Raw genomic sequence first — 115,343 nt, 5'->3', positions numbered from 1 at the left:
CCCGCGTTCCAGGCCAACTACTCGAAGAACATGCTCTACCAGGCGGGCATTACCTACCCCGTGCTGGACAGGAACGATACCTACAGTTCGCAACGGAGTTCATTCTACGTAGAGCCGGGTTCATACTTCCGGGCGAAGAACCTGACCATAGGTTACACCCTGCCTGCAGCCACCACTAGTCGTTTTGGTGTGGACCGCCTCCGGCTGTACGTCCAAACGTCGAACCTGTTCACGATCACGAACTACAGCGGCCTCGACCCTGATGTGACCATTCAAAACATACAGGAAGGCTACAACTCGAAGCGTGACCTATCAATGGGCGTTGACTTTGGTCGGTACCCTATCTCGCGCTCAGTGTATTTTGGTGCTAACATTGAATTCTAACAACCACAACAACAAAAACCATCATGAATTACAAACTTGCACTAGGCACCGGAACGCTCCTTTTAGGGCTGGTATGGGCCTGTAATGATAAATTTCTGGAGCAGAAGCCGTTCGGGGCCGTTAACGAAAGCACCCTGTCGGCCAACCTCACGGGGGCCGATGCCCTGCTGATTGCGGCCTACTCGAACATGGACGGTTTTTCGAGCTGGGACAACGGGTCGCCCTGGGGTTCGGCAGCATCGAACTGGACGTATGGCAGTATTGCCGGTGGCGATGCCTACAAAGGGTCGGAAGCCAATGACCAGCCCGACGTGGTGCCTATTGAGCGCCACGAAACCAACGCCAACAACCCGTATCCACAGTCGAAGTGGAACACTTATTATGACGGCATTGCCCGTGCTAACAAGGCTATCCAGGCTCTGAAATCCATTTCGGGCGTGACCGAGGCTACCCGTACGGCCAAGATTGCCGAGGCTCGGTTCCTGCGTGGTTTCTACCACTATGAGCTAAAGCGTACCTTCAACAAGGTGCCTTATATTGACGAAACTGTGACCGAGTTCCGCCTGCCAAATGACAAGGATATCTGGCCAAACATCCAGGAAGACCTGAAGTTTGCGGTAGCTAACCTGCCTTTGAAGCAAACCGAGCCAGGCCGGGCCACTAAAGGAGCTGCACAAAGCCTGCTGGGTATCACCTACCTCTGGAAACAGGATTACACCAACGCAAAGCCTCTGTTCGATGCCGTTATCGCGTCGGGCGTGTACAAGTTGAACGCCAAATACCAGGACAACTTCGACGCCGCCATACAAAATTCGGGAGAAGGGGTACTGGAAGTGCAACAGGCCGTAAACATTGGTACCGATGACCAAGGCAACAACGGTGACGTGCTGAACTTTCCTTACGGTAGCGGTCCTGGTGGATGCTGCGGGTTTCACCAGCCCTCGCAAAACCTGGTTAATGCCTTTCGCACCGATGCCAACGGCCTGCCCTTGCTGAAGACGTATAACGACGTAAACGTGAAGAATGACGAAGGCACCAAAACAACCGATGCCTTCGTACCTGACGCCGCCAACCTTGATCCCCGTCTCGACTGGACGGTTGGTCGCCGAAGCATTCCGTACCTCGACTGGGGTCTGCATGGTGGTATTGGCTGGCAGCGTGATCCCGCCTATGCCGGGCCTTATTCACCCAAGAAAAACGTTTACTACAAGTCGCAGGAAGGCACGCTGACCTCGGCTTCGGGCTGGACCAAAGGCTATAACACCAACAACGTGAAGCTGATCCGCTACGCCGAGGTGCTGTTGCTGGCGGCTGAGTGCGAGGTGGAAGTAGGCAGTCTGGAAACGGCCCGTAAGTATGTGAACCTGGTACGGGCGCGGGCAGCCAACCCAGATGGTTTCGTGAAGGCGTATGTCGACAACACTAAGCCGGAGAAAGGCTTCTCGGAAAAACCGGCTGCCAACTACCTGGTGAAGCAGTATGCTACCGCCTGGACCGATAAGGCCGTGGCGCGTGATGCCGTTCGGTTCGAGCGCCGCATCGAGTTGGGCATGGAGGGCAACCGCCGCTTCGACCTGGTGCGCTGGGGTGTGGCCGACGTGGTCTTGAACGAGTATCTGGCCACTGAATCCAAGCGCCGGACGTACCTGACGGGCGCTAAATTCACAAAAGGAAAGTCAGAATACGAGCCAATCCCTAACCAGGCTATCACTCGGAGTTCAATAGACGGCAAACCAACGCTGGTGCAAAACGACGGATATTAATTAGCCATTCGCTTCGCTGTTATTGGTCATTCGTGGCTGGATACGACCAATGACCAATATGTAGTGGGCTGCTCACCAGTGGGCAGCCCACTTTTTTGTATCTTTCCCATTAACCCATTGCCGTAATTATGACTGTTCGCTTTTCATTGCTTTCCTTCTTTTTGGCCTTCTTCGTAGGTTTTGGAGCCATTTCGTGCCGCACTAAAAAGCAATTCCAATTACTCAGTCCCAGCGAGTCGGGCATTACATTTGGCAACGCGCTCACCATTCGCGACACGCTCAACATCATTGATAACGAACTGATCTACAACGGCGCGGGCGTTTCCGTAGCCGACTGGAACGGCGACGGCCTCACCGATATTTTCTTTACCGCCAACATGGAAGATAACGCCCTGTACCTGAACCGGGGCAGTCTCAACTTCGAGGATATTACCAAAGCGGCGGGCGTAAGCAAGCCCCACACCTGCTGGTCGGCGGGATCAACGGTGGTCGATATCAATGCCGATGGTAAACTGGACCTTTACGTGTCGAATATGCTTTACGGGCAGGCCGATTTGCGGCGCAACCTGCTGTATGTGAACCAGGGGAATGACAAAAATGGCTTCCCTACCTTCCGCGAAATGGGGCACGAATACGGCCTCGACAGCGACAGCTACTCGGCCCAAACTGCCTTTTTCGACTACGACAACGACGGCGACCTGGACGCGTATATCCTGGTTAATCAGATGGATATGCAGTTTGCCAACCAGTATTTTTCAAAGCCTATTCGCGACGCATCCCCCACCGCCGACCGGCTGCTGCGCAATGATTTCGATTCCAAACTAGGCCACGCCGTCTTCATCGACGTATCTGAAGATGCGGGCATACAAACGCAGGGCTACGGCCACGGTATTTCGGTGATAGACATCAATCAGGACGGCTGGCAGGACCTCTACGTGACCAATGATTACCTGACGAATGATAATTTGTTTATTAATGAGCGAAGGGCGGGGAGCGGAGAGCATAGAACAGAGGGTGAAGAGCGTTTTAAGCTCTCTACCATCTCCGCTCCAGGCTCTTCGCTCTTCACCGACTACGCCCACGAGTGCCTCAAGCACCAGTCATGGTCGGCGATGGGGAACGATGTAGCCGATATCAATAATGATGGGTTGCTGGATATGATTGCCATGGATATGCTGCCTGACATCAACGAGCGTAAAAAGGCCCTAATCCGCGAAAATAGCTATGCCCACTATCAGTTTACGCAACAGTATGGCTATGATCATCAGCATATTAGAAACACGTTGCAGCTAAATCGGGGTCTCGATCCACAAACGGGGTTGCCCTGTTTCAGCGACGTAAGTCAGATGGCGGGCGTGAATGAGACCGACTGGAGCTGGTGCCCGCTCTGGTTCGATGCCGATAACGACGGCTACCGCGATTTGCTCATCACCAACGGTTTCCCGAAGGATATTTCAGACCAGGATTTTCTGGCTTACCGCAACGACGCCACCAGTATTCTGACCGACAAAGCTGCACTGTACCGGATTATTCCCGAAGTGAAAATTGCCAATTACATGTACCGCAACCGCCTAGGCGATGCATCGGGCGATACGACCAACACAATGGCTTTCGCCAACAAAACTGCCGATTGGGGGTTCGACACGCCCACGTTCTCGAATGGGGCAGCTTATGCCGATTTCGACAACGACGGCGACGTAGACGTGGTCATCAATAACACTAACGATTACGCCCATCTGTACGAAAACCACCTCAACGATGCCGAAATGCACCCTAACTACCTGCGGATTAAGCTGGTAGGGCCGCCTCAGAACCTGCTGGGCCTGGGCGCGAAAGTGACCGCCTGGGCCAATGGGCAGCTTTTTTATGCCGAACAGAGCATTGTGCGGGGCTACCTGTCTACCTCCGAAGCCACGCTGCACTTGGGACTGGGATCGATCACAAAGCTGGATTCAGTACGGGTGGTATGGCCTATGGGTACAGGCAACGGGGCAGGGCAACCGGCATCAGCTACGCCCACGCAACGAGTGCAGCTACTGCGCGGCGTAGCAGCCAATCAGGTGCTCACCGTTAGTTGGAAACAAGCCACAGAAGGGCCATTCCGGGCTTCTGTAGCTCAGGTAACTACCTCACTAACAGCCATTGATCCAGCTACGATGGGTATTGATTTTCAGCATGTTGAATCCGATTTGATTGATTTTAACATGCAAAAAACGCTACCCCATAAGTTCTCATCATTTGGCCCCGCCCTAACCACCGGCGACGTAAACGGCGATGGCCGCGCCGACGTGTTTGTGGGTGGCTCGTCGCGGGTAGATGGTTCGCTGTTGCTGCAACAGGCCAACGGACATTTCAGTACTACGCAACCCGCGATGAAACAGTCGGGTGGAAAATTAGAACAGGACGCTGGTGTGCTGCTCTTCGATGCCGATGGCGACGGCGACAATGACCTCTATTGCGTACGGGGTGGCTACCTGATCCAGCCCAATGCACCGTTGCTTCAGGACGCGCTCTACGTAAACGACGGTCGGGGTAATTTCCGGCGCGACAGCCTGGCCCTGCCCCGCGAAACGGCCAACGGGCGCGTAGTGCGGGCGGCCGATCTGGACAAAGACGGCGATCTGGACCTGTTTGTGGGTGGCAGCGTAGTACCTAAAACGTACCCCAAAGCCGACCGGTCTTATCTGCTCCGTAACGACAGCCGGGCGGGCCAAATCCGTTTCACCGACGTAACCGCCCAACAGGCCCCCGAACTCCTGCACATTGGCATCATCAATGACGCGCAGTGGGCCGACCTGGACCGCGACACCTACCCCGATCTTCTCCTCGCCGGCGAATGGATGCCCATTACGTTGTTGCGAAATGCGAAGGGGAAATTCACTCATTCACCAACCGGAACGCCGGACCGTCACTCATTCACTCATTCGCCTGGGTGGTGGACGTCCCTCTGCGTGGCCGATTTCGATAAAGACGGCGATCTGGACATCGTGGCAGGCAATTACGGTCTCAACACGGCTTATCATGCCTCAGAGGCTGAACCGCTAACTGTACACTCGGCCGATTTTGACGGAAATGGCACCTACGACGCTATTTTGGCCCAATTCGACAACAACCGAGCGGGCGAACGTCACCTGTATCCCTACCACAGCCGCGACGACCTGATCAAGCAAACGATTACTTTCCGTCGTCGTTTTCTCAAATACGAAGACTATGGAAAAACCACCTTCGAACAACTATTACCCGACGAGTTTCGGCAGAAGGCCACCGTGCAACAGGCTACGCAACTGGCATCGTGCTACATCGAGAATAGGGGAGGGGGGCAATTCCATATGGTGCCGCTGCCTATTGACGCCCAATATGCCCCCATCATGACCATAACTGCTACCGACCTGAACCGCGACGGCCTACCCGACTTAATTTTGGCGGGTAACGACTTTGGTATGGAGGTGTTTCAGGGTCGAGCCGATGCGGGCTATGGATTGGTATTGCTTAACGCCGGGCGTGGTCGTTTCCGGGCAGTGGCACCACAACAGAGCGGCTTCATGGTGCCGGGCGATGCGCGAGGCATGGTCCTAGTGCCGGTAGCGGGTGGCAAATCGGTGCTGATGGTGAGTCAGAAACGAGATCGCCTCCGCCTGTTTTCGATGAAAAATTAAACTTCAGTGGGCCTTTTCAATCGAATGAGTGTTGTTTTATTAATGAAGAGACCAAATCAGTTCAACCAATTCAGTATGAAGAAGAGCGCCTTGTTGCTGCTACTGGCCCTGCCAGCCCTATTTTATGCCTGTGGAGTAAGTCGTCAGATCGGCGAAGCAAAAGCCCTCGGTGACTGTAAATACGTCATTGTTTCAGCCGACAGTATGCTGGTGGCGGGCTACGATGTGCGCGAATTCAAAAGCATTCGCAGGATTGAAGACATTAATCCGTTGAAATACCCCCGGCTGGCGGCAGGTTTGCTGGCCCGGAACATCCCGTTTGGTACCCGCATTAACCTGCAAATTACCAACCCAACGCTGAAGCTGGCCGCGCTGAACCAGTTGGAATACCGCGTGTTACTGGCTGGTAAAGAACTGGCCAACGGGTTTATCAATCAGCGCATCGAGGTGCCTGCTGCGGGGGGTAAAACCGTTATTCCGGTGCACCTGAAAACCAACGCCTACGAACTAGTGACCGACCCCGCCACCCGCGATGCGTTTACCAGCCTGATGCGCAACCTCAGTGGCGACAAATCGAGCACACCCACGAAAGTGACGATCAAGATCAAGCCCACCATCGATATGTTCAATAAGGCCGTGAATTACCCCGGCTATATCAACATCGAGCAGGAACTCACGAGCAATATGTTGGTGGGAGGTAATTAATTGTTAATCAACCTGTTGACTTAACTGTTTTCTTCCACTCACAAATTTCGGAGGTACTTCTGTCCGCCCAGTGCCCGCATCTGCCGGGCTATCTGCCGGGTGCGCCGCTGAATATAGGTTGAGGGGTGACGAATAGAAAACTGGATAGGGTTGGGCAATACGGCCGCAATGCGGGCGGCTTCATCGCGGCTGAGGGTATAGGCCGTATGGCCGTAGAATCGTTCCGAAGCCGCCTCTACGCCGAAAGTCATCGGCCCGGTTTCGGCCACGTTCAGGTACACTTCCAGGATGCGCTTTTTGCCCCAGATTAGCTCAATAAGCACGGTAAAGTAGACTTCCAGGCCCTTCCGAATATAGCTGCGGCCATTCCACAGGAACACATTTTTGGCTACCTGTTGCGAAATTGTGCTGGCACCGCGTGGCCGTTTGCGCGTTTGATTCTCTTTGATAGCATCCTGAATTTCGTCGAAATCGAAGCCCCAGTGATACGGAAACTGCTGATCTTCAGAGGCCACTACAGCCAGTGCGGCTTCTTTATTGATCTCCTCAAATGGCCGCCAGGTTTTATAGATCGTGCTCGACTGGTCGGTGCCGATGGTGTCCCATTTGCGGCTGATGGTGAGGGGGGTAAACCAAACCGGCAGGTATTTCAGGGCCACAACCCAGGCAATAGATCCCAAAAAAAGCACCAGCACCGTACGGGCAATAAGCAACGAAACCACTTTTAGCCAGGGGTGTTGCCGTACATAGTCACGTCCATGTTGCCATTGCTTCCGCAACGCTGCCCTAAACCTAAACGCCGACTGCGCCGCCGATGATCGCCCTGTCGACGTACGTTTTGGCGACGGCGGTGGCGACATAGGTCGGCCAGACAAAGGGCGATTAGTTGGCGGCATCGGAGAACTGGGCCGGGGTTCGGTTGGGGGCGGGGTGCGTAGCCGGTTAACGCGCTTTTCGGGCTGCATAGTGTACAAACTTACTCCACGAACAACTCACTCGCCACGCGGTCGGCGAAGAGTTTACCCGATTCGGAGAGTTTGAGCACGTTTTCTTCGCAAATGAGCCATCCTGCCCGCTGCAGCCGGTCAATGTGCGGCGCTTGCCAGGTAAGAAATGAACGGCCTAGGAGGCTATCTAATTCGGCCACGCCACAACCCCACATAGTGCGCAGGCCCGTTAGCAGGTATTCGTTAACCTGATCGGCCGATGAAAGAAGTTCACGTTGCAACGGGCTGCTGTTATTTGTTATACCGTTGATATACAGCGCATTGTTGGCTATGTTATGCTGTCGGCTAACGCCATCGTAGGAGTGGGCCGAGGGGCCGATGCCAAGGTAAGGGCGCCGTTGCCAGTAGGCGCTGTTGTGGCGGGCATACTGGTCAGGCTTCGCAAAATTCGAAATTTCGTAATGAACGTAACCGGCCGCTGTCAAAGCCAAATTCAGTTTGGCAAACTGCGTGGCCGAAAGATTTTCATCAACGGGGCTGAGCTTGCCCTTCGCCAGCCAGCGGCCAAAGGCCGTGTCTGGTTCGATAGTCAAGCTGTAGGCCGATATATGAGGTACGTTTAAAGCTAGGGCCTGGTCCAGATCGTGTGTCCAGATTGCGTTAGAGATACCGTAAATGAGGTCGATGCTGAGATTTGTGAAGCCAGCCTCGTGTACCCGTTGCACGGCCAAACCTGCTTCGGTGGCCGTATGCGCTCGGTTCATCCAGCGCAGCGTAGCTTCGTCGAAGGTTTGAATACCGATGCTTAGCCGGTTTATATAGCGCCGGAGCATGGTTAGCCTAATGGGGTCGGCGAGGTCGTCGGGATTGGCTTCAAGGGTTATTTCGGCATCTGGAGCTACCGTAAAATGCCGATGAATGGCGTCAAACAATAGTGCTAGTTCAGCTTCACTGAGCAATGAAGGCGTACCCCCACCCAAATAAATGGTCTGTAATTTGCTGGTGGGTAAGTAGGCATGCCGTTGTGCAATTTCCTGCACCATCGCTTCCACTAATGGCCGTTTCTGGCTTAGGTTAGTGCTAAAATGGAAATCGCAGTAATGGCAGGCCTGCTTACAGAACGGGATGTGCAGATAAAGATGCATACTTAGGTTATGACGTAGGCGCGTGCCGTGAAGTTCCTGCCAAGTGGCAGTCTGGATTACTACACAAAAGGCAAAGTATGCTGATGAATAGCTGCGAATTTCGTAGAGATTACGAATCTTTGCAGGAACCCGACGAACTACGCTTAGTCGCTTCAACTTCTACCTATGCACGAACCGCTTACCTGCTACCTGGTTGATGATGAACCTCACGCGCATCATGTTATGTCGAAATTCATTGGCCGGGTGCCCTATCTGCAACTTTTGGGGCAAAGCTTGGACCCATTCGAAGCCTTGGAGGAAGTCCAGGAAGTGAAACCCGACGTGTTGTTTCTTGATGTGGAGATGCCTGATCTGAGTGGCATCGCTTTTCTGAAAACACTGCCTTTGCCACACCCGGTGGTGGTTATGGTAACGGCATCGCCACAATTTGCTGCCGAAACCTACAACTTTGAGTCGGTGACCCACTATTTGCTCAAACCTGTTGGTTTCGACAAGTTTATGGACGCCATCAATCGTGTAACCAAACGGCTTGGTTACAGCACCGATGGCTCAGAAATGCCTTCTTCGACCTCGATTGCCGTTTCGCAGACTGGTGTCGATCCTCGTGAGAAAGTACCTTATTTCTTGGTCAAAGAAGATAAAAAACTAGTTCGGGTAGCCCCTGAAGACATCGTCTTTGCCGAAGGAATGAAAGACTATCTGAAACTACATTTGACCACCCGCACCCTGGTAACACATATGACCATGGGCAAACTGGAGGAGATGTTACCTCCCACGCAGTTCCTGCGCGTCAGCCGGTCGTATATTGTTAGGCGGCAGGCCATCAAAGAGATCGATGGCAACCAGATCACAACCCTCGACGGTAAGAAACTGAGTATTGGCGTTACCTACCGCGATGCCGTGATGAAGGAGTTGAGAAAGAACATGATGTAGGGATTATGCAGCGTCACTGGCTTTTTGAGCGACTTCGTCGCCTTTTTCCCCGCAGCAGCCCAGCCACTGTTTACTGGGGAGGGCGCATTGCCTTATGGACACTTTGTGGTTACGTGATCCGCTATGTGTATTACACCAATTTCGCTCAAGCTACTGAAAATGCTCTGTGGATACTATCAGTCATGCTTTTAGCGCAGACTATAGCACTGTATTACGCTTTTGGTTATCGAATTTTCCCGGAGACTATCTACAAGCGTCGTATTGGGGTTTTTTTACTTTGGCTTGTGTTTTGGCATGCCATAATTTATCAGTGCAATTACTGGCTTTTTTATTTGCTTCAATATCATGGCGAGACAGGCATGGTGAGCACGTATATGAAGCTGCTAAATTCGTGGGGAGGAGGATGGGCATTCATTACTAATGGAGCAGCTGTATTCTGGAATCTGTTCTGGAGTTTCGCCATTGCCAGTTTACTGCTCACCGTAAAAGCTATCACTGATCTTATCAATTTACGCACCCGGACTATCCAACTGGAGAAAGACAAGCTTGCCCTTGAACTTGACTTTTTGAAAGCGCAGGTAAATCCGCATTTTTTGTTCAATACGCTTAACAGCATCTATGCCCGCATATTCGATACTGACGAACAGGCTGCCGATCTATTGCTTCGTTTGTCCGAACTGATGCGCTACAACCTCTATGAGACTAATCAGCCATTGATAGAACTATCAAAAGAATTGGCCTACATCGCTAACTACCTTGATCTGGAACGTAACCGGTTGATGGGCCAGCATGTGGTCATCGACTACCAGCAATCAGGCGCTGCTGAGTCTTATCAGATTGCGCCGCTCCTACTCATTGCCTTCGTTGAAAATGCCTTTAAACATGGTGTAAAGGGGGCGTCGAAGAAGGCTTTTGTGCGGGTGCAGGCTGATGTTGCCCAGGAGCAACTGGTCTTTACGGTGGAAAACAGCGTTTTTCCGAAACGTCAGGTAAACGGCGATACTGTTAAACGCTCTGGTGGCATAGGGCTTGTGAACGTGCAGCGCAGGTTAGACTCTATCTACCTAAATCGCTATGAGTTGACTGTTGCCAGTACAGAGCTTAATTACAGCGTCAGGATCAAGATTCAGCTTTAATTCAGCACTCCTGCATCTCTATGACCTTCAGCCCTGCTACCACTTCGCGTAGCAGGGCCTTTTTATTCATCGAAGCATTTTAGGCATTGGTCGAAATTCTAGTAAGGGTTGGTCGAAACTAATTGAGCAGGTTCACAACAAGGGCTAAGTTTGAACTGTCTGTCATTAGGCGCATTCCTAACCCCCTAACCATTTCGTTTTTTCAACCAAAGTTTTCAACCAATCTCGATCATGAAAAGCCAAGCAACAACCGCCACTCCCCGTCTGTCAGTAAAAACATCTCGTATCGTTTGTCTAAACGTTGGTCAGAGCGCTTCAAAGGGCAATGGTCGTACCTATACTATTATTGGTGTAACCCGCTGGTAGTCCCTTGCAAACGTGCCATCTGCTCAATTATTCGGCAGCCTCCCAGAGACAACTCGCTGCCTATCTCCGTCGAACAGGCTGGCTTACTGAAAGCCAGGCTGTTGCGTACTCGGAGGGAAAGGATCCGTTGGTGTTTATGCACCTCAAAGATCCCAGCGAGTATATTCCAGAACCCTTCTGGGAGGTATTGGGGCAGTACCCGGCAGTGATAATTACATCGCCATACCCGGCTAATTCGTTCAAAAACATTCCACTTCCTCCTTTTGCTTTTTTAACGGAACCGTTCTCTTTTGAACAGTTCGCAGTTTGTTTAGAACAATACGTATCTATCTACGGGTAACGATACGTATAGTTTAATTTCTTTGATCGGTCTTTTTGCAGGACCATAGAAACACTTTGCTGATTTATTAGTGAATAGTATTTGTTATTTCTGAAATTTGATTTCTGAAATAAATACTATAAACTATGATTCAGTCGAGCAGTTTCTTCGTTCTGCGACGTCCTACGTACTCGCTCAGTAAATTGGCTCAGTTTTACAGCCAATTAGCCACTCGTTCACTAGACGACGTCCTTCGACAGTACTATCAGGACCCGCTGGCGCAGGAAGCGCTTTTTGCGGCGTCGCCCGCGCTTTACGAACGGTTTCGATGTTGGCTGGCAGGCGAGCAACTCCCTGAGCAGAAGAAACTGCTGACTACGCTGCACAAGTATTTCATACGGATGTGCAGTCGCTCAACCCCCTATGGCCTGTTTGCCGGTTGCGCCATGGGTACGTTCTCCGAACAGTCGCATTTGCGGGCCGGATCGCTCACTGCGCTTCAGCCTTATACTCGTGTCGATACCGACTGCCTACAGGCTATTTGTACTTGGCTTACCGAACAGCCTATTATTCGCCGGCAGCTCCAACTCTGGCCTAATTCTTCGCTGTATCCCGTTGGGTCGTCATTGCGGTATGTGGAACAGCAGCGCGACAGCGACAAGCGCCACTATTTCATCAGTGCTGTTGAAACCGACGACTACATCAACCTGGTACTAGACGCTGCCCAACAGGGGGCTACCATTGACCAACTGGCCGCACTGATTCCAGACGTAGCCACCGATGAGGCCACAGACTTCATAGAGCAGCTTATCGACAGCCAGATTCTGAGCTTCGATATTGAGCCAACGGTGACGGGTATTAATTACCTCGAGCGACTTACCAACCGAATAGCCGGTTTGTCTGGGACTACAGACGCTGTAGCAGCCCTGCACGAACTGGCTAGTTGTTTAAAACAGCCTGACCGCCTTGTTGCCTACGCTCAAACACGAGCATGGTTTGCCCAGCGTGAGCTAGAAATGGCAACGGCCGACGTGGTTCAGGTCGATTCGTTTTTTCAAATGCCCGACCTCTCTATCGGACAGTCGGCCATGCGGCTGTTACAGCACGATCTGGAAAAACTCCTGGTGCTGAACCAACCTGCCACCAATCCTGATCTTGACGTGTTCAAACGCCGATTCGACAATCGGTACGAGGAGGAAGAAATCTCCCTTTCGCTGGCGCTCGATAGCGAATTTGGGATTGGGTATGGCAGCGTATCCACACAGGGCGTTGGCTATGCGCCCCTTATCGACGACCTCACGTTCGGTACTTCATCGTCGCCAACTACTACGGCCTGGGACTGGTGGCAGGCGCTGGTGATGGAAAAATATACTGATGCCCTCCGCACCAGGCAGCAGGAAATTGTCCTGACAGACGAAGACCTCGCTTACATCCGCAGGCAGCAGCAGGAACACGATACGCGGCTTCCCGACAGCTTCTACGCCTTCGGATCTATGCTGGCACGATCAGAAAAAGCCCTCGACGATGGCGATTTCCAGTTTAACTTACTTGCCTGTAGTGGCCCTTCGGCAGTAAATCTGCTAAGTCGTTTTGGCGAAGGCGATCCTCACTTGGCCGAACGGATTCGGGCCTGCTCTGTGGCCGAAGAACAGCATCACCCTGACGTAATCATTGCCGAGATTGTCCACCTGCCTGAGAACCGGGTTGGTAATATCCTGACCCGGCCTATGATTCATCAGTATGAAATACCGTACCTAGGGCAGTCGTCGGTAGATCCTGCGTTTCAGATTCCTCTATCCGACCTTATGGTGTCAGTGAATGACAACCGGGTGGTACTCCGCTCGAAACGGCTTAACAAGCGTGTTATTCCCCGCCTCACTACTGCTCATAATTTTACGCAGGGATTGCCTATCTACCGGTTTCTGTGTGATTTGCAACGGCAGGATGCTCACTTGAATATTGTCTGGAACTGGGGAGTGCTGCACCAACAGGCCTACCTGCCTCGGGTACGTTACAATCGTGTGATACTAAATCGGGCTACCTGGCAACTTCAGAGTAGTACACTCTCGCCCGATAATCCGCTAAAATTGGTGGCACAGTTGACGGCCGCTGGCGTACCCGATCAGTTTGCAATTGCTCAGGCCGATAATGAATTGATGATTTCGATGCATGTGCCCGCCTCGCTGGATTTATTGATTCAGGAGATTCGGAAAAATGAGCGCATACGACTAGTCGAACTGCTTAATCAGCCCGAGCAATGCCCATTAATGCATCAGCGCGAGGCTTTTGCCCATGAAGTGGTTATCCCGTTCTACAATGACAAAGCACAGGCACTGCCCGGCCTTACCCAGCCCGACGTGCAGTTGCCCCAACGTCGGTTTTCGGTGGGTAGTGAGTGGTTTTATCTGAAAATTTACACCGGAGAAAAAGCCTCGGATGAACTGCTTATTCAGTCTATATATCCGACAGTACAGCAGTTGTTACAAACACAGATTATTCAGGCGTTTTTTTATATACGTTACCAAGACACCGACCCTCACCTGCGGCTACGATTCCGGGGCAATCCCCACGTCGAGTTTTATCAGTATGTGGTTCGGGCTATTGAGAAGGCTTTTCATAAAGCTGTTACGTCGGGCGTGGTAAACCGGGTGCAAGTGGACACGTATCAGCGTGAACTGGAACGCTATGGCATGGAGCAGATCGAGCGATGTGAACAGTTGTTTCATTATGATAGTCTCTCGACAATGACGTTTTTGGCCAACACCGATGGCACCTTTGATGAAGACTTGCGCTTTGCTGTGGCCATTGCCAAGATAGATCGCTTACTGGCTGGGCTGAGCTTACCTATTGGCGAATGTCGGCGGTTGTTAAGCCACATGAAAGAGCAGTTTTTCGAGGAGTTTGGAGGCGAGTCGTCACTGAGGCACCAACTCAACGACAAGTATCGATTCTATCGGTCGCTGATTAATCAGGCTGTTGATCCGAATTTTGATCCTGCCGATGGCGTTTGGCAATGGCAAAAGGAGCAAACAGACGTGCTTCAGCAGCTGGCAACGGCGGTGGCTGGCACCGACAAGCTGTTTAGTATTGCCGGTAGCCTGATTCACATGATCGTAAACCGGTTGTTCCCCTCGAAACAGCGGGTATACGAGTTGGTGCTATACCATTGCCTGTCTAAACATTATGACTCAGTAGCTGCCCAAAAAACCGGAGCAGCTAAGCAATTGGCAAAAGCAGAACGCAGTTTGCAGTAGAAGAAGTGGCAGTAGTCAGTGATGACGCCAGCAAAAAAAGGCGCGTCATCACTGACTACTGCCACTATTTATCCGGGCAGCTTTTGCAGCGTTTGCCCTTTTTGTATTTCTTACAGCATTTCTTGAACACGCAGTCAGCACCATTGGTGAATGTATTACCGTTATGCAGCGGGAGCACAATCAGGGTTTCTAAGCCTGATTGGTCGGAGTTGATGGAATAAAGCATCTAATTTGTCGATAAAGCAGATCGAAGATATATACTATTTAGATTATGTCAAAATAGCGGCTCTGCTTACCTGCCTTTGCGTACCTGGTCAACCCGTGCATACGCTAAACCGAGGCCCATCGTTTTGGTAGAAAGACGTACTTTTACTTCTATCACCACCGCCAGGCGACTTTAATGGATTTTCTTCCAGTCGATTTAGCCACCTACGCTGACGCCCTCACGACGCCCGAACCGGACTTGCTCCGTCGGCTTAACCGCGATACGTATGCCCATGTGTTGCGCCCCCGAATGTTATCAGGGCATGGGCAGGGGCGGCTGCTGGCCCTGATCTCGCACCTGATGCAGCCCCGTCGAATTCTGGAAATAGGCACTTACACGGGTTATTCAGCGCTCTGCCTGGCCGAGGGACTAGCCCCAGATGGTCGGCTCTTCACCATCGACAAAAATGAAGAACTGGAAACAATAGCCCGGACATACTGGTCTGAGTCGCCCTACGTAGATCAGATCGATTTCCGGCTTGGCGACGCCGCTATTGTGCTGGAGACTCTCGCCGACGAAGTGTTTGACCTTGTTTTCATCGACGCCGACAAAGAAAACTATGCGCTTTACTATGACCTTATTTTCGATCAGGTAAGGCCTGGTGGCCTCATCTTGGCCGATAATGTGCTCTGGAGTGGCAAAGTAGTCGACCCTGAGCAGGCCAATGACCCCGTGACCCGGGCGGTCAGGGCGTTTAACCAGAAAATTCACGACGACCCCCGCGTCGACAATGTGCTTCTGCCCGTTCGAGACGGGATTATGATGGCCCGCAAACGCTAACCCTACCCCTATGAAACGCCTCCTCACCCTACTTTTTAGCTTGGCAGGTCTGCTGGCAGCGGCTCAACCTGCGCCCACTATTGATCGCCCCACGGTGCCCGACCAGGTGACCTTTGCCGATCTGACCGTGCGGTTCGACGACGATGCCCGCCGCTTGATTCAGCAGGACGTCAACGCGCTGGTTGCCAACCGTTCCTACTGGTATGCCAAGCTTGACCGGGCGCTGCTGTACTTTCCCTTGATGGAAAACGCCCTGCTCACCGACGAGATGCCCACCGATTTTAAATACCTGGCCATGCAGGAAAGCTCGCTCACGCCCGACGCCGTGTCGTCATCGCAGGCGGTGGGGTTCTGGCAGTTTAAACGCGAAACCGCTACCGACTATGGCCTGACCGTGAATGATCAGGTCGATGAGCGGAAGCACATTCTGGCTTCGACCCATGCGGCTGCCCGCTACCTGCGCCGCAGCAACGGGATGTATAACAACTGGGTGTCGGCCCTGTTCTCGTTTTACCTGGGCACGGGCGGTATTAGCAAGATTGTATCGCCCGACTGGGCCAACTCGCACGACATTACCCTGAGCGGCAGTACCGACCGCTACGTACTGCGGTTTTTTGCCCACAAGCTAGCCATTGAACACGCCGTGAAAACCTACCAGCCCAGTCTGCCTTTTGCCTTGGTGGAATATCCCGGCGGTGGTGGTAAAAACGTGAGCGACATTGCCACCGAACTAGCCGTTCCCGTGGCCGACATTCGGAATTACAACCGCTGGCTGCTGACCGATCAGGTGCCATCTGACAAAGCGTATATCCTGACCGTGCCCATTCCGAATGGCCAGATCAACGACGTGCGGCAGCGGATGGTGGTGGCCACCGACACTAAACTCAAGAACATTCCCACCGACGATATTGGCTTTCCGGTGTTGAAGCTGGTCACGATGGTGACGCGGTCAGACAACGAGCCTATTCTCTATGAAATCAACGGCTTGCCGGGTGTACAGGCGCAGGCCAATGACAACTCGGCCTCGCTGGCGCGGAAATCGAAAATTAGCCTGTCTAGTTTTTTGCGGTTTAATGATTTAGGCGAGCGCGACTTACTGGTGCCCGGCGAGGTATACTACCTGGCGAAGAAGCGCAAAAAAGCCCTAGTGCCTTTCCACACCGCCCGCCCCGACGAGAGCATGCGCAGCATTTCGCAACGGTATGGCATTCGGCTGAAAAAGCTTATCCGCTACAACCGCATGGACCGGGTGCAGAAATTGCAGGTGGGCCGGGTACTGTGGCTGCGCGAAAAACGACCCAGCAAAACACCCGTAGAGGTGATCAATGCCCCGACGCCACCCGTGTATGACCCGTCGCCGGCCACGCCCAGCACCCGCCCCGTGGCCGACCAGAGCAGTACCGGCGATGCCCGCACGGCCATTAACAACATACCACGCAATGCCTCTGAGCGGAAACGCTACCAACCTAAACTGGTGGGTAGCGCTACGCCAGAGCCGGAGATGACCCCTGCCAAACGCAACCAGCCCTACACCGACCCTAACCCACTGCCGCCCATGACCCGCCCGGTGGGCACTACCCCGGCCACAGATGCCAACACGCCCCCCGTGAACGCCCCCGCCGCCCGCCCTACACCCTCAGTGACGGTGCCTGCTACTGACGCCGGTTCACCACAGCGCACCATCATCGTGCGGGCCGAAGGTGAACCCGAACGGGAGCGCACCACGCCCGCCCGGCCCGCAGCAGGTAGCCGTGAAGGAGGGATTCGAAATCAGACCTATACGGACCCCAACCCGATGCCACCCATGACCCGCCCTGCCACTCCAGCCAGCTATCCACAAACGCCCGACCCTACGGCTAGCTCGTCGGGCAGACGGACGTCGGGACGGCCCACGCGTACCGTTGATTTGGGTGAAGAGCAACCGCCGGTGCCGAAGAAAGGGCAAGAGGCCCCCATTCGAAATCAGCCTTATACCGACCCTAACCCGCTGCCGCCCATGACCCGCCCGGCTACTCCCGCCGACAACGCGCCCAGCAGCCGCACTGCAAATACATCCCGTACTGAGGCCCCGCGCACGGAGGTGTCGGCCACTCGCCCGACCACAAGCCCGGCTGGTAGTCGATCTGTAAGCCATACCATCGAGGCGGGGCAGACGTTCTACAGCTTGTCGCGGTATTATGGTATCCGGGTAGAAGACCTGCTGACTGCCAACGGCCTCACCCTCGACGATAAGCTGTCGGTGGGCCAGAAGCTGACCATGCCTAACGTGCCTGCTGGCTACCCTACGGGCCAGCCCACATCGCCGAAACCCGTTGTGTCAGCAACGCAACCGGTTGAATCAGAGACTATTGAACAGCCAGTAGTTACGCCGACAAAACCAGCCGGGCCAGTATACCATACGGTGGCCAAAGGGGAGACGCTCTATCGCGTGTCGAAGCAATATGATGTAACCATCGAACAATTGATGGAATGGAACAAACTGCCCGACCTGGGCGTAAAAGAAGGCCAGAAACTGCGCGTTAGCCAGTAAGCTGGCTGATAGAAGACTATGATCCTCATCGACAACACCGTCATCAGTGACGACATCGCCGAGCAATTTTTTGTCTGCAATCTTGATAAGTGCAAGGGTGCCTGCTGCGTAGAAGGCGACGCCGGTGCCCCATTAGAGCGCGACGAACTGGCCAAACTACAGGAGATATATCCGGCGGTGAAACCCTACCTGTCGGCGGCGGGTATTGCGGCTATCGAAGCGCAGGGGCTGTATGAACAGGACATCGACGCGGAAGGCGATGGCGACTACGTGACCACCACCGTGGGTGGCCGCGAGTGCGTTTACGCTATCTACGACGAAAAAAACATCCTAAAATGCGGCATTGAAGCGGCCTATAACGACGGCAAAATAGACTGGCCGAAGCCTATTTCGTGCCATCTATACCCTATCCGCGTAACCAAATACGAGCAATACCACGCCTTAAACTACGACCGCTGGCCCATTTGCAGTCCCGCCTGTGGTTTCGGCAAGCAACTTGGCGTACCCGTCTATAAATTCGTCAGCAACGCCCTCGTCCGCGCCTACGGCCAAGCGTGGTATGACCAGTTGAGGAGGGAGATTGAGGGAGAGAATTAATGTACAATCTATAATGAACAATCGGTCCGCCGATGCGGTACAATGAGCTTACGCGCCAACCAAACAGATGCGTAAGCTCATTGTACCGCATCGGCGGACCGATTGTTCATTATTCATTAATTCTTCTTCACCGCCTTCTTCGCCTTTTCCTTCTCATATTGGTCGCGCTGGCGTTTGTCGGCGGCGAGGTTGCGGTAGAGGCCGTTGAGAACGTAGAGGTCGTCAACTTCGTCGATGAGCAGGTGGAGTTGTTCGCGTACTTGTTCAATGTTCATGTGCTGGATCCGGTTGGCTGGTGCCCGAAAGGGGCTGGTTAAGTTAGATTGGCATAACGCAACGCCTGATAAAACGGTTACTGAATTATCCCGATTTTTTGATGGCTAGTAAACATTTTATGGTAAAAATGGGTAAACTTGTCGTATCGACCGGCACATCCGGTTTCGCTTATGAAACAGACGCTACTTTCTCTCTCATTTTGTTTGGTCGTTGTGGCGGCCAACGCGCAGGCTATTGACCAACAGGCCATTGTCAGCAAGTCGGTGCGGGCCAACGCTCGTTACGATTTGAAAGCCGTAGAGCGCATTTCGGCCACGAACGTAGTGGAACAACAGGCTACGGCTACCTACACCGCTGGTAAGGCCATTGTGTTGCAACCTGGTTTCGAGGCCCGCGCCGGTTCTGTATTTCAGGCCACTATTGCGCCGGTGTCGGCCCGTTCGGCAGAGCCGGGTACGGGGCTGATGGTGTCGGCATCGCCAAATCCGTTTCAGGACCTGACCACGGTTGAGTATACTCTGCCCACCGCTAGTGCCGTGAAACACACACTGACCGATGCGCGGGGCAGCGTGATCCGGCATACCGAATCGGACGGAGTGCAGGCGGCGGGTACCTATAAGCTGGGCGTTGAAGGCGGTAACCTGCCTACTGGCGTGTATCTATACCAGGTAAAAACCGACAATCAAACTAAAGTGATCCGGCTGCTGAAGCAATAGCATAGCCTAATCTGGTTATCTGGAAACCAATTCATACCAAAGCCCCCCGCCGCCTGCGGGGGGCTTTTTGCATGGGGTCCGTTCTGTAAATAATGCAAACCAAACGGGCCTAAGTGCGTTATAAGAGGACCTGCTTATGTGTTGACCCATAGCACTTTTGGTTTATAAAGCAGGTTACTCGACGCCATGAACACCTCAACCCAAACCCCGCCAAGCCTCTTTGTTCAACCTAAAAATGTGGCATTTATTGGCGACTACCTGCCCCGGCAGTGCGGCATTGCCACATTTACCGCCGATCTCTACAAGTCCTACGCCACGTTTATTCCCGGTGCCCGCCCGTGGGTAGTATCGGTCAATGACACCACCGAAGGCTACGATTACCCAGACGAAGTGCGCTACGAGTTTTTTCAGCACGACTTGGAATCGTACAAAAAAGCCGCCGAATTCTTAAACTCTCGAAACGTTGATGTGGTGTGTTTGCAGCACGAATATGGCATCTATGGGGGTACAGCAGGCAACTATATTCTGACGTTGCTGCGCAACCTGAAGATGCCCATCGTGAGCACGTTTCATACTATTTTGAAAAACCCCGATCAAGATCAACTGCTTACACTCAAGGCCATTGCCGACCTATCGGCGCGGGTAGTCTGCATGAGCGAAAAGGGACGGCAGTTTCTGACTTCGATCTACGAAATCCCCGACGAGAAAATAGACGTAATCGCCCACGGCATTCCCGACATGCCCTTTGTAGATCCTCATTTCTACAAAGATCGGTTCAATATGGAAGGCAAGCAGGTGCTGCTCACTTTCGGGCTGCTGTCGCCGAATAAAGGCATCGAAAACGTGATAAACGCCCTGCCGCGCATTGTCGAGCAGTTTCCAAACGTAGTGTATATGGTGCTGGGAGCTACCCATCCGCACCTGATCAGGCATGAAGGCGAGGCCTACCGCGACAGCCTGAAGCAGTTGGCGCAGGATAACGGTGTGGCCGACCACGTAACGTTCTACGATCAGTTTGTGGAGCTTGACGACCTGCTTGAGTTTCTAGGGGCCGCCGACATCTACATCACGCCCTACCTCAACCCCGCCCAGATCACGTCGGGTACGCTGGCGTATTCGGTAGGGGTGGGCAAGGCTGTTATCTCAACGCCCTACTGGCATGCCGAAGAACTCCTGGCCGACGGCCGAGGTATTTTGGTGCCCTTTAGCGATAGTGAAGCCATTGCCGACCAGGTTATCAATTTGCTCACCGACGAGCCAATGCGCCACGCCATGCGCAAACGGGGCTACCTCATGGGCCGCGAGATGATCTGGGAAAACGTGATCAAACAATATGCCGACTCGTTTGGACAAGCCCGGCTGGAACGGATGCGGGCCACGCAGAGCCTGTTTCCGGGCAGCAGCAACGGCGGGTTGCAATTGCCAACCCTGAAGCTAGACCATCTTTACCGCCTCAGCGACTCGACGGGTATTATTCAGCACGCCCGGTATCATTTGCCTTTCTACGAAGAAGGCTACTGTACTGACGACAATGCCCGCGCCCTGATTTTGACCATGTGGTTAAAAGAAACAGGGTTGCACGACCGTCGTATTGATGCCCTGGCCGATACGTACATGGCGTTTTTGAACTATGCTTTTTCGCCCGAAAAGCGGCAGTTTCGGAATTTTATGAGCTACGACCGCCGCTGGCTTGAAGAGGTAGGGTCGGAAGATAGCACCGGGCGGGCCATTTGGGCGCTGGGCACCTGCATTGGCCGGTCTGACGAGCAAAACGTGCTCACCTGGGCCATGACCCTGATGGAAAACGTGCTGCCCAGCGCCGTCAGGATGGAATCGCCGCGGTCGTGGGCGTTTGCCTTGTTGGGTATTCACGAGTACCTCAAACGATTCAGCGACGACCGGCTGGCCAAGTCTATTCAGCAAAAGCTGGTGGGCAAGCTCATCTTCCGGTATCACGAAACAGCCTCCGACGACTGGCGCTGGTTTGAAAATACCCTTGCTTACGACAACGCCGTGCTGGCCCACGCGCTACTGGTGTCTGATAACCAAGAAGGTATTGCTATTGGGTTTACGGCCCTTGTGTGGTTGGTAGACCAGCAAACAGCCTCGGCCACGCCCGACAACAGCCGGATCGGGAAAGGCCATTTCCAGCCTATCGGTTCAGACGGTTTCTACAGTAAAGGCCTCACCCGCGCCTATTTCGATCAGCAGCCGCTGGAAGCGCAGAGCACCATCAGCGCCTGCCTTACCGCCTGGCAGTTTACTGCCGACCCCGAATGGCACCGCCGAGCATTGCGCATATTCCGTTGGTTTACAGGCCATAATGACCTGGGCTTACCCCTCTACGACTCACTGACAGGCGGTTGCCGCGATGGTCTGCACATCGACCGGGCCAATCAGAACCAGGGTGCCGAATCGACGCTGTCTTACCTGCTGGCACTCACCGACTTACAGAGTGCCGTGAAGCCGTTGCTTGAAAAATCGTTTGTGCGGGCAACAGTAGGCAGCTTATCTTAGCAGGGTACATCTATAGAGTTCAATGTTTAACGTTAAACATTGAACTCCCCTTCTTCATGCCAATAAAAGCCACTCGTACGGGCATTGTGTTGCGCCCCGATCCTGCTCGTGTTCTCTACCGTCCGTTTGATCTGGGCAACAGCAGCCGCGTGCTGAAAATTATTGCCCGCGTCAGCTCCCTAACCGACGACGAGGTGGAGGTGAAGCTGGAAGAAGTAATCCGCGAATTTGGCGGGCGGCACTACCGGCTGGAGCGCTTCTTTCTGAACCGGTTTGAGCAAGTGAAAGAACACCTGCTCACCGACGAACCCCTGCTGATGGAGCGGAAGCTGTTGTTGGGTGCCTATTTCACTATGGAATATTCGCTGGAATCGGCGGCACTGTTCAATCCGTCGATGATCTGGCACCCCGATCAGAGCAACTTGCCTGCGGGCTATAAGCGGTTCATTCTTAGCCTGCGGGCTACTGGCGAAGGCCACATCTCATCAATCTCGTTCCGCACGGGCTACGTTGACAACGAGGGCGATATTGTGTTGCAGAAGCCATCGCGGCACGTGACTTCGCCGGAACTGATTGTGAGTCAGCAGTTTAAAAAAGATATCTTCGTCAAGAAATTGTACGAACTGCGGCTGATTAATAGCATTTCGGAAGGCATACTGGCGGGCCTCAGCGATGAGTTTACCCTGCCCGACCTAGAGGCGCAGGTGAAACGGGTGATGAGCCAATTCCGCCACAACGCCGAGTACGACACCATCACGAGCGGCCTGCTGGCCCTGGCCCGGTCGAACTACGAGATGCACTTCGACGATGATCAGAGCCTGGACGAGCGCTGCATTTTTCCGTATTCGCCCAACGAAACCAACGGTATTGAAGACGCCCGGTTTGTGGAGTTCCGCGACGACGACGGTAAGATCACCTACTATGCCACCTACACGGCCTACAACGGGCGGGTTACGTTTCCGCAACTGCTGGAGACCACCGATTTTACCCATTTTGCCGTCAGTACCCTCAACGGGGCCGAGGTGCAAAACAAAGGCATGGCTCTATTTCCGCGCAAGATTAACGGGCGCTATGCCACCCTATCGCGGCAGGACGGCGAGAACGTGTACCTAATGTATTCCGACGACCTATACTTCTGGCAAACCAAAGAACTCATTGCCAAACCTACTTATCCTTGGGAGTATGTTCAGCTGGGCAACTGTGGCTCACCCATTGAGACCGAGGCCGGTTGGCTGGTGCTGACCCACGGCGTGGGACCCATGCGGAAGTATGCCATCGGCGCGTTTCTGCTGGATCTGAACGACCCCTCGAAAGTGATTGGTCGTATGAGCGAACCCTTACTCAGCCCTGATGCCAACGAGCGCGAGGGCTATGTGCCCAACGTGGTCTACAGCTGCGGTGGGCAGGTGTATCAGAATAAGCTCATCATTCCTTATGCTATGTCTGACTACGCCAGCAGCTTTGCCACAGTAAACCTCGATGAGCTGTTGACCGAATTAAAAGGCGGTCAGGTAGTTTCCCAGCGTATGTTAAATGAAGTTAATTGATTGACCTAAGTATTGTTGCTTAGCTAAATGCCCAATGCTGAAAGCGTTGGGCATTTTTTATTTTGAGTACTTACCTGTTAGTTACAGTAAAACAAAATATTATGTAGGTAAAAAGCGCATTTGCCAAAATCTTATGCTGAAAATTGTGTGAATAATATTTGGTTAGCACACTAACGGACTGTTAAATTTGAGTTACTAAAAATGTGATTTGTTGGCTTTTTCACCAAACTACTCATCTCCAATGAGAAAACTTTTAATGTTGGCGCAGCTAGTGCTGTGCCTGCTAAGTCTGCCCGCATTGGCGCAAAACCGGACTATCACCGGGCGCGTCATCTCAGGCGAGGATAACTCCGTACTACCCGGCGTGAGCGTGACCCTGAAAGGCACTACCAGGGGTACCACCACCGATGGCAACGGGCAGTATTCAATTTCGGTGCCGGCTGGTACGGTCACCATCGTATACTCATTCATCGGGTTTACCTCGCAAGAGGTCGTAACGGGCAACCAGACCACGCTCAATGTCACCCTGAAACCCGATGCCACTAGTCTCAACGAAGTGGTGGTAACGGCTTTCGGTATTCAGCGGACCGAACGCGAATTAGGCACGTCCATTGCCAAGGTGAGTAGTGCGGCTATTAACCAGGCAGCACCGGTCAATATTGCCAACGGTTTGTCGGGTAAGGTGTCTGGTTTGCAGATCAGCACGACCAACAACGGCGTAGGTGCTGGTGTGCGAATTTCGTTGCGTGGTAACCGCTCATTTTTGGGCAATAATCAACCCCTGCTGGTGGTAGATGGGGTGGTGTCGGATATAAACTTCCTGAATACGATTAACCCCAACGACGTTGACCAGACCAACATTCTGAAAGGCCCGAGCGCGGCAGCTCTTTATGGTTCCGATGCCTCAAACGGGGTAATCGTGATTACCACCAAGAAAGGAACAAAGAATACCAAGCCGCAAATCTCGTATGGTAACAATACGCAATTTGAGAGTATCTCCTACATGCCGGGTTTGCAAACGCAGTTTGGCGGTAATGGTGGTGAAGGGTTGCCTTTCTATGATCGCAATTACCGCCGTACCTACGTTCCCTATGAAAATCAGAGCTTTGGTACACCCTACGACGGCTCGATCAAGCCCCTGGGCTATGGCGTTGAGGTTCGTGATGCCAACGGTAACGTGCGCATCGACACGCTAAAAATACCTTATTCATCACCTGCGAAAGATCCTCGCCGCGAGTTTTTCAAAACGGGCGTTACCTCGCAGCATGATGTGTCGTACCGCATTGGCGATGGGCTGAATTTCTTTGGGCTGAGCCTGCAACGCGTTGACCAGAAGGGTATTATCCCCAATGATAAATACCAGCGGACCACCATTGGCCTCAACGGTGGCCGGTCGGTAGACAAACTATCAGTGACGGGTGCATTGAAGTTTGCCTACCAGAACACCAACATAGAAAACGGTGATTTCAACCAGGGCCGTCCTGTATATTGGAACGTGCTGAACCAACAGGCTCACGCGCCCATCAATAGCTACCCGCTCAATGATATCAACTCGCCCTACGGGGACGTAAATGGTTACTATAACGCCTACTACCCCAATCCATACTGGCAGATCACGGGCGACAATTCACGGCAGGTAACTGACCTGTATACTATTCAGGGATCAACCGATGTAGCGTATCAGCTTACCCCTTGGTTTAAAGCTCTGTATCGTATTGGTGGTCAGGTTAGTAACTCGCAATTCAAGTCGCACGTTGCTGAGGTGACTTTCTCCGACTATGCCCTCAGTGACCCCTGGGAAGCTGGCAACATTGCCTCGTCAACCGGCCGTGCCAATGCACAGGTAACCGACCGGACATCACTGTTCACGCGTTTCACCGGCGACCTGCTGTTGACCATGAACCCTAAGTTTGGTGACTTTACCACAACCCTGATTTTGGGTCAGCAAACGCGCCAGGAGTTCCGCCGTAGTACCTATGACTATGCCGCCGCGTTGGTGGTACCAGGCGTATACAACGTGGCCAACCGCTTGGGTAACCCCGTACTGTCTGAATATAGCGGCAGCAATCGATTGGTAGGCTTCTTTGGTGATTTCACTGTGGGCTATAAAGACTTCGCGTTTATACACGCCACCGGTCGCCAGGACTACACGTCGGTGTTGGCTCCGTCGAACAGGACGTTCTTCTACCCCAGCGTTGATGCCTCACTGGTGCTGAGCGACATGGTGCCGTCGTTGAAAGACAACCGGGTTATTTCATATCTGAAATTGCGAGGCGGTATTTCTAAGGTAGGGCAGGTAAACGTAGCACCTTACCAGTTGCAGAACGTGTTTAACCCTGGTGTTAATATCGTTACGGGTGGTCAGGCGTTCCCATACGGTGGGCAGGCTGGTTTCGAACTGGGCAATACGCAGAATGACCCTAACCTGAAGCCAGAGTTTACTTTAAACAAAGAAGTGGGTTTGGAACTGGGCCTGTTTGATCGGTTCCTGCTGGAGGCTGTCTACTATAACACGGTAACAACCAATCAAACCGTACCTATCGACGTGTCGCGGGCAACGGGCTACACCCGGGCGCTGATTAATACGGGTTCAATGACTAATAGCGGTATTGAACTTGATCTGCGTACGCAGAAGCCGCTGGTGTCGGTGGGTAGCTTCAACTGGGATGCCAGTGTGAACTTTACCTTCTTGAAGAGTAACGTCGATGACATTTATAAGGATCTACCGCGTGGTAACCTGCCTTACGCCAACGGTGTAGGATCGGACGTTTATTTCGCTAAAGGCTATGCATACCCAGCACTATTTGTGACTGATATCCAACGGATACAGAATACTGATTCTAAAGCGCCAAACTATGACGCCAGCGGTCAGTATGTTGGTCGGCCAGTGGTGAGTGCCACAACGGGTTATCCCATTCTGGACCCAAACCTGAAGTACGCTGGTACTACTCAGCCAACCACGCGTTTTGGCTGGAGCAACACGTTCCGCTACAAAGGCCTGTCGCTGAATGCAGTAGTCGAATACCGCGGTGGTGCCGTGATCTACAACGCCCTGGGCAACGCCCTTGAGTTTACGGGTGCGGGCATCAGGTCGGTATATGCTGGTCGGCAGAACTTTGTGTTCCCCAACTCAGTAACGGTAGGTACCAACGCCGACGGGTCTACGGCCATTACGCCCAACACGAACATCACGACCAAAGACGGCAACCTGACGTTCTGGACCAACTCAGCCTACCACAATGCGGGCTATAGCTACGTCACGAGCGCCGACTTCTGGAAACTGCGCGAAGCCGCCATTGGCTACGACATTCCGGCCAACATTTTGGGCTACACTAAGTTCATCCGCACGGTCAACATCGCCTTCACGGGCCGTAACCTGCTGATGCTGCGTCCCAAAACCAACGTCTTCACCGATCCTGAGTTTTCGGGTGGTAACAATGCCAACGATACCAGCAACGCCGTGGGCGTAACAACCGAATATCAGGCACCGCCCACGCGGTTCTACGGATTCCGGGTAACGGTTGGTTTTTAATTTTTAACTCAACAAGCAACAATGAAGTCTATAAAAAATACCGTTGCCGGGTTACTAGCTGTTTTACTCATGGCGCAGGCTGGATGTAAGCAGGAGTTTCTCGACATCAACAACAACCCCAACCAGGTAACGGCCGCCACGCCCGAGCTGGTTCTGCCCAACGCCCTGGCCAACACCGGGGCCTACATGACCACGAGCTTCTATTTTCTGAACCTCTGGATGGGCTACTGGAACTGGAGCGGCAACTATTCGATCAACCTGTCGGATAAGAACTATCAGTTTACGAACAGTTTTAACCAGGGTATCTGGACCAACGGGTACGTCAACCTGAAAAACTACAACTACATCGATCAGCAGGGTGCCACGCTGAATCAGCCGTTGTTGCAGGGCATGGGCAAGATCATGAAAGCCTATCACTTTCAGATCCTAGTCGATACCTACGGCGACATTCCATACACGCAGGCGTTGCAGGGTACAACGGCCATCACGCCCACTTATGACAAAGCACAGGATATCTACGACGATCTGATCAAGCAGATAGACGCAGGTTTGGCCCTGTTGGCAAAAGGCGCAGGTACGCGCAACCCCGGCACCAACGATATCATGTTTGGGGGCGACATTGCCAAGTGGCAGCGGTTTGCCAACACGCTGAAATTGAGAATCTTGCTTCGCCAAACAGAGAAAACAGACCGGGCTGCTTACCTCCAGACGCAGTTCGCCACGATCAAATCGTCGGGCTATGGCTTCTTGGGAGCGGGCGAAAACGCGCAGGTGAACCCGGGCTATGTGAACTCGCAAAACCAGCAAAATCCGCTCTATGGTGCGTTCTATGCGGTTAACGGTTCGCCCACCACGACCAACAACCAATATAAAGCCAATGGCTATGCGCTGTCAGTGTTGAAGCAAACCAACGACCCGCGCATTGGCGCATACTACCGGCCGGTGGGTGGCACGGGCACCAATTTCAATGGCACCTACTTCGGTACTATCGACGTGCTGGTGAACAGCCTCGTGTCTGACATTGGTCCAGGTGTGCTCACGGGTGTAGATAAGCCTGCGGTAATTATGTCGTCGCACGAGAGCTTGTTCATGCAGGCCGAAGCAGCGCAGCGTGGCCTAATCACGGGTACGCCCAAGGCGCTCTACCAGGCTGCCGTAACGGAGTCATTCATAAATGCAGGCCGCACTGCCACTGAAGCCACCACTTACCTGGCCCAGAAAGGCGTTGCCAATGTGGACTTCGACGCATCGACCAACAAGATTGCCACGATCATTACCCAGAAATGGATTTCGGAGAATGGCTTGGCACCCTTCGAGGCCTGGGCTGACTACCGCCGTCTGGGCCTGCCCACCGACATCCCGATCTCGCAGGAGCCAAGCACGTCGGTGAAGCAGATTCCGGTTCGGTTGTTCTACCCGCAGACCGAGTTCAGTACCAATGCCACGGTGGTAAACGCCCAGGGCACGATCAACCAGTTTACGAGCAAGATTTTCTGGATTAAGTAATCCGCAAACACAAGCAAACACCATGAATAATTTTTTAAAAGTCGTTGTGGCCGCGAGTGTAGCCATTAGTTTATCTTCGTGCCTGAAAGACGACGAGCATTTTGTAGACTTTGCCGGATCTGGCTACGTCGCCGAAATTCCCTACGTTGCTAATCGGAGCATTCTGAAGCGTGACACGGTATCGCTCGGCGCTGCCTCAACGGTTCGTCCACTCGATATCAACATTGCCTCGCCAAACCCTCCCACCGAAGCCATTCAGGTTGGGGTGGTGGTTGACCCGGCGGCGCTCACGGCCTACAACAAGACTATTGCCAAGCCCTACACGCTGCTGCCTGCCACGGCCTATCAGCTACCGGCTTCGGTGACAATTAACCCCGGCAACCGCATCGGTACGATCAATATTTCGTATGTGGGTGGACAGGTACCCACTACCGGTGGCCCCTACGCGCTACCGGTTACGATTCAGAGTGTACCCAGCAACGTGATTATCAGTGCCAACTACCGCACGCAGATATTGGCCGTTGTGATGGTGAAGTAACGAGCTAACTGTAACGCAAAAGGCCCCTGCCAGTACTGGCAGGGGCCTTTTGCGTTGTTGAGAAATCAACCAGGATTACTTCTTGGTAATTGTCTCGGTGATTTCGCGGTTACCACCTGCGCCTGGATAGAAATAATTCAGGGTGAAGGTTTTGGTCGCGGGATCATACTTGTTCACACCTGTTTGCTTGGTGCTTGTGTTGGCTGCACCCGTCGGGATCAGCGTAACGGTATTGTCGGCGTTGATCTTCAGCTGCATTGTCCACCCGCTGCCACCTAAGTCGGCGAAATTAGTTTCGCTGGTGGTGCCGTCGATAGTGCTCAGCACTTTTTCCTGATTGATAGGTCGTGGGCCATTAACAGGGTGTGTAAACGTTCCCGTAGCCTGATACTTGCCTGCGTAGATGTTGTTCACCTTGATAGCATACACTACGCTCTTTAGGTTCGAGGCCACAACAGCACCGCTGGCAGCTGTGATAGTCAGCGGCAAGGCGTACGACTTTGCCAGGTTGATCTTCGACGAACTGAAGTTCACTACAAACGGTACATCGCGCTGTCCGGCCTTGATCACCACCTGCGTAGAGGGGATCGTGTAAGTATCGGCAGGCAGTAGTTCCAGGCCCGTGCCCGTGAGTAGGGTAGGGTCTACGGCTACCGTGGCTGTCACGTCGGAGGTTAGCACGGCTGGTGAGCCTAGGTTTACAGAGAATAACTCGGTCGCTACAGGTGTCGTTTTGAAATCGATCCCCAGCACCTTGCTACCACTGCCACTGCCAAAGATACTTACAATGGGCTGCGCACCCGTAGCATTAATAATGTCAGTATAGCCTTTGTCTTGCAGACAGCCGCTGGTAATTACCAGCAAGCTCAATGCCGAAAAGCCCGTTAGAATGTATTTTTTCATGATTGATGATTTAGTTTATGAATGAATTACTTCATCCAGAAAATTTTGGTGTCGAACTGACTAATGGTGCCTTGTGCTTTCACGTTGGCCTCGTTGGTGCCTAACTCCTGGTTAGGATACAGGAACCGGGCGGGCTGCTTAGTACCCACGGCGCGGGTCGAGAGGGGCACTTTGGGGAAGCCCGTGCGGCGGAATTCGGCCCAGGCTTCAAACCCACCAAACGCGCCCAGTGCCACCCATTTCTGGGTAATGATGGCCTCCAGCTTGTTTGGCGAGGCATCGAAGTTGCGGATAGCCACAGGGTCAGCTACGTAAGCAGCAGCGGCTTTAGCGGCATCGGGCACTTCCAGAAACTTGAACGACTCGGCCACGCCGGTTTCAAACAGCGTCTTGGCCGACGTGCCCAGGTAGCCACGTTGTGCCGCCTCGGCTTGCAGAAAGAAGCTCTCGGCCGACTGCATCAGCACCTGCTTTTGGTCAAACCCTTTCAGGATGGCTGGTCCAAACCCTGACGTCTTGGCGTAGAGATACGCGTCGTTACCATCGCCGAAGGGCACACCCACATACCTGTTGGCGTTGTTGAGCGTGGCGAAACGGGGCAGGCGTGGGTCAACGTTGCTCGACAGAAACGTGATGAAGAAATCAGCGTTGGTGTAGAAGTCATGGTTGCCCGACAACGTACCGGCGGGGGTAAAGCCGTAGTTTTCATAGAAAGGATTTTGCTTACCAGCCGACTTCAAATAACCTGGCGTCGACAATGCGTTTTCACCTGCCGCCAAGAAACCGCCGTTGCCCGCTGTTTTAGCGACTTCAGCCTTAATGGCGGCATCTTTTGCTGCAATATTGGTCTGGCGCAATAGAATACGCAATTTCAACGTGTTGGCAAACCGTACCCACTTAGCCATGTCGCCGGCAAACACAATGTCGCTCGCACCCGGCGACGGGTTTTCTGTGGCAATGGGCACTTTCAGGGCCGTCACGGCAGCGTCGAGTTGCTTCGACAGATCATCATAAATGGCCTGCGCGTCGTCGTACTTGGGACGAAGCACAGCCGTGCCTTTCAGCGCTTCCGTATATGGTACGTTGCCGTAGGTATCGACCAGGCGCTGAAACACAAACGCCTTCATCACCTTGGCAATACCCACAAAGGCAGGCTGCTTGCTGGTCGTGGCGGCCTGTTCGATCACGTCGTAGTCAGACAGGTTATCGTAGGCCCCGGTCCAGAGGCCCGTGCGGAAGTTGGAGGGCAGGTCATACGTCTTTTCAGGGTTGAAGCCTGACACGCTACCCGAAGGCGACCATTGGCCGGCCCAGAAATGGCCAATCTCGTTGGCCCCCACCATGCCTGCTGCCGTAGCGTTCAGCGCCGCCGGCAAGATCAGATCTGGCGTTGAACTGGTGGCACTGTTGGGGTTTTTGTTAATGTCGAGGTACCCCTCTTTGCAGCTACTCACCGACAGCAGGGCGACCAGCAGCGCAACAAGTTTAAATTTATGCATCATGATTGTGTTGTCTGTTGATTAAAAACCAAGTTGAAGCGTGAAGCCATACGAACGCAGCGGCGGCGTGATCGAGGTGGCGTTGACACCCACCGCGTTCGACGTGCTGTTGTTGAATTCGGGGTCGGTGTAGATGTTTTCTTTGGGCAGCAGGGTGATCAGGTTACGACCCACCAGGCCCACGTTGGCGCTTTTCAGGAAACGGGTTTTCTGCAACAAGGCAGGCGACACGGTGTAAGAAATGGCCAGTTCGCGCAGTTTCCAGAAGGCACCACTCGTGACGAAGTTCTCGCCGAAGTTGCGCAGGTTGCTGTCAAACGCACCCAGGCCACCATCTTTCACGGCAATGCTGGTGTTGGCGGCATAGGTACCGTCGGCGTTTTTGGTTACCGAGTTGGGGAATATAAACCGCTCACGGCCATAGGTTGTGGTGGCATAGGCTGCGCCCGTAAACCACATCGACTCGGCCAGACCGTGGGCAATCAGGTTTCCACCCCGGTATTCGGCCGTGCCCGACAAGGCGAAGCCCTTATACCGCAGGGTGCTGTTGATGCCCAGACGGTCAGGTGGGTTGGTTTGGCCCAGATTAATCAGTTCGGCGGCTTTGAGCGGATAACCCGAAGCAGGGTCAACCACTACGCGGCCACCCGGAATAATGTTGCCCGCGGCATCGCGCTCACGCTCGTAACCCACCACTTTCACCACCGGGAACTGCTGCCCTTCAACGGCGAAAATCTGGTATAGACCTGAGTTGACAGCGTTGTAATAATCGCTAAGGTTAATCTCCTTAAGGCCTTCTACAATAGAGACAACCTTGGTGCTAACCCGCGAGTAGTTGATGCCCAGATCCCAGCGGAAACCGTTGGCAAGCCGGACAGGCGTAGTTTTCAGGTCGATCTCGAAGCCGTCGTTATCCAACCGGCCCGTGTTGATGAGCGCTCCTGAATAACCCGTGGCCGGCGACACGTCGATACGCACGGTCTGGTTGGTGTTCCGCTGCGTGTAGTACGACATATCGAGCGTAACACGGTCGCCCAGGAATGCTAATTCGGTACCCACTTCATACGAGTCGAGGAATTCAGGCTGAATGTTGGGGTTATTAGCTACGTTGCCCAGTGTAAAACCAGGCAGACCACCATAGGGGAACCCACCACCGGGGTTGAAAACGGTCTCTAACTGATAGGCACCAAAGTCGCCGGGGAGGTTAATCTGACCTACCCGCGTGGCAGCAGCCCGAATCTTGGCAGAACTCAGGAAGTTGCCATTTTTCAGCGACGGAATAGCGTCGGTCATCACAAACGAAATATCGGCACCGGGGTAGAAGAATGACCGGTTTTGTGGGGCCAGAATTGAACTCCAGTCATTCCGACCTGACATATGCAAGAACAGGAAGTCTTTGTAGCCCAGCGTCAGGTCACCATACACGCCCACCAGGCGGGCCATAGCCGTACGTTCCGCAACGCCTGGTTCGCCAACGCGGTTGCTTACGTTATACAAATCAGGAATTACCAGCGCACTGGCATTATTTGATGTCTGCTTAAATCGGCGCTCTTGTAGGTTAGTACCGGCAATCAATGTTGCTTTAATAGGCCCGAGCGTGTGTTGCAACGTGGCGAAGAAATCCTGGTTGATGCGCTGGTTGTTGTTTGAAAAGTCAGAAACAGAACCCGGCAGGTCTTTAGCCCGGTAGATATGGGCTTTGGCGAAGGCGCTATAACCATATTTTGCCGACGTGTTTTTGCCGTCACTGCTTTGGTTAGTTACCCCGAACCGATACAGGAACTTCAGCCATGAGGTGGCTTCGTAGTTCAGTTGGAAGTTACCCGTCAATACCCGACTCGTTGAATTTTCCCGATTAATATCTTTAGCAAAGAATGGGCTGTCGAAGTAATCGTTAAAATAGTTATTGGGGTTGGCTGGGTTCAATTGGCCGTTGTCCAGCCGCAGGGGCCGCCAGTTGCGATATTCATTCAGGTCGATGTTGCTGGCCGTGTTCAGAATGTTGTTATAGAAATTTGAATTGGTCCTGTCAACTTCCTTGATACGGTAATCGATGTTGAACGAGCCACTGAACTTGCCATACTGCCGGGTGGCGTTGAAGCGGCCACCCGTCCGACGTGACTTGTCGCCCGGCGTAATGCCCGTTGTGTTCACGTCCTGTAACGAAATCAGGAAGCTGCCATTGGCATCACCGGATGTCAGCGAGATATCGTTCTGAATAACAGACCCATTGTCGAACGCGTTGCGACGGCCGTTGGGGATGTTTGAGTACGCTGCCTTGGCAATAGTGCCATCTTCCAGCGGTTGCCCCAACTCCTTAATAGATCCGTCAAACTCAGGACCATAGCTCTGGTTTTCAAATGGAATGTACTCTCGGCTGTAGCTTTCCGTACCCGCACCAAAGCGTTCGTTGAACTTGGGCATAAAGCCAATCTGGTCTATCGACGATGTGTTACCGAACGTGATCCGGGGGGCACCAGCCGCACCTTTCTTGGTCGTAATCAGGATCGCTCCGTTTGACGCCTCTGAACCGTACAGGGCAGCGGCGTTGGCTCCTTTCAGCACCGACACGTTCTCTACGTCGTTAGGGTTTACGTAGTTAATGGCTTCCTGTGGCACCTGCGTACCGTCGATAACCACTAGCGCCTGGTTGTTGCCCAGCAACGACCGGTTGCCGCGTAGTACAATCCGCGTTTGAGGATCAACGCCATTGTTGATGGTATTGATCTGTAGGCCGGCCACTTTACCCGACAGCGCCTGCGCCAGGTTGGCGGCTCGTGCCTGTGTGATTTTCTCGGCTTTTACCACTTCCGTGGCCGAACCCAGTTCTTTTTGCTGGCGTACCACACCCAGGGCCGTTACGACTACCTCGTTCAGTGAAGAAGCGTCGGCTTCCAGTTTCACGTCAATCGTGCTGCGGTTGCCCACCGTTATTGTCACGGTTTTGAAGCCCACGTACGAGAACGTCAACTGCGACTTGTCGGTGGCCGTAACCTGAAACGCACCGTTGGCGTCGGTGGTCGTACCGCGCGTAGTGCCTTTGATGACTACGCTGACGCCGGGGATGGCCGAGCCATCGTCTGATGAAGTGACCTTGCCTGTAACTGCCTGAGACTGAGCCAATGCAGGCACAGATAACAACAGCAACAGCCATAGTTTGAGTAAATTTCTCATCATGCTATTTGAGAAGAAGTTTGTGATTGGTTAGACGTACCGGTATTGTACCGGCTAGGCAAATTTCACAAATTTTTAATGTAATTCTCACTAGCAGACTGCTGAATGTTCACATTTTTACCTGAACATACATGTTATACTTAATAGTAGTTGTAGAATATATGGTGTTGCACTAAGTATAATTTGCGATGTTACTCAGGGTATTGACTTCATTATTGATATTAAGGAAAAGTATGAAAACAAAAAAGCGAACTGGCAGAGCCGGTTCGCTTTTCAATTACGCTTTATCCAACTATTAAGATTGTAGAATCACTTCGGGGGGTAACCTAAAACGAGCTGCCACACAGTAGAAACCATACACTATGCTGGGCTACGCAGGCGTTTCAGGCGGTTACACTGTCAAATATGTAGGTTTACTTTGGGAATAGGCAAAACGGGAAATCCTTATTTATTAAAAGGCCTGTTTGGGTCACTGCCTAAGATAGAACAACCTTTTTCCGGGTGGTCAGTTTCGGCTCTACTACCAACGCAACGTAATCACGTTATGGAACCCGACGAAAAAACCGTGCTGCGCGATGATGCGCAGATCAATGGACAGACAGAAGCCCCCCGGGGCAGCGATAATACGGAGCCGGATGCCCGCGCCAAAGACAACCTTAACACCGAACAGCAGGAGAACTCGGCCAACGGGCTGGATAGCCAGGATGTGCGGGGCGGACAGGATGGCCGCAACAACCGGGGTATGGGCAGCCAGGATATGGACAGCAAAAACGGCGTATTGCGCATGGGTGACATGGACAACAGCACCATGGAAGTAACCGAAGCCGCCGTGAGCAATGCCGCCGCCAGCGAGGGCAAAACCAACACCAGCACCGTGAGCGTAACCACCGCAGGTCCCGACGATTATGCCTCTGACGCCGAAGTGAAAACGCCCGATGCAGAGCAGGAAGCCAAAGAAAGTGTCGATTCGCCGACAGAAGCTGGCGAAGATGCGACGCAGGAAAAAGAAGACAAAGACATTGCCGAAACAGGCACTTCACTGGATAACCAGCCAGCGTACTAATGGGATGTTAGACACTGGATGCTGGACGTTTACAGTAACGTATCCAACGTCTAGTGTCCAACGTCCAGCATCCAATTAATAACCAAATCAATCAACGTCATGAGCGTATCAAGCAACATCCGCAAAGAGAGCACCGAGTCGAATGCGGCTCAGCAAATGCATAGCACCATGGGTACTCATCCCGACCTGGCGCAGCTTAACGACAAAGACTTAACCAACGAACTGCCTTCCAAGCTAAACAGCGAAGGTGTGAACGACAGCGTAGCCGACGACGTAGAAAGCGCCGACGAATTAGTAGCCGAGACCGACGACAATGGCCCGTCACAAGCCGACATCGACGAGAACACTCGTGCCTCCTGGGGCCAAGCCCCCGCCGAAGCCACCCACGTTGAAGATGCCGACTGGAATACGAGTACGGAGAAATAGTCGTTTATGAATAGAAAGTCGTAAGTCTGGAAAGTCGCAAGTGACTTCGTGCGCTAGGTTGCTGTCGCGAGGCCACTTACGACTTTTCAGACTTACGACTTATGACTATTGACTATTTTTGCATCTAAAACCAAATGCCACTGTATGATCCGCCTAGCTAGTCTTTGCCTCTTTGTTCTTTTCACGGCCACGTCTTTCGCTCCCGCCAATGACGATACGAAAACGGGTATCCAGTTTACCGAAGCCCGTTGGGCCGACATTCTGAAGCAGGCCAAGGCTCAGAAGAAAGTTATCTTCCTCGACGCCTATGCCAGCTGGTGTGGTCCCTGCAAGCTGTTGCAGAAAAACACCTTCACGCAGAAAGCCGTGGGCGACGTGTTCAATAAGCGGTTTATCAACGTGAAGATGGACATGGAAAAAGGCGAAGGCCCGGCCCTGTCGCAGGTATACCCGCTGGAAGGCTACCCAACCATGCTGTTCATCGACGGCAACGGTCGCGTGGTGAAAAAGGTAATGGGCTACATGCCCGCCGAAGACCTGCTCAGCGTAGCGAAGAGCGTTAAATAATGCTTTACCCCAATACCCTCGAACAAAAACTTGGTTTCGATAAAATCCGCGAACTGCTGCGACAGGCTTGTATCTCGCCGCTGGGGCAGGATTACGTGGACAAGATTCGCTTTTCCGATAATCACCAACTGATTGATAAACTGCTGCGGCAGACCTACGAGTTTACGCAGATTGTTCAGTACGAACCCGATTTTCCGCAAAGTAACTACCTCGACGTGCGCCCTCAGTTGCAGAAGGCCCGCGTGGAAGGTATCACGCTGATGGAAGACGAGTTTTTCGACCTGAAGCTGGCTCTGAAGACCATTCAGGACTGCCTGCGTTTCCTGGCCAATCAGGAAGAAGACCAATACCCGTTTCTGACCGAACTGGCCGCGCCCGTCACCGTCGATAAAGCCCTGCTGGCTGCCCTGGAACGCGTTATTGACGATCGCGGCCATGTGCGCGACAACGCATCGCCCGAACTGGCCAACATCCGGCGGCGCATTATTTCGGAGCAGGCCAATCTCCGCAAACGCCTCGACGGCATGCTGCGCACCGCCCGCCAACAGGGCTGGATTCCCGACGACCTGGGCCTGACCATTCGTGGGGGGCGGCTGGTAATTCCGTTGGCAGCCGAGCACAAACGCAAGATTCGCGGCTTCATCCACGACGAATCAGATACCGGCAAAACGGTGTACGTGGAACCCGCTGAGGTATTCGACGGTAACAACGAAGTGCGCGAACTGGAGTATGAAGAGCGCCGCGAAGTGTACCGCATCCTGCTGGCGCTGACTGATCATATCCGGCCTTTTTTACCCGACCTCAACAAGGCTATTAACTTTCTGGCGCAGATCGACTTCATCCGAGCCAAGGCCAAACTGGCGGGGCAATTGCAGGCTGGTATGCCGCAGGTGATGAACCGCCCCGTGCTGAACTGGACCGCCGCCCGACACCCGCTGCTATACCTGTCGCACCAGAAACAGGGCAAGCCCGTGGTGCCGCTGGCTATTCAGCTCGATGAACGTCAGCGGATTCTGATTATCTCCGGTCCCAACGCCGGTGGTAAATCTATTGCCTTGAAAACCATTGGGTTACTGCAATACATGGTGCAGTGTGGCCTGCTGGTGCCCATGGCCGAACACTCGGATATGGGCGTGTTTCAGAACCTGTTTATCGACATCGGCGATGAGCAATCGCTGGAAAACGACCTGAGTACCTACTCGTCGCACCTGACCAACATGCGGCAGTTTCTGGTGGGGGCCAACAAGCGTACCCTGTTTCTGATCGACGAATTTGGCACGGGTACCGAACCGGGGCAGGGTGGGGCCATTGCCGAGGCCATCCTGGAAGAACTGAACAAGTCGGGGGCGTTTGGCGTAATCAACACCCACTACACCAACCTGAAAGTATTTGCCGACAAAACGCCGGGTCTCATCAACGGGGCTATGCGGTTCGATGGCGAGAAGCTGGAACCCCTCTACGAATTGGAAATGGGCCGCCCCGGCTCGTCGTTTGCGTTTGAGATTGCGGGCAAGATCAACCTACCCAATGCCGTCATTGACCGGGCTAAAGAAAAGCTGGGTTCGCAACAAGTGAACTTTGAAAAGCTGCTGAAAGAACTGGACATCGAACGGCGCGTTTTTGCCGAAAAAAACCTCGATATCAGCATCAATCAGCGCAAGGTGGCCCAGCAACTCGCCGAATATACCGCCCTGAAAACCCGGCTGGATAACGAGCAGAAGCAGCTGATCAATACGGCCAAAGCCAAGGCAAAAACGCTGGTGCAGGAGGCCAACCAAAAGATTGAACAGACCATTCGGGAGATCAAGGAATCGAAAGCTGACAAAGATGCTACGCGCCTGGTACGAGCTGATCTTCAGCGCTTTGAACAGGCCGCACTGAAGCCCGAAGTCATCGTTGAGCCCGAAAAGCCGAAGACGCCCGAGGAAGAATACGAAACAGACGGCAGCCCTATTACGGTAGGCAGCTACGTGCGTATTGAAGGGCAAACAGCCATTGGCGAAGTACTGACTCTGCGCGGCAAAGACGCCGAAGTACGCATTGGCGATCTGAAGTCGAATATCAAGCTCAACCGCCTCGAAAAAGTAAGCCGTAAGACCTACCGCGAGGCCGTGGGTATTCGCGAGGCACCCCGTACGCAGGGTGTTGACATCAACGAGAAGATGCTCAATTTCTCGTTCAACCTCGACATTCGGGGCAGGCGCGGGGAAGAAGCACTGGGCGAAGTAGACCGGTTTATGGACAGTGCGCTCATGCTGGGCTACCCCGAACTGCGCATTGTACACGGCAAAGGCGACGGCATCTTGCGGCAACTGGTGCGCAACCACCTGCGGTCCTACAAACAGGTTGCCAGCATGGCCGACGAACACGCTGACCGTGGCGGTGCAGGTGTCACACTGGTGAAGATGAAATAGCTATCAGCTAAAAAGGTGCGGTGATGAGACTATAACAGGCCAGTCGATAAGTATTGCATCATTGGCAACCCATTAATAAATATGCTTTCAGCACTGACTGGGCAGTGTGTAGGTTTAATCCTACAATCGTCACACAGCCCAGCATGATTGCCTTTCTCTGTATCTGTGTTGCTGGTATCAATGTCCTGTTGATTATGGGGCATATGATTCGCCTTTACCGGCACAGGCATGATACCTCCATAGCCGAAGCAACAGATAGCATCGCTTCGATCTTATTCTCATCTATCAACGCCAGCGTGTTGGTGATGGCCTACAACGCGCTTGTCTAAGAAACGCAACTGGACGTAGCGGGCTGGTTAATGAGTTAGTAGCCAGTTCGCTATTCTGGAATTGAAGTCGTCTATGCATTCCCAGTGAAAGGCGTGTCCGGCATTGTCGTAGAGGTGCAGTTCGGCGTTGGGAATAGCCCCAGCCACCTCCTGGGCCATCCAGGCGGGGGTGAAAATGTCCTGCCGCCCACCAATCACCAGACACGGCTGCATTAGCTGGGGTAACTCGGCCAAGGTATTGTGGGTGATACACGCCTCGGCCTGCGCCTCCAGCCCGTGCAAAGGCTGAGGCAACGAATCGGTTTCGGCGGCGGCCCGGCCTGCCAAGAAATCGGCGTACAGGGCATCATCGTCCCAACTTGGTTTAGCGTAGATCAGCAACTGTATATAGTTGGCAAACTCGGCTGGTCGGAGGCGGGCTTTGATCGTGGCCATATGCCGAAAGATGGCCTCGGCAGTGCGGTCGCAACGTGCCCAGGGACACATCAGCACCAGTGAGCGCACCTTGTCGGGATGCCGCAGGGCCAGCTGCTGCGCAATGGTGCTTCCCATCGACACCCCAACAACGCGGACTTTTCCTAACCCCAGCTGATCGATCAGCCCGGCATAATCGTCGGCCATTTGGGCAGTGGTGTAAGGTCCGGCGGGTTTGTCTGACCGGCCTACGCCCCGGTTGTCGGGCATGATGCATCGAAACTGACTTTGCCAAAAGTCGGCATGTTTTTGCCAGACCGAGCCGGGGGCCGTGATGCCCATAATCAGCAGCAGCGGTTCGCCCGCGCCGCGCTCTTCGTAATAAAGGCTGATGCCGTTGGTGGTAAGGTGAGGCATAGAGTGAACGAGTGAATGGCAAAAGAGTGAAAGGTGAAAGAGTGCCGGACCACACTTTTTCACTCTTTTAGCATTCGCTCTTTCACCGAAGGCAACAGCGTATCATACACCCAGCGGCCGTCGTGGAGGGTAACGCCGTCGGGGTCGTCCATGGCTTCGGGACCTTCGTCTTCGCAGATGATCCAGCCGCTATACTGCTGCTCAATGAGCCAGTTGGTAATGCCCACGAAATCGACCTTGCCGGTGCCCAGGAGGGCAAATTCGGGGTTGCCGTTCCAGTCTTTGAAGTGTACCAGGTTGATGAGCGGGGCGTACTCTTTCATCTTGGTGAGTGGGTCCATGCCGCCGTTGATCAGGTGCCCCACGTCGGGTGTCCAGCCCGTCACCGATGCGTCGAGGCTTTCCAGAATAACCCGGTAGTCGTCTTCTGTGCGGGTAATCGACGAATGCGGCGAGTTGGGGTGGAATGTACACGGCACCCCCTGATCGACCGCCCGCCGCGACACCTGGTTCACGATCCTGACCAGATTCTGCCGCCGGGTTTCCAGGTCGTGCCGCCCCGTAGGTTTCTGTACCGTGCAGAGCAACGCCCCCGGAAAGGCTTTCAGCAACGCAATGGCCTGATCGGCAGCTATACGTTCTTCATCGGTTTCGTCGGGGCCGTTCCAGTCCAGCGCCAGGGCAATGGCGGCCAGTTCAACCTTTTTTTCGGCCAGTTTCGGGGCTAGTCGCTGGGCGTCGGGCAGGTCGCTCATCCAGTTGAAGATGGGTTCAATGCCCGCAAAACCAGCCTGCGCCGTTACGTCGATCATATGGCCCATGCGGTTGGCATGGGTCTGCCCATTGTTGTTCATAAACCAGGTATAGGCCTCGGCACCAAAGCGAAAGGGAATGTTCATAAGGGGGGCAAAGGTTCTATCAAGCACAAGTGCATGGAGGATTCACGAAGGGCATGGAGATTTTTTACGCTGACGTTGACAGTCAGTATGCTGCTCCATGTTATCCGTAAATCCTCTGTGCCTCTGTATTTGACATGCCTTTGTGTCTATATTTTATGCGCTTCCTGCATATCGCGAATGAATGTGAACCCCTTTTCGGCAATAGCCCAGGGGTCGTCATATTCGCGCCAGACGTTGATGGAGTTAGCAAAATCGACGTCGTTGCGGGTGAAGGCTTCGATGGTCATCCAGCCTGTGTAGTTCAGTTCAGCCAGGGTGCGAAAGGTGTCGTCCCAGCGCACGTTGCCGTCGCCGGGGGTACCGCGGTCGTTTTCGCTGATATGCACGTGGGTCAGCACCGGCGCAATAGTGCGGATAGCGTCAGGGAAGCGTTTTTCTTCGATGTTGGCGTGGTGCGTATCAAACATGGCCCTCACGTTGGGGTGGTCGGCCTGTTGAATCAAGCCAAGCAACTGAGGCATGGTGTTGCAGAGGTAGCACTCAAACCGGTTCAGGGCCTCCACTGCCAGCACAATACCGGCCTGCCTGGCATAGTCGCCCACGGTGTGGAGCACTTCGGCGCTGTGGGCGTACTCCTCAGGCTGGGGTTCACGCTTGCTGAACGTAGCAAATGCCGAATGTATCGGTCCGCAAATGACGGTAGCCCCCATGGCATGCGCGCGGTCGATGGTGCCCTTCAAAAAGTCTACCGCTGCGGCCCTTACCGCTGCCGATTCGCTCGCCGGATTAGCATCGGGGCCTACCACCGTCACGCCCGTGCTACGCAGGCCAAGTTGTTGTAGTTCAGTACCAAAGCGGCCATAAGCTGCCACATCCTGGTTGTCGATAAAGCATTCGATACCGTCGTAACCGATGGTTTTGAGCCGTTCGGCAATAGGCACCATTTGCTCAGAGATTGGCGCCGACCAGGCTAATAAATTGAATCCAATGGGGGAAGGCATAGTTTGTGGGGATTAGAAGTAGCAGTAGGCACTGTCTACTGCTCACTTATTTTTCCATCGGGTGTTCTTTCAACAACGCTGTGGGCGAGTAAAAATCTTTCTTACGCTCTATAGCGGCGCGGATAAGCTTTACTTTGGCGGGGGAAATAGGTGGGGCCTCATTGCCAAACGAGTTGCGGACGTAGGTGAGCACGGCGGCCACCTCGGTGTCGTTCAGCAGCCCACCGAAGGGCGTCATCGGTACCTGACCGGGGTATGATTTGCCCATTACGTCGATAGGTCCCATCAGGCCTTTGAGGGCGAGTTTAATCAGCCGGTCTTCGCTACCCGTGACCCAGTTGGTGCCCGCCAGCGGCGGAAACTGCGACGCCGAAAGCCCTTTACCGTCGGTTTGGTGGCAGGTAGTACAGTAGCCTTCTTTAGCGTAAATCTGACTGCCTTGGTTGAAAAGTGCGAGGGCCTCACCCTTCAGCTTGGTCTTCACCACATCGTCTTTTACCTTGTTTACCCCCACGCTGTTCAGGTGCGCCACGGCGGTTTCGTGGGCGTGAACCATCCAGTCGTCCAGCGGCTTTCTGGCGGCTTCGGCCAGGATGGGCAGGCCCTTTTCTTTGCCAATCCACGAGGCCGCTACAATGGCCATCAGCCGCACCCGGCTGTTGTTGTCGCGGGCGGCCTGCATAAGCAATTCAGCCTGATCACGCACTTGATGGCCCGTGTACCGCACCACCTCTACGGCGGCGGCGCGGGCGTGATAGTCGTTGGCTTTCAGTAGCTTACGGAGTAAATTCTGGTCTACTTTGTTCAGGCCCCAGCTTACCCAAAGGCCTTCCAGCAGGTGATGCTCGTAGCGCGAGTCGGCCTTGTCAAGCCCCGCCGTCCAGGTGGTTAGCTTAGCCAGCACCTCATTGGCCGGGCGGCCACGAAGTTCGCGGCGGGTGCGGTAGCGGGTGCGATATTCGGGTAGTTTCAGGTTCTCAAACAGTTCATCAATACTAGCCCCGGCCACGTTAGCAGGCTTCACCAGCGGCCGTGCCGGGTACGTAATCCGGTACACGCGCCCGTGTGAATGGTCGCGCAGGGGGTCGCGGGCGTTGTGCTGCATGTGGCCGATGAGGATGTTGTGCCAGTCGATCACATACAGCGATCCGTCGGGTGCGAACTCCATATCGACAGGCCGAAAATTACGGTCGTCGCTCACCACCAGGTCCGCGCGGTGATGGCTCTTGTAGCCCGTGCCGTCGTCGGTCAACGTATGCTCTTTCGTGCCCAGAAAACCGATGGTGTTGTTGATCAGGAAATCGCCCTGCACCTCGTCGGGAAAATGGCGGCTCGACACAAATTCGAGGCCCGACGTAGGCCGCACCATATGGTCTTTCTCAATCAACTGCACCGACTTGTGCGTGAACTCGCCGTAGCGGGGCAGCACCGTGCCGGGCAGCATCCAGCGCACGTCGGGACTGGACGTTTCGGCGAAAAACGGCTGCCCCCAATCATCGAACGCAATGCCCCAGGGGTTCGGGATAGAGAGTTGGGCGGTGCGTTCCAACTTGTGCAGTTGGGGACTGTAACGGTAAAAACCACCGTTGGTAGCCCGGACAGGGCCATATGGCGTCTCGACGTTGGTATGCAAGAACACGCCCTCGCCTGAATAAATGGCCCCGGACGGGTCGGCGCAGAAGGCATGGCTGTTATGGTGTGTGTCGTGGTCGTCGAAGCCGCTGAGCAGGATCACGCTCTTGTCGGCGCGGTCGTCGCCGTTGGTGTCGGTAAACAGTTTCAGGTTAGTTCCCTGCGAGACATAGACGCCTTCGGGGGCGATTTCAAAGCCCAGCGGCAAGTGCAGCCCCTGCGCGAAAATGGTCTGTTTGTCGGCCTTGCCGTCGTTGTTGGTGTCTTCCAGGATCAGGATTTTGTCGTTTGGTTTAGCGTCGCCGGGGCGGTAGTGGGGGTAACTGGGCATCACCGCCACCCACAGCCGACCCTTATTGTCGAACGACATCTGCATAGGTTTCGCCAGGTCGGGAAACGTCTCTTCCGACGCAAACAGTTCGATTTTATAGCCGGGGGCCATTTTCAGCTTGCTCGTGGCCTCGGCGCCGCTGAGGTAGGTGAGGCTCCCATTTTTGTCGGGGTTGTAATTTGTCTGCACAGGCGGCAGCGTCCGGGTGTGCTTGTCGGCGGCAGCCACATCCATAGTTTTGCCCTGGTTAGCCAGCCAGATAGCGGTGTCACGTACGGCTGTCATCTCGCGCACTTTCTCGATTTCGGCGGGGTAGTTGTCGGGGCCAAACGGATTGTACCGTCGCCCGTAGACGTGTACGCCGTTGGGCACCTTGATGTCGTTGTGCCACATCCAGTTTTTTTCCATAACGGCATCGTACACCAGTTTCCGGTTAGCCTCAGCTTTAGCGGGTGTTTTGCCAAAAATCTCGTCGGTTAACAGCTTACCAAACAAGGCATAGCCGGCCTCGTTGAGCTGACAACCGTCAATAGTAAGAGATTTCCCACCACCCGCATACCAACCCTTTGACCGCGAAAATGCATCGACAAAAAGTATATTATTCTGCGCAGCTACTTCGCGCATAGCCATCGTGTACAGGAAAAGATTTTCGTTCTCTTTCTGTCCATTTGGCAAATCATAGGTTGCAGACAAATCTTCAAATGCAATGGGTGAAACCAGCACTAATTTGGGCGCTGTACTGCCATTATATTTTTGCGCTAATGTCCATTTAACAAACGCGGTTAATTCGGCTTTATAATTAGCGAGTCCGGCTTTACCCTGGAACGATTCGTTATACCCGAAAAAGGCAATAATTACGTCGGCTTTCAGGTGCGTCAGCCATTGGTCGGGCGTGTCAAAGTGACCTTCGCTGTTGGAGTTGGTGGCGTATTCGGTCTGGAATTTTTCGGCCCCAGGGAATGCCCAGGGCAGATTTCGGTTGGCGTTGGGCCGAAAACCGGGCGTATCGCCGCCGTCGCACATGTTGCGGATGTAGAGCAAACTGTCGGGGTAACGGACCTGCATTTCGGTTTCGAAATAATCATAATTCATCATTCGAGACCCCAGATTATTGCCTAATAACACAATATGCTCACCCTTTTTTATGGGTATAGTTGTTGTGTCGGCCAGTTGAAAAGCCGTTGCTGCTATAAATAATAGTGTGGCTACGAAAAGGTAGCGAATGATTAATATCTTTTTCATGTCGTGCTGTCAGGTTAGGAACCTGACGGAAGCCGGGTCGGAATGCCGCACCACCCCCGACCCGATGTATTTATTCTGCTCATCATTCTACACCGGGTCGGGGGTGGTGCGGCATTCCGACCCGGCTTCCGTCAGGTTCCTAACCTGACAGCACATAGCGCGAAGCCAACAGTAAACAGACAACAGCAAACTTTCTTCATTTCGGATGCCCATACGGTACATTAATGTCGATTTTGCCTTTCCATTTCTTCGGAACGGGCGTACCCAATTCGGCGTGGATGGCGTTGATGACAAGCCGTTGAAACGATTCTTGGCGGAAGTCTTCGGGGTGCCCTAAGGTGGTCAGGAACGTCTTGCCGCCCCATTCATTTTGCCAGGTCCAGGCCACGGGGTTGTCAATTGCCGCCTTGTCAGGATTCACCGATTTGCCCATCAGTAAGGGTACGGCCCCTTTGGCGGGGTAGTCGGGCAGGACGCGGTAGAGCCACGAGGCCGCATGAAACGGCGTAACGCCTGTGAGAATGGGGTTTTTGGCCGCTTCGGAAATGACCGTCACATCGGTGCTACTTTGGTGGCCGTAGTGCGTATGTTGCGCCTTGCCGCCCCAACCCGGCGGCGCACCAAAGGCAAACTCACCAAACGAATTCCATCGCACACGCGGGTCGCCGGGGGGGTAATTAAACGCGTGGGTGGTGGTGCGGAACCCCATCACCGGCTTCCCCGATTTCAAATAGGCGTCGATATAATCGAGTTGATCCTGAGGTAATTGTCGCCAGCGTAGAAAGAAAACGGCCAGGTCGGCGTCGCGCAGGGCTTCCAGTCCGGGCAGGTCTTTTTCACCGTTATAGTCGGGCACCGTTTTTAGCACCTTCGTTCTGACGCCGTAGTTTTTTTCCAACTCGGCAGCAATCAGGGGCAGGGTCAGTTCGCCGCTGTATTCGTGGTCGCCGGTGACGAACACTACCAGTGGTTTTTTGGCGATTTGTGCTATTGATGGCACTGACGTACTACCCATCACAGCGGCAGCAGCCAAGGTTTGCAGAAAAAAACGGCGGTTTGTGATCATCTATGTGAAGTGGTGTTTACTGTTTTTTATCGCTACAGTCTACTATATACAAACGTAGTATATCCTCACGTTTACCCGCCCATCGCCGTAACGCCGGTGTCTTGCCAGCTACGTGACCGGGCCGACTCCAGCACGGCTTCGCAGACTTTTTGGGTCTCCAGCGCATCGCGGAAGGTGGGGGCGCAGGGGGTGCCGTTGTCCAGACTCTTCATAAAATCGGCTACCTGATGCGTAAATGTGTGTTCGTAGCCAATGCTCGTGCCCGGAATCCACCAGCGGTTCATGTAGGGCTGATCGCCGTCGGTCACCAGGATCGACCGCCACCCGCGCACCGTCGACTCATCGCTGTGGTCGAAATACTCCATCCGGTTCATGTCGTGCAGATCCCAGCGGATAGACGCGTGTTCGCCGTTGATTTCAAACGTGTAGAGTGCCTTGTGCCCACGGGCGTAACGAGTGGCCTCGAACAAGCCGAGCGACCCGTTCTCGAAGTGGCAATGGAACAGACAGGCATCGTCGATTCCTACGGGCTGCACTTTGCCGGTGAGTTGATGCATCCGCTCTTTCACAAACGTTTCCGTCATAGCCGACACGTCTACGATGCTGCCATTCAGCCACATCGCCGTGTCGATGCAGTGCGCCAGCAGATCGCCCGTCACGCCCGAACCGGCCGCGTCGGCGTCGAGGCGCCAGAGGGCGGTTCCACCCTGCGGAAGGTCGGCGTTGATAGTCCAATCTTGCAAAAAGTTGGCCCGGTAGTGAAAAATCTTGCCCAGCTTGCCCGAATCGACGATTTGCTTCGCCAGCGTTACTGCGGGCACACGGCGATAGTTATACCAGACGGTGTTGGCCACGCCTGCTCTTTCCACCGCCTCGACCATGCGCATGCCCTCGGCTACAGTACGAGCAAGGGGTTTTTCGCACAAGATCATCTTGCCCGCTTCCGCCGCTGCGATGGCGATTTCGGCGTGGGTGTCGTTGGGCGTGCAGATGTCGATGGCGTCAACGTCGTCGCGGGCAATGACCGCCCGCCAGTCGGTTTCGTAGGCGGCGTAGCCCCACTGTTCGGCAAAGGCTTTTACGCCCGCCTCGTTGCGCGAACACACCACCTGCAACACGGGTGTGTGGTCCTGTTCAGGAAAAAAATGCGGCACCTGATTATAGCCGTTGGAATGAATCCGCCCCATCAGGCCGGTGCCAATCATTCCGATGCGAATTGGTTTTTTCATAGATATGGTAGTCAAGGGTCATTTGCTGCGCGTCATTCTGTGGTCATTTGCTACGCTGTCATTCAACGGTCATTTGTAGAACCACCGAATGACAGCGCAGCAAATGACTAATTTTTATTCCCTCCACCCATGCAAATCCCTGACTTTGAGCATGGTGGCGAGGATGTCGTTCCAGGTTTGGGGATTGGTCATGACGGCGTTGGGAAACATGCAGCCGTCCCAGCAGATGTGTCGGAAGGCCTTGGTGAGTACCCCGTTTTCGTCGCGGAGCCAGTAACCCGCGTCGTTGGCCACGTCGAGTTTTCCGTTGGGGTCGAGCGCCTGACAGTGCCGCCCTGTTTTGTCATGCGAACCAGAGCCGAAGACGGTACCATCGTTCTGAGCGACGTGAAAATCAATCGTCCAGGGGCGTAGGGCGGCGGTGAGGGTTTTGAGCGCATCAGTCAGCACGGCGCGGTCCTGCCAGTCGTAATTTTCGGGCAGAATCCGGTCCTGTTCGCGGTTGTAGCCCATGGTGTAGAGGAGCGTGTGTGACATGTCGGCCTGGAAACCCATGTTCGGGCGGTCAACGGCTTCGAGGGTGTCGATCATGGTGCGCCAGCTTTGCATGCCACCCCAGCAGATTTCACCCTCGGCGGCCAGCTTTTCGCCGTAATCGGCCGCCACGTCGCAGGCTTCGCGGAAGGTCTGGGCAATGAGCTTGGTGTTACCGGCCGGGTCGGCATCCCAGTCCTGCGGCGAGCTGGACGAGTCGATCCTGACCACGCCGCCCGGGCGAACGCCCAACTCGCGCAGCCGTTGCCCGAAATGGCAGGCTTTACGCACCATCTCTACAAACTGCGCCCGCTCGGCTGCTGTACCCATGGCGGGGTTTCCCCAAATGGGTGCCACCAGCGAACCGATTTCCAGACCATAGCCCGATACCTTGTCGGCCAACCGTTTGATGTCATCGTCTGACCCGTCGATGCTGATGTGCGGGTCCATCAAACCTAGATCGACACCATCGAATTTGGCCCCGTCAACGTCCGCCGACGCGGTCATTTTCAACATATCATCAAACGAGATAGGTGGCTCAGAATCAGGACCTTTGCCCACCAGGCCGGGCCAGGTGGCGTTGTGTAGTTTAGGATAATTGTTCATAGTAGTAAGGAGCAAAGAGCATAGAGCTAAGAGCAGAGGGCTAAGGGCAGAGAGCAAGCGCTACGTGTGCTTTTACTTTTGGCCTGCACCTCTCTGCTCTTAGCTCTTTCCTCTACGCTTTTAAATCTGGGTTGTTGGGTCCGAAATGTTTGAGCATCACGATAGGGTCGGTATTGGAGGGGTTGGTGATCACGACGCCCGCCATGGCCGCTTTTTCGCTCACGAAAAACTCGTCGTTGGTGAGTTGGCCGTAGCGGATTAGGGCGGGGGTTTCAATGTCCCAGACGCCCATTTTGCCGTGGCCCTGCATCACGATCAGGCCGTAGGCGGCGCTGTCTTTGATGGTCACGGTCTGCCCCGGCATCACAGTCAACTCCTTGGCGCTGAAGTCGTTGGAGAGGTAGCACACCCAGTTTTCGACGTACCCGGCGGCTTCCATGTCGGCTTGGTCATGCACCGGTTTGGGTACCATATAGCGGTTGGCCATCATGTGGGGGTCTACGTTCAGGTCCCAGTCGATGGCTTCCATGAGCAGGTCGTAATCGCCGATGCGGTCCTGGGGTGTGCCATTCCAGAGCAGTTCTTCGGGCACAATGGCCTCATTGACAAGCGACTGGTACATGGCAAACACGTCCGACGCTTTTTGCGGCTCGTAGGTACACAGGCTACCCGGCGCGTGGAGCAGGCCGGGGGGCACGTCCCAGCCCGTGCCGGGTTCGAGGCGGTAGGCCATCGAATAGTTGGTAATCTTATTGTCGCCCTTGGTGAAGTTCATCAGGCACTCTTTGATCTGCTCTTTGGTGGTGCCGGGGGCAATGCCGATAAAGGTGTAGGGGAAGTCGCCGCCGTGGTTGTTGAGTTGCGGCGGGAAATAATACGCCTCCGGTTTGCCCAGTTGCCCAATTAGCGCAGCCTGCTCGTCGTTGTGGTGGAGGTGGTGCGGCAGCGGCCCCATATTATCGAAAAACTTCGAATACATGGGCCAGCTTTTGTGCTCATTCCAGAGCCGGTCGCCGATGAGGTCACCCTGAAGCTCGTCGATAGCGTCTTTAAGCAAAAACTGCGTTTCCTGCCCATTTTCGCCGAAAACGACCATGCTCAGACCTTCATTTTCGCCCGTCAGCGGTCCGTTTTTCGCGGGTGTCGTCGAGGATAGCCAGCGTTCATCAATGCCGCCGCGAATGCCGCCAAGCACATAATAATCATCCGGGTGCAGCTTGATGCGCCGACCGGGTACGCAAAACGAACGGGGCACCCACGTAGGGGCTAATCGGAGAATGCCCTGTCCCTGTTCAAGGGCTTTGTGGGCAAGGGTTTGTGTTGTTGTTTCCATAGTTGAAGGGTTTACCCGGCTGAGGCTTACTGCATTACATCTATCACCAAATCATACGTTTTACTGGTGCCTGGTTCAATAAAAATAAGCGTCTTGTTTTCCCGCGCCTGGGCTTGGCCAATCAGTGGATGCGTGCTGGGTTCGAGAGCTGTTACGTACTCGCCCCGGCCCCAATGCTGCCAGTTGATAAGCCACGGCAACTGCGCTTTCTGGAACGAAATCGACACCGTCAGGCCCAGCATCGAGTTGTGCAAACCCGCTCGGCAATGACCCGTATTATTGGCAATGGGGTCAATGATGGCGACGGCCTCACTCGTGCCTGAGTGACTTTCCAGGGGCGCAGGGCAGGTTTTAAAGTCGTTCTCATCGTTGAATGTGTCGGCGTTGATGCCTCCTTCGCGGGCGTGCCAGCTACCTTCCCAAAGCAGTTTGGTGCCCTCGTCTACCAGCGGCCAGCCGAAGTTGAGGTGGTAGAGCAGCATGTGCGGCGCGGGGGTGTTGGCCCGGTTCGTTACCTCGTCGTGAATACGTATCTGAGCCTGCCCCAGCGTGCCCGAAATGGTGCGGCGCAGTTCGAGGCTAGGGCCGAACACGGTGGTCTCGCGCATAAACCCCGTGATACTGAAATCGGGCTTGCCCGCCACCGGGTCAGGCTGGATGATCGACTCAATTTCGGCGGGGATGTTGCTGATGAGGCCGTGCAAACCGCGCTGCCCGTAGGCATCTTCTTCGGGACCACCCACGTGCGAGAGGCCACACGTTACCAGCAGCCCACCGCCAAAGGTGCGGAGCCATTGCAGCCCACGATCCGTAAACGGTTGCGGCGGTGTAACGCCCGAATGGCTCAGCCACGCCAGGCTATGCTCATTGTAAAACGCCTCGGCAATGTCCATCGCCCGGTCCAGGACCACCTTATACCGTAATCCTGTACCGGTATTGATCCAGGCCACGCGCACCCCTCGCCCCGCACCATTGTCCAGCACCGCCGTTTCAATACCGCCCAACTGCGCGTGGTGGCTTATTTTGTTTGTCCAGGGATTCATGGAAGGGGGGATACACCCCACCCCTAACGGGGAGGGGTCAGGGGTGGGGTAACGTTTTCAACATTAAATTCCGATACTGCACTTTCATGGGTGGGCCGACGTGGACCTGTACGCCGAGCAGGCCTTTGCGGCGGCCGTTGACGGTATCGTCGTCGGTGACGTCGCTCATGAGCAGGTCGTTGATGTAGTGTTGGAGGTGGTTGCCCTTAATCACCAACCGGAACGTATTCCAGTTTTCGGGTTTTATGAGCGTCTTCAGCGAATCAGAACTGCCGAGCGATCCGGTAACGTTGAGGCCGGTCCAGGCGTTGTTTTTCACACCTGCGCGCACGGCTTCGGGCGTATCGGCGCCGGTAAAAGGCGCAATCGTGGTTTTCTGCCCGCGATAGGCCAGTGTGGTCCGGCGGCGCTCTTCGTAGTTCTGACCCGTGTAGCGATTCTGCCCGTCGATATCGGCCTGATAGCCACGCAGAGCGAAGGGTGGGTCGGGCAGTTGGTCGCTGCGGTAGTTGATACCGGAGTTGCCATTGGCGGTGATGTTGAATTCACCTTTGAACTCAAAATCAGCCGGTTCACCGCCGCGCCAGATAATAAACGAGTTGGTTTTCAACAACGTCGTCGGCGTGATCTCGCCCACCAGCGCCCCGTTTTCTACCCGCCAATACGTCGGATCACCGTCCCAACCCTTCAGTGTCTTCCCGTCGAAAATTTGGACAAAGCCGTCTTTTCTGCTGGATCTTTTCTGCGAAAAGCCGGGGATAGTAAGCAGGAGTAGGACGAGTGCCCAAAGAGGGGAAGGGTTCAGTGTTTTTATGTGCATTAGGGGTAGTGATTTATAATTTGCAGTGCGTCAGCCACTTGCGCTAGCAGGCCCCCCTTAGGGCGGGGGGTTACGCCGACGCCACTCATTTCCCTTTCCCGCTATCACCTGCTTTGTACACGTCAGCGTTGGGGTTACCACCCGATTTTAGGTAGGCAATCAGGTCTTTCAACTCACTGTTGCCCAGGCTGTTGATTAAACCTGGCAGCATGATCGATTCAGTAGATACCTTTTTCGATACCACCGTTTTCTTCGCGATTTTGCGAATTTCTTCCGGGGCGAAGGGGTTCTGCGAAATGTAGTAGCTGCCCTTGTCCTCGTTCGTGAGCCGACCCAGCACCGACTGCCCATTTTTCAGGATAAAAACGCTCGACGCGTATTGATCGGAGATGGTTTTGTTGGGCATCATGATCGCTTCCAGGATGTCGCGATTTGAGAAACGGGTGCCCAGCTGCGTCAGGTCTGGGCCAATGTCGCCGCCTTCGCCGCGCATGGCATGGCACCGGCTGCACAGCACCGCCGAATAGATCTTCCGCCCCCGGTCGAAATTGCTGGCCACCAACCCGCTATCCACCACGGCCAGGGCGGTGTCGAGTTTCCAGTTTTTGTATGGGCCTTTGGGTACATAGTCGGTAGCCAGATCATTCCCAGATTTAGCCAGCAGATCGGCACCCGACAGTTTGTTGTATTTGTCGAATTGCTCTTTGGGCACGTTGGCCAGGGCCAGTTTTCGGGCTTTGTCGATGAAGCCCACGTAGCTGCGACCACCCTTGTAGCTGAACGCGTTGGCGAACCAGGCGAAGTACTGATCGCGCAGGGCGGGGGTCCAGCCCGTTTTCTGGCTGCTCAGCATCACGGCATAGTAGGTCTGCTGGGCGGGGGGCATTTTCTTCAGCATCTCGGCAATATCCAGCCCGTACTGCGGGTTGCGCAGAATCAGGTCGCTGGAGGCCGTCACGGTTTCGCCACCAATGGGGCCGGTGCCGTCTTCGTTTTTGAGGGCCAGCAGGGGCAACGTTTTCTCGATCACGCCCGGTGCTTCCAGCGAAATCAGCAGTTTGCTATAAAAGCGGTTCAGTGTGGCCGTTTTGGCAGGATAGCGCGGGTTTAGTACCGCAATGGCCCGTTCACGTTCGGCACCGGTGGGTACTCCCGTTCGCGCAAAGACCACCTCTATGGCCCGCAGTACGCCCAGCTGCCCTTCTTCCGAAAGTGGGTCGAGTTTCACGTTGAGCAGGGGCGTGAGCATGGCGGTGCGCAGGGCGGGGGCCTCTACAGCCGTAGTCGATGTGATCTTGCTCTGGTGGGCCAGGGCAAACATGGCCTGCGTGAGCCGCACGGGGTCGGTTTCGGCGAGTGCTTTGGCCTGCCATTGCGCCACCGGCTGATGCTCAACGGCCAGCCGGGCGGCGTAGCGCACAAACCGGTCGGGGTGGTTCAGGTGGGGCCAGGCTGCTTCCACGGCCCCGGCCATTGGGGCACCGTGATAGGTCTCCAGCTTCGTTCGGATCTGGTGTTCGGCCGTAAGTCTGGGATTAGGCGTGGCGGATATTGTAGTCTCATTGCCCACGTAGGTAATCCGGTATAGATCAGACCCTAACCGGCGACCACCCGTCAGAAAATACATAGCCCCGTCAGGGCCAATGAGTCCGTCGGTGAGGGGCAGCGGCGAGCCGGAGATGAACTCTTCGGCAGTGGCGCTGTAGGTCGATCCTTTGGGCTGTAAGTGCACGGCGTATACAATGCCGAAGCTCCAGTCGAACGCGAAAATGGCTTTCTGATATTTGGCCGGAAACCGCGATCCGCGACCCGCAAAAACGCCCGTGGGTGATCCCTGCCCCATATTCAGCACCGCAGGCAGGCAGTCGGCAAAGCTCGGCGACCAGTTGGAGGCCGAGGTGCGCCAGCCAAATTCGGCCCCGCTCGTGATGTGGCAAATGCGCGTGGGCTTATACCAGGGCAGGCCAAAATCCCACTCCATATCTGAGTCGTACCCGAAAATATCGCCCGCGTCGTTGAAGGCGAAATCGAAGGTGTTGCGGAAGCCGCCGCCCATAAACTCCCAGGTCTTGCCTTCAGGATCGATCTTGGCCAGCCAGCCGCCGGGAGCCATGCGGTCTACAGCGTGGCCACGCGGGTCGCGAATGGCCGGAAACAGGTTGTCTTCCTGCCAAACGGGCGGCAAGCGGTAGGCATCCAGTTTAGGTACGTCGGTGAAGTTGCCGCACATGAGGTAGATCGACTGCTTGTCGGGCGAGAGCACCATGCTGTGGGGACCGTGTTCGCCTTCACCCTTCAGCGATTTCAGCAGCGTGATTTTGTCCAACTCATCGTCGCCGTTGGTATCCTGCAAGCGGTAAAGGCCACTGCCCTTCGAGAAGGTGGTGTCTTTGTTGTGATTCACCATTACGTACAGGCTGTTGAACGCCCAGAGCAGCCCCTGTGCATAGCCCATACCCAGCTTGGTTTTGCTGGTGTCGGATGGCGACTTTAAACTAATCGCCAGCTTCTCGACGGTGGGCTTCTGCTGCCCTGACCCTGCCGGGGGAATGGTGAGCCGATACAAAAAGCCGTACTGATCGGAGGTAATCATCCGGCCTTTGTCGTCGAAGGTCATGGCCACCCACGACCCCTCTTTGTTGTCAGATGGACTGTAGATATGCTCGGCTTTGTAGCCCGGCAGCACCTTCAGCTTGTCGAGTTTGGGGTCGTCCGGGCCTGCCTGGTTTTGCAGCGTGACCCAGGAGGTGCCGATGATCAGGAGTGCCAAAAGGGCAATACCGAGTTTGACTTTTTTACGTGTTGAGCGCATAAGTTGTTGGGCGGTTTTCAGTTTAGAGTTTTGAGTCGCTTCGGCGTAGCCCCCCGTCCTGAAGGGGGCCTTGCTTGCGTCAGCGCATTGCTGATGCCGGAGGTGCGCTGGCGCAAGCAAGGCCCCCTTTAGGGCGGGGGGCTACGCCGAAGTAAAATCTAAAAAAACGGACTTAACGCCGATTCCACGGCGGGAAGGGCATAAAACAGGTCGAGGTTGGTGAACGCGTTGGGTGGTGGCACGGCTCCTTTCGGGAAATAATAGGCCTGCGGATTGGCTTTTACCCGGTTACCATAGGCCGTAATCACTTCCTGCACCCGCCCCGTTCTGACCAGATCGAACCAGCGTTTATTCTCAAAGGCAAGTTCTACGCGTCTCTCCTGATAAATGGCTGTCCGTAAGTCGGTTTGTGACGTGGCTTTGGTGGCGGCCAGCCCCGCGCGGGCACGAACCTGATTCAGATAAGGCACCGCTTCGGCCGATTTTCCCTGTTCGTTCAGCACCTCGGCCAGGAAGAGCAGCGTCTCGGCATGGCGATACACCGGCCAGTTGTTGCCTGTGTTGTTGTGCTGCGCGTGGGGCTTGGCAAATTTCTTAATGTAGGGATACACCTTGTCTTCGCGGGCGCTCTGACTCAGCGTTACGTAGCCAACAGAGATGTCTTTGCGCTTGTCGCCCGCTTCGTAGGCGGCAATGATGTCGGGCGTGGGAATGTTGTTGTTTTCGCCCGAAATAGACTGCGGGTTCGAAGTGCCCGTGATGGGCTGCAACTCGGCAGCGGTGATGGGCGTGGGCACCACCCGGTAGATGAAGTTGCCGTTATAGCCCGCCGACCCTTCCAGGTATTGAATCTCGAAAACCGACTCCTGGTTGTTTTTGTTGCCCGACGTGGTCGAAAAAGCGTCGTTGTAGTCGGGCATGAGTGCGTAGCCGTCGTTGGTCACCACGTCTTTGAGCAATGCTTCGGCTTCGGCCCATTTCTTCTGCACAATATAGGCGTTGGCCAGCATCACCTTGGCCGTACCCGACGTTACGCGCCCGGCCTCCTGTTTGGCTTTGTTAGGCAACAGCTTGGCGGCATCGCCCGCGTCCTTGATGATCTGCGCATACACTTGATCGACCGTCGATAGCGGCAGAGGCGCATCTTCGCGGCTCGTAACGGGTACCAGGTGCAGGGGCACTTTGCCAAAATAACGGCCTAGTTCGAAGTAGGCAAACGCTCGTAAAAACAAGGCCTGCCCTTTCAGATTGGCTTTTGAATCGGCGTTGAAATCGACTTTGTCAATGAGCGCCAACACCTGATTAGCGCGGGCAATGATCTGATAATCAAGCCGAAACTGCTGTAACACAAAGTCGTTTGCCGTCACGCCGTTGGCCACCGGAATGGCAAAGTCGGCGATGTTTTCCGTGGGGTCTACCGCGCCGAAAAGGATGTTGCGGGCGTAGTACGTATTGTCGGAGTGCATTTCACCCAGCGCCCAGGCCCGTTCGTTGAAGATCGTGCGCAGGGGTACATAAGCCCCGTTGACCGCCTGCTGGAAGTCGGCCTCTTTAGTGAAAAAATTGGCTGAGCTTAAGTTCGTCTCGGGAGCCACGGTCAGGAAATCCTTGCACCCAGCCAGGACCACGCCCAGCAGACAGGTGAGAATGAGTTTATTTTTCATGGATGTAGACTTTACACTAAAAGTTAAGATTCACGCCCAGCGTATAGGTGCGGGGAACAGGGTAGTTCGACAGGTCGACGCCCTGACTCAGGTTGCCGCCGTCGCCGTTGCCGTCGCCTTGTGCGCTGGTTTCGGGGTTGGGACCGCCGGTGTATTTCGTGAAAACATACAGTTGCTGCACTGAGGCATAGAGTCGGGCCGTCTTGAACAGTCGGTTCACCGCGCCGAACGTGTAGCCGAGAGTCACGTTTTTGATGGTAAAATACGAGGCGTCGGCCAGGAATTGCGTGCTGTTCCAGTCGCGCTCAATGCCCGTGTAGTTGCCGCCACCGTTGGTGACGCCAAACTGACCAGCACCGGGCGTAATCACCCGGCCGTCGGCACCCACGCGGAAGCGATCTTTCACCCCCGCCACCATGTTAAACACCGCATCGAGGTTAGCGGTGCTGTATAAGTGCCTCACCCAGAGCTGATTGCCGTAGGAGCCTGACCCCGTCACCGAAAAGTCGAACTTGTCGTAGTTCAGGGTGTTGGTGATGCCGTAGGTGAACTTCGGAAAGGGCGAGCCAATGATGGTGCGGTCGTCGTTGTCGCCGCCGTTGGTGATTACCCCGTCGCCGTTGACGTCTTTGAGCTTAATGGTCCCCACGGCCGACCGTCCCGGAATGATGGGCGAGTTTTTGAGGTCTTCGGCGCTTTGGTAATAGCCCTGTTTCACCAGCCCGTAGAACTGCCCGAACGGCTGCCCCACCTGCGTAATATGAAACGACCCATAGACCCGGTCGATACCCGGCGCGAGCGATTCCACGATGTTGCGGTTAAACGAGATGTTGGCGTTGGTTGTCCACTTCAGCCGCCCCACGGTGTTGCGGGTGGTGAGCGAAAACTCGTGCCCCCAGAACCGGATTTCACCAATGTTATCGTTGAAATTGCTGAAGCCCGACTCCTGCGGCACCTGCACACTGTAGAGCAGGTTGGTGGTACGCTTGGTGTAGAAATCGTAGATGAACTGCACCCGGTCATTGAACAAACCCAGGTCCAGCCCCACGTCGAACTGCTTGGTGGTTTCCCAACCTAAGTTGCTGTTGGCCAATGAGGTAACCACTGCGCCCGTGGCTACGTTGTTACCAAAAACGGCGTTGACGGTGTTGTTAACCAGGGCATACTGGGTGTAATTGCCGATGTTGTTGTTGCCGATGACCCCGTAGCTGGCCCGAACTTTGGCAAACGAAATGCTCCTGAATTTATCAAGAAACGTCTCGTCAGACACCACCCAGCCCACCGAGGCCGAGGGGAACGTACCGTAGCGGTTGTTGGCCCCAAACCGGCTCGACCCGTCGCGCCGGATGGCCGCCGTGAAGAGGTATTTGCCCTTATAGTTGTAGGTTAGACGAGAGAGCAGCGAAGTGAGCGCCCACTGGTTGATGCCATTGAAGGTGCCGCCCCGGTTGATGTTCAGCGCCCCCTGAATAGTGGGCAGCCGGTCGTCGGCGTAGGTGTCGCCCTGGAGGCGCGTGAACTCCTGCCGGAAACTCTGGTTGGTAAACCCCGCCAGCAGCTCGAAGTTATGGTCGCCAACGCTACGGGTATACGTAGCCAGGTTCTCGTTCAGCCACGACACGTTTTCCAGACTCTGCCGGATCGACACGGCGGTGGTTGGAATGGGCACGTTGATGAAGTTGGTGGCCGTAGAGGGGTTGAAGAAAAAGAACTTCGAGTTCAGGTACTCCACGTTGATTGTTGACCGGAGCGTCAGCCCGTTGATGGGTTTATACTGGATGTAGGCGTTGGAAAGCAGGTTGGTGTTGCGCGTTTCATTGATCAGCTCGTTGGCGGCCCGCACCCAGTTGGGGTAGGCGAAGATGTTACCCGTGCTGCCCGGAAACTGGTTGAACTTCGTCAGCTCGCCGTTGGCATCATAGATGGGCATGACGGGCCAGGTGTGCAGGGCGTTGAACAAAATGCCCGTACCCCGGTCGCCGTCGGTGCGCGGAGTGTTGTCGAAGACATAGGAGGGAGCTAAGTTGAACCCAATGGCTACCTTGTCGGAGATCAGGTAGTTCGAGTTCATCCGCAACGAATAGCGCTTGTAGGTGTTGTTGAGCACCACGCCGTCCTGGTTGAATACGCCCGCCACGAGCGAGGTGTTGGACCGCTCTTTGTTCGACGAAATGCTCAGGTTGTAGCTCTGAATAGGGGCCGTACGCAACAGGGCACCGTACCAGTCGTTGTTTTTGCCTTCATACTGCGCCGGGTTCTGGAACTCGGTCGGCACGGGCCGACCCTGATCTTCGTAATATTCTTTCTTGAACTGGGCAAATTCCACCGCGTTCAGCATCTTCACGCGGCCCCGTTGCGGCACCTCCTGGATGCCCGCGTAGGCCGTGAAGCCAACGTTGGTCTGGCCGGGCTTACCCTTTTTGGTCGTGATGAGGACCACGCCGTTGGCCGCCCGCGACCCATAGAGCGAGGTAGAGGCTGCATCTTTCAGGATCGAGAGGTCGTCAATTTCGTCGGGGTTCAACTGGGCAATGTTGCCCGTGATCGGGAAGCCGTCGACCACATAGAGCGGGTCGCTACCGGCCGACACCGACACCTGCCCCCGGATGCGGATGGAGATGCCCTGACCGGGTTTGCCGGTGGTCTGGTTGATCTGCACGCCCGCCAGCCGCCCCTGCAGTTTCTGGCCAATCTGCGACACCGGTACGTCTCTGATCTCCTGCGCACTAACGGTTTGCACAGCGCCTGTTACTTCCTTCTTGAGCTGGCTGCCGTAGCCTACTACCACAATTTCGTTTAGCGACTGGTCATCGGGGTCGAGCGTGATGGTGAGGGTGGTCTGGGTACCTACTACCACTTCCTGGCGGCGGTAACCTACAAAACTGAACACGAGCGTGGCCGTGGCGTTGGGGGCCGTGATCCGGAAATTGCCGTCGCCGTCGGTGGTGGTGCCCTGGGTCGAGCCTTTCACGATGACGCTTACGCCGGGCAGGCCGCTGCCTTTTTCGTCGGTTACTTTGCCCGTCACGGGGATATCGGCGGCGGTGGTGGGGCGGGGCAGGGCTGCTTTTGGGGTGATCAGCGCGAGTGGCCGGTCGGGAAGAGGTAAATTGTCAGGCGATAAATTCGGGTTAGGATGCTGAGTAAAACTTGTGAAGCAACTGGCTACCAAACAGAGTACTACAAACTGGCAGAGCTTTTCCATGGCGTTGCTGTTCTGGTTTGGGGTTGAGTATAAAATGGTGAGGCTTCTCACCATCATGGCCCAAAGATTACCAGCTACTACCCTACTACTTTCCCATACTTACCTAATTTTTGGAGTTATTAAATTTTTTGTGTAACTATTTGAATACAAATCGAATTTCAGGTCAACGGCATCTTCCAGCAGTCTCGGTACGCCCTTGCGCACCACGGCATAGTCGTCAGCAATAAATATTCGGATAGACATAGCGTTGATTGGTTGATTGTCATTGGTCATTTATTTCACCATAAGATGAACCTACCGGCGGGCATCGTGTCGCCGGGAAGCTTGCAGCGGGTGCTGAAACTGGCCTATGAGGCGTGGGTACGGCGGGTGCGGTTTGAGTCGGTAACAGTTGCTGATGACCGTCTACGGCGAAGAGATGCGACCCCTGGAAAAGGCGTTAAGGGCGGGCGATATCACCTATGAGGTAGATACTGACCTGCACCCCGACATCATCAGTTTTTCACCAGAAACCTGAACTTCATCGCCTCGCCCGAGCCGCATTTCTAGTATGTCTATATCTGTCGAAGCGAAGAAATACAGCGCGAACTGGTCTACACCTAGGGTAGGGGGCGTGTGGGTGATGCCTGCCCCGTGGCTCTCTACCGGCCAGCGGAACGCCGCCCGGTGTTGTCATGCACCACCGCCCCGACGGCCACCCGCTGGGGGGAGATGACAATGCTGGTGAGCAGGGGGCCGCTGCCCGTGGCCGAGAAATGCACCCCCATATCCACGCAGTAGGCGTTGAAGAAGGAGCGGTCCGCCGCCGCGGTGGTCTTGAGCTTGGCTTTGGTGTCTTCGCGGTAGAGGTGCACAAAGCCGTCGTGCTGCCTCGTGGGCGAGAGCATCCAGTCGGTGAGCACTGTGTCGGTCTGGGGCGGCGAATGTAGCTCAACAGTGATGGTGCCCCCCTGGGTGAGCGAGGCGGGGCGGCCCAGGGCGTCAGTCTGCTGGTGGATGAAGAGGTCGTAATAGGTCAGCGGATACCTGCTGCCCCCCACTTCCAGATACGCCGAAAAGACATGATATATCAAACTAGGCCGTAATAGATTTTATCACCCCACGTAGCCACTTTGTGTCATTATGTATAATATTTCACCCTTAGAGTCGCTGATATACATGAAATGATCATGCTGGTCGAAAAGGCTTGGTGGGGTGACGTATGATACAATCCATACAGAATCGATTTGACCATCTCTAAGTGGTTTGTTCTCCACATATCTGGCTTGAAATCCTTCTAATGGGTCGAATCCCATTTCGTGAGTTTGAAGAGCATGTGCTGCCATTTTGATGGCATCCTGTTCTGTTAATTGTGGCATGGCTATAGTTTAGTAACTTGTTCAAGGCCCAGTTTGCTACGAATATCATTTATGTAATCCGTAGCGTGTTCAATCTCACGTTTTGTTAATTTTTCTTTGTGCTTCATCAATTGTTCGAAAACATGAGTTTCTTTTTCTAATCTATTTAATTTTCCATAAGCATCTTTGCCAAGCTCTGCGCAATGTTTGGCATGAGTTAGCTCATGAGTGACCTCATAAGCAGTAGCTCCTTTGCGCACAAACAATTTGTTTATGTGCGCCTGAAAGCCAGCTTGAGCATTAGCAGCGTCCATCATTCGTAGCATTGCCTTGTCTCTTACCACCTCCAGCTCAGCGCCCAACGCTTTAGCCTGCTTCTTAAATGCCTGAAGCTGACGACGGTTTAAGCGCGGACTACCCAAGAAGCCGGTACTGCCCCGTTGCAATTTACCCGCCCATTTGTTGCCTACTTCCATCAAGTCCAACTTCCCAAACTTTTTGAGTTGTTGCACTCGCTTGAAGGAGAGCACTTTCAAGGCACGTTTACCCAGCTTAGCCACGCTCGCTACATCACCCACCAGCGGAACAGCAGCAAAACCACTTAAGGCTGCATTGGAAAAATCACCCTCGGCAGCATAGATCGCTGCATTGATCAGATCAGGTACTATACCAAGACCAGGAATCACACCCGCTGCATCGAGCAGCGTGTGCAGGCCTTCGCTCAGGGCGCTGGGCTCTTTGGGCGGGGTAGGGGGCGTGTGGGTGATGCCCGCCCCGTGACTTTCTACCGGCCAGCGGAACGCCGCCCGGTGTTATCATGCATCACCGCCCCCACGGCCACCCGCTGGGGGGAGATGACCAGGCTGGTGAATGATTACTTAACTCAATCTAAATTCTGAATTTTCTCAAGAACAATTTTGTCAATACCAATACGAACAAGCGACTTGTCAAAAATTTTCGTGGAAGCTAATACTCTCTCTTCGGTTTGAGCATTCTTTCTAATAGGTATCTGTTCTCCCTCAATCTCTATTTCGTCAACTAAATTATTATTCACCAACAATTTCCACTTGCCTTTTTTGATAAAGGTAGAACTTCCCTCAATAACGCCCACAAAGAAAGTTTTCCCAAAGGACATATTAAATAAGTTAGTAACGGTCATCTTTTCCATGATTTATCGGTTTTTGGCTTGTTGTAATATAGAAAAATCTCTGTCGCGCAGAGTTTTTAATATGTCGACATCTTCGTCAATTAAACCTAGTATTTTTTTATGACGTATCATAAAATCTTTTACATGCCATTCTGCAAATGGTATATCCATATCTCCCTTAATCATACCTAACTTGTGCTGAGTGCCGTGTAAAAACTCCTCTAATAAAGCAGCTTTGCTTGGATTTTCTTTTAAAAGAATATGCTCCATTGTTTCGCCGCCTACATTAGCTTCGGCTTTCATCCATTCAAGATACGCAAAATCATCTGTTCCTTCTTTGGCAATCACCACCGTACGTTTTGATGCTACTTTGTCTATCAGTGCTTTGCTTGCTTTTTCAACACCTTCTAAGCCTTCTCTAAACAAGGTTATACCTTTCTTTGCCTTACCAGTGATTCTATTCAACAACTTAGTATTGCCTACTAATTTACCAAACCTTTTAGCCAATTTAGCTGCACCAGCCACGTTGCCCGCCAAGGGAATCATCGCCGCCGCGGCCATACCTGCTTCGGCGTAGTTGCCTTCAGCGGCGTACATCAGGGCGTTGGCCCCATCTGCCAGCTCACCTACCACGGGGATCATACCCACCACGTCGAGCAGCGTGTGCAGGCCCTCGCTCAGGGCGCTGGGTTCCTTGGGCGGGGTGGGGGGCGTGTGGGTGATGCCTGCCCCGTGGCTCTCTACCGGCCAGTTGTTGTCGTGCACCACCGCCCCGACGGCCACCCGCTGGGGGGAGATGACAATACTGGTGAGCATGGGACCGCTGCCACTGGCCGAGAAATGCACCCCCATATCCACGCAGTAGGCGTTGAAGAAAGAGACGGTCTTGAGCTTGGCTTTGCTGTCTTCGCGGTAGAGGTGCACAAAGCCGTCGTGCTGCCTCGTGGGCGAGAGCATCCAGTCGGTGAGCACTGTGTCGGTCTGGGGCGGCGAATGTAGCTCAACAGTGATGGTGCCCCCCTGGGTGAGCGAGGCGGGGCGGCCCAAGGCGTCGGTCTGCTGGTGGATGAAGAGGTCGTAATAGGTCAGCGGATACCTGCTGCCCCCCACTTCCAGATACGCCGAAAAAGATGCCATACGTGCTCGCTCGTTGTCGCTATTACCAAAGATAACGTAAAGCTAGCTGTATCTCATGCATACCCCATCGGTCAAAAAGGCTATCCATTAGCCAACGGTCAAAATTGCCGGGGGCACTACACCATCAGCAGCCGCCAAACGGCTGAGATCAGCAGCAGCAGCAGGCCCGCGGGGGTGAGCACCTTCCAGCAGAGGTACATCATCTGGTCAATACGAATGCGGGGCAAAGTCCAGCGTACCCACATCTGCACCAGCACGGCCAGAAACGCTTTGCCAAACAGCCAGAACGTCCCCGTCACGTTGCCCCAGATGGTGCCCGGTTCGCCGCTCGTCCAGTCGGCCAGTCGCACGGGACCGATGTTGGGGAGGGGCGTATTCCAGCTTCCCAGAAAAAGAATGGCCCCCAGAAACGACACTAGCAGCATCATGGCGTATTCCGACAAGAACAGCAGCGCCCACCGCATCCCCGAATACTCGGTCTGGAAACCCGACACGATCTCCGATTCGCCTTCGGGCAGATCAAACGGAGCGCGGTTGCTCTCGGCGAGGGTGCAGATAAAGAAAATGACGTAGACAAACAGCAGAAACGGGTTGCGCAATATGTTCCAAGTGAAGATGCCGCCCCAGCTTGTTACGTCGATGCCGGTGGCTTTGAGGCCAAACAGGTAATTGGTCTGCGACGAGTAGATGCCCTGCTGGAAGCTCAGTTCCTGAAGGTTTAGCGTTTGCCCCATCAACACCGCACACAGGATGGCCAGCCCCAGTGGAATCTCGTACGACACCATCTGCGCCACCGACCGGATAGCCCCAAACAGCGAGTACTTATTGTTCGATGCCCAGCCCGCCATCAGGATGCCTACCACATCAAACGAGAGGATGGCCATGAGGTAGAAAATCCCCACGGCGGCCCCGGATGCCTGAAAATCGGGTGTGAGGGGCAGCACGGCATAGCCCGCAAAGACGGAGGCAAAGATGACCGCCGGGGCCAGCAGAAACAGCTTCCTATCGGCGGCGCGGGGCACGATGTCTTCTTTCTGAAGCAGTTTCAGCAGGTCGGCAATAAGCTGTAGCAGGCCCCATTTGCCCACTTCCATCGGCCCAAGCCGGTCCTGCATAAACGCCGACACTTTGCGTTCGGTATAGACGCCCACCACCACAAAACCGGTGGCAAGCAGCAGGCAGATTGGCAGGGCGATGAGCAAAGCAGCAAGTGTTGATTAGCGGTGCAAAGGTAGGGGCTATAGGAGTTGCTAACACGCTTGGCCCGTACTGATCCGTATGTATATTGCTCAACCATTCGCGGTAAAATAGCTACTTAAATCTACTGATTATGCCGACTACTGAGGCTGCTACCCCCGACCCCACTGACCAGTACAATCTGCTCCTGACAGACGTTGCAGGTCAGATTCTGCAAAGTCGTTACCGCGCCGCCCGGCTGGTCAACCGTGAATTACTGCTGCTCTACTTCACCGTGGGCAAACGGCTATCCGAGAAAATCGCCGCCGAGAAGTGGGGAGCTAAGGTGATTGACCAACTCTCTGCCGATCTCCAAAAACAGATACCAGGGCTACGAGGATTTTCTCGACGTAATCTGTTTAATATGAAGGCATTTGCGGATGAATATGCAGACTTAAACAGTTTATTCGCTTCCTCCAACGCTCAACCTGAATTAGTGCAGTTATCAACTGCACTAATTGACGAACTGACACCGCCTGCCTTTTTCAGTGTTAGCTTTACTCATCACACGCTCTTATTGAATCGTTGCTCAACCCGGCAAGAGCGTCTATTTTACATGATCCAGGCTGGTCAAAGCCAATGGACTGTTGAGATGCTCGACTGGCAGATTCGGGCCAAAGCGTATCAGAAGCGGGATCAAACGCTGCCTAATAACTTTGCCAAAACATTACCCGATACTATTCGGGATACGGCGCTGCAAGCCTTCAAAGACGAATACCTGCTTGACTTTATCAACGCCGAAACCGACGACGAGCGCGTGGTAGAAAAGGGTATTGTGCAGAATGTGAAAGACTTCATTCTGAAGGCGGGGAAAGGATTTGCCTTCATCGGCAACCAGCACCGACTACTGGTGGATGACCAAGAGTTCTTTGTCGACCTGCTATTCTACAATCGTCAACTCCGCTGCCTGGTTGCTATTGAGTTGAAAAAAGGCAGTTTTAAACCCGCCTACGCCGGTCAACTCAATTTCTATTTGAACGTGTTGAACGATCAGGAACGGATGCCCGATGAGAACCCCGCCGTGGGCATCGTACTCTGCAAAGACAAGAGTGATAAAGTGGTTGAATACGCCTTTCAGTCTATCCAGAACCCAATGGGCGTAGCCACCTACCAACTCAGTCATGATCTTCCTGAACACCTCAAAAACGTGCTCCCTGACCCTGAGACGCTGAAACGGTTGTTGGAATAAAACAGGATAGGGCCATCACGTTTGCATTCAGTTTTAACTCATTAACCAGGTAATTTCCGTTCTTCTCTTTCCATCGGCCCCAACCGGTCCTGATAAAGGCCGACACTTTCCGTTCGGTACACACGCCCACCTCCATGAAACCAGTGGCAAGCAGCAGGCAGATGGGCAGGGCGATGAGCAAAAGAGTTTAACGTTCAAAGTACAAAGTTCAAAGGTTTCGGCAGGGTTAGCATTGGCGTAAATTTTGGCAGTTGTCAACTGCCAAAATCGGCCAGGTAATATTTGGCTTGTTTGGCCAGCTGAATAAGCCGCCATGTGTGTCGCGAAGAGATGTGTGCTATCTGACCCCGATGTTTTATGACGATTGATTGAGCATCAAACCAATGTAAAAACAAGTTTAAATTTACTATATTAACACCCTGTGAATGAAGTAAACCAATTATGCATATTGCTAATCCCTTCAAAATTCTTTCACCTGATGAACGTTGGGCACCTACCCAAGGTCAGTTGGATGCATTCCAGAATGCCTACGAAAAGTTACTGCCCCCGTTAGTGCACAAGGTTCGTTTAGCCGTGATGCAGTGGCGTGAGCAAGGCTATGTCGGCGCGTCGCAAACGTCTCAACATCTTCTCCGGTTCTGGTTTGGGCAGGAACATAAGACGAGTGCCGGACCATTTCAGTTTTTCTTTTCGCAACGCGAAGCCATTGAGTCCATCATTTATCTGTATGAAGTAGCCAACGCACGGGACAAGTACGAACTGCTGCGGTTCGACAGTTCGGGGCGGGTCAGCACGGGTATGTTCGATGAGTCATGGACGCGTTACGTGGTGAAAATGGCGACTGGAGCCGGAAAAACGAAGGTGATGGGTCTGACACTCGTCTGGGCTTACTTCCACAAACTGTACGAACCTGGCAGTACGCTCTCGCAAAATACGCTGGTGATTACACCCAACATCATCGTTCTCAACCGGCTTCGCAAGGATTTCGATGGCCTGACCATGTTTCGCGATGAGCCATTTATCCCCGATGATGGCTACGCTGACCACGACTGGACGAGCGATTTCCAACCGACACTACATATTCAGGACGAGCTAAAACCCATTACCGACAGCGGCAATATTTTCCTCACCAACATTCACCGCGTCTACTGGCAGGAAACGCCGAAACTATCGCTCGCAGATGAATTTCTGGGTACCAAACCCCGGCCCGATGCTGATACGTCCAAGGGATTGGACCTCGGCAAAATCTTGCGCAGCAGCAAGATAAATGACCTTGTGGTGCTGAATGATGAGGCCCACCACATTCACGATTCATCGCTCCAATGGTTCAAAAGTATTGAGGATATCAGCAACAAACTGAAACTCAAACGGGGCTACGGCATTGGCTTGCAAGCCGACTATTCGGCCACGCCCAAGCACAACAACGGGGCCATCTTTGTCCAAACCATTTGCGATTATCCGCTGGTGGAAGCCATCCGGCAGAACGTAGTTAAATCGCCGGTGCTGCCCGATGAAGCCTCCCGCCAGAAACTACAGGAGAAAGATTCCAGTGATTTTGTGGAACGCTACCAGGATTTTATTCACCTCGGCTATCTGGAATGGAAACAGCAGTTCGACGAATTGCAGTCGGTGAAAACGCCGATCCTGTTTGTGATGACCAACAACACCAAAGAAGCCGATCAGGCGGCGGCGTACCTGGAACGTACCTACGCCGACTTGACAGACAAGGTGCTGGTTATTCACACCAACCCGAACGGGGAAATCAAAGAAACGGCCACCTCTAAAAAAGACAAAGATGAGTTGGACGTCCTGCGCAAAGCCGCCGACGATATCGACAAGGATCAGTCGCCGTATCGGGCCGTGGTGTCGGTGCTGATGCTACGCGAAGGCTGGGATGTCAAAAACATCACCACTATTGTTGGCTTGCGGCCTTATAACGCCGACTCCAAAATTCTGCCCGAACAAACCATTGGCCGGGGCCTGCGGAAAATGTTTGGTTTGGACGTACCCGAAAAATTAGTGGTGGTCGGAACGCCCAAATTTCTCTCCTTCGTGGAAGAGTTGAAAACGCAGGGTGTCGAATTTCAGTACAGCCCGATGGGCAAGGGGACCAAATCGAAAAGCCCGGTTATTGTGGAAGTAGACCGCGACAATACGGCCAAAGACTTAGACAAATTAGATATTCCGCTACCCCAGTTGTCGCCCCGTATATACCGGGAATACAAGCACTTAGAGCAACTCGATATCAATCAGTTTAAGAATGACAGGGTGCCAATGCGTACTTTCTCTAAAGACGAACTGAAAGAGATTGTTTTTAAAGACATCGACGGAGAATTTTCCCACAAAACGCTGTTTACCGATGCTCTGCCCGACTACCGTAACGTAATCGGCTTCTTTACGCAGTCCATCCTGAAAGAAAGCCGATTGGTGAGTGGCTTTAGCATTCTGTATCCCAAAGTAGAGGCCTTTGTGCGCGACCGGCTCTTTAACCGGTCCGTTGACCTCACTGACCCGCAAACAATGCGCAACTTGTCGGAAGCTCCGCCAAAGCAGATTCTTTATACAACGTTCAAAAAGGCGATTGATGATCTTACCGTTAACGACCGGGGAACAGCGGAAGTGAAGTCGTACATTTCTCTCAAAAATGTGAAGCCGAAAATCGCGGAGAATCAGGCATTTCTGATCCCTAAGAAGTCGATTTTCAATAAAATCATAGGCGACAATGCGTTTGAGCTCGAAATGGCCGCGTTTCTGGAAAATCGATGTCCCGACATTATCTCATTCGCCAAAAATACGATGGGTGAAGGCGGTATAAATTTTAAAATGGAGTACCAGGCTGCTAGCGGTACCATCCGCGATTACTTCCCCGATTTTTTCATCAAACAGGACGATAAAAACATTTACGTGCTTGAAACCAAAGGCCGCGAAGACCTGGATGACCTGCGCAAAATCCGGCGGTTGATGCTATGGTGTAACGACGTGAACGCTAGTCAGGTGCAGTTTCACTACACACCAGTTTACGTCCGGCAGGAAGGTTGGGAGAAGTACCAAAAAGACCTCCGCTCGTTTGCCGATCTGGCTACCGTGTTTGCCGTCGACACAAAGCGCGTGGAAGAAGCAACCACCAACGACCCGTTTGCCATTATTGCCCGTGGTGCCGACGTTTCCAATTTTGGCGACCCTGTCGAATGGCAGCGTAGTATACGTGAAGACCGTAATCTTTTCAATTGATGAAATTACTCGATACTAACATACTGATCTATTCAGCCCAGCCTGAGTACCAACACCTGCAAGAACTCTACAAAGAAGTGGGCGTATCTGTTTCGGAAATGACACGTTTGGAGGTACTGGGTTTTAGCGGACTCACCGAGGAACAGGAAACGTTTTTCAACGCCGTTTTTAGCATTGTTCGGATTATCCCGGTCTCACAGGAAATCATTGATAAAGCAATTACGTTTCGACGGGCTAAGAACATGAAAGTTGGTGATGCCATCATTGCGGCAACTGCCGCCGTTAACAACCTGGAACTGATAACCCGCAATGAGAAAGACTTCAAACATATCGCTGAAATAACGATGACCAATCCAATACCTGCTGCTGCATGAACCTTACTGATACCGAAAAACAACATCTGATTGCGCTGATCCAAAACGGCGAAAACTTGCCAAAAGAATACATCTATAAACTGTTTGCCGACGAGGAAGACGTGTTTCTATTCTGGAATGGTCGGCGCGAAGACATCACCAATGTTGCCCTGCCGTTTCACAGCATTGAACATATTGACGAACCCCGGAAGGAGAAAACTGAAGTGGGGCAAGCGTTTTCTCTGTTTGAAACCGACTTTCGGGGGCGGCAACTCAAAGGCTGGACCAACAAACTCATTTGGGGCGACAACAAACTGATTCTCTCCTCGCTGGCCAACGGGCCAATGCGCCGGGAAATTGAAGACGCCGGTGGGCTAAAACTCATCTATATCGACCCTCCTTTCGCCGTGGGGGCCGACTTCTCGTTCAATATCGAGATTGGGGGCGAAACCGCCGAAAAACGCCAGTCTGTCATCGAAGAAATTGCTTACCGCGACACCTGGGGTAAGGGCATCTCGTCGTACCTGACCATGCTTTACGAACGGTTGAAACTAATGCACAGCTTATTAGCTAAAGAAGGAAGTTTATTTGTACATATTGATTCTAAGCTGAGCAGTTATCTGCGGGTAATTTTAGATGATATTTTTGGTCGAGAAAAATTTAGGAATGAAGTAGTTTGGCAACGTACCGATCCCCACAATGACGCCAAGAGCAGGTTCGGTAATATCCACGACGTGGTGATGTGGTATGGAAAGGATGAAAAAGTTACCTATAACTACGACGAAGTACGAACTGGCTTGACTTTGTCTGCTGAAGATGAATATTCGCTGCTGGAATTACCTGATGGGAAAGTCACAAACTATTCAGGGAATGAAGAAATAGAAGGTAGGCGATTCAAAGTTGACGATGCAACCTGGAAGGGTTCTAGCAATAAATTTACTTGGCGTGGGGCGAAACCATCTCGTAGTCGGGAGTGGAAATATTCTTCGGTTGAAGAAATGGACGCTGCTTTAGAAAGAGGTGAATTTTATCTTAGAAATCCTAATAAAGGAGCCGCTAGATGCGCAAAAAGCTATCTAGATCTCAACAAGGGCGTTTTACTTCAATCCATCTGGACAGATGCCGGTAGGATGAAAGGCGGAAGTGGATACGCCACCCAAAAGCCAGAAGCCCTGCTGGAGCGCATCATCAAAGCCAGTAGCAACGAGGGCGATTTGGTGGCTGATTTTTTTGGCGGCTCTGGCACCACAGCCGCCGTTGCCGAGAAACTCAACCGCAAATGGATTACGTGCGATCTGGGCCGGTTTGCCGTACACACCACCCGCAAGCGGCTCATTGGCGTGCAACGCGAGAGACAGGCCGCCGGGCAGGATTTTCGGGCGTTCGAGGTGCTCAATCTCGGCAAATACGAGCGGCAGTTTTTCATCAACGACCTGGCCGCCAACGACTCAGCTACCCGGCGCGAGGAAGCCTATAAAACGCTGGTGCTGGAAGCCTACCGCGCCCAGCCGGTCGAAAATCACCGCACGCTGCACGGCATCAAAGTCGGGCGGTTCGTCCACGTCGGGCCGCTGGACGTGCCCGTCACACAGGCCCGGTTACAGGAGATTTTCGAGGAGTGCCGCCAGAACCTGTACACGCAGGTAGATGTGCTGGGGTTCGAGTTCGAGATGGGGCTGGTGCCGTTTGCCGTGCAGGAATTCCGCGAACAGGGCGTGGAGATTCGGGTACGTTATATCCCCAAAGAGGTGTTCGACCGGCGGGCCATCGACAAAGGGCAGGTGCGGTTTTTCGACGTGGCTTTTCTGGATGCCCATGTCCGCGCCAGTGGCCGCAAAGTAACCGTAGAGTTAACTGATTTCGTGACCAACTATACCCAGGATGACATCGAAGATGTCCAGCAGTCGATGAAAGCTGGGGCGAAGGTCGTCATCGACGGCGGGCAGATTATCAAGGTCGAGAAAGACAAAAACGGCATCATCACCCAAACCGAACTCACGAAAAACTGGTACGACTGGGTAGACTACTGGGCTATTGATTTCAACTACGAAGACAAGCAAGAGATCATCAAGTTCACCAACGCCGACGGCGACGTAGAAGAGCGGTGGACGGGAAACTACCTGTTTGAGAACGAGTGGCAAAGTTTCCGCACGAAGCGCAACCCGACGCTGGAATTCAAATCGGTGGAGCACGAATACGCCAAACCAGGCCGCTACAAAATCATGGTGAAAGTGGTCGACATTCTGGGCGTAGACACGAGTCGGCTGATTGACGTAGACATCCGTTAATCATTCACCCGCACATGGACCAACCCCAGCCCCGGCTCATCCCGGACCCTGAAACCGGCAAGCCACTATATGGTGTTGGAGCCGGTACAGTCGGTATGTTTTTGGCGGCATACTATCCAGAAGCGCAGAAGATGATCCGTGTTGCCACCGGCTATTTTCGGCTGGCTGGTTATACTGTAGGCCGTTGCTATCTCCGTTCAGATCAGTCATCGGTTCAGTTTCGTATTCTGGTTGGCCCAAAAGAAGGCGATAATGCCCGGTTGGCCGTGCGGGATGAAATCAAAGCAGAATTAGATAAAGGCAAAAAGACAGGCTACTACACGCCCTTGGTACGAGAAGTCATTCGACGCATATACGCTAAGGAGTTTATCATCTACGATGCCCGCGCTATGGATGTGGCGTATCACTGCAAGTTCTACATCTGCGACCATACGGTATTGTGTCATGGCTCTGGCAATTACACGGTATATGGCTTGCTTACGCAGCACGAACAGGCCAGTGCCACCAGAGACCCGGCCGTCATTGATGAGTTTGTCGACTGGTTCGATCAGGCTGCCGAAACGGCTCAGGATGTCACGAAACCAATTTTACAGGTTCTGGAAGAATGGCTTAAGCTAGCACCGCCGTTTCATGCGTACCTCAAATTCCTGACTGCTTTCGACATTTTCTTTAATCGAGACGATGTACCGGGTTTGTGTCGGCCCGTCTACTACCAGCAATGGATCATTGCAAGGGCCATACAAGATTGTAGGGAACACCGGGCCTCCATCGTTTTGGCGGCAACGGGTCTGGGCAAAACAATCATCGGGGCTGAATTAGTATTTTTGCTTAAGCACACTAAAGTCATTCAGAACCTTATTCTGATTGCGCCTTCCGCCGTACACGCCGAGTGGAAGAAGCACTTGAAGCACAGAGGTTTTCACGATGAACTATTCAGCAACAGCTTGCTTTTCATCTCCCCGTCTGAGCGGGCTTATCACAAAATTTTTCAGTTAGATCAATGCCTGAGTGAAGCCTCGGATAAGACGCTTATCCTTATTGATGAAGCCCACACATATCGTAATCAGGATCGCTCCGATTGGCAGAAAAATCACAAGAAATATCGAAGGGAGGCCGACCGCGAAAAAGCGCGTGGAGGGGTAGCCCTTGACCGAATACGACCGCTTGTTGAGGAGAAAAAAGCCATAATCGTGCTGTTAACCGCAACGCCCTACGGTACAAATCCCGGTAATATAGAGAGCTTGTTACGCTTCCTGCCCGAAGCCTTGTCGAATTCAACGACAGATACGCCTAAAAAGCGAAAGGGGATGCCGCTGAACGAACTGACTCAATTGGCTTTCGTTAATTCGTTAGGACTTCGACAAGTATTGACATTAGCCAGAGAACGGGGAGATGTGATTAATAATCGTGTCTTTATTCAATTTGGACCACAACGGCACTTCATGCCTGAATTGGTTTATTTGCGGAGAATTAGTTATGAATTAGTCGAATTTGAAGACCTTCGCTTGGCTTATGACGTGGGGCTATTCGCTCAGGATGTTCCGAATATAGCTGATGGTTTCGATGAGAAACGGGAGGGCTATCGGTCGTTTGGTATTAATGCGGCAAACAGCCATTTCATCATGTCGTGGCTAGGATCACCGCCAGCCATTGTACAGTGTCTAGCCAAAAACCTGCTTACGTTGGGTAAGCGCGATGACCAGGCCAAATCTGAACCTCCCCCTCTATTTCCAGATTACCAGCGTTACTCGGAGGCCGATCTAGAAGCTTTCCCCACCGAAGATGACGGTAAACCGTACGGCGTTTTGATGAAAGAGGACATCAAAATTCGTCGGTTAAAACTACAGCCCATTCTGCGACTGCTTGAACAGAAAAAACAGGATGACAAAGTTCAGAAACTGCTCGAATTGCTCAAGAAGCATGTTTCCGGCCACAAAGAGAAGGTGATTGTCTTTGTTGAACGCCACGCTACTGCACTGTTTGTCACTGATTTTTTAGCGGCAGAATCATCTTTCTCCGTCGAATGCATGGTTGTTCGTCAGGGTAGGGACGGTTATGCATTAAAAGATGCCGATAAGCGGGGCGAAATCATGGACAATTTCTCGCCTGTATCGCGCGGCACAAAAAAGGTCACGTTCTCCGTCGACGTACTAATTTGTACAGATGCCAATGGCATTGGTGTCAACTTACAGGATGCAAATGTGGTCGTTAATTATGACCCAGCCGACAGTGCCGACATTCTCTTCCAACGGGCCGGTCGGGTCTTGCGATTCACGGCTGATCCGACTCGTAAAGTTCATGTATATACATTCGAACCGACACACAAAAATGCGTCATCGAGTGCATGCCAAAAAATTGACGCTACGTTCAAAAACATGCGGGAGCACCACGGCAGGTCTAAAACGACATTTGGTCTATCTATTCTACCAGAATCAGACGAAGAAATAATAGATCTAACTAATCCCGAGCAGGAAGCTGCCTTTGCTGGTAGTTTCAATGTCGCCGACGATGGCACCATACATGACCCGCTTGCCAGGCACACTGCACTTTTAGACAAGCATCGGGAGTTAGCCCAAAGCCTTACTGACAGTCTGTATTCAGCAATGGTTTACAAGAGCAGAGAGTCAAGGATCGCAGTGTTGATTGAACAAGGTACAGAGAGGCAAATTATCCTATATAATCTCAGATCGCGAACGTTCGAACACGAGAATGATCCTGTATCAATTATAGACCTGATTGCCTGTCAAGATGGTACTGATAATGCACCGATTGACATGAATACAGTAGAGCGTTCCACAAAACAGGCTGTCGGTAAATGGTTAACGAGTACAGGGAAGCCATCTGACGATTTGCGTATTTTATGTGGTTTCTATTTAGCTCCTAGATGGAAGAAGACCTTTGCTACGGAGTTATTGGCGAAATTTATTCAGGCTAGAAAAAAACACCACAAGAGTAAAAAGCGTAGAATAAAGAAACGAGATTAATTAATCACCTCCGTTTTCATCCAGCCATTCGCCGATGGCTGCTTCGGCTAGTTCGAGGGCTTCTTGTAGGTCGGTGACGTCGGCAGGAGATTCGTAGACGACGCCGCCTTCGTCTATGCAGGAAACGAGATGGCCGAGATTGCCGGTACTACCCATCTGGATTTCGCCGTCAGATTCGGCCCAGTGAGCCAGGTTTGGAAAGAGATCTTCGAAGGTCATATTGGGATCGGTCCGCCGGTGCGGTTAGACATTAGACGTTAGACATTGGACGTTAGACTTTCTCACTCCACCTTCATTGTCGTCTCTGCGAAACCCGGATAGCCGCTGGCGGTGGTGCCGTTGACCACGATGCGGAGGGTGGTCTTGGCGTCGGAGGTGTAGAAGGAGGTGGTGGCTTTGCCCGTGGCGTCGGTCTGGATCATGGGTGCCCAGTGCAGCGTGGCCCGGTAGTCGGGGCGGTAGCGTTCTTCGGGGGTGGGGGCGTCGTAGCGGGGAGCATAAAACTCGCGTTTGGGGGCGTAACCCATCACTTTCTCGACCCGAACGCCCGGCACTGGCCCGCTGACGGAGCCGCCATCGGGGCCACCCCGTTTCGTAATCACGTTGATGCCCCCACCGGCCCCCTGCGACCCCAACAACGCCGCGCCCGCCCCCTTGATGACGTCAATGTAGGCTACGTCGCGGGGCGAGATGTTGGCCACCGCCGATTTGTCGGCAGGCATTCCGTCGATCATGAACATGGGTTCAATTACGCCCGAAAAGTTGGCGGCCCCGCGAATCTGCACCGTGGGGGTCAGGCCGCTGCCTGTCACGGCCACGCCCGCCACGCGGCTCCGCAGAATATCGAACACAGTGAGGGCCCCCGCCGAATTGATATCATCGACTTTGAGGCTGACGTCGGCCCGGCTGAAAATGCCCCGCTGCGTGGCGTAGGGGTCCACACGGCTGGCTTTCACCGTTACGGTCTGTAACTGCACCTCGCGGTTTCGCCGAATCTGCGCTTCAATGGCTGCGTAGTCGCCCTGCCGTTTCAGGAACTCGGCCAGGTCGGCATAGGCTATGTCGGTGGGTACAAAGGGCGGACGCACCACCCGAATCTGGGGCGTAAACAGCTTATCGAGGGTAATGGTAAAGTTGCGGTTACCGTTTGTTTTGGTGGCCTGCACATACACCGTCGTGGTATCGGTCAGGTTGGCATCGTCAATAAAAAAGCGGCCTTTCTCATCAGTAGTGGCACTGTACATATCCTTCGTCGAGTCTCTCCGGTTGAGCATTACCATCAGCGGAACGCCCGCCGCGCCGGTCCTGCCCGTACCCCGAAACACCGTGCCCGACAGTGTCAGGCCGGGCTCGAATGAGTAGGGCAGTGGGGGCAGCGAATCGGCCAGTACGGTTTCCCAGGTGAACCGCCGCCACCCCTGGGTCAGCATCAGCAGGTCGAGTTTGGTGAGGCGGTCGGCGTTTTTGGGATCGAAATAATAGCCTGGCTGCTCCACGTGGCCCGTCAGGTCGGACGTAAGCAGCAGGTACGACACTAGTGAAGAGGCGTAGGGCTGGCTTTTGGGTTGCTGGTTGGCGTCGGTTACGGCCAGTGAGAGGTTGGCCGCCACAGGTTTACCCTCCGCATCGGTAGCCATTATGGCCAGGTCTACGCGCTGGCGGTTGCCCGCCGTGGCGGTCGTGGGTTTCACCGCCAGATTGATTATGTCGTTGTGGGAAGAGTACACCAACCGTTCACAGACAGGTTTGCAGGCGGGGTCGAGCAGGGTAATCTGCACGATGCCTTCGGGGCATTTAGCGCGGGGAATTGGGATCATAAACGCCCGACGGTTTACCGGCCCCCTCGCCACCACAACGGGTTGCCCGTTAACCTGTGCCAGCACCGTCAGTTGGCCCGTCGGCGCGGCTGCCGACCCCGATTCGGGCGTGGCAGTGGTCAGACCGGGCATGTTGTGGCTCACAAACACCCGGATGTTGTCTTTGTTGCCGAGGTTATCGACCTGAAGCGTATAGCCCGACTCAACGATGGTGGGCAGGGGGTAGGCCGCATAGGGGCCAGTGCCCAGGGGGCGGGCGAAGGCGGTGTAGGTTTCACCTGCTTCGGGCATCAGCGGAAAACTGCCCATGCCGAGGTACTCACTTCGAAAGCCGACTACAGTATCTTTTTTGCTGTTAAGCACAAAGCCATCCACGTCAATGCCCACGCCCGAAGCGCTGACGGCTTTCAGGGCCAGCCGGCCCATGAGTCCTGTTACTAATTGCCCGCCTTCGGGCAGAAATTGTACGTCTGGTTGGGCCGTGAGGGCGGCGGGGCTTGAGGCGGGGCGGTTGCTGGGAGCGGTCCGCAGCAGGTCAATAGGTTTGCTGAAATACCAGTCTTCCGAAAAGTTACGCATCCAGCCCGTGTAGGCCCGCAGCGTGTAGCGCCCCGCCGAGAGGGTGTCGGGCAGGGCGAGGTGGCCTTGGCCATAGCCCTGAACCGAACGCAGCCGGGCATCCAGCACGATACGCCGTCCGTTGGGGCTAACCAGATCAACCAGCACGGCTCCGCTGCTGGAGTCGGCGGCGTGGGTTTCGCCGTAGACGAGGTAGCTTTTCAGCCAGATCGTTTCGCCCGCCAGGTAGGTGTTGCGGTCGGTATGGAGATAAACTTTTTCATGAGGAGAGTGCTGAGCATGGCGTTGCAATTTGGCCAGCAACTGACTCAACGGATCGTTGCCGGGCCGGAATGCAAACAAGGCCAGCCCGGCCAAGGCAGCCGTATAAATAAACCAATGGGAAAAACGTTGAGCAAAACGCATGACACGTTACTAGGTCGTTAAATGAATAGTTGGACATAAGTAAGCACCCAGACCGATCAGAAGCAAATCCTCTACTCTACTTTCATCGTCGTCTCTGTGTAGCCGGGGTAGCCGCTGGCAGTGGTGCCGTTGACCACGATGCGGAGGGTGGTCTTAGCGTCGGAGGTGTAGAAGGAGGTGGTGGCTTTGCCCGTGGCGTCGGTCTGGATCAGGGGTGCCCAGTGCAGCGTGGCGCGGTAGTCGGGGCGGTAGCGTTCTTCGGGGGTGGGGGCGTCGTAGCGGGGGGCGTAAAACTCACGCTTGGGGGCGTAGCCTACTACCTTCTCCACAATCACGCCCGGACTTTTAATGGCTGCCAGATTCTGGTTGTTGCTGGCCCCGCCGCCGCGTTTGGTAATCACGTTGATCACGCTGCTGGCCCCCATAATAGATGCCCCGGCTCCCTTCACCACGTCGATATTGGCTACCGTCTGCGGTGAAATGCTGGCTACGGCCTGCGCATCAGACCGCATGCCGTCGATCATGAACATGGGCGCACTGCCACGAACGGTGACCGAAGGCGTCGCCCCACCACCCGATACCAACACCCCCGGTAGTCGCCGGATGAGGTCGAAAACAGACGATTGCCCGGCAGCCACGATGTCATCCACGACCAGCGTATTGTCGGGAGTGCCATACATGCTTCGCTGGCTCGAATAAGGGTCGGCGCGTTTGGCTTTCACCACCACCGCCTGCAACTGAAACTCGCGGTTGGCCCGGATCTGCCGTTCAATCTCCAGGTACTCTTTCTGCCGCTTCAGCAGTTCGGCCAGTTCGGCATAGGCAATGTCGAGGGGCACCGCCGGGGGACGAACCAGCCGTACCTGCGGCGAAAACAGCTTGTCGAGCACCACGTTGAAGTTGCGGCTCTGCCCCCGCATGGCCTGCACAAACACGGTATTGGTGTCGACCAGGTCAACGCCCTGGAGGAAAAAACGCCCTTGCTCGTCGCTCACCATCGAGAGCATGTCGCGGGTGGAGTCTTTGCGGGTAAGCATCACCGTCAGCGACACGCCATTGACCGGCATCCGGGACGTGCCCATAAATACGGTGCCACTGAGCGTGAGGCCAGGGTCGACAAAAAAGCGGGTGGGCTGGAAGGTCTTGGCCATCACTTTGTCCCAGGTAAAGCGCCGCCAGCCCTGCGTCATCAGCAGTACGTCGAGTTTGGTGAATCGGTCCTTGTTTTTTTGGTCGAAATAATAACCCGGCTGCTCCACGTAGCCCGTCAGGTCGGAGGTGAGCAGCAGGTACGACATCAGCGAGGGGCCGTAGGGGCGTTCGGCAGGCTGCTGTTTGGTGTCGGTCACGGCCAGCGACAGGTTGGCGGGAATGGGCTTACCCTCAGCGTCGGTGGTGGTCACCCCCAGGTCTACCCGTTGCCTGACGGTGGTTTTGGGTTTGGCGGGGGCCACGGCCACGTTGATGGTCTCGTTTTTGGCCGAATAGACCAGCCGCTCCGCCACGGGGCGGCCCACGGGGTCGAAGAGGGTGATGTGGACGATGCCTTCTACGCATTTGCTGCGCGGAATGAGCACCATGAAGCGGTTGCGGCTGGCGGGGGCCTGCACGGCATGTACCGGTACGCCGTTCATCTGCGCCAGCAACGACAGCTTGGGCATTACCGCCGCCGGGGCCGACGTTGAGCCGGGGCTGGCCAGGGTAGCGGCGTCGGGTGGAGTGGGGATGTTGTGGCTCACAAACACCCGGATGTTGTCTTTGTTGCTCAGGTTGTCGACCTGGATCGTGTAGCCTGTTGCCTGCACGGCGGGCAGGGTGTAAGAGGTGTAGGCTGTGGCACCGGGTGCCCGCGCAAAGGCGGTGTAGCTCTGTCCGGCCTCTGGCGTGAGCGAAAAATAGCCCATGCCCAGGTGCTGACTGCTGTAGCCCATTACGGTGTCTTTCTTGTCGTTGAGTACAAACCCCTCCACGTCCATGCCCACACCTGATTTACTCAGCGCTTTAAACGCCATGCGGGCGGGCAGCCCCGCCACCCAACGACCTCCTTCGGGCATAAATTGCACGTCGGGCGGCAGCGAGGCGTTGCCGGTTCGTTCGGCGGGGGGAGCGTCGGGTTTGAAGACGTCGATGGGCTGGTTGTGGTAAAATTCTTCCGAAAAGTTGCGCATCCAGCTCGTGTAAGCCCGCAGGGTGTAGCGGCCTGTAGACAGGGTATCGGGCAGGGTGAGGTAGCCTTCGGCATAACCGGCTTTGCTGCGCAGACGGGTGTCGAGCAGGATTTTGCGGCCGTTGGGACCAACCAGGTCTACGAAAATGGCCCCGCTGGCCGAGTCGACGGTGCGGGTGTTGCCGTAGAAGAGGTAGCCTTTCAGCCACATGGTTTCGCCGGGGAGGTAGGCCCGCCGGTCGGTGTGAAGATACGCTTTTTCGTAGGGGTACTGTTGCCCATAGGCGGCCAGTTGCGCCAGCACCTGCCCCAGGGCGTCGCCGTCGTCGGTGGCGGGGCGCAGGGCCAGCAGGGTGGTGGCAACGGCCAGCAGCAGGGCGGCATATCGACCAAAAACAAGTATCTGTTTACGCATAAAACGGGGGTATTTTTTGGGCTAAATGGCCTTCTGTGTACGCCACGGCCCCGTAAATTAGCAAAAATCGACGTACCCAGATGACGACATCACCCCTAAAAACGGCACTAATTGCCGGAGCCACCGGTCTCATCGGTGACTTGCTGGCTCATCAGCTGGTCGAGTCGGCGGCCTTTGACCGGGTCAAGGTACTGACCAGAAAGGCGTTGACCTGGCAGCACCCGCGTTTGCAGGAAATCGGCTTCGACTTCGACCATCCAAACAGCCTGCTTCTGCAAGCCGACACGATCTTCTGCTGCCTGGGTACGACCATCAAAAAAGCTGGGTCGAAAGATGCGTTCCGCAAAGTAGACTATCAGTACCCGCTCGACATAGCCCGGCTGGGACTAGCCAACGGGGCCACCCAGTTTGCCATCGTGACCGCCATGGGTGCCGACGCTACCTCGTCGATTTTCTACAACCAGGTGAAAGGCGAGATCGAGCGCGACCTGACCGCCCTGAACTACCCCACACTACTCGTTTTCCGTCCGTCGCTGCTGCTGGGCAACCGCGCCGAAAACCGCCTGGGCGAACGCATCAGCAGTGGGGTCATGCGCCTGTTTGCCCCCCTGATTCCCGCCAGGTACAGGGCTATCAATGCCAGTCAGGTAGCCAACGCCATGTTGCAAACGAGCCAACAGGGCCTCACCGGCAAACACATTTTCGAGTCGGATGTCTTGCAGGGGTATTGACAAACTACTTTCTACCTAAAATTGTAGTAGCACTAGCTATTAAATCATGCCACTATGAACGAAGAAAAAAAGGCTAGCCTCACCCCCGAAGAGCGCCAAGCTAACATCGATAGTATGATCGTTGCCTGGAAAATAGGAAGAAGGAGCTTGAGTAACGAACCCAGGAACAGTTCTCTTCTCCTGAATATCAGGAAACCTTAGCCGAACTCGACAAACGACGCATAACCCGTGGCTCACGAACGGTTAAAGTTGAGGCAGATGTGCTTGTAAGTAATTGGTAAATGCAGAGCAGGTTACCAGCATAAATTTGGCTTCATCAAACGTTACAGGACGATCATTTTCAGTGAGCGCATGACGTATTCCGTCTGCATCACTCGTGTAGCCATATAAATTTTTAAACCCTTCTTTCAAGTCTTTATGCACAAGGCCTTTTTTCTCAACGGTACTTAGAGCACTGGAAAGAGTCGCCTTATCAGTAGCAGCGATTAGCTTACAAGCTGCTTCAACCGCAGAAATCGATTCTTTTACTGAGTTACGATAGTCAGGATTCTGACGATCAGAGAATAGCGTTAAAGCCGCCCTTACATGCTCTGTAACTGGTTTCCAGCGATCTAATGAGCTTTGAGTAGCTTGGTCGATTGCCTCGATTTCTACTTCACTGGTGATACGTGTAAGTAGTCCATCTGCAAAACGATAAGCTGACATTTCTCTCTCTAAAGTATTATTACATTTTATTGTAAAATCGATTTCAATTAGCTGATTTTTTCTAACACAAAACTCTATAAACTCATATAACTCATTCCAAAAAGCTCGTTTTTGAAACCAGTTTTTAATGAAAGCATCGTATTGATCTATTTGGAATTCATCTGTTCTTTGTTTGAAAAAATCAATCCAAGCTTGTTTCGAAAATCTAATATAATTTTGATTGCTGACATAATTAACATGTCGTCGATTGGATATTTTTTCATAGTAACAATTCCATAGTCCATTTCTTAGTGCTTCATCCATACTGTCAATTTGTAATGCTTGACGGATAGGTTTAAAGCCAAAAATTTGAGAAAAGGACAATTATGACATTGATGAATAAGGATTTAAAGTTTAATGAATAATTTTCTTCGGTATTCCAAAGTAAAATATAAGAAAAATCAGTTACCCATAAAACGATTTTCATATTAAAATGATGCCATTTTTGCACCTTCGCTCCTTTGCCTACCCCGCCTAGAAAGGTCTCGGCCCTATATTTGCGAGGAAGGTTAATTCGGAAATGTTGCTGACACGTGTGTATTGCTGACGCGAGGGAGACGCAAGATGTTGCGTCTCTACAAATTCACGGTCTCACGTAGAGACGCAACATCTTGCGTCTCCCTCGCGTCAGCAACATTTCCGGGCCATTTTCTGAATCTCATGCACATCCTCAAATTTGGCGGTACGTCGGTTGGCTCGGTCGAGAGCATCCGGCAGGTAATCCGCATCGTCACGGCCCACCGCCAGCAAGAAACGCCCATCGCCGTGGTCCTCTCGGCCATGAGCGGTGTCACCAACCAGCTGATTGAAATTGGGCGGATGGCTACCGACGGCCAGACCGACTATATGGACTTGGTGCGGCGCATTGAAGACCGCCATTTCAACGTCGTCAAATCCCTGGTGCCCATTAAAGAGCAGGGCAAGGTGGTGGCCACCATCCGCGGCACGGTCAACGAACTCGAAGATCTGCTGCGGGGCGTATCGCTCATTCGGGAACTGACCCCCCGCACCATGGACCTTATCATGAGTTTCGGCGAACGGCTGTCTAACCTCGTCGTGGCCGAATGCGTGAAGGCCAGCGGCCTGCCCGCCACGTTCTGCGATGCCCGCGAACTGGTCAAAACCGACGCCCAGTTTGGCCATGCCGAAGTCAATTACACGGCTACTAATCCGCTTATACAGAGCTACTTCAATCAACATAGCGGCTCGTCGGCGCCGGTGCCGTTTGTGACGGGCTTCATCGGCGCGACTGAAAAAGGGGAGACCACTACCCTAGGACGGGGTGGGTCCGACTACACGGCCAGCATCCTGGGCGCGGCCCTCAACGCCGACATCATCGACATCTGGACCGACGTTGATGGCATGATGACCGCCGACCCGCGCAAGGTGCCCAACGCCTTCAACATCCCCACCATCACCTACGCCGAGGCGATGGAACTGAGCCATTTCGGGGCCAAAGTCATCTACCCGCCCAGTCTGCAACCCGCCTTTGCCCGCAACATCCCCATCCGGGTACTCAATACCTTCAATTCCGACCACGCGGGCACCCTTGTGAGCCGCACCGCCGACCGCCGACAATATACCATCACGGGTATTTCGAGCATCGACGACGTAGCGCTGGTCAACGTGCAGGGGTCGGGTATGATTGGCGTGGCGGGGGTGTCGGCCAAGCTGTTTGGCATTCTGGCTCAGCACAAAATCAGCGTCATCCTTATCTCGCAGGCCTCGTCGGAACACTCCATCTGCTTCGCCATCGACCCCAAAGGTGCCGACCGCGTGAAGACCATCCTCGACGACGAATTTGCCGCCGACATTGCTAATGGCCATATCGACAACATCAGCATCGAGCGCGACCTGAGCATCATTGCTACCGTGGGCGAAGGCATGCGGAAATCGAGCGGTATTGCGGGGAAATTGTTTTCGGTGCTGGGCAAAAACGGGGTCAATATCGTGGCCGTGGCGCAGGGGTCGTCGGAGATCAACATCTCGGTGGTGATTACCAAGAATAATCTCTCGAAGGCCCTCAACGCGCTGCACAACGTGTTTTTCCAGTCGGAAGCGCGGGTGCTGAACGTATTTATGGTGGGCACGGGCCTTATTGGGCAGGCCCTGCTGCGGCAGATTCATGCGCAGTCGGAATTCCTGCGGCAGGAGAAGCTGCTGAAGGTGTGCGTGGTGGGGTTGGCCAACACCAAAAAGATGGTGCTCGACCCCAAAGGCCTCGATCTGACCGATTGGGAAACGCGCCGCAAAACGGAGGGCGTAACCACCTCTCTGCCCGCCTTTGTCGAGAAAATAAAGTCCTACAACCTGCCCAACTCGGTCTTCATCGACTGCACGTCCGACAAGGACATTGTGCAACATTACGAGGCCCTGCTCGATGCTAATATTTCAGTAGTGACGCCCAACAAAGTGGCCAACTCCGGCTCCTACGCTGAGTACCGCCGCCTGCAACGCACCGCCCTAAACCGGGGTGTGAAGTTCCTCTACGAAACCAACGTGGGCGCGGGTCTGCCTATCATCAACACGCTGCAAGGCCTGCTCACCTCCGGCGACCGGTTTCTGAAGATCGAAGCCATCCTGTCGGGCACGCTGTCGTTTATTTTCAACACCTTCAAACCAGGTACGCCGTTTGTCGACGTGGTGCGGGAGGCAAAGGAAAAAGGCTATACCGAACCCGACCCGCGCGACGACCTCAGCGGGCAGGACGTGGCCCGGAAAATACTGATTTTGGCCCGTGAAGCCGGTTTTGCACTAGAACCGGACGACGTTTCTATCGAAAAAATCCTGCCCCCCGCCTGCCTCGACGCCCCCACCATCGACACGTTTTTTCAGTCGCTGAAAGCCGAGAATGACTATTTCGAGCACCTCCTTGCCGCTGCCGATGCACGGGGCGAAAAGCTGCGGATGATTGCCACGTTTGAACACGGCAAAGCTGTTATTGGCCTGCGCGGCGTGGGGCCGGAGCACCCGTTCTACCAGCTTACCGGGGCCGATAACATCATTTCGTTTACCACCGAACGCTACAAAGAGCGCCCGCTAGTGATTAAAGGCCCCGGTGCCGGTGCCGAAGTAACCGCCTCTGGTGTCTTTGCCGATATGGTCAGTATCGGTAGCTATCTGGGGTGAAACATTGCATGTACGTACATCACTTCTCTTTTATGGCTGTGAGTTGCACGTTTTGGGCCTGGTAGTGGGCTTCGGGAATGTCGGTGGCACCGGGTTTTTTGATCTGCGTTTTCTGCTTCATCAGCTTGCCGCTAAACACCACGGGCAAACCCGCTGGGTTGTTCATGCCGAAATCCAGCGCCTGTTTCTGCATCTCGTCGGAGAGATTCGTGGGGTATAACAGGTCATTTTTGGCTGGTTTGGGCAGTTTCAGCACGTATTGGTAGCACCCCCGGCCGCATACCTCCACCACCAGCAGGGCGGGTTTATTTACAAAATCGGGTTTGGGTTTCGGAGTGGCTGAACCAGCGGCTAATGTGGTTGCCAAAATACTGATAAACAGGGTGTTGAGCATAAAGCGATTGCTTGGTTAGATCAGGGCATTATCAACTGGTAGGTATACGTAGTGGTATTCAGGCTGACCACATTGCCGTTAAACCGTACTTCGCTGGCATACTCCCAGGGGTTGCAAGGCTCGGTTCCCTTCTGAGTTTTTAGTTGAATGTAGCCCAGCGGTTTATCGTCGACAGACAGAAAGAACCGCGTAGTATCGCCAATGGCGTTGGCATTGCTGACGATGTTGTAGCTGGTAAAGGCGTTGGGATAAGCCCTCGCATCGGTTAATGTTCGTGGGTCATTCCGGTTATAAAATCGTACGATAACTGTGCTGGCATTAGCCGATGTAATCAGGTTAGTGCCATCTTTTCTGACCGGCTGGAACGTGAGCATTGGGGGTGGAGCCATACAGGCATATATACCATCCCGGCACGCTTCCAATGGGGCTAGAAGCCAGATGGTGATGAGTAAGAGCAGGGCGTTTTTCATAACAAGTGCACCAAAGCAGGGTTGATATACCAGGCCAGGATTCGCGGTGAACGATAACCGTTGTAGCCTGCTAGGCAATATGCACAAATTACCTCTCGATTTCTACGAAAAGCATGATACCCTCACCCTGGCGCAACTGCTGCTAGGCTGCGAACTGGTTCACGAAACGCCGGAGGGTCGGGCGGCGGGCATCATTGTGGAAACCGAAGGCTACATCACCGGCGACCCTGCCTGCCATGCCTACCGCCGCGCCACCACCCGCAACGCCGCTATGTTCGGCCCCGCAGGCACGCTCTACGTCTACCAGATCTACAACCACTACAACTGCATCAATGTCGTGACGGGTCCTGAAGACGTGGGCGAGGCCGTGCTCATCCGCGCCCTGGAACCCACCGCCGGCACCGAGCTGATGACCCTGCGCCGCAACGAAGCCTTCAAAACCGGCTTTGAACGCTACCGCCAAAATACCATCGACCCCACCACCACCGACGGCTTTCGCAACCTCTGCAACGGACCGGGTAAACTGGTTATCTCGCTCGGAATCAGCCGACAAGCTGATAATTTTTCGTCGCTGGTAACGGGGCCGACCTACATTACCGCGCCCGTGCTGGTCGATTTCGAACTAGTGACAACCACGCGCATCGGCATCACGCAGGGCGTTGACCTGCCCTATCGGTACTATGTTAAAGGCAACCGGTTTGTGAGCAAGAAGTGAAAGGGCGGAGAGGCAAGAGGGGAGAGGTAAGAGGTGAGAGCTAAGAGGCAAGAGGTAAGAGTCAAGCGACAGCGGCGCAACTCTAAGCTCTTACTTCTTGCCTCTTAGCTCTCACCTCTTACCTCTCTGCTCTTTGCTCTCACCTCTCCGCCCTTTCACCTCATCACACATCCAGCCGTTTCAGTAGGACTAGCCCGGCTGGCCAGCGGCCTAGGTTTGAACTGGCGTTGATATGGCCAGCCGGACCGATGTTGACCAGTTCGCTACCCCAGGCGCGGGCAAACTGCGTGGCGCGCTCCAGCGTGACGTATTCATCGTTGGTACTGGCCACTACGATAGAAGGAAACGGCAATGGCATAAGGGGAATGGGCACAAAGCCTTCGGTGCCGGGCGGGTAGCTGGATGCTTCAGTATCGCTGGGGGCGACCAGTAGGGCACCTTTTATGAGCCGTTGGTATTTCCTGGCCCAATAGGCAATGGTGGTGCAGGCCAGGCTATGACCAACTAGTATTACGTTGCCCGGATCATCTTCGGCCATGACCACGTGATCGAGATGATTTACCCAGTCCTGCCGCACGGGTGTTATCCAATCTTGCTGATGAACCCGTTGAAATTCAGGAAATTGATCTTCCCATAAACTCTGCCAGTGCTGCGGGCCAGAACTGCCTAAACCTGGAATAATGAGTACCTGCGCATTGAAATTCATCTACCCGTAGCGTGTTTTGGGCGCAAAATACGCTCAGGTAACGGTATTTTATCTGGCGGGCGGGCCATTAGCGGTGCGAGTGAGTTTAGTCCTGCATGGACCCGACACTTTCTGCCGCTCCGGTTCGGTCGCCGCGTTTTTCGCCCGTACTGAGCCAAAACCGTCCGTTGCGGTTTATTACGTTTTTCTACCTCTACGTCATGCAGGGCGTACCGGCGGGGTTTGCCACCACAGCGCTGGCCAACTACATCGCCGCCGAGGGTATTTCGTCCGACAGGGTGGGTACGTTTATTGCCATGCAGGGCCTGCCGTGGTCGTTTCAGTTTATCTGGGGACCGTTTATCGACAAGCACCAGAGCAGCTCCATGGGTCGGCGGCGGCCGTGGGTGCTGGGGGCGCAACTGATGGCGGTGGTGGCCTCGCTGGGTATGCTCACTATCAGCGACCCGGCCGGTAACGTATACCTGCTGGGCCTTACGTTCCTGATTCATAGCACGGTGGCATCGGTGCAGGATGCTAGCGTAGACGCCATGGCCATTTCCACCATTCCCGAACACGAGCGCGGGCGTATCAACGCCTTCATGCGGGGCGGTTTCCTGGCGGGCACGGCCCTGGGCGCGGCAGGGCTGGCAGTGGTGCTCCGCAACGAAGGTTTCCACACCGCCGTGCTTACCCAGTCGGCGTTTTTGCTGCTGCTGACCGTCGTCACTTTTTTTATCCGCGAACAGCCCGGCGACACGCTGTTACCTGTTAGTAGTCAGTACGTTATAACAGACAATGAAACCCACGACCACAGCATCCGCTGGCTTTTTACGGAGTTGTTTCGAGGGCTGTTTGCCCGTGAAAGCCTGCGCTGGTTTTTGCCCATTCTGCTTGTGTACTCCTGCCAAAATGCCTTCATCCGGGCCTTCAACATCCACCTGGTGCAGCAACTCCATTGGGATCCCACCGAACTCTCGCAACTGACGGGCAGCTACGGCATCCTGATCGTGGTGGTGATTTTGCTGGTGGGGGGCTGGGCAGCAGACCGCTATGGGGCCAAACGACTGCTCCCCTGGGTGATCGGCACAAATTTTCTGATCCTGCTGGCCTTTAGCCTGGCTGCTCCATATTGGTCCGACCACCGGGTGGCGTCGGCGGTGGCGGTGGTCTGGAATATGCTCGACCCCAGCCTGAGCGTGGTGGCCATCCCGATTCTTATGGCCCTCTGTCGGCCCAACGTAGAGGGGTCGCAGTTCACGACCTATATGGCCTTCGTTAACCTGTCGGACATCATCGGCGCGTTTGTGTCGGGCCACGCGCAGCAGTACGTAACCGCCCCCACCATTGGCCTCTGCACCGCCGCCGCCGCAGGCCTGGGCGCGGTGTTTGTTATTTTGCGGAGGGAAATTTATAAACGATAAGTGATGAACGATAAGTGATGAGTTTGCTTCCGCCAGAGTAGTTTGGCTGGCGGAAGCAAACTCATCACTTATCGTTCATCACTCATCACTAAACCTATGCCCGACATCTCTACACTGCTGACCATCTGTGCGTGTTCATTCCTGGCTGGTTTCATCGACTCTATCGTGGGCGGCGGTGGGCTGGTGCAGACTCCGGCGCTGCTGATTAATCTGCCCGATTACCCCCTGCCGACGCTGCTGGGTACGAGCAAGTTTCCGAGCCTGGCCGGTACGCTTACGGGCGCGGTGCAGTATACGCGGCGGGTGGTGGTGCAGTGGCGGTTGCTATGGCCTATGGCGCTGGCGGCGTTTCTGGCATCAGCGGCAGGATCGTATACGCTCACGCAGGTGCCCAATGCGTTTATGAAGCCCCTAGCGCTGCTGATTCTTATCTGTGTATTTCTCTATACGCTGCTGAACCGCAACTTCGGGCAGGAGGTGGCGCGTGAACTGACAACGGCGCAGTTACGGGCGCGGATGCTGGTGCTGGGGAGTGTGCTGGGTTTCTACGACGGCTTTTTCGGACCGGGCACGGGCAGCTTTCTGGTCATGGGTTTCGTGGGTTGGCTGGGCTTTGATTTCCTGCGGGCATCGGCTCATGCCAAATGGGTAAACGTGGCTACCAATCTGGCCAGTCTGCTGCTGTTTGCGTCGAGCGGAAACGTACTCTATGGGGTGGCGCTGCCCATGGCGATGGCCAATTTGCTGGGCGCGGTGGTGGGGGTGCGGCTGGCCCTGCTCCAGGGCAATGGATTTATAAGGGTATTCTTTCTCTGCATTATTGCCGCTACCATCCTGCGCTTCTCCTACGACGTGTGGCATGGTTGATAAGCTTGACCGCTTAATAAAAACAAATTGCGGGAGTCAGACAATCTGTGTGCTACGCCTTAGACAGGCTATAGACTGTTACCATTTAAAAATAGTACTATACTAATGCGTAGTCTGATAACGGTCCAGGAAGGGATGAATTTTTTTTGAAAAAAGGTAAACGGTCTCTAATTGCACATATTGTCTATCTTTTAGCACTACTAAAAATTATTTCTTGGCCCAACCTAGATAGAATAGTAATTTTTGAGGATTTCAGCTGGTTTCTCATTCATCTTCTGAAGATGCCTACTTATGTTCAAAAGGCCATTAAAACAGTTTTAGGCTAAGTTATTTAAACCATTGAGCTATTTAGGGCGCTGTTTGGTTAACTGTAGGCGAGAGGGGTCATTTGTACTTTTCACGGTTGGCCGCATCCTAGATTTATACAAAAAATTGCGGGTAAGCCCGTCCGTAATCGTTACTTTCGCGTATACAATGCTAACCCCATCCAGTAAATGGAATTAATGGGTATTGCCTGGTTCGACACTCAACAGTAGTAACTTTTCTCTTCATACTCACGTGCCGTTATGACTAACGACGTTTCTTTTCCTGCTTCAAATCAGCCCACTCAGTCCTACCAGATCGTAGAGGCCGAGTCGCCCAGTGTGCGGCCCGTACTCATGCGCTACCTGCGCCAATGGCCCTGGTTCGTCTTATCGGTGGCCCTTGGGCTGGCTGGTGCCTACGTATACCTTCTCTACAAGCAACCTACTTACCGGTCGCAAGCCAGCCTGCTCATCATGGATGAGAAGAAAGGTAGTGACCAGGGTAGCATGCTCCGCGAGCTACAGGTAACATCGCCCAAAAAGGTGGTCGAGAATGAGATTGAGATCCTGAAATCACAAACGCTGATGACGCGGGTGGTGGATAAGCTGCACCTCGACAAGCAATATTTCGTGCAAACCAAATACGGCAAGCGTGAAGTGTACGGTCCCGAATCGCCCGTCAACATAGTGGTGGAAAAAGGTACACCCGCGCTGTATGAAAAACCCCTGACCCTAACGTTTGCCGACCCCAAAACGGTAAGCATCAACGGACAGTCGTTTCCCACAAATCAACTCGTAGAAACACCCTACGGTCAGTTGCGCGTAAACGCCAAAGACACGGTATCGCCCCAAACGCCGGTGATAACGGTACAGGTATCGAAAGTGGCCGATATGGCAGCGGGTTATGCCGACCGCCTGAAGGCCGAACCCACCAGCAAGACGTCATCAGTAGTGGTGCTGACGCTGGAAGATGCTGTGCCTGCCAAAGGTGAGGCCATCCTGAACGGGGTGATCCGAGAATACAACGAAGCCGCCATTGTTGATAAAAACAAGGTGGCCCGCAACACCATTAAGTTTATTCAGGAACGACTAAGCGCAGTGGGCGGTGAATTGTCGGGTGTAGAACGGAAGGTGGAATCGTACAAAGCCAGCCGGGGCATCACTGACCTAAGCGCCCAGGCACAGACGTTTCTTTTGTCGTCGAAAGAGAATGATGCTAAACTGAACGAAGTAAACATTCAACTGGCGGCCCTCAACGACGTGCAGCGCTACATCAGCAGCCAACCCGAAAACCGGGGTGGTACCCCCGCCACGGTGGGACTAAACGACCCAACGCTGCTGAACCAGATTTCGAAAATGTCGGACCTGGAAAACAAGCGCGAAGAAACGGCTCGTGTGATGAGCGAAGGCAGCCCGGCGCTGCAAACGCTGGACGCCCAGATCAAGAAAACGAAAAACAACATCAGCGAAACGGTGTCGACCATGAAATCGATGCTGACGTCGTCGAAACAAGGTTATTCGGCTAAGAATAGCGAAATCGAAGGGCGCATCCGGTCTATTCCTGAGCAGGAACGGGCGCTGATGGACATTTCGCGGCAGCAGGCTATCCAGAACAACCTGTATACGTATCTGTTGCAGAAACGCGAAGAGACCGCCGTAGCCTTTGCCGCCGCCATTGCCGACACCCGCACCGTAGACGAAGCCAAAAGCAGCGGTACACCCGTGAAACCGGTGAAGCCCATGATGTATATGCTTTTCGGACTGCTGGGGTTTCTGGTACCGATGGGGGCCATTGCCGGGCGTGATTTGATGAACACCCGCGTAAAAAACCGCAACGAAATTGAAGAGACCACGCAGATACCCATCCTGGGCGAGATCAGCCGCAACTCCGAACGCAAGCCCCTGGTGATTACGAGCCGGAGCCGCACCATGATTGCCGAACAGATCAGGACGCTGCGGGCCAACCTGCAATTCCTGCGGGGCAACAGCGCCGACAGTCAGGTGGTGCTGGTCACGTCGAGCATCAGCGGCGAGGGTAAAACCTTTGTATCGCTCAACTTGGGTGCTTCGCTGGCGCTTGTCGACCGGCCCACGGTGATCCTGGAAATGGACCTGCGGCTCTCGAAACTGCACACGGCGTTTCAGGTAGACAACACGGTGGGCATGAGCAACTACCTGGCGGGCGAGGCCACGCTAGACGAGGTGCTGATGCCGATGCCGGGTCAGGCTAACTACTCGATCATCAGCAGCGGCACCATCAGCGACGAGTACAACCCTGCCGAACTGCTCAGCAGCCCCCGCCTGGGTGAGCTAATTGCTGACCTGCGGAAACGCTTTGAATACATCATTATCGACACACCACCCATTGGGTTTGTGTCTGATGCTCAAGTAGTTGCGCCCTACGCCGACACCACGTTATTTGTGGTTCGGCACGACGTGACCCCCAAGAATTACCTTAAAATGGTGAACGCGCTCAACCGTGAGCAGCGGTTTAACAAACTCAACATTGTTTTAAATGCGGTAGGCGGCAACGAGTCGTACTACACCAACAACACGAGCAAGAGCGCCTACTACGGTAAGTCGGGCAAAGCCAGAAAGTACTGGCTGTCTTAGTAGCATGTTTCTCTTGTTTTCTAACCTATCAACTTCTCAACACACGTTATGCTAAGCGCAACCAGCCTCGAGCCGGTTCGAGCCAGATTCGAACGTGGCGTTACGTCCAGTAAACCGCTCTATCAGGGTGTGGTTAAGCGCGGGTTCGACCTCATGGTGGCCGGTATGGTCACCCTGGTGGTTCTTTCCTGGCTGATTCCCATCCTGGCGTTACTGATCAGGCTTTCGTCAAAAGGTCCCGCCCTGTTTGTTCAGGTGCGGTCGGGGCGTAACGGACGGCAGTTTCCCTGCCTCAAGTTCCGTACAATGACCTATAACCCCGGTGCCGAATTCAAGCAGGCCGAAAAGGTAGACTCCCGCGTAACGCCCATCGGCAAGTTTCTGCGGAAAACCAACCTCGACGAGATGCCCCAATTTTTGAACGTGCTGGCTGGCCACATGAGCGTGGTGGGTCCGCGTCCGCACCCGCTGCCGCTCGACGCCATGTACTGGCACGTGATGCCCGGTTACAAAGACCGTTACAAAGTGAAACCTGGGATTACCGGTTTGGCCCAGTCGCGGGGCGCGCGGGGCGAAACCCGCGAGGCACACCAGATGAAGCTGCGCATTCGCTACGACCGTATGTACATCCGCCAGCAGTCTATTTCACTCGATGCCCGCATCTGCTGGTGGACGGTGAAGGCCGTTTTCAAGGGAAATAAGAACGCATGGTAGGTGCTAGCCCCGATCTGGAAACCCGGCCCGTAGTAGCAGGCACCCCCGCCGAAGTGACTCCCCAGGAGCCGCAGGCGGGGCAACCTATGCTCTCTAAGCCGACGTTGCGTCGGTTTGCGGTCAACGTAGCGTCGCTGTTCAGTGTGCAGGTGGCTAATTTCCTCCTGCCCATCCTGACAGTACCCTATGTGGTGCGCATTATCGGGCCTGACAAACTGGGGCTGCTCAACTTTTCGCTGGCCTACATCGCCTACTTCACGCTGCTAATCAACTACGGTTTCGAGATGGCGGCGGTGCGGGCCATTGCTGCCAATCGCTTCGATAAGGCTGTTGTCGATAAGATTTTTAGTGAAGTGCTGGCGGGTAAGGTGTTGCTGTGGATACTGTCGTCGGTGATTTTCGGGTTTGTTACCTACCTCAATCCGCAGTTTAGGGAACACGCCTGGCTGCACGTCTGCACCTACATCACCACTATTGCTATGGTGCTGTCGCCATTCTGGGTGTATCAGGCCATGGAAGATCTTAGCCGGGTGGCGGTGTTCAACCTGGTGGTGAAAGTGCTGGTGACGGCGTCGGTGTTTTTGTTTATCCGTCAGGCCAACGACTACATCTACCAGAACCTGTCGCTGAGCGTGTCGCAGGTAGCCATTAACGTGGTAGCTCTGAGCATTGCCATTAAGCGGTTTAAGATCACGTTTGCGTGGCCATCGGTGGCGCGGCTTATCAACCGGTTTAAAGAAGACAGCACCCTGTTTTTCTCGTCGGTGATGATCACGATCTACGCTTCGTCGACGGTGTTTTTTCTGGGCCTGCTCAGCACATCCTACCAGGTCGGGATCTTCTCGGCGGGCACGCGGCTGGAAGGCATCGCCCGGTCGTTTGTGGCGCTGGCCCTGAACCAGGCGTTTTTCCCGATTGTGGCCAATGCCTTTGGTAAAGGGCGCGAAAACGGCCTCCGTTTAGTACAAACGGCATTTTTGCCTCTGATCGGGCTGATGATGCTGATCACCATTGGCCTCTGGATCATTGCGCCCTACTTCGTAAACCTGTTCTACGGCGCGGCCTTTGCCGATGCCATTCCGGTGCTCAGGATCGTGGCGTTTCTGCCCATCATCATCGGGGCGAGTAACCTGCTGGGTATGCACACCATGCTGAACCTGCGCATGGACAAAGCTTTTTTTGCCATCACGGCCATCGGGTCGGTGGTGGGGTTATTGCTCAACGTATGGCTCATCAAGGGCTACGGCTATACTGGTGCGGCCTACGCCTGGGTGCTGGCCGAACTGTACATTATGCTGGCCATGTTTGGCTACCTCTGGTTTAAAGGCATCCGACTTATTCAACGCGAAACCATCCGCGAAGCCATTGACTTTGGCCGGGCGAGGATGGGAAAAAGGAGTTCAAGGTTTAAGGTTTAATGTCTAAGGTTGGCTGACGCAGCAGTACGCAGGCGTCAGCCAACCTTAGACATTAAACCTTGAACTCAATAAAGTTATGGAAACAGTAGCAGCAGTGGTGGTGACGTTCAACCGCCTGAATGATTTAAAGATCTGTATCGACACGCTGAGGGCGCAAACCCGGAAGCTCGACGTGATCTATGTCATCAATAACGGCAGCACCGACGGCACCGACGAGTGGCTGGCCACGCAACCCGACCTCACCGTGACGACGCAGGCCAATCTGGGTGGCGCGGGTGGTTTTGCCACGGGCATTCAGACGGCCTACAACGGCGGGTCTACCTGGCTCTGGTGTATGGACGACGACTGTGTGGCGGCACCCGATGCCCTACAAAACCTGCTCGAATCGCCGAATCTGGGTCCCTGCATCAAAAATTCGATGTCGGTGAGTGCCAAAGACCATAGCGAACTGGCGTTCTACGTAGACCGGCCCAACCGCAGCTACCGCACCGTGAGCGACATGACGCAGTATGACCTGATCTACGGCGTGGCCTCGTTTTTCAACGGTACGCTTATCCACTCCGACGTGGTGAAAACCGTGGGTACGCCCGACGTGAAGCTGTTTATCTGGGGTGACGAAGTGGAATACATGACCCGGACCATCAAAAACGGTTTCCCCGTCGTAACGGTCCCGGCGTCGGTGTTCTACCATCCACCCTCGTTCGACCGCAACGGCATTCCCTGGCCCGGTGCCTGGAAGCAGTACTACGCCGTGCGCAACCAGCGGCGGGTGTTCCAGAATGTACACGGCAATGCCTATGGCATGGCGGTTTTCGCCAAGTGGGCTTTTGGCCAGACCATGGAACAGGCTCGTACCAAGCGCACCAATCGCCTCTACAACTTCCTCATTTTCGGCGAAGCGGCCATCGACAGCATGGTTAACAACTTCCGCAAACGCCCCGATAACATCCTCACGCTGAGGCTTTATAAGTACATGCACAAGTAAGATGAACATCCTGATTGTCACATTCTTAGCTGCTTATTCTCCGTCGGGGGTGGTCACGTACTACCGGACCCTGTCGCAGGATCTGGTGCGCCGTGGCTGTCGGGTAACGGTGGTGGAAACGACCGATACGCCCCCGTTCTGGAACAAGCTGCTCAATATTCTGGGGCATGTGTTTCGGCGGTTGGGTACGGTGAGCCGGGTCATCTGGGACGAGGCGTCGTATTTTGTGCGGCTGTACCTGGGCGCGCGGGCGCGGCGGGCCGAGGGGTTCGACGTGATCCATGCGCAGGACGTGCGCTCTGGCGTGGCGGCGTGGCTGGCCCTGGGCAAAACCGTGCCGGTGGTGCTGACCTGTCACTTCAATGACGATCCCGTTACCGAACTCATTGCCGCCAACGACCTGCCCGTCTGGTTGCAGAAGCAGCTTACGCGCTGGTACGCCTACCTGTTTGCGCAGGTGAAAAACTACGTGTTCGTGTCGGACTACGCTTACCGGAAATCGAAGCACCTGCTGCCGCCCGATGTTAACAAAGTCATTCTCTACAACACGGTTTCGGCAGAAATTGCCACGGCTACCATTACCCACGAAGTGGGGGAGGAGGGCTTGACGATCAGTAACGTAGGGTACGTAGACGAGCGCAAAAATCAGAAGCTGCTTATTGAAGTGGGTGACGAACTGCGCCGCCGGGGGGTGGAGAAATTCAACATCTGGCTTATCGGCGACGGTCCCAAGCGCACGGAGTATGAGCAGCTGGTGGCCGACCTGAAACTGACCGACCATATCACCTTCTACGGGCGGCAGGCGGCCCCGTGGCGGCTGGTGGCCCAAACGGATCTCTACGTCCACACGGCCCTCAACGACAATTGCCCCTATAGCATTATCGAGGCTATGGCGGTGCATACGCCAGTGCTGGCCCTACCCGTAGGCGGTATTCCCGAAATGGTGCCGGGCCGCGAAGGGCTATTGCAACACACAGATGCACAGGGCGTCACTAACGAAATTCTGCCCTATTTCGACCCCGCCAAACGCCAGACGCTGGCTATCAGGCAGGCCGATTTTGCGGCAGTCCATTTTGACCACGAAACGGCGCTCACCCGCCTGATTGCGTTTTACGAACAAGCACTCAACGAACCATCTCCCGTTTTCAACGTATGATTAACGCACTCTGGCTGGCTGCTGCACCGCACCCCGCAAAACCTGGCCACCCAACCCCCTGGATGACCGCCTTGGCTACCCGACTGGTGGCCACGGGACAGGTGCGCATTACCGTTGTGAGCTACAACCCGGCCATTGCCCAAGACGAAGAGACGGTGAAAGACGGAGTTCGGTATATCTATCTGAAAGTGCCCGATGACAAAATCGACCTGCTCACGGGCTACCGTCGGCGGGTGCGGCGGGTGCGCGAGTACGTTAATGAAATCGGGTCGCAGTATGATCTGGTGCACATTCACGGCACCGAGCAGCAGTACGCTGCTATGGGGTCGGGCCTGACCATGCCGAAGGTGCTGAGTGCGCAGGGGTTTGTGACGGAATACTACAAATACCTGCCCAGCAAGCCCGAATACCGGCATGCGTCGTGGGCGGTGGCGAGCTATTATGAGAAAAAATACGCCCCCACCATCCGCCATTTCATTGGCCGGACGCATTGGGACAAGGCTATCATCAGGCAGCTTCAGCCCGACGCCATCATCCACCATAACTGGGAACTGATGCGCCCGGAATTTTACGAACCCATTGACGCCACGGCCAATGCCCATGCCGACGCCATGCTGTTTGTGGGTGGCCTCAACGACATCAAGGGTATCCGCGAAGCACTAAAGGCGCTGAACATGTTGCGGCAGAAGCTCCCCATCCGGCTGATTGTGACGGGCTACGGCGACACCGAATCCCTGGTGAAGCTGGCGCAGTCGCTCAACTTGCCCAACGTACCGGCCTCGGCGCTGGAACACCGGGGTATGTTGTCGGCCCCGCAACTGTGGCAGGCCTACCACGAGGCGTTTTGTTTGCTCCACCCGTCCTACATCGACAACAGCCCCAACAGCGTGTCGGAGGCGCAACTGGCGGGCTTGCCCGTGGTGGCCAGCAACGTAGGCGGCGTGTCGTCGATGATCGAATCGGGCGAGACGGGCATCCTGACGTCGCTGGAGCCGGTAGACATTGCGCGGGGCGTGGAACAACTGTGGGAAAGCCCCGACTTACGCCAGAAAATTGCCCGGCAGGCCCGGCATATTTCGCTGGAGCGTTTCGACGCCAAACACATTACCGACGAGACTAAGGCCATTTATGAACGCGTACTGAGCAACCCGTAGATGAAGATCTGGATTCACCGCATTGCCCTGTTCATCCTGCTCTTCGGAGTCAGTTCGATGACCTATGGCTTCAACCAGCTTAGCCCCGTCCTCACCGCCATGGTGAACCTGGGGGGGCTGGCGGGCGCGGCCGGGCTGATGCTGTTTTATTTTACCTACCCCGGCCCCTATAAGCTGGCGGCCTGGGTTATCACGCTGAGTGTCATTGCGTTGGTGCTCGAATCGCTGTACATCTACAACCAGTACGTGTACTCGTTTTTTGTGATCAAGCGTTTTGCCTACTGCGGCCTGGCCCTGCTCACGTTCTACGTGGCCCCCCGCGCTGGTGAGTTGAAAATGAAGTGGATTGTAAACTTCATCCTGGCCATGTATGTGGTGGGGCAGGTGTTTACGGGCCGTATTCTGGAGTATGGCTTCACGTCGGAATCGCGGACTACGGCGGCCTATGAGGCGCTGTATCTGGTGATTCCGTTCCTCTACTTCCTGCTCGAATTCATGCAGAACGGACGGCGGCTGGATTTGTTGAAAACGCTGGCCGTGTTTGGGGTGATTTTCGTGTTGTTGCACCGGTCGGTGATTTCCACGGCCCTGTTTGCCATGCTGATTGTTTTTGGCCTGAGCGCCATTGGCAAAGTGGCCACGGCTAAACTGCGGTTGGGCAACCTGCTGTCTACGCTGCTGGTCATTGCGCTGGTGGGCCTGCCGTTCGCGGGGATTCTATCGCCGAAGAAAACGGCGGCGTTTTTCGAGAACATTGGCGGCATTGCCAAACCGCAGGAAGACGAAACCGGTAGCTGGCGGCTCGAACAGTCGACCTACTACTGGAAAGGCATCATGCAGCGGCCCCTGCTGGGCTGGCGCTACGAAGGCTACGACAAAGGCGAGATCATGGAAAACGAAGATTTTGCCTCGAAAGGCACCGTGATCCACTCGCAATACATTGACATGCTCTACAACTACGGCATCGCGGGCTTGCTGGTAAACTTGTTCATTGCGGGTACCACTCTCTGGACAATCTACCACCGCAACCGTCGGCTATCGTCGGAACAAACCATGCTGTTTGCGTTCATTATCAGCGGGTTACTGTTTGGCGTGTCGTATCAGTTACCGCTTTATTTCTGGTCATTCACCGGCCTCGGCATGTTCTACGGCATCTACCAACGGCGGGTTATAAGCAAGCCAATGCAGCCGGTAGAGCGGGAGCCAAGGCTGTATGAAACGAGTTTGTAGTTGGTGGTTTGTGGTTGCTTCGCGCTCTTAACCGTTCAGCGCGAAGCAACCACAAACCACCAACCACCAACCACAAACCTCAACTGTTATGATTACCATTGTTATACCTGTTCATAATCGCAGAGCCTTGACACAGCAGTGTCTGGGCTGTCTGGACGTGCAGACGTACCGCAACTTCCGCGTCATTGTGGTTGACGACGGCTCAACGGACGGCACGAGCCAGATGATTCAGGACGAATTTCCCGACACGCTCATCATTCGCGGCACGGGCGATTTGTGGTGGACCGAGGCAACCAACTGGGGTATCCGCTACGCGCAGGAACACCCCGCGCCGGGTTTCGAGGAGCACTTTATCCTGACCCTCAACGACGACACCCAAGTGCGGCCCGACTACCTGCAAACCCTGCTGGATGCCTACGAGCAGCACAAACCTTGCCTGGTGGGGTCGCCGAGCGTAGACGTAGATGACCCTAAAAAGCTGGAGTTTGCCGGTACGCACATGGAACTCTGGTTTGCGTCGGGACGGCACGCCGCCGCCGACTACAACTATGATTACGACGAGCTGGCCCGCCGCACCGACTTTGTGGAGTCTGACTCGCTGCCGGGTCGGGGTACGCTCATTCCGATGGCCGTTTTCGACAAGGTTGGGCTGTACGATTCGCGGCGGTTTTCGCACTACATGTCCGACATCGAGTTTTCGGTAAGGGCCAAAAAAGCGGGCTACAAGCTGATTGTCAACACCAAAAGCCTGGTGCTGGAATACACGAAAGCCACGGGGCTGTTTTTGAAAGAAAAAGAAACCTGGAAAGACTTTGTCAACAGCTTTACGTCGGTGCGGTCGCCAACCAACCTGACGGTGCGCTATAACTTCGCCATCGCCCACGGCAAGACCAAACAACTCTATTTCCTCGTTGATGTGCTCCGCATTTCGATGGGCTTTTTGAAACGCAAGTACCTGATGGCGAAATGATTTTTTGGACAGGATTATCAGGATTTCAGCGGTCCGCCGAAATCTTGATAATCCTGTCCAAAAAATCATTTCATACATACAGCTCAACGATATGAAAACAATCCTGCTCTCAGCATATGCCTGTTTGCCCAACCACGGATCGGAGGAGGGCAACGGCTGGAACTACGCCACGTTGCTGAGCGAAGCAGGATTGCGCGTGCATTGCATTACCCAGGAAAAAGCCCGCGACCTCATCGAGCCGATCCTGGCATCGGGCCTGTTTCCGAACCTGACGGTGCATTACGTGACCCTGCCCAACTGGCTTAACAAGGCCTATGGCAACCTGATCGGGATGTATTGCCACTACCTCTACTGGCAGTGGAAAGCCGCCAGGATGGGCCGCGAACTGGACGCCACGCATCAATTCGACCTGGTGCATCATGCCACCTATAGCAGCATTCAGCTGGGCAGTTTCATGTACCGCGTGGGCAAGCCATTTGTGTTTGGTCCGGTGGGTGGGGGACAGCAGGCACCCGTAGCGTTCAAACGGTATTTCGGGCCGTACTGGTCGCGCGAGAAAATCCGCGACGTGGTCAGCAACGTGCTCTCGTTTATCAATCCGGGCTTTTTTCATACCGTCAACGTGGCCGACCTGGTGCTGATTTCAAACGAAGACACCATGGACATGGCCCGCATACTGCGGAAAGACAAGCCCATACTGCGGATGCTCGACGCTGGCCTGACGGCCTCGTTTATGCCTCCGGTGGTCATCCGTCGGCCCGCGGGGCCAACCATGAAGCTGCTGTGGGTGGGGCGTTTGCTGCCCCGCAAAGGCATCGAGCTAACTATTGAGGCGTTTAGCAAAGTGAGCAAAACGCTGCCTATCACGCTCACTATTGTGGGTGGACAGGGCGAAATGGCCGAGTATATGCCTGGCTACCTGACCACCTACGACGTGGCCGACCGGGTAGACTGGGTGGGCCACGTGAGCTATGACCGCGTGAAGGAATATTACCGCGAGTCGGACGTGTTTTTCTTTACGAGCCTGCGCGACTCGTGCCCCATGCAACTCATGGAAGCCATGGCCTATTCGCTGCCGGTGGTCACGCTGGCCCTGCACGGCCAAAATGAACTGGTCGATGAGCAAACGGGTATAAAAGTGCCTGTAGAAACCCCGGCGCAGGCCACCACCGACCTGGCCCGCGCCATTGAACATTTATTTCACCACCCTGCCGAGCGGGCGCAGATGGCCGAAGCGGCCTACGCCTTTGCCCAGCAGCAATTGTGGCCCAATAAAATCAACCGCTTTACCCAGGACATTTATCCGGGTTTAGAAAAGAAGGTAATAAATAATGTACAATGAATAATGAACAATGAGGCCCTACGCACTGCGAATGCTCAGAAGTAAAGGTCATTGTACATTAAAAAAATATGCAACAAATTGATACACAACCCCAAATGCGCCGTCGGGTGGTCAGTCTCGACCTCTCGCTATTGCCTTATGCCGAACTGCGTGAGCAGATTCTGGCGGCGGCAGTAGGCGGCGAATCGCGGACGGCCTGCTTTGCCAACGTGCACATGGTGATCGAGGCGCAGCACAACCCCGACCTGGCCCGCGCCGTGAACGGGGCCGACTGGGTGTGTGCCGATGGGGTGCCGCTCTTATGGTCGCTGAAGCAGTTGTACGGCGTTTCGCAGGAGCGACTGGCGGGTATGGACCTCATGCCTAGTCTGCTGGAAGGTGCCGCTGAACGCGGACTGCCCGTCTATTTCTACGGCTCTACCGACGATGAGCTGGCGCGGGCGGTGGCCGTTTGTGCCGAACGCTACCCCAGCCTGCGCATTGCTGGTACCTATTCGCCACCGTTCCGGCCGTTGACCGCGCTGGAGGAAAAAGACATAGCCGCACGTTTGGGCGCGTCGGGGGCGAAGCTGGTGTTTGTGGCGTTGGGCTGCCCCAAGCAGGAATTGTTTATGGCCCGCCTGCGCAACATGGTGCCCGCCGTGATGCTGGGTATCGGTGGGGCACTGCCCATCCTGACGGGGTCGGCCAAGCTGGCTCCCGAATGGATACGGCGGTCGGGTATCGAGTGGCTCTTCCGCCTGGCGCAGGAGCCACGCCGGCTATTTAAACGCTATTTCACCACTAACCCCCTGTTTATCTGGGCGTTGATGAAACAAATTAACAGCAAATGAACGCACCCATAATCCTCTTTGCCTTCAAGCGCATCAACGAGCTGAAGGCCACGGTGACAGCGCTACAGGCCAATTACCTGGCTGCCGACAGCGAACTGTATATTTTTCAGGATGCGCCTAAGCCTGATAAAATGGCCGCCGACGGTGCTAAAGTGGCCGAGGTACGTGCCTTTCTGGATACGATTACGGGCTTCAAAACCATCCACCGCGACTATGCCCAGAGCAACATTGGCTGCGCTGATTCCATCATCAGGGGCATTACGCACGTGCTGAACAAGCACGAAACGGCCATTATTGTGGAAGATGACCTGATCACGTCGCCCAACTTTTTGGACTACATGAATCAGACCCTGGCGCAGTACAAAACCAACCGCCGGGTCTACTCCATTGCGGGCTATACGTTTCCGTTCCCCCGCCCCGCCGACTATAAATTTGACGCCTACTTTGTGCCGCGCCACAGCCCCTGGGGCTGGGCTACCTGGGCCGACCGCTGGCATGCCATTGACTGGACTGTGGCGGATTACGACGAATTCAAGCAGGACCGTGAACTGGTAAAGGCCTTTGAGCAGGGCGGTGCCGACCTGGGCCGGATGCTCCGCCGACAGATGGAAGGCGAGATCGACGCCTGGGACATTCGCTACTGCTACAGCCGGTTCAAGGCCAACGGCCTCACGATCTACCCCACGCAGTCGAAAGTGCAGAACATTGGGTTTGGCGAAGATGCCACCCACACCGACGTGTATAATCGGTACAAAACCGACCTCGACGCCGGTACGCAGCGGCAGTTCATCTTGCCGCCCGTAGTAGAAACAACGCCTTATTACCACAAAAAAACGCTGCAACGCTACAGCTTCGCCACCCGGCTCTACAACCGGCTGAAGACCTACGCAGGCATGCGGTAGGAGAAGACGTTAGACGTTGGACATTGGATACTAGATGTCCAGTAGCCAACGTCCAATGTCCAACGTCTATCAATCAACGCCATGAAAATCAATCAATTAACGCATCTCATGCTGCTGCTGGCTATGCCGCTGCTGCTGAGCTACTGCAAGCCGACGGAGGTAGATCCCGACACCCTGGTGCGGACTACGGCCACCGACACGCTCAGCATTGCGGGCGTGCGCAGCCTCGCCAAACTCGATATTCCGGGTACGGTGAGGATCACCGACGCGGGCCGCGAAGGCGTGTACCGCCTCGACATTGCCGATAAGACTTCTGTCGATAATATGGGCACGGTGCTGGTTACGGCGGGCGGACGGCGCTACAAACGGCAATATGTGGGGGCGGCCAATGCCTACTGGTTCAACGTCACCACCGACGATACAGACATTGGCCCCGAACTGCAAGCCGCCGTGGATGCCGCCGTAGAACTGGTTATCCCCGACGGTACCTACACCCAGCGCACCACCGTGCGGCTGCCGGGCAACCGTATTCTGCGGGCCAATGCCGGCAAGGTGACGATCAACCTACCCGCCACCTACGTGTCGCTGGCTAGTCCGGTGAGCAACAGCCTCACCTTCGGCAACGTCACCATCGACGGGCTGGGCTGGGTGGTATCGTCGCAGGAAAAAGGCACCTACGGCGTGATCACGATTGACGGCCCGACAGTAAGCAACCTGACTATTCAGAACTGCACCAGCACCGACGCCGCCGCCAAAGACAGCACCAATTTCCTGACGCTGAAAATTCAGACGGGCAAAACGGCCAACAACGTACTGATTCAGAACAACAACATCGGAGCTAAGCGCATGGCGTTTGAGATTTTCAACCACGACAACTTCAACGTCTATGCGGGTACCAATATCCGGGTGGCTGGCAACGTGGTGCACGACTGCCACTTTGGCATTTCACTGTCGGGGCCAATGGACGGTAATACGGTGGTTGATAACGAGTTGCGCAATTGCAGTTTGTATGGGATTGAGATTGCCGGTGCGCTACGCAACGTGGTGATTACCAACAACCGCTTTGCCGGTAAGTTCGACAAGCTCATCATCGGCTCGAACGACGGGCAGGGCAATGGTACGCTGCAAGGCGGCATGGAGGTGAGCGGCAACCGCACGCTGGGCACCTGCATTGGTGGTGTGCAGCTGTTCAACGCGGGCGCGGCCAACGTAAACCGCAATAGCCTGTCGCTGACGGGCCGGCTGGAGATCATTTCACCGTCGAGCAACGGGGGTACCTATAACCAGAATGTGATTGAAACCACCGGCGACAATGCCGTGATCTGCGACAATGCACCTAACAACAAGTTTCTGAACAACACGTTCTCCAATCGCACCAACGGGGCCAACATTGCCACGTTTCGGGCTTATGGGGCTAATGCTCAGAACGTTACGTTAAACGGAAACCGCATTATCAAAGGTAAAGGCGGCGTATCCTTCGATGCCGTCGATGGCGCTACTCTCACCGCCACCGACAATATCAACGAAGCCGGAGCACCCATTCAGTAGTTGTATTAGTTGAAGAGGGTGTTGATGGCTTCGCGCTGTTGGTGGCTTCGCGTACGGAGGCGACAGCAACCCACAGCGTGTAGCCTCCGTACGCGAAGCCACCAACTACCCCACCCCTCAGTTCAATACCAATGACGAATGACAATTGACCAACATCCAGCTTCCATAACCCTTTCCCGGAAATCGGCTGGTACTTCACTGCTGCCGGTTGGCCTGTTTCTGTTGCTGGCTGTACCGCTGCTGGCATCGCTGTTTTTTCGGGAACCCTGGCTCTGGATGGACGAGGTCATCAGCTATACCCTCCTGTCCGATCCTTCGCTGGCGCATGTGAATAAGGCTGTGGTGAGCGGACTGGATGCCAACCCGCCCCTGTTTGTGAACCTTTACTGGCTGCTGGGACACAGCATTTCCATGAAGCTGGTGTTTCTGAAAGGCTTGTCTATTGGGCTGTTTGCGCTCACGGTGGTGCTTTTCTTCCGGTACGTGACCGGGCTGGTGGGTACGCCGCTGGTTAACGTGGTGGTGTTGACGGGCATTATCAGCCTCACGTTTCTGAACTACGTGCTGGCCACGCAGATCAGAACTTATGCCCTTTACCTGCTGCTGACAGTGGGTTTTGTCTTGTCGGCGCACCGGCTCATTCACGTGCCCAACAGCCGCAAATGGCTGTTGGTGCATTTGGGAATGGGTTGTCTGGTACTTATGAGCCACAACGTAGGCCTGTTCTACGTGGCTTCGTCGCTGGGCTTTTTCGGGCTGCTGTGGCTCTGGTCGGGGCAGCGGGCTTATGGCTGGATTGCCGCCGTCCACCTGCTTTGCTACGGCCTGTGGGCGGTGGGCTGGTACCCGCAGTTTGCCATTCAGGCCGAAGCGGGCAAACCACACTCCTGGATTCCGGTGCCCACGCTGCTGTCTTTTTTCACCACCGTCGGCGAGTTGCTGCCCAGTCCTTCGTCGCAGCTCGAACACCTGCCCGCTCTTACGTGGCTGCCCGTGGTGCGGGTACTGACGGTGGCATTGCTGTTTGGCTATGTGGCCCTGCCTAAATTGCGCGGTGGTTTCCGGGCCGTGCAGTCCGATCCTGCTTTCTCATTTTTCCTGCTGTCGGGCGTGGTTACGGTGGGTGTGCTGACTATTGCCCTGGGCGTGTCTCTGGTGCATACGTCGGTGTTTCTGAGCCGTTATTTCTGGCCTAGCCACCTGCTGCTGGTCTACGGGCTGCTGTATGCGGGTTATGCCGTGTTTCCTCAGTTGCAGCACCGCCTGCGGGCCTGGCCCCGACTGGGCACCCTGTTTCAGGCTGGCTCGGCCTCTATCACGTTTCTGGCCGTGTATGGCCTGCTGCTGATGGGATTTCTGTTTTTCCAGAGCCGCAAAGTGAAGCTCTTTCCCAGCACCATTGTACCCTACCTGGCGCAGCTTGATCCCCGTTACCCAGTATTTTTCGAGTCGGCCGATTATTTTTTACCCATCTGGCATTACCGCTTGGCCCCCGCCCGCTACCTCCTCGACTGGCCCTCGGCCAACGCACCCGGCAACCTCCCCAACGCCACCGTCGACTACAACATCATCAACAGTCTACGCACCCACTACGGCGTTCGGGCGGCCCTGATGACCAATTCGTTTTTGGGCGAAAAGACCCTTGCCGCCCCCGATTTAGCACCGAATGGTCATTTCTACGTCGTCGACGAAGCCAGTCGGTACCAGATCGAGCGCCTCCTGCGCGACCATCAAGTGCAGCTCATCCGCCGCCTTCCCATCCCCATTGCCGGCCACCAACTCCTGGAGTGCCGGTTGGCGAATGGAGGGTAGCTAGAAGAGGGCAGACGTTGGATTTTGGACGTTAGATGCTGGACAAGAGGTATTCATGTATCAATTCCGTTCGGGTACGATTAATTGTCGAGCGCGAAGTCGGGAATAGCCAGCTTTCGGAAATTTCAATTCCTCTCAGGTACGATTAATCGCGTACTGAAAATCAGCGATGTAATACACCCCCTTATTTCAATTCCTCTCAGGTACGATTAATTGCTACGAGAATGTGAAAGTGAATGTTCCCGTTTTTCTGATTTCAATTCCTCTCAGGTGCGATTAATTGAACCGTACCCTATACGGCACTGAAACGACTCAACCAATTTCAATTCCTCTCAGGTGCGATTAATTGTGATTTTCTCCAACACGACCATTCAGCTCTGGACGGATTTCAATTCCTCTCAGGTGCGATTAATTGCCTGCCAGTTCGTTGATAAAGTCGAAGATTTAACATTTCAATTCCTCTCAGGTGCGATTAATTGGCTGGAGCGCACATAGAGCTTAAAGCCATAGACCATATTTCAATTCCTCTCAGGTGCGATTAATTGCCCGCGTTGAGCAACACCTGCAAGGCCGGACCATCGTATTTCAATTCCTCTCAGGTACGATTAAAAGATCGCCAGAGGAGGCCAGGCAACCGGGTCAGGAAATTTCAATTCCTCTCAGGTACGATTAAAAGCGCCGTGCCGATGCCTGAAAAACCCGTGGCGTGAAAATATTTCAATTCCTCTCAGGTACGATTAAAAGTTTGAGCTTCTTTTTCAACATCATCATCAACCGCGCTTATTTCAATTCCTCTCAGGTACGATTAAAAGTATCTCCACGTCCGCATCACCAAAACGGCCCTGTATACATTTCAATTCCTCTCAGGTACGATTAAAAGTGCGGCTGTACCTCATTGCCATGCGGGTCAACGGGATTTCAATTCCTCTCAGGTACGATTAAAAGAGGGTAGGAGGGATTTGGGCAACACCCAAAAAGGTGAATTTCAATTCCTCTCAGGTACGATTAAAAGCACGGCGGGGCCGTGGAACAGGGCGGGTTACGCTAATTTCAATTCCTCTCAGGTACGATTAAAAGGACGATTGCGGGCGTGACGACCACCTACGAAACCGAGTTTCAATTCCTCTCAGGTACGATTAAAAGTTGCCCCTGGCCTTCTGGGCCTTTTGGTCCCACTCTTGTTTCAATTCCTCTCAGGTACGATTAAAAGCAGGTCGTAATACGACGTTTTCGTGTAGTCATAGATGCGTTTCAATTCCTCTCAGGTACGATTAAAAGACAGCATCACCATCGGCACCAGCGGGCCATTAGCCGTTTCAATTCCTCTCAGGTACGATTAAAAGACCCACACTCAGCACTACCCGCCAATGCGTAGGCCCGTTTCAATTCCTCTCAGGTACGATTAAAAGGGTCTGGGCCGGGTAACCCAGGCCTCCCCCCTCACATGTTTCAATTCCTCTCAGGTACGATTAAAAGAGCCAGCAGCTCTTTGACATCTACAACAGCAACGTCTGTTTCAATTCCTCTCAGGTACGATTAAAAGGTAGCCCCCAAGCCCGTCAACCACCCCCCGGTGGCCCGTTTCAATTCCTCTCAGGTACGATTAAAAGACCGGGGCAGAAAGCCGGGTTGGGGTGGGGTGAAAAGTTTCAATTCCTCTCAGGTACGATTAAAAGGGGGATTGAGACGGTCAGATCATCATTGACGTGAAAAGTTTCAATTCCTCTCAGGTACGATTAAAAGCTTGCCAGTATCTCTAATGTGTCCCCTACACTGCTTCGTTTCAATTCCTCTCAGGTACGATTAAAAGCTTTACCGAAGGCATCTTATTTGACGTGCCCGGCGAAGTTTCAATTCCTCTCAGGTACGATTAAAAGCCATGATGGGCCGGGTGGGCAACGAGGCCTTAGCCTGTTTCAATTCCTCTCAGGTACGATTAAAAGCGAGTCAGCTTACCGTGCAGAAACCGGGCGTGACGGGGTTTCAATTCCTCTCAGGTACGATTAAAAGCCGTAAAAATGCGGCTGAAAAAAGGGCTTTTCAAGCCCTGAAGGGCGTTTTTATGCGCCCTGCACACCGTAAAAAAGCGTCGATCACCGGTAGTACGAAAACCCCCGGCGATCGACGACGTGCTGTCTATCAGTAGATTAGCTCGTATGACTGGCTATTGTGCTGTCCTAATGCCAAGATGTCAAAGACCAATCGCAGCCGACCGACGACTACTCGCCCCCGACAGCCCTACAAAAAATTATCGGTCGACTGCCGCTCAACGCCTACAATCTGCTTGTCGAGCCACTTCTGATCCCGATTTTTAAACAGGATCAAACTATCCTCGCCCTCGTTCATAATGCCCTTCGCCGCGTGCAGCAATTCGTTTAGCTGTACCTCCGTCATCTCGCCCTCGAACACCGAATTCTGAATCCAGTTCAAATAGCGTCTGCACAGCTTCAGCATCTTGCCCACGCGCTTTTGCCCCATATCATACACCAGAATCACATACATAGCCCCATCTGTTTACCACCACGCCTTAAATGGCCGGTACGTTTCCATACCCAGCAGGTGCTTTTGCAACTTATAACACTCCAGCTTAATCAGGTGCTTGTAGCTCACGCTCCGCCCCAGCGACCGGTGTTTGATTGTCTCCTTCAGCGACGCGTCGAACTCCTGCAAAAAACGCTTTCGGGCCGCCTCCTTCATCACGCAGCCGCCTGTCTCCATTCTGAAATCAGAGGCCTGTAGCTGCCGTTTGTTCACCATCCTGAAAATCAGCCGGTCAATCAGAATCGGTTTAAAAATCTCGGCCATGTCCAGCGCCAGCGAATACCGCCGTGCCCCCGGCTCGTGCAAAAAGCTGATCGTCGGGTTTAGCTGCGTGTGGTAAATCATGCCCAGGCAGGCCGTATAGCAGAGCATATTGCCAAACGAAATCAGGGCGTTCAGTTCGTTTTGCGGCGGGCGTTTGCTACGCCCGTTCATCGTAAACGTCTCACCCACAATGGCATCGAAACAGCCGTAGTACGTCTGCCTGATGTTGCCTTCAATGCCCATCAGCGTAGGCACGTCGGGCGCGGTGGGCACACTCAGCAGCAGTCTGTCAATCGTGGCAATGGCGTCGGTCAGGTCACGGTCGCGACGGTCGGCGCTCCGATTGTTGTAGTATTTCAGCACCCGCAAAATATTGCAGGCCGCCCCCTCCACAAACGCCCGTGCCACCTCGATCCGCTTTTTGGCGGCCAGGTAATGTTTTGTCTGCTCCACCTGCATCTTGCCGGCCAGCAAATACTCGCGCGGCATAAACGACCCCGTGTAGTGCTCGTAATAGTCGAAAAAATGGACGGCAATGCCTTCCTTCCCCAGGAAATTATACAGCGCCGAATTGGCATCGAGGCTCCCGAACACATACAGGTCCGACACCTGCTCGACGGGCAAAAAACGCGGTTGTCCCTCCGTGCCGTCTTCATCTACGGGCGTAAACTTGAGCGTATTGTCCTGCCGACTCAGCCGACCCGGATTAAACAGGTATTTGGTTTGTTTCATGCCTCGGTCTCTTCTATGTAACAAAAATCAAAGTAGCTGCACGACCGGCATTTCGACTTGGCAATGCGCCCCGGACATTGCTCACGGCCAATAATTTCCTCAATATCCCGAATCCAGCCTTCCACCATTGGCACGTCGTCGTCGGTCAGCAGCACGGGTTGTGTTTGCCGAAGCTTGGGGTACTCAATCAGCCCCGTAGCGCCCTCAATGCCGTTTTTGCGGAGCAGATACAGATAAAACTGCACCTGCGCCACATGCGAATGCTCCAGCTTGTCCGACTTTTTGATCTCATGCACCACCTTCGCCACCGGGTCATAAAAATCAATTTTTGACCCATCGAGCAGGATTTCGCGGTAGCGTTCCGCCCGTTGCGGGTACGCTTTCTCACCAATAAATGTCCCCGCCGCCACCAGCTCCGACGTATGCTCCATCTCGATCTTATGATGAAACAACCACGTCTTCCGGTGGCAAACCATGAAGTATTTGATGTATGTCCCGGTGATGATCATGGTGTAAAAAGCCCGCTTTTGGGAAGCGGGCTTTCGGTTCTAAAGCGTATCGGAATAAGCCTTGATTCGGGCAACAAGTTTAGCTTCCGCCTGATCCAGTGCATCGCCTGACTTGTCCGGAATGTTTCGGATGTAGCCCGAAGCAGCCAGCGTTATGAATGTATCAACGCCACTCAACGACTGGTCAATGATGGGTTCGGCCTGTTCTTTACCTTCTTCGTCTAACTGGGCGCGAATGGCTCCGGCCAGCTTACTGGCATTGTCACTTACGGCAATCGCCAGCGTTTCCATCAAACTGAATGTGCGAGCTTGGTTTGAGGTTATTTGCCAGTTTAGCAAGGCGTGGGCCAGTGCCTTCGTAATTGAATCGCGTAAGTCGGCGGGGGCCACAAGGCAGTTACCAAACACGGTTTTGCCGTCTGTCCAGCCCTGGCTACGAAGTTTTGCAATTGTATCTGGTGAGACCTCCGGCTCGTACTGATTCGTGGGCACAGTAAACAGGCGGCGTAAATCAATGGCTATGTCATAAATAAATAAGCCACCAGTGCGCTTATTACCTGGAATCCATTTTCGGAGAAGGCTTCTGTCTTTCCCTGCCAGAAGCGCGACGATGTCATCATCAGACATCTTATTGCCACTTGTATCGCGAACGATTACGTTGTGAAGTTCAGGCCGATCTGTACGGTCATACGTAATATTTTCAGAATAAACACCAGCAAGAAAAGGGTGCAAAGGGCGCATAGCTGAAACGGACAGCGGACTACGCCGTTTCAAGGTTCGGTTAGCCCCACCGCCTTCGGCACGCATGTATCCACCAATAAGTTGATCTGGATAACTGGGGTCGCACAGGCTCAATGGTTCGCCTTCGCCCAATTCTGTTTTTCCGCTTTTCACAGATAGCACACTAACGAATGTAATAGGGGCTGGCTGCACATCGAGCGTGGCCAAAAACGTGTCCATAATAGACCGTTTCACCTGTTGGCCGCTAGAATAAGCTACTGATTTGCCATGTTGTGGGTCGTAGTATGTTTTTTGGCCATCCTGAACGGCGAAGACAGTGGCATCGGCGTGTTTGAGGCCACGCAGGTAAATAAAGGGTTGCATAGTACGTGTGTTTACGAAGTTATGATTTGGTTGAGGTTGCTTTTTCGGCGTAACGAAGCCGGATCAGTGTAAGAAAATACGTGAAGGTGTCGCTTGGTAGTCGGTTAACTTTTTGCGCTAGTTCCACTAATCCCGGCTTGGTTAGCTCCGTTGCGTTCTCGACCAATGGCACCATCGCGTCTATAAACTGACGTTGGTGTGGTGCGCTCTTGAGTTTGTCAATTTGGTTGCTTCGGTCAACCTTAAGATGGCCGGACCCCTTCGTGTATTCCTGGAACAGTTCGGCGGCTCGGCCTGCTTCGTCCCACATTTCATCTTTGTTTAGCATGGCTAATAACCAGGTAACGTAAGTTTTGTAAGTGATTTGATTGTCTGCATTGGTAGCATCGTATTTAAAATTCTTGGCCGCGTTGCGTCCTGTCGTCATGTAGTCGCGCAACCCTTTTGGCTCCAGTGCCTGAACGCCAATCGTGCCCATCTGGCAAGCTTTCTGAAACGAAAACGCCGAGCCATAAAGCTGCTCTACCGTAACTGTATCGCGTTCGTAGGCATAGTTTCCAAAGAGGGTTTTGTACAACTCACCGGGTCGCTGAATCTGCTTCAACTCGAAAGGAATGAACCCATAAGTAGAATTAGTTTGACCCATCTTGAACACGTACCCGGTTATACGTTGTGGCGGTAAGGTTCGCCCAACGGATAGGAGAAGCCGTAACCATGTCTGCGTTTTTACCTCGTAGGTTCCCTCCGACTGTTCAAGAACCTTGTCTGAAAAGTCGCGCGTTGGGTCATCGTCGCGGTATGTTTCGCTGAAGCGATGGGTCAACCATTGCCCGTTCCAGGTATTGATCTGATTGCCCCGCAAACCGGCATAGGCAGGGTCGTTCAGGTAGCCCCGGTACTGATGCCAACCCTCGAAAAGCGCATTTAGAATGTCAGGGTTATCGAAAAGAATCAACTGCCCGCCCGCCACGCCAATAGCAAAGCCGCTGCCAATCCAGGAGCAATACAGAGTTTCCTCATCCGTTGCCAGAGGAAGGTCCGTAACCTGCCCCGACGTGGTTGCATAGTCCTCGACTTCTGAGGCAGGGTAGCCGATGGCTGTGCTGGCGTCGGCCATGCCTCTTCCAACTTTAGTGGCTAATGCTCGTAGCTTGTCCAGCCGCTCATGGGGCTGCAACAGGTGCGGCTTTTGACCCTTACTCATTTGTACAAACGGCGAATTGCTAACCCACTGCATGTACTTCGGATGGTCGTAAAAAAGCCGGAAGAATACCTGCTCAAAAAATTCCTTCGCCGACAGGCTCGTTCTGTTCTGCTGATTATACAGCGTCAGGAAGGACCGTCCAATAATGGCTGTAACCATAGGTGCGTAGTTAAAAGAAGCTGTTATAAAATGCGGGCAATGCCAGGCTCATCTGAAGCCCTAAAACGGGATCGTAAGCTTTGTCGGGCACGATAAACGGCTTATTGCCACCCTCCGAGCGAGCCAGTCCGTTATGGGCGATGGCATGGTAACGCACCGGAATTTCGTAGGCCATTCGTTCTTCGTAACCAGCCTGTTCATACGCCTGCTGGTCGGCCTCCGTGACGCACACCATCGAGTCAATATCCAGCGCATCGAACAACACAGATTTCGGTTTGTGAACCAGTTTCTCAATGCGCCAGCGGCCATTGACGTAGATGGCATCTTTGTCAATCAGAATGTTATCTACGTCAGGAAAAACCTGGTCAATCAATGCCTGTACATTGCGCTCACGCAGTACGTCGCCATCGGGAAGGGCATTAAAAGAAGCCTCCAGAACGGCCAACTCATACGGCTTTGCCTCACCTTCTGTTTCGGGCGGCGCAATGACAAAGACGGGCTTGACTTTGCCAATCGTTTCGGGTGTGCGTTTTCGGTTTACCCGGCCAAACCGTTGAATCAGCGCGTCTAACGGGGCGGTGTCCGTTATCATCAGGTCGAAACTGATGTCTAAGCTGACTTCAACGACTTGCGTAGAAACCACAATGCAGGCCCCCTGCCCGGTATTGAATTCATAAATGGGTCGCCCAGTAGCATCCAGTCGCTTGCCGGTTAGCTGCTGCTCTAAACGACCACGTTCGCCACGCTTAAACCGGCTGTGCAAAAGCAGCATGGGCACGTTAGGGTGGGCAATCTGTAGTGCCTGAAAGCGTTGCTGTGCCGTCTCGACTCGGTTAGCAACAACCAATACTTTCTGACCATCTGCAACCGCCTGGGCTATACGTTCCTGCGCGTCATCGTAAGAGGAAATTTTATGTACCCCATGCCGGTCAAATTGATCAAGTTGCTCGTCGGTCAGCGCGACTTCGTGAACCGTATCGGGGCCAAGTAATGCACGAATACGATTCGTGAGGACCGAGGACATAGTGGCGGTGCCAATATGAATGCGGCAGCCAATCAGCTTTAGCATCTCCACAATTTTTAAAACAATACTACGCGTGACGTTGGTGTAGGTGTGGATCTCGTCCAGAATGACATCGCAACCGCGCAGGTCCATCAGCGTTGCCTCGTAGCCCCGCGTACCAAATACGACCGAAGCCAGTTGATGCGGCGTCAGGACTTTGACTGCCGACCCCATATGCCCCTGGATGGTCTTTTCCTCGTATTTGTTCTTCTCAACTGTCAGCCGGGAGGCCGCGTGTAGCACCCGAATGTCAAGATCAGGATTGTCTTTGCCCATATCGTGTTTCAGCCGCTCATACATGCTGTTGATGGATGCCTGGAATGGAAGGGTATAGAAAACTCGCCCCCGGCAGCGGCGCAACAAATAATCTGTTTTTCCCGCACCCGTGCAGGCTGTCACCAGTGTATGAGGCCGTTCGGAATCAGCCGCTATGTATGACAGGGGGTATAGCGGGTGCTGCCGGTTATAGTAGGTCAATAGAGGCACGTTAAATAGCCGACGTGTTTGGTTGTAAGTGCGGTGTACCAATGCTGATGCGAAATGATCTCCGGCCATCAATAGCCCTTTCCATTCTGAATAACCGTCAGGGGTATTTTTGCAATAGTCGAAAGCGTAATCATATGCCTCCCGTGCTTCGGTTAGACTGATAGGACGTGCCTGTATACCGTAGGCTGACAAAATTGCCAGTGCAGTCGGGGACCAGCTACCCCATTCAGCACTATGAAGCGCAAACGCACGTGGTCCAAATCGTTCGTCAAGGTCTATGATGCCTTTACGCTTAGTGTCATTACGTGTCGATTTATGGTGAGCAACGACCATTTCTACCATAACCGGCCAAAGCGATTTGTCGAACACAGGCAGAAACAGCAGTGATGCCAACTCATGACGCATTGGCTCGTCGGTCGGACTGTGTTTATAACTGTCCTTCAATCGATGCTGAAACACAGGATGGGCTTTGCCAATGTCATGCAGTATAGCCCCTTGCCGGGCTACGTCAACATTCATTCCGAACGCGGTAGCGGCCTTAACCGTAGCCGCTACCACGTGGTCTAAATGATCTGTGAGCGTTGTACAATCAGGCTTTCCCTTCGCCTTTAGGTGGTCGAATGCTTGCTTCATAGCTCTTCGCTCTTTACTGGGCTTCCCACCACTTTTAGCCAGCCCACCATTGGTTCGTTATTAGCAAACCGGTTGTAGCCAACAATAAATGACTGTTCCGATTGCTCAAAAACCAGTTCAAATCCGTCATAAGGCGGCTGGTCAAAATCGGTATTGGTTATTACCTCAATCTGTTCACTAGGAAGCA

The 115,343-nt window shown here is 54.1% G+C and carries 85 protein-coding genes, 1 pseudogene and 1 CRISPR repeat array (2 of these 87 cut by a window edge); of the genes and pseudogenes, 45 read left to right on the top strand and 41 right to left on the bottom strand.

The genetic code is table 11. The features are described 5' to 3' along the window. From J2I48_RS14150 to J2I48_RS14135, 4 genes are all read left to right on the top strand, one after another. Positions 1 to 384: the end of a SusC/RagA family TonB-linked outer membrane protein gene (locus J2I48_RS14150; protein ID WP_207336119.1), read on the top strand. It extends 2,823 nt beyond the left edge of the window; only the last 384 of its 3,207 coding nucleotides appear in the window; its start codon lies off the left edge, out of view; the stop codon is at positions 382 to 384. A gap of 23 nt (positions 385 to 407) precedes the next feature. Beyond that, positions 408 to 2,147 carry a RagB/SusD family nutrient uptake outer membrane protein gene (locus J2I48_RS14145; protein ID WP_207336118.1) on the top strand — a complete coding sequence of 580 codons (1,740 nt, stop codon included), beginning with the start codon at positions 408 to 410 and terminating at the stop codon, positions 2,145 to 2,147. A 128-nt stretch (positions 2,148 to 2,275) separates the two neighbouring features. After that, positions 2,276 to 5,803: a VCBS repeat-containing protein gene (locus J2I48_RS14140; protein ID WP_207336117.1), complete on the top strand. Its 3,528-nt coding sequence runs from the start codon at positions 2,276 to 2,278 to the stop codon at positions 5,801 to 5,803. Between the two features lie 75 nt (positions 5,804 to 5,878). Next, positions 5,879 to 6,508 (top strand): LEA/WHy family protein, encoded by a 630-nt coding sequence (locus J2I48_RS14135; RefSeq protein ID WP_207336116.1) that lies wholly within the window; start codon positions 5,879 to 5,881, stop codon positions 6,506 to 6,508. Positions 6,509 to 6,546: 38 nt separating this feature from the next. Here J2I48_RS14135 and mtgA read toward each other — a convergent pair whose 3' ends face one another. Continuing rightward, positions 6,547 to 7,473 (bottom strand): monofunctional biosynthetic peptidoglycan transglycosylase, encoded by a 927-nt coding sequence (mtgA, locus tag J2I48_RS14130; RefSeq protein WP_207336115.1) that lies wholly within the window; start codon positions 7,471 to 7,473, stop codon positions 6,547 to 6,549. An 11-nt stretch (positions 7,474 to 7,484) separates the two neighbouring features. Continuing rightward, complete coding sequence (hemW, locus tag J2I48_RS14125; protein ID WP_207336114.1) at positions 7,485 to 8,600, bottom strand: radical SAM family heme chaperone HemW; 1,116 nt, start codon at positions 8,598 to 8,600, stop codon at positions 7,485 to 7,487. 165 nt (positions 8,601 to 8,765) lie between these two features. On the opposite strand from hemW, the gene J2I48_RS14120 reads away from it, so the two are divergent. The 6 genes from J2I48_RS14120 to J2I48_RS14095 all read left to right on the top strand — a co-directional run bounded on the left by J2I48_RS14120 (position 8,766) and on the right by J2I48_RS14095 (position 18,780). Then, entirely contained in the window at positions 8,766 to 9,533 is a 768-nt protein-coding gene (locus tag J2I48_RS14120; protein WP_207336113.1) for a LytR/AlgR family response regulator transcription factor, read from the top strand. A gap of 5 nt (positions 9,534 to 9,538) precedes the next feature. Beyond that, positions 9,539 to 10,669 (top strand): sensor histidine kinase, encoded by a 1,131-nt coding sequence (locus J2I48_RS14115; protein WP_207336112.1) that lies wholly within the window; start codon positions 9,539 to 9,541, stop codon positions 10,667 to 10,669. A gap of 831 nt (positions 10,670 to 11,500) precedes the next feature. After that, positions 11,501 to 14,608 (top strand): lantibiotic dehydratase, encoded by a 3,108-nt coding sequence (locus tag J2I48_RS14110; protein WP_207336111.1) that lies wholly within the window; start codon positions 11,501 to 11,503, stop codon positions 14,606 to 14,608. Between the two features lie 400 nt (positions 14,609 to 15,008). Further along, positions 15,009 to 15,653, top strand: a complete 645-nt coding sequence (locus tag J2I48_RS14105) for an O-methyltransferase (RefSeq protein ID WP_207336110.1) — start codon at positions 15,009 to 15,011, stop codon at positions 15,651 to 15,653. Between the two features lie 10 nt (positions 15,654 to 15,663). Continuing rightward, positions 15,664 to 18,183 carry a LysM peptidoglycan-binding domain-containing protein gene (locus tag J2I48_RS14100; protein ID WP_207336109.1) on the top strand — a complete coding sequence of 840 codons (2,520 nt, stop codon included), beginning with the start codon at positions 15,664 to 15,666 and terminating at the stop codon, positions 18,181 to 18,183. 18 nt (positions 18,184 to 18,201) lie between these two features. After that, positions 18,202 to 18,780 carry a DUF3109 family protein gene (locus J2I48_RS14095; RefSeq protein WP_207336108.1) on the top strand — a complete coding sequence of 193 codons (579 nt, stop codon included), beginning with the start codon at positions 18,202 to 18,204 and terminating at the stop codon, positions 18,778 to 18,780. 116 nt (positions 18,781 to 18,896) lie between these two features. On the opposite strand, the gene J2I48_RS14090 is transcribed toward J2I48_RS14095, so the two are convergent. Then, positions 18,897 to 19,055, bottom strand: coding sequence for a hypothetical protein (locus tag J2I48_RS14090; RefSeq protein ID WP_207336107.1), 159 nt, complete (start codon positions 19,053 to 19,055; stop codon positions 18,897 to 18,899). Positions 19,056 to 19,226: 171 nt separating this feature from the next. Between J2I48_RS14090 and J2I48_RS14085 the strand changes: the two genes are divergently transcribed. The 6 genes from J2I48_RS14085 (at position 19,227) to J2I48_RS14060 (ending at position 29,412) form a co-directional block, all read left to right on the top strand. After that, positions 19,227 to 19,772: a T9SS type A sorting domain-containing protein gene (locus J2I48_RS14085; RefSeq protein WP_207336106.1), complete on the top strand. Its 546-nt coding sequence runs from the start codon at positions 19,227 to 19,229 to the stop codon at positions 19,770 to 19,772. 186 nt (positions 19,773 to 19,958) lie between these two features. Next, positions 19,959 to 22,289, top strand: a complete 2,331-nt coding sequence (locus tag J2I48_RS14080) for a glycosyltransferase family 4 protein (RefSeq protein WP_207336105.1) — start codon at positions 19,959 to 19,961, stop codon at positions 22,287 to 22,289. 56 nt (positions 22,290 to 22,345) lie between these two features. Next, positions 22,346 to 23,836, top strand: coding sequence for a glycoside hydrolase family 130 protein (locus tag J2I48_RS14075; RefSeq protein WP_207336104.1), 1,491 nt, complete (start codon positions 22,346 to 22,348; stop codon positions 23,834 to 23,836). A gap of 241 nt (positions 23,837 to 24,077) precedes the next feature. Continuing rightward, a complete protein-coding gene (locus J2I48_RS14070) occupies positions 24,078 to 27,368 on the top strand; it encodes a SusC/RagA family TonB-linked outer membrane protein (protein WP_207336103.1) in 3,291 nt (1,096 codons plus the stop codon). A 21-nt stretch (positions 27,369 to 27,389) separates the two neighbouring features. After that, positions 27,390 to 28,874, top strand: a complete 1,485-nt coding sequence (locus tag J2I48_RS14065) for a SusD/RagB family nutrient-binding outer membrane lipoprotein (RefSeq protein ID WP_207336102.1) — start codon at positions 27,390 to 27,392, stop codon at positions 28,872 to 28,874. Between the two features lie 22 nt (positions 28,875 to 28,896). Next, a complete protein-coding gene (locus J2I48_RS14060) occupies positions 28,897 to 29,412 on the top strand; it encodes a DUF1735 domain-containing protein (protein ID WP_207336101.1) in 516 nt (171 codons plus the stop codon). 75 nt (positions 29,413 to 29,487) lie between these two features. Here J2I48_RS14060 and J2I48_RS14055 read toward each other — a convergent pair whose 3' ends face one another. The 3 genes from J2I48_RS14055 to J2I48_RS14045 are packed head-to-tail and all read right to left on the bottom strand — an operon-like array spanning position 29,488 to position 34,991. Next, the gene (locus J2I48_RS14055; protein ID WP_207336100.1) at positions 29,488 to 30,315 is read right to left on the bottom strand and encodes a BT_3044 domain-containing protein; all 828 of its coding nucleotides are present in this window, start codon (positions 30,313 to 30,315) and stop codon (positions 29,488 to 29,490) included. 26 nt (positions 30,316 to 30,341) lie between these two features. Beyond that, entirely contained in the window at positions 30,342 to 31,817 is a 1,476-nt protein-coding gene (locus J2I48_RS14050; RefSeq protein ID WP_207336099.1) for a SusD/RagB family nutrient-binding outer membrane lipoprotein, read from the bottom strand. Between the two features lie 18 nt (positions 31,818 to 31,835). After that, a complete protein-coding gene (locus tag J2I48_RS14045; RefSeq protein ID WP_207336098.1) occupies positions 31,836 to 34,991 on the bottom strand; it encodes a SusC/RagA family TonB-linked outer membrane protein in 3,156 nt (1,051 codons plus the stop codon). Between the two features lie 541 nt (positions 34,992 to 35,532). On the opposite strand from J2I48_RS14045, the gene J2I48_RS14040 reads away from it, so the two are divergent. The 5 genes from J2I48_RS14040 to J2I48_RS14020 all read left to right on the top strand — a co-directional run bounded on the left by J2I48_RS14040 (position 35,533) and on the right by J2I48_RS14020 (position 39,787). Then, positions 35,533 to 36,051, top strand: coding sequence for a hypothetical protein (locus J2I48_RS14040; RefSeq protein ID WP_207336097.1), 519 nt, complete (start codon positions 35,533 to 35,535; stop codon positions 36,049 to 36,051). Between the two features lie 99 nt (positions 36,052 to 36,150). Continuing rightward, on the top strand, positions 36,151 to 36,477 hold the full coding sequence (locus J2I48_RS14035; protein ID WP_207336096.1) for a hypothetical protein: 327 nt from the start codon (positions 36,151 to 36,153) through the stop codon (positions 36,475 to 36,477). A gap of 144 nt (positions 36,478 to 36,621) precedes the next feature. Then, entirely contained in the window at positions 36,622 to 37,044 is a 423-nt protein-coding gene (locus tag J2I48_RS14030; RefSeq protein ID WP_207336095.1) for a thioredoxin family protein, read from the top strand. Then, positions 37,044 to 39,458 (top strand): endonuclease MutS2, encoded by a 2,415-nt coding sequence (locus J2I48_RS14025; RefSeq protein WP_207336094.1) that lies wholly within the window; start codon positions 37,044 to 37,046, stop codon positions 39,456 to 39,458. Before J2I48_RS14030 ends, J2I48_RS14025 begins: the two co-directional genes overlap by 1 nt. Positions 39,459 to 39,601: 143 nt before the next feature. After that, entirely contained in the window at positions 39,602 to 39,787 is a 186-nt protein-coding gene (locus J2I48_RS14020; protein WP_207336093.1) for a hypothetical protein, read from the top strand. Positions 39,788 to 39,814: 27 nt separating this feature from the next. On the opposite strand, the gene J2I48_RS14015 is transcribed toward J2I48_RS14020, so the two are convergent. The 4 genes from J2I48_RS14015 to J2I48_RS14000 form a co-directional block, all read right to left on the bottom strand. Next, a complete protein-coding gene (locus tag J2I48_RS14015; protein ID WP_207336092.1) occupies positions 39,815 to 40,618 on the bottom strand; it encodes an alpha/beta fold hydrolase in 804 nt (267 codons plus the stop codon). Between the two features lie 59 nt (positions 40,619 to 40,677). Beyond that, entirely contained in the window at positions 40,678 to 41,517 is an 840-nt protein-coding gene (locus J2I48_RS14010; protein WP_207336091.1) for a sugar phosphate isomerase/epimerase family protein, read from the bottom strand. Positions 41,518 to 41,663: 146 nt separating this feature from the next. After that, positions 41,664 to 42,518 (bottom strand): sugar phosphate isomerase/epimerase family protein, encoded by an 855-nt coding sequence (locus tag J2I48_RS14005; RefSeq protein WP_207336090.1) that lies wholly within the window; start codon positions 42,516 to 42,518, stop codon positions 41,664 to 41,666. A gap of 46 nt (positions 42,519 to 42,564) precedes the next feature. Beyond that, positions 42,565 to 45,723, bottom strand: a complete 3,159-nt coding sequence (locus J2I48_RS14000; RefSeq protein WP_207336089.1) for a PVC-type heme-binding CxxCH protein — start codon at positions 45,721 to 45,723, stop codon at positions 42,565 to 42,567. Between J2I48_RS14000 and J2I48_RS13995 the strand changes: the two genes are divergently transcribed. Beyond that, positions 45,704 to 45,871, top strand: coding sequence for a hypothetical protein (locus J2I48_RS13995; protein WP_207336088.1), 168 nt, complete (start codon positions 45,704 to 45,706; stop codon positions 45,869 to 45,871). The genes J2I48_RS14000 and J2I48_RS13995 overlap by 20 nt on opposite strands. A gap of 48 nt (positions 45,872 to 45,919) precedes the next feature. Here J2I48_RS13995 and J2I48_RS13990 read toward each other — a convergent pair whose 3' ends face one another. From J2I48_RS13990 to J2I48_RS13915, 16 genes are all read right to left on the bottom strand, one after another. Then, a complete protein-coding gene (locus J2I48_RS13990; RefSeq protein WP_374758161.1) occupies positions 45,920 to 46,738 on the bottom strand; it encodes a ThuA domain-containing protein in 819 nt (272 codons plus the stop codon). Positions 46,739 to 46,860: 122 nt separating this feature from the next. Further along, positions 46,861 to 48,024 (bottom strand): Gfo/Idh/MocA family protein, encoded by a 1,164-nt coding sequence (locus J2I48_RS13985; protein ID WP_207336149.1) that lies wholly within the window; start codon positions 48,022 to 48,024, stop codon positions 46,861 to 46,863. Positions 48,025 to 48,132: 108 nt separating this feature from the next. Beyond that, positions 48,133 to 49,158: a sugar phosphate isomerase/epimerase family protein gene (locus J2I48_RS13980; protein WP_207336086.1), complete on the bottom strand. Its 1,026-nt coding sequence runs from the start codon at positions 49,156 to 49,158 to the stop codon at positions 48,133 to 48,135. Between the two features lie 112 nt (positions 49,159 to 49,270). Beyond that, positions 49,271 to 50,491, bottom strand: a complete 1,221-nt coding sequence (locus J2I48_RS13975) for a cupin domain-containing protein (protein WP_207336085.1) — start codon at positions 50,489 to 50,491, stop codon at positions 49,271 to 49,273. Positions 50,492 to 50,517: 26 nt separating this feature from the next. Continuing rightward, the gene (locus tag J2I48_RS13970; RefSeq protein ID WP_207336084.1) at positions 50,518 to 51,534 is read right to left on the bottom strand and encodes an aldose 1-epimerase family protein; all 1,017 of its coding nucleotides are present in this window, start codon (positions 51,532 to 51,534) and stop codon (positions 50,518 to 50,520) included. Between the two features lie 37 nt (positions 51,535 to 51,571). Further along, a complete protein-coding gene (locus J2I48_RS13965) occupies positions 51,572 to 52,354 on the bottom strand; it encodes a 3-keto-disaccharide hydrolase (RefSeq protein WP_207336083.1) in 783 nt (260 codons plus the stop codon). A gap of 85 nt (positions 52,355 to 52,439) precedes the next feature. Then, positions 52,440 to 55,166, bottom strand: a complete 2,727-nt coding sequence (locus tag J2I48_RS13960; RefSeq protein ID WP_207336082.1) for a c-type cytochrome — start codon at positions 55,164 to 55,166, stop codon at positions 52,440 to 52,442. Positions 55,167 to 55,324: 158 nt separating this feature from the next. After that, entirely contained in the window at positions 55,325 to 56,830 is a 1,506-nt protein-coding gene (locus J2I48_RS13955; protein WP_207336081.1) for a RagB/SusD family nutrient uptake outer membrane protein, read from the bottom strand. Positions 56,831 to 56,846: 16 nt separating this feature from the next. Next, positions 56,847 to 60,035 carry a SusC/RagA family TonB-linked outer membrane protein gene (locus tag J2I48_RS13950; RefSeq protein ID WP_207336080.1) on the bottom strand — a complete coding sequence of 1,063 codons (3,189 nt, stop codon included), beginning with the start codon at positions 60,033 to 60,035 and terminating at the stop codon, positions 56,847 to 56,849. 99 nt (positions 60,036 to 60,134) lie between these two features. Beyond that, positions 60,135 to 60,278: a hypothetical protein gene (locus J2I48_RS13945; protein ID WP_207336079.1), complete on the bottom strand. Its 144-nt coding sequence runs from the start codon at positions 60,276 to 60,278 to the stop codon at positions 60,135 to 60,137. Positions 60,279 to 60,676: 398 nt separating this feature from the next. Further along, positions 60,677 to 61,108, bottom strand: a complete 432-nt coding sequence (gene tssD / locus J2I48_RS13940) for a type VI secretion system tube protein TssD (RefSeq protein ID WP_207336078.1) — start codon at positions 61,106 to 61,108, stop codon at positions 60,677 to 60,679. 21 nt (positions 61,109 to 61,129) lie between these two features. Further along, positions 61,130 to 61,393 carry a hypothetical protein gene (locus tag J2I48_RS13935; protein WP_207336077.1) on the bottom strand — a complete coding sequence of 88 codons (264 nt, stop codon included), beginning with the start codon at positions 61,391 to 61,393 and terminating at the stop codon, positions 61,130 to 61,132. A 2-nt stretch (positions 61,394 to 61,395) separates the two neighbouring features. Continuing rightward, complete coding sequence (locus tag J2I48_RS13930; RefSeq protein WP_207336076.1) at positions 61,396 to 62,058, bottom strand: zincin-like metallopeptidase toxin domain-containing protein; 663 nt, start codon at positions 62,056 to 62,058, stop codon at positions 61,396 to 61,398. A 197-nt stretch (positions 62,059 to 62,255) separates the two neighbouring features. Then, positions 62,256 to 62,540: a hypothetical protein gene (locus tag J2I48_RS13925; RefSeq protein WP_207336075.1), complete on the bottom strand. Its 285-nt coding sequence runs from the start codon at positions 62,538 to 62,540 to the stop codon at positions 62,256 to 62,258. Between the two features lie 3 nt (positions 62,541 to 62,543). After that, positions 62,544 to 63,656: a type VI secretion system tube protein TssD gene (gene tssD, locus J2I48_RS13920; RefSeq protein ID WP_207336074.1), complete on the bottom strand. Its 1,113-nt coding sequence runs from the start codon at positions 63,654 to 63,656 to the stop codon at positions 62,544 to 62,546. 116 nt (positions 63,657 to 63,772) lie between these two features. Further along, positions 63,773 to 64,858 carry a complex I subunit 1/NuoH family protein gene (locus J2I48_RS13915; protein ID WP_207336073.1) on the bottom strand — a complete coding sequence of 362 codons (1,086 nt, stop codon included), beginning with the start codon at positions 64,856 to 64,858 and terminating at the stop codon, positions 63,773 to 63,775. Between the two features lie 128 nt (positions 64,859 to 64,986). Between J2I48_RS13915 and J2I48_RS13910 the strand changes: the two genes are divergently transcribed. The 5 genes from J2I48_RS13910 (at position 64,987) to J2I48_RS13890 (ending at position 74,937) form a co-directional block, all read left to right on the top strand. After that, positions 64,987 to 66,081 (top strand): PDDEXK nuclease domain-containing protein, encoded by a 1,095-nt coding sequence (locus tag J2I48_RS13910; RefSeq protein ID WP_207336072.1) that lies wholly within the window; start codon positions 64,987 to 64,989, stop codon positions 66,079 to 66,081. A 441-nt stretch (positions 66,082 to 66,522) separates the two neighbouring features. Further along, the gene (locus J2I48_RS13905; RefSeq protein ID WP_207336071.1) at positions 66,523 to 69,312 is read left to right on the top strand and encodes a DEAD/DEAH box helicase; all 2,790 of its coding nucleotides are present in this window, start codon (positions 66,523 to 66,525) and stop codon (positions 69,310 to 69,312) included. Then, the gene (locus tag J2I48_RS13900; protein ID WP_207336070.1) at positions 69,312 to 69,686 is read left to right on the top strand and encodes a type II toxin-antitoxin system VapC family toxin; all 375 of its coding nucleotides are present in this window, start codon (positions 69,312 to 69,314) and stop codon (positions 69,684 to 69,686) included. Before J2I48_RS13905 ends, J2I48_RS13900 begins: the two co-directional genes overlap by 1 nt. Continuing rightward, positions 69,683 to 71,953, top strand: a complete 2,271-nt coding sequence (locus J2I48_RS13895) for a site-specific DNA-methyltransferase (protein ID WP_207336069.1) — start codon at positions 69,683 to 69,685, stop codon at positions 71,951 to 71,953. The genes J2I48_RS13900 and J2I48_RS13895 overlap by 4 nt, the downstream gene beginning before the upstream one ends. A gap of 14 nt (positions 71,954 to 71,967) precedes the next feature. Next, positions 71,968 to 74,937: a helicase-related protein gene (locus tag J2I48_RS13890; protein ID WP_207336068.1), complete on the top strand. Its 2,970-nt coding sequence runs from the start codon at positions 71,968 to 71,970 to the stop codon at positions 74,935 to 74,937. Here J2I48_RS13890 and J2I48_RS13885 read toward each other — a convergent pair whose 3' ends face one another. The 3 genes from J2I48_RS13885 to J2I48_RS13875 form a co-directional block, all read right to left on the bottom strand. Further along, entirely contained in the window at positions 74,938 to 75,156 is a 219-nt protein-coding gene (locus J2I48_RS13885) for a hypothetical protein (RefSeq protein WP_207336067.1), read from the bottom strand. 62 nt (positions 75,157 to 75,218) lie between these two features. Beyond that, positions 75,219 to 77,738 (bottom strand): TonB-dependent receptor plug domain-containing protein, encoded by a 2,520-nt coding sequence (locus J2I48_RS13880; protein ID WP_207336066.1) that lies wholly within the window; start codon positions 77,736 to 77,738, stop codon positions 75,219 to 75,221. A gap of 71 nt (positions 77,739 to 77,809) precedes the next feature. Beyond that, positions 77,810 to 80,320: an MG2 domain-containing protein gene (locus tag J2I48_RS13875; protein ID WP_207336065.1), complete on the bottom strand. Its 2,511-nt coding sequence runs from the start codon at positions 80,318 to 80,320 to the stop codon at positions 77,810 to 77,812. A gap of 80 nt (positions 80,321 to 80,400) precedes the next feature. On the opposite strand from J2I48_RS13875, the gene J2I48_RS13870 reads away from it, so the two are divergent. Next, entirely contained in the window at positions 80,401 to 81,051 is a 651-nt protein-coding gene (locus tag J2I48_RS13870; protein WP_207336064.1) for an oxidoreductase, read from the top strand. 243 nt (positions 81,052 to 81,294) lie between these two features. Here the strand turns inward: J2I48_RS13870 and J2I48_RS13865 are convergent, their stop codons facing one another. Next, positions 81,295 to 82,119, bottom strand: a complete 825-nt coding sequence (locus J2I48_RS13865; RefSeq protein WP_207336063.1) for an AbiJ-NTD4 domain-containing protein — start codon at positions 82,117 to 82,119, stop codon at positions 81,295 to 81,297. 336 nt (positions 82,120 to 82,455) lie between these two features. On the opposite strand from J2I48_RS13865, the gene thrA reads away from it, so the two are divergent. Further along, complete coding sequence (gene thrA, locus J2I48_RS13860) at positions 82,456 to 84,924, top strand: bifunctional aspartate kinase/homoserine dehydrogenase I (protein ID WP_207336062.1); 2,469 nt, start codon at positions 82,456 to 82,458, stop codon at positions 84,922 to 84,924. Between the two features lie 19 nt (positions 84,925 to 84,943). Here thrA and J2I48_RS13855 read toward each other — a convergent pair whose 3' ends face one another. Continuing rightward, positions 84,944 to 85,318: a hypothetical protein gene (locus tag J2I48_RS13855; RefSeq protein WP_207336061.1), complete on the bottom strand. Its 375-nt coding sequence runs from the start codon at positions 85,316 to 85,318 to the stop codon at positions 84,944 to 84,946. A 20-nt stretch (positions 85,319 to 85,338) separates the two neighbouring features. Next, positions 85,339 to 85,788, bottom strand: coding sequence for a hypothetical protein (locus tag J2I48_RS13850; protein WP_207336060.1), 450 nt, complete (start codon positions 85,786 to 85,788; stop codon positions 85,339 to 85,341). A gap of 79 nt (positions 85,789 to 85,867) precedes the next feature. Here J2I48_RS13850 and J2I48_RS13845 point away from each other — a divergent pair, with 79 nt between their 5' ends. Next, positions 85,868 to 86,503, top strand: coding sequence for a DNA-3-methyladenine glycosylase (locus J2I48_RS13845; RefSeq protein WP_207336059.1), 636 nt, complete (start codon positions 85,868 to 85,870; stop codon positions 86,501 to 86,503). A 163-nt stretch (positions 86,504 to 86,666) separates the two neighbouring features. Here J2I48_RS13845 and J2I48_RS13840 read toward each other — a convergent pair whose 3' ends face one another. Next, on the bottom strand, positions 86,667 to 87,209 hold the full coding sequence (locus tag J2I48_RS13840) for an RBBP9/YdeN family alpha/beta hydrolase (RefSeq protein WP_207336058.1): 543 nt from the start codon (positions 87,207 to 87,209) through the stop codon (positions 86,667 to 86,669). 95 nt (positions 87,210 to 87,304) lie between these two features. Here J2I48_RS13840 and J2I48_RS13835 point away from each other — a divergent pair, with 95 nt between their 5' ends. The 15 genes from J2I48_RS13835 to J2I48_RS13765 all read left to right on the top strand — a co-directional run bounded on the left by J2I48_RS13835 (position 87,305) and on the right by J2I48_RS13765 (position 106,461). After that, positions 87,305 to 88,612 carry an MFS transporter gene (locus J2I48_RS13835; RefSeq protein WP_207336057.1) on the top strand — a complete coding sequence of 436 codons (1,308 nt, stop codon included), beginning with the start codon at positions 87,305 to 87,307 and terminating at the stop codon, positions 88,610 to 88,612. Between the two features lie 96 nt (positions 88,613 to 88,708). Continuing rightward, on the top strand, positions 88,709 to 89,479 hold the full coding sequence (locus J2I48_RS13830; RefSeq protein WP_207336056.1) for a sulfite exporter TauE/SafE family protein: 771 nt from the start codon (positions 88,709 to 88,711) through the stop codon (positions 89,477 to 89,479). Positions 89,480 to 90,045: 566 nt separating this feature from the next. Next, positions 90,046 to 92,397, top strand: a complete 2,352-nt coding sequence (locus J2I48_RS13825) for a GumC family protein (protein ID WP_207336055.1) — start codon at positions 90,046 to 90,048, stop codon at positions 92,395 to 92,397. A 48-nt stretch (positions 92,398 to 92,445) separates the two neighbouring features. Next, a complete protein-coding gene (locus J2I48_RS13820; protein ID WP_207336054.1) occupies positions 92,446 to 93,111 on the top strand; it encodes a sugar transferase in 666 nt (221 codons plus the stop codon). Continuing rightward, complete coding sequence (locus J2I48_RS13815) at positions 93,105 to 94,529, top strand: flippase (RefSeq protein ID WP_229376242.1); 1,425 nt, start codon at positions 93,105 to 93,107, stop codon at positions 94,527 to 94,529. The genes J2I48_RS13820 and J2I48_RS13815 overlap by 7 nt, the downstream gene beginning before the upstream one ends. A 76-nt stretch (positions 94,530 to 94,605) precedes the next feature. Further along, the gene (locus J2I48_RS13810) at positions 94,606 to 95,514 is read left to right on the top strand and encodes a glycosyltransferase (protein WP_207336053.1); all 909 of its coding nucleotides are present in this window, start codon (positions 94,606 to 94,608) and stop codon (positions 95,512 to 95,514) included. A 1-nt stretch (position 95,515) separates the two neighbouring features. Next, positions 95,516 to 96,670 carry a glycosyltransferase family 4 protein gene (locus tag J2I48_RS13805; RefSeq protein WP_207336052.1) on the top strand — a complete coding sequence of 385 codons (1,155 nt, stop codon included), beginning with the start codon at positions 95,516 to 95,518 and terminating at the stop codon, positions 96,668 to 96,670. Continuing rightward, a complete protein-coding gene (locus J2I48_RS13800) occupies positions 96,667 to 97,824 on the top strand; it encodes a glycosyltransferase family 4 protein (protein WP_207336051.1) in 1,158 nt (385 codons plus the stop codon). Before J2I48_RS13805 ends, J2I48_RS13800 begins: the two co-directional genes overlap by 4 nt. Then, positions 97,825 to 99,054, top strand: a complete 1,230-nt coding sequence (locus J2I48_RS13795) for an O-antigen ligase family protein (RefSeq protein WP_207336050.1) — start codon at positions 97,825 to 97,827, stop codon at positions 99,052 to 99,054. Between the two features lie 88 nt (positions 99,055 to 99,142). Further along, on the top strand, positions 99,143 to 100,024 hold the full coding sequence (locus J2I48_RS13790; protein WP_207336049.1) for a glycosyltransferase family 2 protein: 882 nt from the start codon (positions 99,143 to 99,145) through the stop codon (positions 100,022 to 100,024). Between the two features lie 91 nt (positions 100,025 to 100,115). Beyond that, positions 100,116 to 101,366, top strand: a complete 1,251-nt coding sequence (locus J2I48_RS13785; protein ID WP_207336048.1) for a glycosyltransferase family 4 protein — start codon at positions 100,116 to 100,118, stop codon at positions 101,364 to 101,366. A gap of 68 nt (positions 101,367 to 101,434) precedes the next feature. Beyond that, on the top strand, positions 101,435 to 102,199 hold the full coding sequence (locus tag J2I48_RS13780; protein ID WP_207336047.1) for a WecB/TagA/CpsF family glycosyltransferase: 765 nt from the start codon (positions 101,435 to 101,437) through the stop codon (positions 102,197 to 102,199). After that, positions 102,196 to 103,101, top strand: a complete 906-nt coding sequence (locus tag J2I48_RS13775) for a glycosyltransferase family protein (protein WP_207336046.1) — start codon at positions 102,196 to 102,198, stop codon at positions 103,099 to 103,101. The genes J2I48_RS13780 and J2I48_RS13775 overlap by 4 nt, the downstream gene beginning before the upstream one ends. A gap of 81 nt (positions 103,102 to 103,182) precedes the next feature. After that, positions 103,183 to 104,649 carry a right-handed parallel beta-helix repeat-containing protein gene (locus J2I48_RS13770; protein ID WP_207336045.1) on the top strand — a complete coding sequence of 489 codons (1,467 nt, stop codon included), beginning with the start codon at positions 103,183 to 103,185 and terminating at the stop codon, positions 104,647 to 104,649. Between the two features lie 138 nt (positions 104,650 to 104,787). After that, positions 104,788 to 106,461, top strand: a complete 1,674-nt coding sequence (locus tag J2I48_RS13765) for a hypothetical protein (protein WP_207336044.1) — start codon at positions 104,788 to 104,790, stop codon at positions 106,459 to 106,461. Between the two features lie 57 nt (positions 106,462 to 106,518). Further along, positions 106,519 to 108,471: a CRISPR direct-repeat array (repeat unit 30 nt; unit sequence GTTTCAATTCCTCTCAGGTACGATTAAAAG). Between the two features lie 228 nt (positions 108,472 to 108,699). Here the strand turns inward: J2I48_RS13765 and cas2 are convergent. The 8 genes and pseudogenes from cas2 to J2I48_RS13730 form a co-directional block, all read right to left on the bottom strand. Further along, the gene (gene cas2, locus J2I48_RS13760) at positions 108,700 to 108,963 is read right to left on the bottom strand and encodes a CRISPR-associated endonuclease Cas2 (protein ID WP_207336043.1); all 264 of its coding nucleotides are present in this window, start codon (positions 108,961 to 108,963) and stop codon (positions 108,700 to 108,702) included. A 12-nt stretch (positions 108,964 to 108,975) separates the two neighbouring features. Then, positions 108,976 to 109,998, bottom strand: coding sequence for a type I-B CRISPR-associated endonuclease Cas1b (gene cas1b, locus J2I48_RS13755; protein WP_207336042.1), 1,023 nt, complete (start codon positions 109,996 to 109,998; stop codon positions 108,976 to 108,978). Next, positions 109,995 to 110,507 (bottom strand): CRISPR-associated protein Cas4, encoded by a 513-nt coding sequence (gene cas4 / locus J2I48_RS13750; RefSeq protein WP_207336041.1) that lies wholly within the window; start codon positions 110,505 to 110,507, stop codon positions 109,995 to 109,997. The genes cas1b and cas4 overlap by 4 nt, the downstream gene beginning before the upstream one ends. Positions 110,508 to 110,546: 39 nt before the next feature. Continuing rightward, complete coding sequence (locus J2I48_RS13745; RefSeq protein WP_207336040.1) at positions 110,547 to 111,611, bottom strand: CRISPR-associated protein Cas7; 1,065 nt, start codon at positions 111,609 to 111,611, stop codon at positions 110,547 to 110,549. A 19-nt stretch (positions 111,612 to 111,630) separates the two neighbouring features. Then, positions 111,631 to 112,974, bottom strand: coding sequence for a hypothetical protein (locus tag J2I48_RS13740; protein WP_207336039.1), 1,344 nt, complete (start codon positions 112,972 to 112,974; stop codon positions 111,631 to 111,633). A gap of 10 nt (positions 112,975 to 112,984) precedes the next feature. Continuing rightward, positions 112,985 to 114,523, bottom strand: coding sequence for a CRISPR-associated helicase Cas3' (gene cas3 / locus J2I48_RS13735; RefSeq protein WP_510186080.1), 1,539 nt, complete (start codon positions 114,521 to 114,523; stop codon positions 112,985 to 112,987). A gap of 102 nt (positions 114,524 to 114,625) precedes the next feature. Further along, positions 114,626 to 115,042: pseudogene (locus J2I48_RS28670) on the bottom strand (CRISPR-associated endonuclease Cas3''); the annotation flags it as partial. A gap of 110 nt (positions 115,043 to 115,152) precedes the next feature. After that, positions 115,153 to 115,343 carry the final stretch of a hypothetical protein gene (locus tag J2I48_RS13730; protein ID WP_207336037.1) on the bottom strand. It continues 397 nt past the right edge of the window, so only the last 191 of its 588 coding nucleotides appear in the window; the start codon falls outside the window, past its right edge; it ends in the stop codon at positions 115,153 to 115,155.

It is taken from the genome of Fibrella aquatilis (assembly GCF_017353255.1).
In the GTDB taxonomy this organism is placed as follows: Bacteria; Bacteroidota; Bacteroidia; order Cytophagales; family Spirosomataceae; genus Fibrella; species Fibrella aquatilis.
Note: the sequence above shows the minus strand (reverse complement) of the source record. Positions and strands in the feature narration are given on the sequence as shown.

Excerpts from the sequence above, each read along its gene's own strand:
- J2I48_RS14060 (WP_207336101.1), top strand. The coding sequence starts at position 28,897 with ATGAATAATTTTTTAAAAGTCGTTGTGGCCGCGAGTGTAGCCATTAGT.
- J2I48_RS13795 (WP_207336050.1), top strand. The coding sequence starts at position 97,825 with ATGAAGATCTGGATTCACCGCATTGCCCTGTTCATCCTGCTCTTCGGA.
- J2I48_RS14055 (WP_207336100.1), bottom strand. The coding sequence starts at position 30,315 with ATGAAAAAATACATTCTAACGGGCTTTTCGGCATTGAGCTTGCTGGTA.
- J2I48_RS13810 (WP_207336053.1), top strand. The coding sequence starts at position 94,606 with ATGGAAACAGTAGCAGCAGTGGTGGTGACGTTCAACCGCCTGAATGAT.
- J2I48_RS14000 (WP_207336089.1), bottom strand. The coding sequence starts at position 45,723 with ATGAAAAAGATATTAATCATTCGCTACCTTTTCGTAGCCACACTATTA.
- J2I48_RS13740 (WP_207336039.1), bottom strand. The coding sequence starts at position 112,974 with ATGGTTACAGCCATTATTGGACGGTCCTTCCTGACGCTGTATAATCAG.
- J2I48_RS14065 (WP_207336102.1), top strand. The coding sequence starts at position 27,390 with ATGAAGTCTATAAAAAATACCGTTGCCGGGTTACTAGCTGTTTTACTC.
- J2I48_RS13935 (WP_207336077.1), bottom strand. The coding sequence starts at position 61,393 with ATGCCACAATTAACAGAACAGGATGCCATCAAAATGGCAGCACATGCT.
- J2I48_RS13965 (WP_207336083.1), bottom strand. The coding sequence starts at position 52,354 with ATGCACATAAAAACACTGAACCCTTCCCCTCTTTGGGCACTCGTCCTA.
- J2I48_RS13815 (WP_229376242.1), top strand. The coding sequence starts at position 93,105 with ATGGTAGGTGCTAGCCCCGATCTGGAAACCCGGCCCGTAGTAGCAGGC.
- J2I48_RS13995 (WP_207336088.1), top strand. The coding sequence starts at position 45,704 with ATGATTAATATCTTTTTCATGTCGTGCTGTCAGGTTAGGAACCTGACG.
- mtgA (WP_207336115.1), bottom strand. The coding sequence starts at position 7,473 with ATGCAGCCCGAAAAGCGCGTTAACCGGCTACGCACCCCGCCCCCAACC.
- J2I48_RS14070 (WP_207336103.1), top strand. The coding sequence starts at position 24,078 with ATGAGAAAACTTTTAATGTTGGCGCAGCTAGTGCTGTGCCTGCTAAGT.
- J2I48_RS13885 (WP_207336067.1), bottom strand. The coding sequence starts at position 75,156 with ATGACCTTCGAAGATCTCTTTCCAAACCTGGCTCACTGGGCCGAATCT.
- J2I48_RS13990 (WP_374758161.1), bottom strand. The coding sequence starts at position 46,738 with ATGGGTAGTACGTCAGTGCCATCAATAGCACAAATCGCCAAAAAACCA.
- J2I48_RS14100 (WP_207336109.1), top strand. The coding sequence starts at position 15,664 with ATGAAACGCCTCCTCACCCTACTTTTTAGCTTGGCAGGTCTGCTGGCA.
- J2I48_RS13785 (WP_207336048.1), top strand. The coding sequence starts at position 100,116 with ATGAAAACAATCCTGCTCTCAGCATATGCCTGTTTGCCCAACCACGGA.
- J2I48_RS13890 (WP_207336068.1), top strand. The coding sequence starts at position 71,968 with ATGGACCAACCCCAGCCCCGGCTCATCCCGGACCCTGAAACCGGCAAG.
- J2I48_RS13850 (WP_207336060.1), bottom strand. The coding sequence starts at position 85,788 with ATGAAAAACGCCCTGCTCTTACTCATCACCATCTGGCTTCTAGCCCCA.
- J2I48_RS13800 (WP_207336051.1), top strand. The coding sequence starts at position 96,667 with ATGATTAACGCACTCTGGCTGGCTGCTGCACCGCACCCCGCAAAACCT.
- J2I48_RS14085 (WP_207336106.1), top strand. The coding sequence starts at position 19,227 with ATGAAACAGACGCTACTTTCTCTCTCATTTTGTTTGGTCGTTGTGGCG.
- J2I48_RS13790 (WP_207336049.1), top strand. The coding sequence starts at position 99,143 with ATGATTACCATTGTTATACCTGTTCATAATCGCAGAGCCTTGACACAG.
- J2I48_RS14080 (WP_207336105.1), top strand. The coding sequence starts at position 19,959 with ATGAACACCTCAACCCAAACCCCGCCAAGCCTCTTTGTTCAACCTAAA.
- J2I48_RS14105 (WP_207336110.1), top strand. The coding sequence starts at position 15,009 with ATGGATTTTCTTCCAGTCGATTTAGCCACCTACGCTGACGCCCTCACG.
- J2I48_RS14110 (WP_207336111.1), top strand. The coding sequence starts at position 11,501 with ATGATTCAGTCGAGCAGTTTCTTCGTTCTGCGACGTCCTACGTACTCG.
- J2I48_RS14020 (WP_207336093.1), top strand. The coding sequence starts at position 39,602 with ATGATTGCCTTTCTCTGTATCTGTGTTGCTGGTATCAATGTCCTGTTG.
- J2I48_RS13970 (WP_207336084.1), bottom strand. The coding sequence starts at position 51,534 with ATGAATCCCTGGACAAACAAAATAAGCCACCACGCGCAGTTGGGCGGT.
- cas1b (WP_207336042.1), bottom strand. The coding sequence starts at position 109,998 with ATGAAACAAACCAAATACCTGTTTAATCCGGGTCGGCTGAGTCGGCAG.
- J2I48_RS14050 (WP_207336099.1), bottom strand. The coding sequence starts at position 31,817 with ATGATGCATAAATTTAAACTTGTTGCGCTGCTGGTCGCCCTGCTGTCG.
- J2I48_RS13905 (WP_207336071.1), top strand. The coding sequence starts at position 66,523 with ATGCATATTGCTAATCCCTTCAAAATTCTTTCACCTGATGAACGTTGG.
- J2I48_RS13855 (WP_207336061.1), bottom strand. The coding sequence starts at position 85,318 with ATGCTCAACACCCTGTTTATCAGTATTTTGGCAACCACATTAGCCGCT.
- J2I48_RS13980 (WP_207336086.1), bottom strand. The coding sequence starts at position 49,158 with ATGAACAATTATCCTAAACTACACAACGCCACCTGGCCCGGCCTGGTG.
- J2I48_RS13765 (WP_207336044.1), top strand. The coding sequence starts at position 104,788 with ATGACAATTGACCAACATCCAGCTTCCATAACCCTTTCCCGGAAATCG.
- J2I48_RS13870 (WP_207336064.1), top strand. The coding sequence starts at position 80,401 with ATGACGACATCACCCCTAAAAACGGCACTAATTGCCGGAGCCACCGGT.
- J2I48_RS14140 (WP_207336117.1), top strand. The coding sequence starts at position 2,276 with ATGACTGTTCGCTTTTCATTGCTTTCCTTCTTTTTGGCCTTCTTCGTA.
- J2I48_RS13975 (WP_207336085.1), bottom strand. The coding sequence starts at position 50,491 with ATGGAAACAACAACACAAACCCTTGCCCACAAAGCCCTTGAACAGGGA.
- J2I48_RS14015 (WP_207336092.1), bottom strand. The coding sequence starts at position 40,618 with ATGCCTCACCTTACCACCAACGGCATCAGCCTTTATTACGAAGAGCGC.
- J2I48_RS13780 (WP_207336047.1), top strand. The coding sequence starts at position 101,435 with ATGCAACAAATTGATACACAACCCCAAATGCGCCGTCGGGTGGTCAGT.
- J2I48_RS13900 (WP_207336070.1), top strand. The coding sequence starts at position 69,312 with ATGAAATTACTCGATACTAACATACTGATCTATTCAGCCCAGCCTGAG.
- J2I48_RS14090 (WP_207336107.1), bottom strand. The coding sequence starts at position 19,055 with ATGAACATTGAACAAGTACGCGAACAACTCCACCTGCTCATCGACGAA.
- J2I48_RS13875 (WP_207336065.1), bottom strand. The coding sequence starts at position 80,320 with ATGCGTAAACAGATACTTGTTTTTGGTCGATATGCCGCCCTGCTGCTG.
- cas2 (WP_207336043.1), bottom strand. The coding sequence starts at position 108,963 with ATGTATGTGATTCTGGTGTATGATATGGGGCAAAAGCGCGTGGGCAAG.
- J2I48_RS14075 (WP_207336104.1), top strand. The coding sequence starts at position 22,346 with ATGCCAATAAAAGCCACTCGTACGGGCATTGTGTTGCGCCCCGATCCT.
- J2I48_RS14095 (WP_207336108.1), top strand. The coding sequence starts at position 18,202 with ATGATCCTCATCGACAACACCGTCATCAGTGACGACATCGCCGAGCAA.
- J2I48_RS13955 (WP_207336081.1), bottom strand. The coding sequence starts at position 56,830 with ATGAAAAATAAACTCATTCTCACCTGTCTGCTGGGCGTGGTCCTGGCT.
- J2I48_RS13770 (WP_207336045.1), top strand. The coding sequence starts at position 103,183 with ATGAAAATCAATCAATTAACGCATCTCATGCTGCTGCTGGCTATGCCG.
- J2I48_RS13945 (WP_207336079.1), bottom strand. The coding sequence starts at position 60,278 with ATGTCTATCCGAATATTTATTGCTGACGACTATGCCGTGGTGCGCAAG.
- J2I48_RS13845 (WP_207336059.1), top strand. The coding sequence starts at position 85,868 with ATGCACAAATTACCTCTCGATTTCTACGAAAAGCATGATACCCTCACC.
- hemW (WP_207336114.1), bottom strand. The coding sequence starts at position 8,600 with ATGCATCTTTATCTGCACATCCCGTTCTGTAAGCAGGCCTGCCATTAC.
- J2I48_RS13880 (WP_207336066.1), bottom strand. The coding sequence starts at position 77,738 with ATGCGTTTTGCTCAACGTTTTTCCCATTGGTTTATTTATACGGCTGCC.
- tssD (WP_207336074.1), bottom strand. The coding sequence starts at position 63,656 with ATGGCATCTTTTTCGGCGTATCTGGAAGTGGGGGGCAGCAGGTATCCG.
- J2I48_RS14030 (WP_207336095.1), top strand. The coding sequence starts at position 36,622 with ATGATCCGCCTAGCTAGTCTTTGCCTCTTTGTTCTTTTCACGGCCACG.
- thrA (WP_207336062.1), top strand. The coding sequence starts at position 82,456 with ATGCACATCCTCAAATTTGGCGGTACGTCGGTTGGCTCGGTCGAGAGC.
- J2I48_RS14025 (WP_207336094.1), top strand. The coding sequence starts at position 37,044 with ATGCTTTACCCCAATACCCTCGAACAAAAACTTGGTTTCGATAAAATC.
- J2I48_RS13830 (WP_207336056.1), top strand. The coding sequence starts at position 88,709 with ATGCCCGACATCTCTACACTGCTGACCATCTGTGCGTGTTCATTCCTG.
- J2I48_RS13840 (WP_207336058.1), bottom strand. The coding sequence starts at position 87,209 with ATGAATTTCAATGCGCAGGTACTCATTATTCCAGGTTTAGGCAGTTCT.
- J2I48_RS14035 (WP_207336096.1), top strand. The coding sequence starts at position 36,151 with ATGAGCGTATCAAGCAACATCCGCAAAGAGAGCACCGAGTCGAATGCG.
- J2I48_RS13805 (WP_207336052.1), top strand. The coding sequence starts at position 95,516 with ATGAACATCCTGATTGTCACATTCTTAGCTGCTTATTCTCCGTCGGGG.
- J2I48_RS13960 (WP_207336082.1), bottom strand. The coding sequence starts at position 55,166 with ATGCGCTCAACACGTAAAAAAGTCAAACTCGGTATTGCCCTTTTGGCA.
- J2I48_RS13775 (WP_207336046.1), top strand. The coding sequence starts at position 102,196 with ATGAACGCACCCATAATCCTCTTTGCCTTCAAGCGCATCAACGAGCTG.
- J2I48_RS14040 (WP_207336097.1), top strand. The coding sequence starts at position 35,533 with ATGGAACCCGACGAAAAAACCGTGCTGCGCGATGATGCGCAGATCAAT.
- J2I48_RS14045 (WP_207336098.1), bottom strand. The coding sequence starts at position 34,991 with ATGATGAGAAATTTACTCAAACTATGGCTGTTGCTGTTGTTATCTGTG.
- J2I48_RS13820 (WP_207336054.1), top strand. The coding sequence starts at position 92,446 with ATGCTAAGCGCAACCAGCCTCGAGCCGGTTCGAGCCAGATTCGAACGT.
- J2I48_RS13950 (WP_207336080.1), bottom strand. The coding sequence starts at position 60,035 with ATGGAAAAGCTCTGCCAGTTTGTAGTACTCTGTTTGGTAGCCAGTTGC.
- J2I48_RS14120 (WP_207336113.1), top strand. The coding sequence starts at position 8,766 with ATGCACGAACCGCTTACCTGCTACCTGGTTGATGATGAACCTCACGCG.
- J2I48_RS13745 (WP_207336040.1), bottom strand. The coding sequence starts at position 111,611 with ATGCAACCCTTTATTTACCTGCGTGGCCTCAAACACGCCGATGCCACT.
- J2I48_RS13925 (WP_207336075.1), bottom strand. The coding sequence starts at position 62,540 with ATGGAAAAGATGACCGTTACTAACTTATTTAATATGTCCTTTGGGAAA.
- cas4 (WP_207336041.1), bottom strand. The coding sequence starts at position 110,507 with ATGATCATCACCGGGACATACATCAAATACTTCATGGTTTGCCACCGG.
- J2I48_RS14135 (WP_207336116.1), top strand. The coding sequence starts at position 5,879 with ATGAAGAAGAGCGCCTTGTTGCTGCTACTGGCCCTGCCAGCCCTATTT.
- J2I48_RS13825 (WP_207336055.1), top strand. The coding sequence starts at position 90,046 with ATGACTAACGACGTTTCTTTTCCTGCTTCAAATCAGCCCACTCAGTCC.
- J2I48_RS13895 (WP_207336069.1), top strand. The coding sequence starts at position 69,683 with ATGAACCTTACTGATACCGAAAAACAACATCTGATTGCGCTGATCCAA.
- J2I48_RS14145 (WP_207336118.1), top strand. The coding sequence starts at position 408 with ATGAATTACAAACTTGCACTAGGCACCGGAACGCTCCTTTTAGGGCTG.
- J2I48_RS13835 (WP_207336057.1), top strand. The coding sequence starts at position 87,305 with ATGGACCCGACACTTTCTGCCGCTCCGGTTCGGTCGCCGCGTTTTTCG.
- J2I48_RS13910 (WP_207336072.1), top strand. The coding sequence starts at position 64,987 with ATGCCGACTACTGAGGCTGCTACCCCCGACCCCACTGACCAGTACAAT.
- J2I48_RS14005 (WP_207336090.1), bottom strand. The coding sequence starts at position 42,518 with ATGCCTTCCCCCATTGGATTCAATTTATTAGCCTGGTCGGCGCCAATC.
- J2I48_RS14010 (WP_207336091.1), bottom strand. The coding sequence starts at position 41,517 with ATGAACATTCCCTTTCGCTTTGGTGCCGAGGCCTATACCTGGTTTATG.
- J2I48_RS14115 (WP_207336112.1), top strand. The coding sequence starts at position 9,539 with ATGCAGCGTCACTGGCTTTTTGAGCGACTTCGTCGCCTTTTTCCCCGC.